We start from the raw sequence: 113486 nt of genomic DNA on the forward strand, positions 1-113486 counted from the left end.
CAAGGTTCAAACGAATTCATTTCAATTTACATTGTCATGACCGCTTGCCTTGATATTTGGTGATTTGTCACCAACGTCAGCAAGCGCCCACATGAATTACCTGATCAAATTGTTAAAGAGCGGTTTCGCTGTGTTTGACTGGCGAGCCGTTGAACTGGCTTGCCGCAGCGAGGAAGGCGTATTCTACGCACTTCCTGGTGGTTGTCAACCGCTGTGTTTAGCGACTGAAGCGAGCGATAAAAAATGCGCTAACTTCCTGACAAACCAAGGCTTTTACACCTCATTCACCGCTGGCAACGCTAGGCGTCCCCGGCAGCGGATGCGTACTATACGATCTCACTGACGGGTTGGCAATGGGGTTGTTGAAAAATAAGCACAGAAAGTTCAAATAAGTGTCACACGTGCGTAACGTTTCTTACCCGCCTGAATCACATAGCTCTTACCTGTTGCCAGCATGGTGTCTTTGGCAACGACGTCGCCGTCGACTTTAACCCGGCCATTACCCAGCATATCTTTGGCTTGGGCGCTGTTGTTCGCAAGCTCTGCTCTATTAAGCACTGCCGCAATGGGCGCTTGCTCACTGCCTTCGAAATCGACCGTGACTTCCGGCAGATCTTCTGGGAGTTCGCCATCAGCCAGCTGATTACCCGCAGACTTGTGCGCATTGGCTGCTGCTTCATCGCCGTGGTAACGGACAATCAGCTCTCGCGCCAGCTCCATTTTGATATCCCGCGGGTTCGCGCCCTGCTCAACGCTCTGCTTAAGCGCGTCGATCTCTTCGTTCGATTTCAAAGAGAGCAACTCAAAGTAGCGCCACATTAAGCTATCCGGCATGGAGACCAGTTTGTTGAACATCGAACCCGGCGCTTCATCGACACCAATGTAGTTGCCCAAGGACTTCGACATCTTCTGTACGCCGTCTAACCCTTCCAGCAGCGGCATGGTAATGACCACCTGGGGTTCCTGGCCGAAGTGCTTTTGAATTTCGCGCCCCATTAGCAGGTTGAACTTCTGGTCGGTGCCGCCCAGCTCCACGTCCGCCTCAAGTGCTACCGAGTCGTAGCCTTGTACCAGCGGGTAGAGAAATTCGTGAATAGCAATGGACTGATTGGCTTTATAGCGCTTTTCAAAGTCGTCCCGTTCCAGCATACGGGCAACGGTGCTTTGGGCGGCTAACTCGATCATTTTGGCGGCGGTGAGCTCGCTAAACCACTCGGCGTTAAAACGTACCTCGGTCTTTTCAGGATCGAGGATTTTAAACACCTGCTCTTTGTAAGTTTCGGCGTTGGCTTTCACGTCCTCTTCGGTGAGCGGTTTGCGCGTCACGTTCTTACCGGTGGGGTCACCAATACGACCGGTGAAATCGCCGATCAAAAAGATAACCGTGTGGCCTAAGTCTTGAAACTGGCGCATTTTGGTTAATAACACGCTGTGTCCCAGGTGCAGGTCAGGGGCCGTGGGATCAAAACCCGCTTTAATACGCAGTTTGCGGCCGGAGGCCAGCTTCTTTTTTAACTCATCCTCTACCAGGATTTCATGCGTACCGCGCGATAACAGCGCTAAAGCCTGATCCACCTCACTCATTGCCTCTCTCCACTATAACGAACCGCCCATACCGGGCTCAGGTGATAAATAACCGACGATGTTACCATGCTCGCTCGCCTTGGTTGAGCCTTGGTTTAGCGCTGACCCTGGTTTAGCCTCAGCCCCGCTTTGTACGAGTTTGCTTATGAAAACGCCTAACGCTTCGCCGCTTTACTATATTGGCCTGATGTCCGGCACTAGTCTGGACGGTATTGATGCGGCACTTATCGCTATTGAAAATGAATCGCCGCCGCGCCTATTGGCCACCCATGCCGAACCCATGCCAGATGAGCTACATCGCCGGCTGCTCACGCTGTGCCATGCAGAACAGGTGAGCTTTGCCCAGCTCGCAGCAGCGGAGCACGCGTTTTGCCAATGCCAAGCCCGCGCCGTACAACGCCTATTAGCCCCCCTTTCAGTGAGCGTAGAACAAATCAGCGCCATCGGTAGCCACGGCCAAACCATTGAACACGCCCCCACAGGCCACGACGGCGGCCCGAGCTATACCTTACAGCTGGACAACCCCAGCCTGTTGGCGGAACTCACAAGCTGCACGGTAGTAGCCGACTTCCGACGCCGCGACCTTGCTGCAGGGGGCCAGGCCGCCCCACTGGCACCGGCCTTTCATCAGGCGCTGTTTGGACGAGCAGATGCGCATCAATTAGTGCTTAACCTGGGCGGCTTTGCCAACCTCACCTGGCTTTCTAGCCAGCCGACCGATCCAGTGATCGGTTTTGATACCGGGCCCGCAAATGTGTTGCTGGATGGCTGGTTTGCCCTGCACCAGGGGGGCCGCTTTGATCAGAACGGAGATTGGGCCGCGAGCGGAGAAGTAGATCAGGCGCTGTTAGCTCGATTGTTATCCGAGCCGTTTTTCCAGCAGCCGCCGCCCAGAAGTACGGGACGAGAGCTATTTCATATGGATTGGCTACAAAAATATCTTAGCGGTCAGGAAGCCGCCGCCGACGTGCAGGCGACGTTAGCTGAACTTACGGCGGTCAGTGTCGCCCAGGGGATTGAACAACTGCGGACCGACGACGGCCCGCTCACGCTGATCACCGCTGGCGGCGGTGCTCACAACGGCTACTTAATGCAGCGCCTTGCCCATCACCTGCCTCGCGCCACGCTGACTTCGCCATCAGCGTATGGCTGGCCTGAAGACTGGATAGAAGCCGGCGCCTTTGCCTGGCTGGCTCATCAGCGATTGAATCATCTGCCTGGCAACTTGCCTTCGGTCACCGGTGCGCAGGGCCTGCGGGTGCTGGGTGGTATTTATGCTGCATAGTTTTTGCTGCGTTGCTAACACTTAGTAATCATCGCCATCGCGTAGGCTTAAATGACTCGGCACCTGCTCATCCAGCGAGAGGTTACGCGCTCTGGCGTCACTGACGTTGAGCAGCATGCGCAGGTCGTTAGCCGAGTCGGCATGGGCCATGGCCACCTCTCTGCTGATATGCCCCGCCTGATGCAGGTCATGCAGCGCCTGATCAAAGGTTTGCATGCCAGCATCGCGGGACTTGGCCATCGCTGCTTTAATCTCGGCGACTTCCCCTTTACGGATCAAGTCGGCAATGCGCGGCGACTGCAGCATGATCTCAATGGCTGCACGGCGCCCACCCGCAAGCGTGGGCAGCAGTTGCTGAGCAACGACCGCACGCAGATTCAACGAAAGATCCATCCATATCTGCTCATGGCGTTCATGAGGGAAGAAGTGAATGATGCGCTCTAGCGCCTGATTGGCGTTATTGGCATGTAGGGTGGCTAAACAGAGGTGGCCGGTTTCGGCGAAGGTGAGCGCGTGCTCCATGGTTTCCAGGGTGCGGATTTCACCAATCAGAATCACATCCGGCGCCTGACGCAGGGTATTTTTAAGCGCCACCTCAAACGACTCGGTATCAATCCCCACTTCCCGCTGATTCACAATCGCACGCTTGTGCGGGTGCAGGTACTCAATGGGGTCTTCGATGCTGATGATATGACCGCCGACGGTTTCGTTGCGCTGCTGAATCATCGCCGCCAGAGTCGTTGATTTGCCGGTTCCCGTACCGCCTACCACCAGTACCAGCCCGCGTTTGGCCTGAGCTAATTCAGCCAACTGCTCCGGCACGCCTAGCGCCTCCAGGCGAGGAATTTCAATCGCGATGCTGCGTACCACCATCGCCATCTGGTTGCGCTGCTGAAACGCGCTGACCCGAAAACGCCCTTTGCCCTCGCGACTCAGCGCGAAGTTCGCTTCATGCTCACTGGCAAACCGTTCGCGCAACCCTTCCGGCAGCGTGTGGGTGACCAGTTCGTTGACCTGATGGGCAGTTAAACGCTGCTGACCCAACGGCACCAGCCCATCAGGCATTTTCAGGCTTGGCGGCGCACCCACGGAGATGAGTAAATCGGAAGCGTTCTGCTCGACCATAATATCGAGTAGTTGATGCAGCCACTGGGTGGGCGAAAGTTGGGCATCTGGCACTCTATGCTCCTTATTCATCCTTCATCGACAGCGTTCCCTTCGCACTCAGCTGCGCCTCTTCCAAACTTACCACGCCCTCTTTCACTAACCGAGAAAGCGCGGCATCCAGGGTTTGCATGCCCAGGCTGCCGCCGGTTTGAATGGACGAATACATCTGCGCCACTTTGTCTTCGCGAATCAAGTTGCGTACTGCCGAAGTGGCGATGAGGATTTCATGCGCCGCCACACGTCCGCCTCCCTGGCGTTTAAGCAGTGATTGCGACACCACCGCCTGGAGCGATTCGGACAGCATCGAACGCACCATGGCTTTCTCTTCGCCGGGAAAGACATCAATGATGCGGTCAACGGTTTTAGCTGCCGACGTGGTGTGTAGCGTGCCCAGTACCAAGTGCCCCGTCTCGGCAGCGGTCAGTGCCAGGCGGATAGTTTCAAGATCACGCAGCTCACCGACTAGAATGACATCCGGGTCTTCACGCAGCGCGCTACGCAGCGCATCGGCAAAGCTATGGGTATCGCGGTGCACTTCGCGTTGATTAATCAAACAGCGCTTGCTGGCGTGAACAAACTCAACGGGATCTTCAATGGTGAGAATGTGCTCGTAACGATGATCGTTAATGTAATCGATCATCGCGGCCAGGGTGGTGCTTTTGCCCGAGCCCGTTGGCCCCGTCACCAGCACCAAGCCCCGCGGCAACATCGCCAAACGCTCAAATACTTCACCTAGCCCCAGGGTTTGCATGGAGAGTACTTGGTTGGGAATGGTGCGAAACACCGCTCCCGCCCCGCGCGCTTGAGTGAAAGCATTCACGCGAAAGCGCGCAACCCCCGGCACTTCAAAGGAAAAATCAATTTCCAGATGCTCTTCGTAGTCGCGCCGCTGTCGATCATTCATGATGTCGTAGATCAATTTGCGCACATCGTTATTATCGATAGCGGGCACATTGAGCCGACGAATGTCGCCATCAACACGTATCATGGGCGGCAAACCGGCCGAAAGGTGCAAGTCAGAGGCATTCTGCTTTGCCGAGAATGCTAGCAGTTCGGTAATATCCATCTCTCTTCCCAGCTGCGGTAAGGTGCTTGAGTATGACAGACATCGCGCTTAACGAGTCACTCGGCTCTTCATACGATCAGGCGCGTGAACGCCTGCGTAACGCATTAGTAGCCGCGGGACGCGCTCAAGATGCGGCCAGGTTGCTAGCGGTCAGCAAGACCAAGCCTGCGGCAATGATTCGCCAAGTTTGGCAGTTAGGCCAGCGTGAATTTGGTGAAAACTATTTGCAAGAAGCGCTAGAGAAGCAGGCTGAGCTTGCTGATCTTGACGACATTGTATGGCATTTCATTGGGCCGCTGCAGTCCAACAAGTCCCGCGCGGTCGCCGAGCACTTTGATTGGGTGCACAGCGTTGATCGTCTAAAAATTGCTAAGCGCCTCAGCGAACAGCGACCCACGCACCTAGCGCCACTGAATATCTGCCTGCAGGTTAATATCAGCCGCGAAGAGAGCAAAGCCGGTGTGCTGCCGGAAGAGCTAGAGGAGTTGGCCAAAGAAGTCGCCACACTGCCCAACCTGCACTTGCGCGGCTTAATGGCGATTCCCGCCCCGGCGCAAGGCGTAGATGCTCAGCGCCAGCCATTGGCAGCGCTGCGCGAGGCGTTAGCCTCCCTACAGAGCAGCTTGCCGAATGCCCCTCTTGATACACTTTCAATGGGCATGAGCGACGATTTAGAAGCGGCGGTACTGGAAGGTGCCACGCTGGTAAGGTTAGGCACCGCGATTTTCGGCGCTCGCCAATCGGCCTAGGCGTTCAGTCGCCTACCTTTACACTGAACATATTTTTACTTAAGGACACCTGGTATGGCGAATAAAATTACCTTCATTGGGGCTGGCAATATGGCCAGCGCCATTATCGGCGGCCTCATCGACAGCGGCGTCGCGCCTTCTACTATTACCGCCACCGCGCCGAATGACAGTGAACTGGCATCGATTAAACAACGCTTGGGCATCAATACCGACACCGACAACAATGCGGCGGTGGCTGAGGCCGATGTGGTGGTACTGGCGGTGAAGCCGCAAATCATGCGCACCGTATGCGAAGCGCTGCGCGACAGCGTTCAGCGCCAGCGGCCATTGGTTATCTCGATTGCTGCTGGCCTGGATGCCAGCACTATCGACCAGTGGCTAGGCGGCCAAAATGCCATGGTACGCTGCATGCCCAATACGCCTTCGCTGGTTGGCTACGGCGCCAGCGGCCTCTACGCCAATCCGAAAGTAAGCGATGAGCAGCGCGATGTGGCCACCCAGCTAATGGAAGCGGTCGGCATTGTCGAATGGGTGGAAGAGGAAGCCCTGTTAGATGCGGTGACCGCCGTTTCCGGCAGTGCCCCGGCCTATTTCTTTCTGATGTTTGAAGCCATGGAAGAAGCCGCGGTTAAACTCGGCCTGCCTGCCGCCACCGCGCGTCGCCTCGCTATTCAAACCGCACTGGGTGCCGCTACGATGGCGCAACAGAGTGATAAAGACCCGGCCACGCTGAAACAGAATGTAATGTCGCCGGGCGGCACCACTGAACGTGCCATTCAACACATGGAAGAGGCACAATTGCGCACCACGATTGCCGACGCCATGCAGGCATGTGCTGATCGCGCCCAGGCAATGGCCAAAGAATTGAGCGGCAAATAATACAGCCATTCGGCTAGCGCAGCCGTTAAGCTACGAATCATCAAGGAGACACACTAATGGGCAATGCAGGGTTAATGCTGATCAATACGCTGATAAATATTTATCTATTTTTACTCATGCTGCGCTTCCTGCTGCAGGCCTCGCGGGCGGATTACTACAACCCGTTAAGTCAGTCGGTGGTCAAAATCACCCAGCCGGTAGTAGGGCTATTTCAAGGCTTTTTAGGCCCCGTTGCGGGACGTTTTGATCTTGCTACCTTAGCGGCAGGCTTTGTATTGAAAGTGGCAAGCATCATCGCTATCAGTATGGTGGCTTATTCTGTCATGCCGCCCATTGCCGGGCTGCTGATTGCCGGTGTAGCGGCGTTGGCGAATGCTATTTTAAAAATCTACTTCTTCGCCCTAATTGTGATGATTATTTTGAGCTGGGTGGCGCCGAATGCCAGCCACCCTGGTGCGCTGCTCGTTATGCAGTTGGTGGAGCCGATTATGGCCCCGGTGCGCAAAGTGATCCCGTCGCTGGGCATGATCGACCTCTCGCCAATCGTGGTGTTTATCGCCATTAACCTGATTGATGGCTTGGTGGTCGGAGCTTTGATTCGCGCGTCAGGCTTTCCCAAGGCATTAATCGGATTTTAATGGCGATTGCCAACCCCGTATTCCAAGATCTAATTCAGTCGCACTCTTTCAGCAGGACTAGCGCCTTCAATGCCTGATTCAGACACTCTTGCCTTTGCAGACCGGCCGACGACATCCGTCGGCCTCGTCACTCCGCACGTAGCACGCTTCGACACGCCCCTCGCACTTGCGTGTGGCAAAGTACTGCCTGCCTATGAGCTGATTTACGAAACTTACGGCACGCTGAACGCTGAGCGTAGCAACGCCGTGCTGATTTGCCACGCACTTTCCGGCCACCACCACGCGGCGGGCTACCATAGCGAGGACGATCGCAAGCCCGGCTGGTGGGATGCCCATATTGGCCCCGGCAAAGCGATCGATACCAATCGCTTTTTTGTGGTCTCGCTGAATAACCTGGGCGGCTGCCACGGCAGCACCGGGCCGGTCAGTCACAACCCCGAGACCGGTCGCCAGTGGGGGCCGGAATTCCCCATGGTGACAGTGAGCGATTGGGTAGCCAGCCAAGCGCGGCTTGCCGACCAACTGGGCATTGAGCGCTGGGCTGCAGCCGTCGGTGGCAGCCTTGGTGGCATGCAAGTCATGCAGTGGACCATGACTTATCCAGAGCGGGTCGCCAATGCAGTGGTGATTGCCGCAACGCCACGGCTCTCGGCACAGAATATTGCCTTTAACGAAGTGGCTCGCCAAGCGATTCGCTCAGATCCAGAGTTTTTTGATGGCTGGTACGCTGAGCACGACACCGTCCCCAAACGAGGGCTTAAGCTGGCGCGCATGGTAGGCCATATCACCTATCTGTCAGAAGACGCCATGGGTAGCAAGTTTGGCCGCGACCTGCGCAGCGACGACCTTAATTTTGGCTTCGATGTGGAGTTTCAAGTGGAGTCCTATCTGCGTTATCAGGGCGACACATTTTCCACCGCTTTTGATGCCAACACCTACCTGCTGATGACCAAAGCACTGGACTACTTTGACCCAGCGGCCACTCAGGGCGGCGACCTTGCCCAGGCGCTGGCGCCAGCCCAGTGTCCATTTTTGATTGTTAGCTTTACCACCGACTGGCGCTTTCCACCCTCACGCTCGCGAGAGCTGGTCGATGCCCTCACCCGTGCAGGCAAGTCGGTGAGCTACGCCAACATTGAGTCGCCCCACGGGCACGATGCTTTCTTACTCTCAGAGCCACGCTACGACGCTATCGTCAGCGCCTTTATGAACCGCGCAGCCCGCGAGCTCAATCTACCTGAAACGGGCCCAGAGGAGACGCCATGATGCGCGCCGATCTTGAACTGATTTATGACTGGGTGCCTAAAGGGGCGCACGTGCTCGATCTTGCCTGCGGCGATGGGGAACTGTTGGAGTCCCTGGCACGCAATAAAGGCGTGACAGGCTATGGCCTGGAGATCGACCATGACGGTATTAATGCCTGCGTGGAACGTGGTGTGAGTGTGATTGAGCATAACCTGGACGACGGCTTAAGCAGCTTTTGCGACAACAGCTATGATCAAGTGATCATGACTCAGGCACTACAGGCGCTGCGCCGCCCCGATAAGATGCTGGATGAAATGCTACGGGTCGCCGAAGAGGGCATTATCACCTTCCCCAACTTCGCCTACTGGCGCCACCGTGTTCATTTAGGTCTGCGCGGCTATATGCCGGTCTCCAAGTCGCTGCCTCACGCCTGGTACGACACGCCCAACATCCACCTGTCGACATTCAATGACTTTGAGCATCTATGCCGTGAGAAGGGTCTGATGATTGTTGATCGCGCGGTGGGCGTCGGGGATCATCAAGGCCACTGGAAATCACGCTTATGGCCCAATCTGTTTGGTGAAATTGCCATTTTCCGCGTTCGCCGACGTTAGATTCTCATGGCGTTTAAACGTAACCCAAGGAGCCACGACATGTTCCGCAGATTAATGATCAGTGCCGCGCTTGTCGGCACGCTCTTCGCCACTCTTTTTGCCACGACGGCTGCCTACGCGGAACAGTTCGCCCGGGTGGGCGACTACGAGATTCACTACAGCGCGGTGAACAGCAGCTTTTTGACGCCTGAAGTAGCGCAAGCGAACAACCTCCAGCGCAGCGTCAACCGCGGTTTGGTCAATGTTAGCGTGCGTGAGCGCCAGGAGGATGGCAGTACTCGCGCCGTCAATGCCAGCGTTCAGGGTCACGTGAGCGGCTTAACCGGGGTTCAGGAATCCCTCAGCTTTCGCACCGTTCATGACGGCGATGCCACCTACCATCTGGCGCCTTTCACAATGCGTGAAGATGAAAGCATGCGCTTCGAGTTAAGCGTGCGCTACGACCGCAACGCCGCCCCCGAACCGGTGAACTTTATTCAGCGTTTTTATATTGATCGCTAAACCGCACCAGTAGTTGGCGGGTTAACCCTACGCCAGTGGGGCGCCCCTGCTCTCGCTCCACGACAATTCCATAGGCCAGCACTTCCACACCGCTGGCCGCGGCCTCCGACAGAGCCGCTGCGTACGTCGCATCAATATGCGCAGCGGCGGCGACGTCAGCAATGCCTTCGTGGGCAACACAAAACAGTAGCACTGCCCGTTCACCCTGCTCCGCCAGTAACCGCAGCGAATGCAGATGCTTGGTGCCGCGCACGCTTACCGAGTCCGGAAAGTAGCCGTGGCCATCCTCCTCTTTCAGGGTGACCTGCTTCACCTCAATATACGCCCGCCCCCGTTCTGGATCATCCAGTCTAAAATCGAGGCGGGCACCGGCTACTTTCACTTCCCGGCGCAAGGTGGCATAGCCTGCTAACGGCGCCAAAGCCCCCGCCTCCAGCGCCGCTTCAACAATGCGATTGGCCCGGCCGGTATGCACCGAGGCGAACGCCACCTGCCCATCAGCTTGCGGGAGTTCGATAAACTCCCAGGTCCAGGCCAACTTGCGCTTAGGGTTATCGCTAGGTGACAGCCACACTCGGCATCCTGGCACGTTCACTGCTTTCATCGAACCGGTATTGGGGCAGTGCGCAACCACCTCGCGGCCATCATCTAACAAAACATCGGCAAGAAATCGTTTATAGCGCTTGAGCAGTATGCCCGATACAAGCGCTGGATAGCCCAGCATCACAACCTGCCCACAAAGCGGGCAATCCGCGCCACTGCCTCTTCCAGGCGGGCCACATCATTGGTGAAGGCAATGCGCACATGGTGTTCGCCACCACGCACGGCAAAATCAATACCGGGGGTAATCGCCACGTTCTCTTCCAGCAGCAGGCGCTCACAGAAGGATTGGCTATCGCGGCTGTAGCGGGAGATATCCAGCCATAAATAGAACGCCCCTTGGGGCGGTAGATCCGGCGCCAGCCCTAAGCTCGCCAAGCCTCTCAATAGCACCTGACGGCGCTCTTTCAGAGTTTCACGGCGCTGTTCGAGAATCCCACGGCATTCCGGCGTAAAGGCTGCCAGCGCGGCATGCTGCGACGGCGTTGGCGCGGCAAGGAACATATTCTGCGCCAGTCGAGTTAATGGCTCTACCGCATGCTTGGGCGCCACCAGCCAGCCCAGGCGCCAGCCGGTCATGCCGAAATACTTTGAGAAGCTATTCACCACAAAAGCACTGTCTGAGAGCGACGTCGCCGAGAGCGGCGCATCGTCGTAGTTAAGGCCCTGATAAATCTCATCGACGATCACCTCGCCTTCGCGCTCGGCGACGGCCGCCAGAACTGCCGAAAGCTGTGGCGCGCTCAACGTATGGCCGGTGGGATTAGAGGGCGATGCCAGCATCGCCAGGCTCGTCTTCTCACGCCAATGCTGCGCCACCAAGGCTGCATCCAATTGCCAGCCACTATCACGCCCCACGGATACCGCATCGATTTCAGCGCCAGCTAACGCCATAAAGTGACGGTTGCAGGGGTAGTTAGGGTCGGCCATCAGCACCCGCGAGCCCGTTTCAACCAATAGCTGGCTCGCCAGCAGCAGTGCGCCTGATGCACCTGGCGTTACCAAAATACGCGCTGGATCTACCGTGGCGTTAAAGTGCTCAGCATAGTGCCCAGCAATTGCTTCACGCAGTGCGGGTAACCCTGCCGCGGGGGTATAACGAGTATGACCACTGGCCAGCGCCTGCTGCCCGGCGGCTATAATCGGCTCTGGGGTAGCAAAATCCGGCTCACCGACTTCTAAATGAATCACATCGTGGCCGACGGCTTCCCGCGCCTGGGCCATTTCCAGCAAATGCATGACCCGAAAAGGGGCAACGTGATCGACACGTGAATTCCAGGCCATAACGGCTCCTTCATCTAATCATTTTTGAAACTGAACAAATATTGAAAAGCTAACTAAAACATGGCGCTAGTCATATTCAAGATCAAACAATCGTAGAAAGCTCACCATTATGCTTGCAAACCAGCAATTTTTCAGCTAAACAAGCATCCCTTTGGCGTGAGATCGTGACATACGCTCATGGTCGATCAGTAGTCACATATGTAAGGGGCAGTCCCATGCCAGTAGCAGAAAAGAAAACGGAAGCGTCCAAGTCCTTCACCCCGTATGAGCCAGCGCCGGGTGAAGAGTATATGAACGAGCAGCAGCTAGCGCACTTCCGTCAGCTGCTGCTGGATTGGAAACAGGATCTCATGGAAGAGGTGGATCGTACCGTACGCCACCTGCAGGAAGATGCGAATAACTACGCCGACCCCGCCGACCGCGCTACCCAGGAAGAGGGCTTTAGCCTGGAACTGCGCACCCGGGATCGCGAGCGTAAGCTGCTCAAGAAAATTAACGAGACGTTGGATAACATCGATGATGACGATTACGGTTTCTGCGAAGCCTGCGGCGTTGAAATCGGCATCCGTCGTTTAGAAGCTCGCCCCACCGCTACGCTCTGTGTGGATTGCAAAACCTTGGCAGAACTGAAAGAAAAACAGCTTGGCGGCTGAGCACTAAAAGAACGTTCTATTCGAACGCGGGCACCTTAGGGTGCCCGTTTTTGTTAATGACTTTTTTGCATGACGAAAGCTTCCTACAACGACGCTACTATGAAAAATTCTGCTCGCTATCGTGGTCGCTTTGCGCCTACGCCCTCTGGCCCGCTGCACTTTGGCTCACTGGTCGCCGCCCTAGGCAGCTATCTAGATGCCCGCGCGTCCGATGGGCAGTGGCTGGTGCGTATTGAAGATATTGACCCACCCCGATGCCCTGAAGGTGCGGCGAGCACCATTTTGCGCCAGCTGGAAACCTTTGGTCTGGAGTGGGACGAGGAGGTCATGTGGCAGCACACCCGTGGCGATGCTTATCAACACGCTTTAGATCGACTGATACAGCTAGATCTTGCCTACCCTTGCAGTTGTTCGCGTAAGCAGTGGCAGGCGTTTGATATCTACCCTGGCTGGTGCCGCAATGGCGTTTGCGATGCGAAGAAACCGGTGGCCTGGCGGCTGCGCAGCGACCTTGGCGAGCGCCCTATCCTTTGGCAAGACCGGCTGTTCGGCGAACAGCAGTTTGACCCCGCTGAACTGGGCGATGTGGTATTAAAGCGTAAAGATGGCCTATGGGCATATCAGCTCGCCGTCGTAGTGGATGACGCCGAGCAGCAGATTACCGATGTGGTACGCGGGCTCGATTTGCTCGACAACACCCCTTGGCAGCGCCAACTACAGAACGCGCTTCAACTGCCGCAGCCGCGCTACCTACACTTACCGCTCATCGTCACTGCTGAAGGACAAAAGCTCTCAAAGCAAAACCTGGCCCCGGCCCTGGCAGAAGACGAGCAGGAAGTGCGCCAGCAGCTCTTTCAAGCGTTGGAAGCGCTTGATCAAACACCACCCCAGGAACTTGCCTCCGAGCCCCCGGCGACTCAGTTACACTGGGCGGTAGCAAACTGGTCATTGGCACGGCTACGGCCTACGGCACACCGCCTAACTCCCTCTTTACGTTCAGCAGGAGATTGATATGTATGTCTATCGCATCATGCTGTTTTTGGTGTTTGGCGGCTACCTGCTCTCGCCACTGCTGATGAATGGCTGGAGTGACCCTGACTCTGCCTGGTACCGGCCATTTGCGATATGGGGCGGCTTGATTGCGTTAACGCTCTGGCTGGAGCAGAAGAGGAAGCTTGATGAACGTTGAGATGCACGTTGAGATAGTCGGCGTCTTATTGCTTGGGCTGGGCTATCTGGCGCTGCTGTTTGGCTGCGGTTTTGCGGTAGAGCGTGGCTGGGTGCCAGTGCATATTACTCGCCACCCCATTGTTTACACCCTTGCCCTGGGCGTTTATGCCAGTGCCTGGGCAATCTACGGCAGCGTGGAGATGGCTGCCAACGCGGGTTTTGGCTACCTTGCCTACTACCTGGGCGCGGCGGGTGCTTTTTTGCTGGCGCCCGTACTGCTGGTGCCGATCCAGCGCATCACCCGTACCTATCAATTAACGTCGCTGGCAGACCTGTTTGCCTTTCGCTTTCGCTCGCGGTGGGCGGGCACGCTGGTCACTCTTGTTAGTCTACTGGCGGTGCTGCCGCTACTGGGTATTCAAGTAAAAACCCTGAGCGAAGCCGTCAATATCATTACCGCTAGCCAAGCGGGCAGCAGCGTGGCCCTGCTTTTTTGCGCGGTTATTGCTGCCTTTGCGGTCATTTTCGGTGCCCGCCGTAGCCAGTCTCATGGGCGCCACGACACGCTGCTTAGCGCCATTGCGTTTGAATCTATCGTCAAGCTGCTGACCATGCTAGGACTCGGAGCGGTGGCACTATGGGTGGTGTTTGACGGCCCGGGTGATCTTCAGCTGTGGTTGGAAGGCCCCGGCGCAGCACTGCAACAGCAGACCCCTAAGTTTGACCCCGCCCAATGGCGTACCCTGCTGCTGCTGTTCTTCGCCGCTGCGTTTATGATGCCGCACCTGTTTCATATCAGCTTTGCGGAAAGCCTGTCGCGGCATACTTTGCTCCAAGCAAGTTGGGCGCTGCCGCTTTTTTTACTGCTAATGGCGCTGCCTGTGCCAGTGATCTGGTGGGCCGCTCAGTCAGTTAATCCTGACATACCCATCGCTGCCTATGCCGCTTACCTGATGACCGAACACTGGTGGGTGGGCGCGCTGGCATTTATCGGCGGACTAGCCGCTGCCAGTGGCACCATGATTATGATTGCGCTGGCGCTCTCCGGCATGGTGTTGAATCACATTGTGCTGGTGGCAAGACCGCCTGAAGCACGTAGTGACCTCTATGGTTGGCTACTATGGCTGCGACGTGGCTTAGTCGTTGCGGTGATTATCGGTGGCTGGCTGTTTTATCAGTGGGTAGGCCGCTACCACGGCTTAATTGGCCTGGGACTGGCGGCCTTTGTAGGCATGGCCCAGTGTCTGCCCGGCATGCTAGCGCTACTTTATTGGCCTGGCGCTAACCGTAAAGGCATGATTGTTGGCTTGGTCGCAGGCGTCAGTATCTGGCTGTGGGGGTTATGGCTGCCGCTTATACTTTCACTGCCTCCGCCAGTGCTGCTCTTCACGCCGTTCACGGCTGCCGATGCGCCACTGTGGTACAACGTCACGCTGGTATCGCTCGCCGTCAATATTTTGCTGCTGATTGTGATCTCGCTATTTACGCGTATCTCCGAAGGAGAACAATCCGCCGCGGAGGCGTGCTCGGTTGACGCGGTGATCCGCTCCAAACGCTTCCCATTAGAAGCCGCCACCGCTAGCGACTTTTCCACCCACTTAGCCCAAGCACTTGGCGATGAAGCCGCCAGCCGTGAAGTCGCCCGCGCCTTGAAAGCGCTCAACTTAACCCCTCAAGAGCGCCGCCCCTACGCGCTGCGTCGTTTACGCGACCGCATTCAGGCCAACCTCTCGGGCCTAATGGGGCCCTCGGTAGCGCGAGACATCGTCGACCGTTATCTGCCCTACCGTCACGACGACACTCCGGAAACCGATGACATTCACTTTGTCGAAAGCCGCCTGGAAGCCTACCGCTCGCGGCTGACAGGGTTAGCCCGCGAACTCGACGGCTTGCGCCGCCATCACCGCCAAACCCTGGCCTATTTACCGGTGGGGCTGTGCGTATTGGGCGATGATGATGAGCTGTTGATGTGGAACCAGGCGCTCTCGCAACTTTCAGGTATTAGCGGTGAAAGCGTGATCGGCTCACGCCGCGACAGCCTACCCGCACCGTGGCCAAGTTTGCTGGGCAGCGTGCTTGAGACAACATCAACGCCACTCTACAAACAGGCTGTCACGCTACACGGCAAGGACTACTTTCTGACCCTGCACAAAGCCATTCTCAGCGGCCACGACAGCCGTGGCGGTAGTGTGATTCTGATTGAAGACCATACCGAGATGAAGTGGCTGGAAGATGAGCTGGTGCATGCGGCGCGGCTCGCCTCAATCGGCCAATTGGCCGCCGGGGTCGCCCATGAAATCGGTAACCCCATTACCGGCATCTCGTCCTTGGCTCAGAACCTACGCTACGACACCGATGACCCCGCCCTGCTGGAAACAGCCGATCAGATCCAACAACTGACCCAACGTGTGACCAAAATCGTCAACTCACTGGTCGGCTTTGCACACGGCGGGCGCCAGGCGGTCCCGCTTCCTGCCTCGCCTGTGGCGCTTTCATCGATTAGTGAAGATGCGTTGCACTTGATCCACCTCGCCCGCTCGGGAGAGGATGTTACTTTAACCAATGATACGCCCGACGACTTGGTGGTTCGCGGCGATGCTCAGCGATTAACCCAGGTCATGGTCAATCTACTCAGCAACGCCCGGGATGCCTGTGGCCAAGGCGGGCAAGTGCACATTGACGCCGGGTGCGATGACCAGCTCGCCTGGTGGCGGATTACGGACAACGGCCAGGGGATTGATCCTCGGGTGCGCGATCACTTATTTGAGCCCTTTACTACCACTAAGCCAGCTGGCGAAGGCACCGGCCTGGGTCTTTCGTTGGCTTATCAAATTATCAATGAGCATCAGGGTAAAATAGACGTGGCCTCGCCACCGCCCGGACAGCCTCGCGGCACTGCCATTACGTTATGGCTGCCGCTTTACCAACAGGATAATCAGCCAGCTCATGCCAAGGATTCTGATTGTTGAAGATGAAGCGATTATTCGCAGCGCGCTAAAGCGACTACTGGAACGCCACGACTATACGGTCAGCGAAGCAGGCAGTGCTGAGGAGGCCTGCCAGCTTGAACTCACAGGGTTTGATCTCATCATCAGCGACTTGCGCTTACCGGGCGAGCCAGGCACTTCCTTGATTGCTGCTGCGGCGCCCGTGCCAGTACTGATCATGACCAGCTACGCCAGCATGCGCTCTGCAGTGGAGGCGCTCAAACTGGGCGCCGTGGACTACGTTGCTAAGCCGTTTGACCACGCCGAGCTACTGGAAACCGTTGAGCGGATCCTGCACAAGCAGTCAAACCAGCAGAGTCCGCCGCCGGATATCACTGACGCAGGTGGTGGACGACAAACCATGATCGGCAACTGCGTTGCCATGCAGCAGGTTTACACCCGCATTCGTAAAACCGCACCAGCGGATGTCACCGTCTTGATCCTAGGCGAGTCGGGCACCGGCAAAGAGCTCGTGGCACGTGCTATTCACCAACAAAGCAAGCGGGCCAAAGCGCCGCTCATCAGCGTGAACTGTGCGGCGATTCCCGAAACGCTGATTGAATCCGAACTGTTTGGGCACGAAAAAGGCGCCTTTACCGGCGCCAGCGCGGCGCGCACCGGCTTGGTGGAAGCCGCCGATGGCGGCACACTGTTCCTTGATGAGATTGGCGAGCTACCGCTGGATGCTCAGGCGCGTCTGTTACGCGTGCTGCAAGAGGGTGAAATCCGTAAAATTGGCTCGGTAGAAACCCGCCACGTTAACGTCCGCTTGATTGCCGCTACCCACCGGGACCTGCGCGCACTGTCAAAAACCGGCGAGTTCCGCCTCGACCTTTACTACCGCTTGAACGTGATGCAAATCGAGCTGCCGCCGCTACGTGAGCGTGAAGATGACGTGCTGGAGATCGCCGATATTCTGCTCGATAAGGCGTGTAAGCGTCACGAACGCACAGGGCTGCGCCTATCCCGTGCAGCCCGCCAAGACCTGCGTGATTACCCATGGCCGGGCAATGTACGAGAGCTGGAGAACGCCCTGGAACGTGGGGTGATTCTTGCGGAAGGACACTTGATACACCCGGATGACTTGGGCCTGGCGCCCATTACGGCTCGCCCTCATGCGCCATCCACTAACGCCTCGGCTACCGGTGGCAGCCCAGACAAAATTACTGAAGAGAATGAAGATGACCTCTCCTTAGAGGATTATTTTCAGCATTTTGTGCTCGAACATCAGGATCAAATGAGTGAAACCGAGCTGGCCCAAAAACTTGGTATCAGCCGGAAAAACCTTTGGGAACGGCGCCAGCGGCTTGGTATACCGCGTAAAAAAACCGCTCGTCGCCCAGGCTAAAGGCTTAGGTAACGGCTTCAATCATCCACCTAAGACTATCGTCTAATACACTGATTTAAATAAGAAATTATCCATTCGCGGCGACGCCGGTACTGTTACCTTCCCACACAACAACATGCACAAACGACCGCAAAAGGGGTAACACTTCTCGAGCTGCAAAGTTCCTCTTTATTATAAAAAACGCCAACCTTTTGAAATTTATAATTTATCCATTAGATGGCACACCGCCTGCAGTATTACTGGGTAAGAAAAACAAACTGGGCATAGCGGTAGGTCACCAACAAAAACAACACGACCTCGCCCTAACCTGAGCCAAAACAAAAACAACAGGGCCAGGTAGAGATAAAGGTACTAACAAGAACAATAGGCTTGAATCTCATTACTTGCTGGCGCAAGCAACACAGGCGCTGACAACAACAATAATGTAGTAAGTATCCCGAAAGGACGCGACGTACACAACAATTTGCATCCTAACAACAACAAAAGCAGTCAGTGTGTACACCCCGGCGCCAATAATAATTCCCCGGGGGGAGAATAGTTCGCGGTTGGATTATTGTTTTGAATACGAGGCGGTCGGAACTATCGTGATCCTTACGCCTACCGACTGCGGTGCGTATTCAGGGCGATGTGCCATCATGAAGAAAAACAGCAGCATGGACGCTGATTAATTGCTTAATAGGGGAGGCTCTCTTAGCCTCCCTTTTCCGTGTCTGAGTCTTGAGTTTACACACGTTAGCGTCAAGTGCTTTGCAAGCCACTCTTTGCAAGCCATCAAGGGTCGGCTACACTCAGCCACTAATTATTTATGTTCAGTACTCGCTTGAAGTACTTACTAATGGCTATCTTTTCGTACCCTGCGAGTTGAAATTATCGCATGTTTAAAGGATTTACCCGTTTACTACACAGCCCGGGGGAGCAATTGAAAACCTTGCTCGATCCCCAAGAGAGTGCCACCACCGTCCTCTCTCCACGTAATATCCCACGCTCCGAGCACCCTGTTTCTCGCCAGCATATTAGTGATGCCGCGTTAAAAGTGCTCTACCGCCTTAGCGGCGCAGGGTTCGATGCCTATTTGGTGGGCGGCTGCATTCGTGACGCGCTGCTGGGCAAGATGCCCAAGGATTTCGACGTTGTGACAAATGCCACTCCCGAGCAGGTTCGCGATTTATTTCGCAACTCGCGTCTGATCGGCCGCCGTTTTCGGATTGTCCACGTGCGCTTTGGCCGTGAGGTTATTGAGGTCACCACCTTTCGTGGCAAACCCCAAGACGAGCATGGCGATCATATTGCCCACCAGTCCGATGAAGGGTTACTGCTGCGCGACAACGTATGGGGCAACATCGAAGAGGACGCACTGCGGCGCGACTTCACCGTTAACGCGCTCTACTACAATATCGCTGACTTCAGCATTACCGATTTTGCCAATGGTGCCCGGGATATCGAAACCCGCACCCTGCGCTTGATTGGCGACCCGGCGACGCGTTACCGCGAAGACCCGGTACGGATGCTACGCGCGGTGCGCTTTGCGGCTAAGCTCGATTTCACGCTAGACCCCGCCACCGAAGCGCCAATGTACGATCAGGCGCCGCTGCTGCTGCAAATTCCCCCGGCGCGGTTATTCGATGAAGTGCTCAAGCTGTTTATGTCGGGTCATGGCTTAGTCACGTTTCGTCTACTCAGCCACTACGGCCTGTTTGGCATGCTGTTCCCCGAAGCCGAAGAAGCCATGGCTGATGCCGCCTGGGCTGAAGAATTGATTGAGCAAGCGCTGACCAACACCGATAAGCGCATTGCCGAAGAGCGCCCCGTCACCCCGGCCTTCCTGCTGGCAGCATTCTTGTGGGCACCGGTCAAACAGCGCCAGGAAGTGCTGGAGCAAGAGGGCATGCCGCCGATACCCGCGCTTCAAGCAGCCTCTCAACAGGTGGTGTCCCGCCAGTTAGAGTTCACGTCGATACCTAAGCGCTTTGGTATTCCCATGCGGGAAATCTGGGAGTTACAGCAGCGACTGCCCCAGCGACGCGGTAAAAAAGCCTTTCAAACCCGTGAGCACCCACGCTTCCGAGCGGGCTACGACCTGCTCCTGTTGCGCGAACAGGCGGGTGAAATTCCGCGCGGTTTAGGCGACTGGTGGACCGCGTTTCAGCGTGGTGATGAACACGAACAGCGTCGCTTGCTGCAAAAAGTCGGCGGCGATCCGGCTAGTCAAGGTGATGGTCGGCGCAAACGGCGGCGTAAGCCGCGGGCAACAGAGTAGCGAGACTGGGCGTGGGCACCTCTCCTCAACTCGCCTATGTTGGCCTCGGCAGCAATCTTGAGTCGCCCGTAGAGCAGCTTCGCGAGGCGCTTAAAGAGCTTGCCACGCTGCCACTCAGCCGTTTGGTGGCGGCGTCATCACTGTATGCCAGCCGCCCCGTGGGCCCACAAGACCAGCCGGACTTTATCAATGCCGTGGCAGCGCTGGAAACATGCCTTTCGCCATTGGCCTTGCTCGACCAGCTGCAGGCGCTGGAACAACAGCATCGCCGCCGTCGCCAGCGCCACTGGGGGCCCCGCACGCTTGATCTTGACCTGCTGCTCTACGCCAACAACGCTATCGACGTGCCACGCTTACAAGTCCCCCACCCGCAAATGACCGCCCGAGCCTTTGTACTGCTACCGCTCGCAGAGATCGCGACCTCACTCAACCTCTTCCAACAGCCGCTATCAGCATGGCTTAAACGCGTTGAAGACCAAGGTTTGGAACGACTCCCCGACGCCTAGCGTGCGCTCAATGCTACCATCTGACACATATCTCGACACCGACACCCCATTCAGGTAACAATTGCCGGTTACGCCACTTCGCGCATGCAGGGATGCAGCGTCAATAATGGCCGCTGCCTATGTCGCAGTGGCCTTGTATAAAGAGAGCACGCCATGAAAACCGTCACTCTAAGCACGCTGCAGGCCTACAAGCAGGCTGGCGAGACGTTCAGTTGCCTGACCGCTTACGATGCTTCCTTTGCCCACGCGGCAAGCCAGGCAGGCATTGATGTACTGCTGGTCGGTGATTCGCTAGGCATGGTATTACAAGGCCATAACAGCACCTTACCTGTCACTATTGAAGACATCGTTTACCACACTCGCTGTGCAGCGCGCGGTAAAGGCCACAGCCTGTTGATGGTTGATTTGCCGTTTATGAGCAACGCCACTACTGAGCGTCTGCTGGAAGATGCAGCCGCCGTCATGCGTGCGGGTGCGGAATTGGTCAAACTGGAAGGCGAAGCCTGGATGGCCGATGGCATTCGTGAACTGACTCGCCGCGGCGTACCGGTCTGCGCCCACCTTGGCTTAACCCCACAAACCGTGCACCAGCTAGGCGGTTATAAAGTGCAGGGCCGCGATGCCGCTCACGCTGAGCGGATCATTAATGATGCCAAAGTCCTCGTTGAGGCAGGCGCCTCGGTGATTCTGCTTGAGTGCGTTCCCGCGAGTCTGGGCAAAGCGGTAACCGAGGCGCTGGATGTTCCAGTCATCGGTATTGGTGCAGGGCCCGATACCGACGGTCAGATCCTGGTGATGCACGATGTACTCGGTGTTACCCATGGCCGTACACCGCGCTTCGTGAAAAACTTTATGGCCGACGCTGACTGTATTCAAACAGCCTTCCAGCATTACCACGAAGCGGTCAAATCGCGCACGTTCCCGGCCCCAGAGCACTGTTTTTAAATATCGTTTTTGAAAACCGCTTTTAGAAGAAGACACCTCGATTATGCGCACTTTGCGAGACATTGATCAGCTACGCAGTACGCTGCAGGAATACCGTCAGCACGGCCAGCGTATTGCCCTGGTGCCCACGATGGGCAACCTGCATGCGGGGCATTTAGCGCTGGTGGCCTGCGCGCGCCAGCACGCCGATATCGTGGTCTCAAGCCTGTTTGTCAACCCGATGCAGTTCGGCCCAGGGGAAGATTTAGACGGCTATCCGCGGACCTTTAACGCCGACCAGGCGCAGTTGGTTGAGGCTGGCTGTGACGTGCTGTTTGCACCTGCAGTGAGCTCACTTTATCCAAACGGCTTGGATGCTCAAACCCGTGTTCATGTACCCGTCGTCGGCGAGGGGTTGTGCGGTGGCTCGCGTCCCGGCCACTTCGACGGGGTTTCTACCGTCGTCAGCATGCTGTTCAACCTCGTCCAGCCAGACATTGCCTGCTTCGGCGAAAAGGATTACCAACAGCTTGCCGTCATTCGCAAGCTGGTGCGGGATCTGCACATGCCCATCGAGATTATCGGTGTGCCGATCGTGCGTGCCGAGGATGGCTTGGCGCTGTCATCGCGAAATGGTTATTTAAGCAGCGAGGAGCGTGCGAAAGCGCCCGCGCTATATCGCACGCTGTGTACGCTACGCGATAGCCTTGAACACGGCGTGGCTATCGAAACAGCCCTTAAGCAAGGCAAAACCGCGCTCTATGAAGCGGGCTTTACGCCGGACTATCTGGAACTACGTGAGACCACGCTCGCGCCAGTGAGTCCCACCACTCGCCAAGCGATACTGCTGGCCGCCGCCAAGCTAGGCCCAGCGCGATTGATCGACAACGTGACGGTACAACTCCCAGGCAGCACTACCAGCTCTGCCAGCCAATAAACTAACAACCGGTCATAGAGGAACTCCCATGCATACCATTATGCTCAAAGCCAAACTGCACATGGCACGCGTTACTCATGCAGTGCTCAATTACGAAGGCTCCTGTGCCATCGATGGCGATCTGCTGGATATGGCGGGTATTCGCGAAAACGAGCAGATTCAGATTTATAACGTCGAAAACGGCGAGCGTTTTACCACATATGCTATCCGCGGTGAGGAAGGCTCTCGGCTGATCTCGATCAATGGCGCCGCTGCTCACCTCGCCGCCCCTGGCCATCGCATTATTATCTGCAGCTACGCCCACTACACTGAAGCCGAATTGGAAAAGCATCAGCCCGCGCTGGTGTATCTCCAGGAAGGCAACCACGTCAGCCACACCAGTAATATTATTCCGGTGCAGTTAGCGTAGAGGTAGAACACTTCAAGCTTTTCTAAAACGGGCCATTCTGTGGCCCGTTTTAATTTGCTTATAAAAGCGTATTGCCGCAATGCACACCCTTCCCCTATGCTGAAGAGACGGCTGACAGAGCACGTCTAAAAGAGTACGGCTGACAGAGTACGCCAACCGGGCATCTGGAATCAGACTGCCTGCATTTAACTCCAGGAGTCATCTTATGAAAGAAGTAGTCATTGTTGCGGCGCGCCGCACCGCTGTTGGTGCCTTTGGTGGTTCACTGGCTGGCATCCCGGCAAGTGACCTTGGCGCTTTAGTCATTAAAGATATCCTCTCATCAACCGGCGTAGCCCCCGACCAAGTTGATGAAGTACTGCTAGGCCAGGTGTTGACCGCAGGCGTCGGCCAAAACCCAGCTCGCCAAGCATCGATTAAAGGCGGCCTACCGGCCTCGGTACCCGCCATGACCATCAACAAAGTATGTGGTTCAGGTCTTAAAGCGATTCACCTCGCCACGCAGGCAATTCGCTGCGGCGATGCCGACCTGATTCTGGCTGGCGGCCAGGAAAATATGTCAGCGTCTCCCCACGTCCTGCCCAATTCCCGCAATGGTCAGCGTATGGGCGATTGGAAAGCCATCGATACCATGGTGCATGACGGCCTGTGGGACGCGTTCAACGACTACCACATGGGCATTACCGCTGAGAACTTAGCCGAGAAGTACGGTATTACCCGCGAAGAGATGGATAAATTTGCTGCTCAATCTCAGCAGAACGCTGCGAACGCTATTAAAGAGGGCAAATTCAAAAGCCAAATCGTGCCGGTAGAGATTCCTCAGCGTAAAGGCGACCCAATCGTCTTTGATACCGACGAAAACCCGCGCGAAGTCACCGTCGAAAAACTGGCGAGCATGAAGCCAGCATTTAAAAAAGATGGCACCGTTACGGCAGGTAACGCCTCCTCTTTAAATGATGGTGCGGCCGTGGTGATGATTTGTTCCGCTGAGAAAGCCAAAGAGCTTGGCCTGGAGCCGCTAGCGCGTATTGCCGCTTACGCCAACGCCGCTGTTGACCCGGCTATTATGGGGATCGGTCCTGCACCCGCTACCCGCCGCTGTTTAGAGAAAGCGGGCTGGAGCCTGGATGATCTCGATTTAGCAGAAGCCAACGAGGCGTTCGCCGCTCAAGCATTATCCGTCAATAAAGAGCTTGGCTGGGATGTCAGCAAGGTGAACGTTAATGGCGGCGCTATCGCCCTGGGTCACCCAATCGGTGCTTCAGGCTGTCGCGTGCTGGTATCACTGCTGCACGAAATGATCGCTCGTGATGCTAAGAAAGGTCTCGCGACGCTGTGTATCGGCGGTGGTCAGGGTGTAGCGCTGGCCATTGAGCGCCCTTAAATGACTCGCTGGTAATCGCTAATCTCTAATGTCGTGCCCCCACCGCTGCTGGGGGCATTTTTTTGGCGCTTATAGGGTCAGCGCGATTTCACACCGACCACCCTGGCTGGCGTACTAATCACCAATAGTGCCCCCAGCAGGAATAGCCCCGAAGCCGCCCACATGGCAATGGGTAAGCTAGTACCATCGACAATACGCCCACCCAGCATGGCCCCAAGGCCAATGGACATATTGAAAGTGAAAGCCATCAAAGCCGTGGCGGCTTCGGTATTGGGCGCGGTGCGTAAAATCCAGGTCTGGATGCTGACCGATACGCTGCCAAATACCGCCCCCCACGCCATCAACAACATAACACCACTGCTCGGCTGCACACCCAGCACGGGGAACGCAGCCACAACAAGCAGCAACAGGCTGGGAATCGCCAGCACGGCGCGGTAAGGGTGGCGCCCGGCAAATATTCCGGCGGCGATATTGCCCAAAATACCCGCCGCCCCATAGAGCAGTAGCAGGCTACCCACATGGCGTTGGGAAATACCGCTGATCTCTTGCAGAATGGGGCTAATAAAGGTGTAGGCGGCAAAGTGGCCAACCACCACAAAGCCCGTGGTTAACACCGCCACCCGCACTCCCCGATTGCTGAATTGCTGCGCCAATACCCGCAGGCGCACCGGCTCTCTAGGTGGTAATGGCGGCAGCCAGCACCACAGCGCAATCGCTGTTAACAGGCTAAAAACGCCCAGTGCGCCAAAGGCGACCCGCCAGTTACTTAGATCCCCCAACAGCGTGCCTAGCGGCACACCCAACACGGAGGCCGCCGCGACGCCACCAAAGATCATCGTCATTGCTTTTGGCACCTGCGCTTCAGGCACCAGGCGCGGGGCAATACTGCCGGCAACGGCCCAAAACCCACCAATACTAAGCCCCACCAACACCCGAGCGGCAAGCAGCAGTGTGAAACTGCTCGCCAGGGCCGACAACACACTCCCGGCTACCATGACGATCATCAATACCGTGAGCATGATGCGCCTATCCAAGCGCCCCACCGCGACCGGTAATAGCGGGGCTGAAAAGGCAGCCACCACGCCCGGCACGGTGACCATCAAACCCGCCATACCTGGCGTAACACCCATGGAAGCGGCCACTTGAGAGAGCAGCCCAATCGGCAACTGTTCAGCGGTCACCAATAAAAAAATGCCGATCATTACGGCCACCACCGCCCACCAGCGTGGCGCTTGTTCCTGCTCCATTAACTGCTCCCTAACGCTCTCTAAGTACCCGCTTAAAAACCTTTACCGAACAATTCTTTATCGAACAAAACCAATCCTAATAAAACAAACTCTAATAAAACTAATCCTATCCAAAAAATAACGCCCCCGCAGCCAGAGGCTACGAGGGCGATAACAAAAACCTAACTAGCGATTTAAATCGAACTGATTAAATCGTGGCTTCGGCTTCCGTTGCTTCTGCGGCAAAAGCAGCTTTCTCTTCTTCGGTGATCTCTTTCATCGACAGCTTCACGCGGTTGCGGTTGTCGATATCCAGCACCTTAACAATCACGTCGTCGCCTTCGTTCAAGAAGTCACGCACGTTATTAACGCGCTCAGCAACGATCTGCGAGATGTGCACTAGGCCATCGGTCCCCGGCATGATGTTAACAAACGCACCAAAGTCGGCAATACGAACTACCTTACCGTTGTACAGCTTGCCGATCTCTGCTTCGGCGGTAATTGCCAGTACGGTGTCGATGGCGCGTTTCGCAGCGGCTTTATCTTCCGCGTAGATACGGACGGTACCATCGTCGTCGAGATCGATGGATGCACCGGTGTCTTCGCAAATTTTGCGAATCGTCGCGCCGCCTTTACCGATAACATCACGGATTTTGTCAGGATCGATTTTGATGGTGGCCATCGACGGCGCGTTATCGGAGACATCGCTACGGCTCTGGCTGATCACGACATTCATTTGCTCGAGAATACTCAGACGCGCGGTCAGTGCTTGTTGCAGCGCGAGCTCCATAATCTCTTCGTTGATGCCTTCGATCTTGATGTCCATCTGCAGGGCGGTGATGCCCTCTTCCGAACCGGCCACTTTAAAGTCCATATCGCCAAGGTGATCTTCGTCACCCAGGATATCGGTCAAGACGGCAAAGCCATCGGCGTCTTTCACCAAGCCCATGGCAATACCAGCGACCGGTGCTTTCAACGGCACACCCGCGTCCATCAAGGCCAGCGAAGAGCCACATACAGAGGCCATCGAGCTTGAACCGTTAGACTCGGTGATTTCAGACACTACACGAATGGTATACGGGAAAGCGTCTTCGGCAGGCAGCATGGCCTGCACGCCACGACGCGCCAGGCGACCGTGACCGATTTCACGACGCTTCGGGCCACCCATGAAGCCAGCTTCGCCTACTGAGTAAGGGGGGAAGTTGTAGTGCAGCATAAAGCGATCTTTGCGCTCACCTTCCAGCGACTCGATTAGCTGAGAGTCACGCAGCGTGCCCAGCGTCGCCACGGCAATCGCCTGGGTCTCACCACGCGTAAAGATGGCAGAACCGTGCGCTTTTGGCAGCACACCAACTTCGATGGCCAAGGGGCGCACGGTTTGGTTATCACGACCGTCAATACGCGGCTCGCCTTTTACAACGCGTGAACGGACAACGCGTTTTTCCAAACCAGCAAAGGCACTTTTCACGTCATCTTTACTGAACTTGTCATTTACCGGTTCGCCTTCATCGGCTGCCAGCTGCTCAATGGCTTGAGCTTTCAGCTCAGCTAACGCATCTTGGCGCTGCATCTTGTCGGTGATGCGGTAGGCGTCGCCCACTTTAGCTTCAAAGGCATCGGCCATGGCGGCTTTGAGCGCCACATTTTCTTCAGCGGCCTGCCATTCCCAGCGCGGCTTGCCCGCTTCGGCGACCAGCTCGTTGATCGCACTGATAGCGACCTGCATCTCCTGGTGACCGAACAGTACGGCACCCAGCATCTCGTCTTCAAGCAGCTCTTTGGCTTCGGACTCAACCATCAGCACGGCTTTTTCAGTACCGGCGACGACCATGTCGAGCTCAGAGGTGGCCAGTTCTTCAACCGTCGGGTTGAGGAAGTAACCCTGTTCTTCGTTAAAGCCAACGCGGGCTGCGCCAATCGGGCCACTAAACGGTACGCCAGAGATACTCAGCGCGGCGGAGGTGCCAAGCAAAGCGGCAATATCCGGATCGTGGTTACGATCGGTAGAGAGAACGGTACAGACAACCTGCACTTCGTTCATAAAGCCTTTGGGGAACAGCGGGCGGATAGGGCGGTCAATCAGGCGCGAAGTTAGCGTCTCTTTTTCAGTGGGGCGCCCTTCGCGCTTGAAGAAGCCGCCAGGAATTTTGCCCACCGCGTAGGTTTTCTCTTGGTAGTGTACCGAGAGGGGGAAAAAGGGCTGACTCGGGTTAGCTTCTTTTCGAGCAACCACGGTACACAGTACGACGGTGTCATCCATTGTTACCATGACAGCGCCGGTAGCTTGGCGAGCAATACGCCCGGTTTCGAGCGTGACGGTGCTACGACCGTACTGGAACGTTTTCTTTACCGGATTCACAGCGACTTCCTTCAGCATTATCAATATCTACTTGTCTATTCGTTTAGGTCGTTTTGACTCGTTACCATTCTAGGCGCTGGAGCGCGTTAGGGCTACCTGTTCCCTCTCGTCGTCAACTCGAAACATAAAAAAACGGGCAGCTCCTTGGGAGCTGCCCGTTTCTAATCATTGCCGTTAACGCTTAACGACGCAGACCTAAACGCTGAATCAGAGACTGATAGCGTTCGAAATCTTTACGCTTTAGGTAGTCCAGCAGCTTACGACGCTGGTTAACCATGCGGATCAGACCACGACGAGAGTGGTGATCCTGCTTGTTGGTCTTGAAGTGGTCCTGCAGGCCATTGATGTTGGCGCTCAGCAGTGCAACCTGCACTTCAGGGGAACCGGTATCGTTATCGCCGCGGCCGTATTCAGTGACGATCTCGGCCTTCTTCTCAGCGGTTAAAGCCATCTGTATCTCCAGTAAGCAATATGCCTAAAAATGAATGGGTGAGACCACGCATATTTGCAGTCTCAAGCTACTATGTGCGTCTTGCATCTTACTATTTTCACGTAGTCTGCGGCGTCCTTGCAACAGGCCTTACGAGATAGCGACGGTACTTAACAGCCGCTTAGGCGCCACTTCCTGGGCACCTTTCACTACACCAAGGCCGATAAACGTCTCGGCGTAATAAAGTCTGGCTACGTCGTCCGCGGCTAATGCACCGGTTTCGAGAGCAGCGGGCTGGCCATGGGCCAAACGGGCGTGAGCGGTGTCATCGACTGTCAGTAACGGTAAATGATCAACGAGCACATCCACGGGCATTAGCTCAGCTTCCAAGGCGGCTTGGTCGGCTAACGCTTCCAAGGCCTCTAGCGTCCACATCGCGTCGGCTAAAAAGGGCCCTGTTTTGAGCCTTCTTAGTTGACTAATGTGCGCGCCACAGCCAAGCGCCTGACCAATATCTTCGGCTAACGTGCGGATATAAGTGCCTTTACTGCAACTTACTTCCAGCTCGAAAGCCGTGCCATCAAATGAAAGCAGGCGCGCATCATACACGCTTATCCGGCGTGCTGCACGCTCTACGTGTTTGCCTTCACGGGCCAACTCGTAGAGTTTTTTGCCCTGATGCTTTAAAGCCGAATACATGGGCGGCACTTGGTCAATCTCACCGCGAAAGCGGGTGAGCACAGCTTTTACGTCATCGACGCTTAGGCTGGGAACCTCATGCTGCTCCATCACCGAGCCTTCCGCATCGCCGGTATCGGTGATAACCCCCAGTTCTACCCGGGTGCGATACACCTTGTCGGCTTCAAGCAAGTGCGACGAGAACTTGGTCGCTTCTCCAAGGCAGATCGGCAATAAGCCGGTTGCCATCGGGTCTAGCGTGCCGGTGTGTCCGGCTTTTTGAGCCTGGAATAACCGACGAACACGCTGCAGCGCATGGTTGCTGGAAACGCCCTTGGGCTTATCCAGCAGCAGTACGCCATTGACCGGCAAACCGCGACGTTGGCGCGCCACTAGCGAGTTTCCTCACTTTGCTCGGCGTCGGCGTCATCCTCGTCATCTTGATAGCGTGCACGATCCGTGGTCACCGCTTCATCAATCAATGAAGAGAGTTGCTGACCACGCACCACGCTTTCATCGAAATGAAAACGCAGCTCCGGTACGTGACGTAGCTTGATGCGCTTAGCAATCTGGCTTCTTAGAAAACCGGCGGCACGCTTAAGCACTTGCAGGTTTTCTTTAATACGCTCGGGTTCTTGCTCACCCAACAAAGTGACGTAGACATCGGAGTAGCCAAGGTCACGGCTAACGGTAACGCCGCTAACGGTGACCATACCTAAACGTGGGTCTTTCACTTCACGTTGGATCAACACCGCCAGCTCCTTTTGGAGCTGGTCGGCTACCCGGTCGGTACGCTTAAATTCGCGCATGTTTAGCTCCTCGCAACCTTACAGGCTGCGCTCGACCTTCACTTGGTCGAAGACTTCGATCTTATCGCCGACTTGGACATCGTTGTAGTTCTTCACGCCGATACCACACTCCATGCCGTTGCGCACTTCCTGCACATCGTCTTTGAAGCGGCGCAGCGATTCGAGCTCACCTTCGTAGATCACCACGTCATCACGCAGCACGCGGATCTTCTTATTACGATGCACGTTGCCTTCAATCACCATACAACCGGCGATCGCACCAATCTTCGGCGCACGGAAGACGTCGCGTACTTCGGCAATACCAACGATCTCTTCTTTCCACTCAGGGGCGAGCATACCGCTCATCGCCTGTTTGACCTCGTCGATCAGCTGGTAAATAACGCTGTAGTAGCGCAGATCCAGACCTTCACGCTCAATGATCTCGCGGGCAGCAGCGTCAGCACGGACGTTAAAGCCGACCACGATGGCTTCAGAAGCAAGTGCCAAGTTGGCATCGGTACCGGTGATACCACCCACACCCGAAGAAACCACGGCCACTTCCACTTCATCGGTGGAGAGCTCTTCCAGGGCGCCTTTGATCGCTTCCAGGGAGCCTTGAACGTCGGCTTTGAGGACGACATTGACCTTGGCCACTTCGTCTTGGCCCATCTGGCTGAACATGTTCTCCAGTTTGGCCTTCTGCTGACGTGCCAGGCGTACTTCGCGGTATTTGCCTTGACGGAAGTTAGCCACTTCGCGGGCTTTTTTCTCGTCGGCGACGACCATAAAGTCATCACCGGCATCCGGTGTACCGCCTAAGCCTTGGATCTCTACCGGCATGGCCGGACCAACCGAATCAACCTGCTGGGCAAGTTCGTTGGTCAGCGCACGCACACGACCATAATGCAGACCCGCCAGGACGATATCGCCCTTTTTCAGTGTACCGTTCTGAACCAGTACGGTAGCGACCGGGCCACGGCCTTTATCAAGGCGTGACTCAACCACCACACCTTTACCTGGCGCGGAAGGCACGGCTTTTAGCTCAAGCACTTCGGAGGCCAGCTGGATCGCTTCCAGCAGCTCTTCCATACCTTCACCTGTCTTAGCAGACACGTGAACAAACTGGGTGTCACCGCCCCACTCTTCCGAAATCACGCCGTGCTGGGAAAGCTCGTTCTTGATGCGATCCAGGTCGATACCCTGCTTATCGATCTTATTCACCGCCACCACCATCGGTACTTCAGCGGCTTTGGAGTGCTCAATCGCTTCAATGGTCTGCGGCATCACGCCGTCATCCGCTGCAACGACCAGAATCACGACGTCCGTTGCCTTGGCACCACGGGCACGCATGGCGGTAAACGCCGCGTGGCCTGGGGTATCCAGGAAGGTAACGCCACCGTGGTTATCTTCCACGTGATACGCACCGATGTGCTGGGTAATACCGCCCGCTTCACCAGTGGCAACCTTCGCCTTACGGATATAATCCAGCAGCGAGGTTTTACCGTGGTCAACGTGACCCATCACCGTAACAACGGGTGAGCGAGTAATCTCTTCGCCTTCGTAGGAGATGCCTTCGAGCATTTCCGTTTCCAGCGCGTCATCTTTAACCAGCTTCGCGGTATGGCCCATCTCTTCCACCACGATCGCCGCCGTATCCTGATCGATAGTTTGGTTGATGGTGACCGCTGCGCCCATGTTAAACATGGCCTTGATCACTTCGTTAGCCTTGATCGACATTTTGTCGGCCAATTCCGCCACGCTGATCGATTCTGGGATCGATACTTCACGCACCATCGGCTGAGTCGGTTTCTGGAAAGCGTGCTTGCCATTGCCGGTTTGGTTGCCACCACGGCGACCACCACGACGTTGTTCGGCACGTTTTACCTTCTTACCGCCGCCACCGCGTTTACGCTCTTCGCGATCACCACGATCTTCATCGTCACGACGACCTTTGGCCTTCGCTGCCGTTTTCTTCGGCGGCGCGGTACGACGGTCAGAGCGGCCCTCTTTCGGCGGCGCCGGCGGCATATCGTCACCAGACGGGGTATCGTCGATTTGCAGATTAGGCACGTCGAGATCAGGCGTTACAGGCGCTTTTTCAGCTCTCGGCTTGGCGTCAGCTGGCTTTTTAGCGACGGCATCTTTCTTGCTCGCTGCTTCTTCAGCCGCTTTAGCTGCCTGGGCCTTCTGCGCAGCTGCTTTTTCTTCAGCGACACGCGCATCGTTTACTTTGCGCTCAGCTTCCGCTTCCGCCATATCGCCCACTAATTGGCGTGGGCCGGTGTAGCTAGGCTCTGGCGCTTTCGGCTTCTCATCTTCAGCGCTTTTGACGTAAGTCTTTTTCTTACGTACCTGCACTTCGATAGTTTTGCCACGCTCGCCAGTATTAATACGGCTACGGGTTTTGCGTGTCAGCGTGATGCGGTTTTTGCCCGCTTCAGCCGTGTCGCTGCCACCGTGGCTTTTCTTCAAGAAACTCAGCAGCTTTTGCTTATCTTCTTCAGACACAGCATCGCTTTCAGAAGCGTGCTCTAAACCTGCTTCTTTCATTTGCTCTAGTAGGCGGGGCACATCACGGCCCACCTTTCCTGCGAAATCTTTAACTGTCATATCTGACATATTGACCCTCCTCAGCCCGTGACCTGTTTACTGTGTGTTCGAATCCGATGCGTCATCGACTTCAAACCAGGGCGCACGGGCAGTCATGATCAGTGCCGCTGCGCGCGCTTCGTCCAACTCCTCGATATCGACCAGATCGTCGACAGACTGCTCGGCGAGATCTTCCATAGTGACAATGCCGCGACTGGCCAAAATGAAGGCCAGGTGGCGCTCCATGCCATCCATCTCCAGCAGATCAGCTGCTGGTTGGGCACCGTCTAGCGCTTCTTCCGAGGCAATTGCCATCGTCAGCAGCTCGTCTTTCGCACGTGCGCGTAGCTGCTCTACTAATTCTTCATCGAACTCTTCGATTTCGAGCATCTCTTCCATCGGCACGTAGGCGACTTCTTCCAGGGTAGTGAACCCCTCTTCCACCAACAGGCGAGCGACATCTTCATCCACTTCAAGGTGCTGGATGAAAGAGTCCACCAGGCTATCAATCTCTTGGTCGCGCTTAGACTCTGCTTCTTCTTCGGTCATGACGTTAATCCGCCAGCCGGTAAGCTCAGAGGCCAAACGCACGTTCTGGCCGCTACGGCCAATGGCCTGAGCCAGATTATCTTGCGCTACGGCCACGTCCATCGCGTGGGCATCTTCGTCAACAAGGATAGACCCAACATCGGCGGGCGCCATGGCATTAATTACCAACTGGGCGGGATTGTCGTCCCACAACACAATATCGACACGCTCGTTTTGCAGCTCGGACGAGACTGCTTGAACTCGCGAACCGCGCATACCCACACAGGCACCCACGGGGTCGATACGGCGATCATTGGTTTTAACCGCAATTTTGGCGCGCGAACCGGGATCACGCGCAGCCCCTTTAATCTCAATCAGCTGCTCAGCGATTTCAGGCACTTCAATTTTGAACAGCTCGATGATCAGCTCGGGACATGTCCGCGATAGCTGGAGCTGGGCGCCACGAGCGTCCGGGTCTACTTTGACCAACAGGGCACGCACCCGCTCATTCATGCGGTAACGCTCACCGTGGATCATTTCATTGCGGGGTAAAAACGCCTCAGCGTTTTCGCCCAAATCAATGATCAGACCGTCGCGGGTGGTTTTCTTAACAATGCCGGCAACCAGTTCGCCTTCACGATCTGCATATTGGCGCACGACTTCAGCCCGCTCAGCTTCACGCACTTTCTGTACGATAACCTGCTTAGCGGTTTGCGCAGCAATACGACCAAACGATGCGTTTTCGATGGTTTTTTCAACCACATCGCCCAACTTTAGCGGCGGATCACGCTGCTCGGCGATGGTCTCTTTAATTTCATAATCTGGCGTTTCAAACTCGTCGTCTTCTACGACAGTCCAGAAGCGGAAGGTTTCGTATTCACCGGTGCGACGATCAATATGCACGCGCACATTGGCTTCTTCTTTATCAAACCGCTTACGTGACGCGCTCGCAAGAGCGGCTTCTACCGCTTCGAAGATGACATCACGTGGGACGCCCTTCTCATTGGAGATCGCGTCAACGACCATTAAAATTTCTTTACTCATGCGTATGCCTCGCCAGAAAACCTATCCTTATGTGCATCACCCCGGCAGCCTGCCGGCAGCGCCGCCACTCGGTTAATCGTCGAACTGCGGTACAATGTGAGCAGAATCAATACTCTCAATAGGAAAGCAATACTCTTCGCCATCCAGTTGAATGAGTACTTCATCCCCCTCAACACCGACCAGAAGCCCTTGATACTTGCGCCGCCCGTCAAAGGCAGTGCGCAGCTTGAGCGCGACGTGATGACCTTGAAAGCGGGTAAACTGATCCAGGGAATACAAGGGACGTGCCATGCCTGGCGAGGAGACTTCCAACCGATACTCACCGGCAATGGGGTCTTCCACATCCATAACAGCACTGACTTGGCGGCTAATATCTGCGCAGTCTTCCACGCTAACGCCACTCTCGCGCTCGATATAGATCACAAGCCGCGAATTTTTGCCCTGGGAAAGATGGTCGATGCCCCATAGCTCAAAGCCCATGGCAGCAACAACAGGTTCGATCAGCGCGTGAAGCGCAGCGTGTTTAGTGGCCACAGACAAAGCTCCTATAGCCGTTGCATCAGGCACCTGGCCAGGAGTTATTAGAAAAGCTAGGTGGCTGATTGGCGTTACTCGGAAATGTGCTCCCGGTTATCCGGACGCATCCGCTATTAAGATTACTCATATTAGCGACAAGCGGGCGCTAGCCCAATGCTCTTGCTAACCAAAAGCTGCTAACAAAAAGCCCCTTCACTGGAAGGGGCTTTTTAAAAGAAACCTTAAGTACTAATTCTTCAGTACTATCTTCAAGTACCGTTTCAGCAACACGCCCCAGGATTTACCTGATAGAAGTTATTTTCAATCTATAGCAATAGAGAAAACAACTTTTCAAACATGCTACTAGAAAATGGTAGCGGGGACCGGATTTGAACCGATGACCTTCGGGTTATGAGCCCGACGAGCTACCAGACTGCTCCACCCCGCATCAATCTAGGTCGACGATAATAGACACTAAAGCTACTTACGTCAACAACTACTTGCTTCAAGAACACGTTACTTGAAGCTGTCTTTCATTTTAGCTGCTAAATGCGATGTTCTCATTTTAACAACCCAAAAAGACATTCTGGGAAGCTGGCGAGCCAGCAAAACAGATGGTGCCGAAGGCGGGACTTGAACCCGCACGACCATACGGTCACTACCCCCTCAAGATAGCGTGTCTACCAATTCCACCACTTCGGCATCAGGGGAGACTACAAAATCACAGCGGTTAAATCTTCAACTACGCAGTCAATTCATCCACTACTTAGTCGCTGCTTTCCTCTAGCACTGGCGCGGTATTATCCACGTCTGCAGGCCTGTCGTCAAGCGTCGGAACGCTTTGCTGCTGCTCGATCAAACGCGAGTCTGGAATACCTGCTTCTGGTGCCTGACCAGCCTGGGTGGCGAAGTAAGCCAGTGCCATAGAGGTAACGAAGAAACCCGCCGCCAAAATAGCTGTCGTGCGCGATAAAAAGTTACCGCTGCCCCGCGAACCAAACACGGTTTGTGAAGCACCGCCCCCGAAAGCCGCACCGGCTTCGGCACCTTTACCCTGCTGAAGCAGAATGAGTACCACCAGGGCGACCGCAATCACCACATGGATCATAAGAATTGCAACTTGCATGGCGTTATCCTGCTGACTGACAAATGGCATAAAAATCATCGGTCTTGAGTGAGGCTCCGCCCACTAGACCGCCGTCGATATCTGGCTGAGCAAGCAGCTCAGCCGCATTACTTGCGTTCATACTGCCGCCGTATAGCAAACGCAGCTGTTCAGCTAACCCCTTATCAAAGCCCGCCTGGTAAGCACGAATGCCTGCCATGACTTCCTGGGCTTGCTCAGGAGATGCCGTGCGCCCAGTGCCAATTGCCCAAACAGGCTCGTAGGCAATAACCACTTGCTTGCGCTGGTCTGGCTCCAGGTGAGACATTACATGCCCTACTTGACGCAGCACCACGTCCATCGTGCGGTCCGCGTCGCGCTCATCCAAGGATTCCCCCACACAGAGAATCGGCGTGATATCCACGCTCAATGCCGCTAGCAGGCGCGCAAATATCTGTTCGTCGCTCTCTTTATAAAGCTGACGCCGCTCTGAGTGCCCTACCAAGACGTAAGAGACCGCAAACTCTTTGAGCATACGACCACTCACTTCACCAGTATGGGCACCAGAGTGAATGGGATTCAACGTTTGTGCGCCCAATGATAGTCCCGTGCCCTCAAACGCAAGGCGCGCCGCATCCAAATAAGGGAACGGCGGAATGATAACGACATCCACGCCCTTTGGCGATACGGCGGCAGAGAAGGCCTGGCCGAATTCGTTGATCAACGCCACGGAACCGTTCATTTTCCAGTTGCCGGCAATTAAAGGCGTACGCATCGACTCTCCTCACTCAAGGTGGAGCGAAATGGTATAGGAGCGGCCTTGTCAAGACAACCGCTGTTGCAAGCACAGGTTTGCTTTCCTGGGCCAGCTAGCTATATCGACCAGCTAGCTATATCGAATAGTGGGGCACGTTTATTTAAGCAATGCCTGAACTTGATCAGCCAAGCTGTGCGCCAATTGCTCGACATCCAAATGGGCACGCCCCTCCACCATCACACGAATCAGTGGTTCAGTGCCTGACGGGCGCAACAATACGCGCCCTTCATCGCCCAGTTCATGCTCTAACGCAGCAACCGCCTGCTGTAGCGGCGCCGATGCCATCACCTCTTTAGCACTTGTATGGGCGGGTAATCGCACATTAATCAGCGCCTGCGGCACTTTTTCCAGCTCTTTTAGTAGCGTCGGCAGGCTCTTCTGCTCGCGCATCATCAGCGCCAACACCTGCAGCGCCGAGACGATACCATCACCGGTAGTCTGCACATGACCGCACACAATATGACCCGACGACTCACCGCCCAACTCCCAACCGTTGGCGGCCATTCGCTCCATGACAAAACGGTCGCCCACTTTTGCACGCTCAAAAGGAATACCCAGCTTATCCAGCGCCATGGATAGGCCAAAATTAGACATCAAAGTGCCCACCACGCCGCCCTGCAGCAAACCACGCTCATGACGATCACGGGCAATTAAATAGAGAATATCGTCGCCATCGACTTCGCGACCATCGCCGTCAACCAACATTACGCGATCGCCATCACCGTCAAAGGCAATCCCCAAGTCTGCATTTTGCTGAATGACGGCAGCACGCAGTGCGGCGGGATGCGTTGAGCCCACCTGCTGGTTAATATTCAACCCGTCGGGCGCAGCGCCGATCGTGGTGACGTAAGCCCCCAGCTCGCGAAACACATTAGGCGCGATATGGTAAGTGGCGCCGTGGGCGCAATCCAATACCACTTTAAGACCGTGCAAACTAAGCCGATCAGGCAGGGTTGATTTGCAAAATTCGATGTAACGGCCTGCGGCGTCGTCGATACGGGTAGCTTTACCCAACTGAGCGGCTTCTGCCGTGGTCAGTGGCGCTTCAAGCATGGCCTCAATACGATCTTCCGTTTCATCAGGAAGCTTCTTGCCCTCTGCGGAGAAGAATTTGATGCCATTGTCATCGAAGGGGTTATGCGATGCCGAAATGACAATCCCCGCGTCGGCACGGAACGTACGCGTTAAGTAGGCGATGCCCGGCGTCGGCATTGGCCCCAGCAGCGACACATCCACACCGGCGGCAGAAAGCCCCGCCTCTAATGCGGATTCAAACATGTAGCCAGAGATACGCGTATCTTTGCCAATTAACACCCGCGTTCGGCCTTTATCACGACGCAAGACCTGCCCTGCCGCCCAGCCTAGCTTGAGCATAAAATCAGCCGTAATGGGCGATTTACCCACTGTGCCGCGAATACCATCGGTACCAAAATAGCGCCTTGTCATGCGTTAGACTCCTTGTTAAGCGGCGGCTCGCAGCCCTCTTGTAGTACCGCCCACGCCATATTGACTGCATCTACCGTTGCAGCGACATCATGTACACGCAGAATATTCGCCCCACGCTCTACCGCCATGGCCGCCAGTGCCAAACCACCGGAAAGACGCTCCTCTACCGGGCGGCCTAACACTTTGCCAATCATACTCTTGCGCGACATACCTACCAGCAATGGAAGCTCCAACGATTGCAGAGTCTCCATATATTTGAGTAAGCGTAGATTGTGTTCGACGGTTTTGCCGAAGCCAAAACCAGGATCAATTAAAAGCCGATTACGGCGCAGCCCGGCCGCCTCACACTCGGCCACTCGACGGGCCAAATAGTCTGCTACCTCTTCCTCAATTGGGCGCGGATAAGCAGGTGCTTGCTGCATATCATGCGGCTCGCCCTGGCGATGCATTAAGCAAACGGGCAGGCCACTGCCTACCGCAGCCAACAGCGCCCCTTCGCGCTCTAACGCGCGCACGTCGTTAAGCATACCGGCGCCCAGCTCACTCGCCTCGCGGATAACGGCAGGACAACTGGTATCCACCGATACCAGCGCATCCAGTTCGCGCACCAGGATTTCTACCACGGGGGCAACCCGGTCAAGCTCTTCCTGGGGGCTGACAGGCGTAGCGCCAGGACGAGTCGACTCGCCGCCCACATCAATGATTGCCGCCCCTTCCGCCAACATTCGCTCGGCATGGCGCAACGCATCATCTAACGCTACGTGCTGACCGCCATCAGAAAAAGAGTCGGGTGTTACATTAAGGATGCCCATAACGCGGGGAAAGGAGAGATCCAGCAGGTGGCGTCCACAACGCAGCTGGAAAGCATTTTCAGCTGTTTGCGTAGAGGACGTATCCATAAGTGATTTCATGCTGCAGCCTGGTCAATAAAAGAAACTTTGCAGTGTTATAGGTACAGCATAACAAAAAAGGCGCCCCTTGACGGGGCGCCTTCGGCTTATACGCAGGGTTAACTATCTAATCACCTAGGGACCCGCCGGGCCGCCAAGAGGATCTGAAGGCCGACGGCGCGGCTCGTCATCATCCTCTTCACCGTCGCCGCCAGAAGCGTTGGTAGACGTATCATCATCGGCTTCTTGCGCTTTTGGCTTATCACCACCGCCAACTGGCGTACCGCCGCCGGATGAATCACCGTCGTCCCAGCCTTCCGGTGGGCGCGGGTCGCGACCTTCCATGATGTCCTTCAACTGCGTGGCATCAATAGTCTCATACTTCATCAACGCTTCGGCCATGGCATCAAGCTTGTCGCGATTATCAGTCAGGATTTGGCGCGCCTGCTCATAACAATCGTCGATGATTTTACGCACTTCTTTATCAAGGCGCGTCGTGGTATCACCCGACTTCATCTTACTGCCGCCCTGACCCGGGCCACCGAGGAACTGATGCGACTCGTCCTCGTCGTACATGATCGGACCCATCTCGTCCGACAAGCCCCACTTCGCCACCATGTTGTGGGCAAGCTCAGTGGCGCGTTTGATATCGTTAGAGGCGCCGGTGGTGACACCGTTCGGACCCAACGTCATCTCTTCAGCAATACGACCACCAAACAGCGAGCAGATCTGCCCCAGAATTTGCTGACGCGACAGGCTGTAGCGATCCTCTTCCGGCAAGAACATCGTCACGCCGAGGGCACGCCCACGGGGGATAATGGTTACCTTGTAGACCGGATCATGCGAAGGCACAACCAAACCGATAATGGCGTGACCTGATTCATGATAAGCGGTGTTGAGCTTCTCTTTATCGGTCATGACCATCGACTTGCGCTCAGCGCCCATCATGATCTTGTCTTTAGCCAGCTCCAGCTCTTCCATGCTGACTAGGCGCTTATTGCGGCGCGCAGCAAAAAGTGCGGCTTCGTTGACCAAGTTGGCCAAATCCGCGCCAGAGAAGCCAGGCGTGCCGCGGGCAATCAGCTGCGGTTTTACGTCATCACCCAGCGGCACTTTACGCAGGTGAACGCCAAGAATGTGCTCACGACCACGAATATCCGGCAAGCCAACGGTAACCTGACGGTCAAAGCGGCCTGGACGCATAAGCGCAGGATCAAGCACGTCAGGACGGTTAGTCGCAGCGATAACGATGACGCCTTCGTTGGCCTCAAAACCATCCATCTCGACCAGCAGCTGGTTCAACGTCTGCTCGCGCTCGTCGTTACCGCCACCCATGCCAGCACCGCGAGAGCGACCCACAGCATCAATCTCATCGATAAAGATAATGCAGGGCGCCTGCTTCTTAGCCTGTTCGAACATGTCGCGCACACGTGATGCGCCGACACCGACAAACATTTCAACGAAGTCAGAGCCCGAGATAGAGAAGAACGGCACTTTCGCTTCGCCAGCAATGGATTTTGCCAGCAGCGTTTTACCGGTACCTGGGGGCCCTACCATTAACACGCCGCGGGGAATCGTACCGCCTAAACGCTGGAATTTGGTGGGGTCACGTAGGAAGTCGACCAACTCTTCGACTTCTTCTTTGGCTTCATCACAGCCAGCCACGTCGGCAAAGGTCGTTTTGATCTGATCTTGAGAGAGCAGCTTGGCCTTCGATTTACCAAAGCTCATCGGGCCGCCTTTACCACCGCCGGCACCACCCTGCATCTGGCGCATAAAGAACATAAAGATGCCCAAAATCAGCAGAATCGGGAAGCTGGCAATAAGCAGCCGCGTCCAGATACTTTGCTGTTCTGGCTCTTTACCCACGACCGTCACATTATTGCTCAACAGGTCGTCCATCAGCTTCGGATCTTCTGCCGATGGGCGGATCGTCTGAAACTGAGAGCCATCCGTGCGCTCACCACTGATGGTGTAACCATCAATCGTGACGCTACGTACCTGCTGATTTTGCACCTGCTGCACAAACTGAGAATAGTTGGTGTTTTGCGGTGCGCTTTCGGTGCTGAAATTATTGAACACTGTCAGTAGGACGGCCGCGATGACCAACCACAGAATCAGGTTCTTCGCCATATCATTCAAGGGGCTACCCTCATTACAAGAATCCGTCAGTTAAACCCTGGTGCTTAATAAAGCCTGCTACTAATAATCTTAGTACTACGACATTACATCAGCATCAAGCGTTCAACCATTGCCAAAGCGTCTTATGCCTCGGGCCATCTGTGTCACGCGCGTATTGCGGCTAATGTGACACACGTTGCGCTTGCCTGTCTGGCAATCGCGCTGATAAATCTTGGCTATGAACCACATACACCGTTATCCCATCACAGGTAAAATTATCGAACCATATGATGCGTTAACCGCGAAACCCTTCGGCCAGAAAATAGACTTCACGGGAGCGTGCCCGCGATGCATCCGGCTTGCGAGTCACTACCTTGCTAAAGCTGCTGCGTAACTCTTTCAGGTAAGCGTCAAACCCTTCCCCCTGGAATACTTTAGCTAAAAACCGACCACCGGGTGACAGAGTTTCGCGAGCGAGTTCTAACGCTAACTCCACTAAGTACATCGCCTGAGGCTGATCAATTGCCGCCATACCACTCATATTGGGGGCCATATCCGACATCACAAGGTCTACGCGACGATTATCTAGACGTTTTAATATCGCCTCCAACACCGCCTCTTCCGTAAAATCCCCCTGGATAAAGTCCACGCCTGCGAGCGCATCCATCTCCAAAATATCAGAAGCGATGACCACACCTTCAGGCCCTACCCGCTCAGCAGCAATCTGACTCCATCCGCCGGGCGCTGCCCCTAAATCAATGACCGTCATACCGGGTCGCAGCAGTTTATCCTTTTCATCCAGCTCAATCAGCTTATAGCTGGCACGAGAGCGATAGCCATCTTGCCAACTCTGCTTCACGTACTGGTCGTCAAAATGCTCCTTCTTCCAGTTATTGCTGGTTTTGCTAACGGAATGTTTACGGCTTGGGGGCTTTTGCTGCATGTGGGAATCTAACACTGGAATAAGAGATGGGCGCATTCACGCGATCGCTTTCACTCGGTGACGTTTCACCGTAAGATGGAGCGTTAAGCGCTAACCGGGATACCGCAAGATACCATGAGCTTGTCACAGGCACAAAAGAAAGCATTTCGTAGCATTGGCCACCATCTTAACCCAGTGGTCACCGTTTCTGAGAACGGCGTCTCCGAAAATTTGCTCGCAGAACTTAACCGCGCACTCACTGATCACGAACTGATCAAAGTGAAACTCGCCATTCCTGAGCGTGATGATCGGGCTGCCATGATAGCCGAACTGATCGCCAATAGCCGTGCAGACCTTGTGCAAACCATTGGCAAAATGGCGCTGCTCTACCGTAGGAACCCGCAGGTGAATCCAAAGCTTTCTAATGTTACCCGCTTTGAGAACCACCACGGTAGGCATTAACCGTTAGATTGTACTCGCTCTAAAACGAATGCTGCTGCACTAAAACGCCCCTTCAACCGACCTAACCGAGGTCAATTGAAGGGGCGTTTTTTCATCAAACGTATTCGACGCTACCTATTTCGTACTCGACATCGCCGCCGGGGGTTTTCACCACCACAACATCCCCCTCTTCCTTGCCGATTAAAGCACGGGCGATGGGAGAAGTGACCGAAATACGGCCAGACTTAATATCCGCTTCATCTTCGCCGACGATACGATAAGTGACTTCCGCATCGGTATCCAGATTCATTAGCGACACGGTAACACCAAAAATCACTTTGCCGGTTTTCGGCAGTTTGGTGACATCAATTACCTGGCAGACGGAGAGCTTACTTTCGATCTCCTGAATACGCCCTTCGATAAACCCCTGCTGCTCACGAGCGGCGTGATACTCGGCGTTCTCTTTCAGATCACCGTGTTCACGCGCTTCAGCGATGGCCGCGATCACTTGCGGACGCGCTTCGCTTTTAAGGTGGTCGAGCTCTTCACGAAGGCTTCTTTCTCCCGCCACTGTCATCGGGACCTTGTTCATTGACTTGCTCCTGCATGCAGATCCTGAAGGCGTCGCACCGTAATCTCACTACCGTACTCAAGCGCCATGCAAACAGCATTAGCGCCCGCCAAGGTGGTCGCATAGGGCACCTTGCGCGAGAGAGCAGTACGGCGAATGACCGAAGAGTCGTTAATAGCCTGACGACCTTCAGTAGTGTTCACAATGTAGGCGATTTCGTCGTTCTTAAGCAGATCGACGATATGGGGACGGCCTTCGTAAACTTTATTGACGTGTTCCACGGCAAGCCCGGCAGCTTCCAAAGCAGCCGCTGTTCCCCGTGTTGCACATAGCGTAAAGCCTAATGCTAACAGAGAACGGCCCACTTCGATAATCCCTGCCTTGTCCGGCTCACGAACGGAAAGGAACGCTTTACGCTCGCCGGTCAGCGCCGGTATGGCCTCGCCTGCCCCCAACTGCGCCTTGAAGAAGGCCTCTGCAAAGGTATCCCCAGAGCCCATCACTTCGCCGGTGGACTTCATTTCCGGCGACAGAATTGGATCGACACCGGGGAATTTATTGAACGGGAAAACCGCCTCTTTCACACTATAGAAGTGCGGTACGATCTCCTTCTCAAAGCCCTGCTCAGCCAACGTTTTACCTGCCATACAGCGCGCTGCAATCTGAGCAAGCGATGTGCCGATGCACTTGGACACAAAGGGCACGGTACGCGAAGCGCGGGGGTTAACCTCAATCACGTAGATTTCGCCATCCTGCCAGGCCAGCTGCACGTTCATTAAGCCTTTAACGCCCAGTTCAACCGCCATCTGCTTCACCTGATGGCGCATTTCGTCCTGCACATCGGCAGGCAGCGAGTAAGGCGGTAGCGCGCAGGCGGAGTCACCGGAGTGAACGCCCGCTTGCTCTACGTGCTGCATGATGCCGCCAATCACCACCTGCTGACCATCCGACACGGCATCGATATCGATCTCGATTGCGGCACTCAGGAAATGATCCAGCAGCACCGGTGAGTCGTTGGAGACCTTCACCGCGTGGGTCATGTAGTTTTCAAGCTCGGAGGCGTCGTAAACGATCTCCATAGCCCGGCCGCCTAGCACGTAACTGGGGCGTACTACCAGCGGGTAGCCAATTGCTTCGGCTTTATCGAAGGCTTCGGCAAAGCTGCGCGCCGTGGCATTGGGCGGCTGCTTCAGGCCCAGCTTGTCGATCATCACCTGGAAGCGTTCACGGTCTTCGGCGCGGTCGATGGCGTCCGGCGTGGTACCAATGATCGGAACACCGGCAGCCTCTAGCTCGCGGGCCAGTTTCAGCGGCGTCTGACCACCGAACTGGACGATCACGCCCACCGGCTTCTCTTTGTCGGCGATTTCGAGCACGTCTTCCAACGTTACCGGCTCAAAGTAGAGGCGATCAGAGGTGTCGTAATCGGTAGAGACGGTTTCCGGGTTGCAGTTGACCATGATGGTTTCATAGCCGTCGTCGCGCATGGCAAAGGCGGCGTGAACACAGCAGTAGTCAAACTCGATACCCTGGCCGATACGGTTCGGACCACCGCCCAACACCATAATTTTCTGACGATCAGACACATCCGCTTCGCACTCTTCTTCATAAGTGGAGTACATATAGGCGGTATCTGACACAAACTCAGCGGCGCAGGTATCAACGCGCTTATAGACCGGGCGAATGCCTGCTGCGTGACGCGTCTGACGAAACTCTTTTTCACTGACGTTAAGCAATTTGGCCAAGCGCGCATCACCAAAGCCTTTACGCTTGAGCTGATAGATCTCACGGGCAGAGAAGTCGGTCAGTGAGCGCTTGGCGACGGCGTTTTCAGTCAGCACTAGATCTTCAAGCTGGACTAGAAACCAAGGGTCGATATTGGTCAGCGCAAACACCTCATCAACGCTCATACCTGAGCGCATGGCGTCCGCGATATAAAAAATACGCTCGGCACCGGCGGCCTGAAGCTCGCCCTGGATAATCGCCATGTTGTCCGGCGTAAAATCGGTAATGATCGGATCGAGGCCATCATTACCGGTTTCCAGGCCGCGCAGGGCTTTCTGCAGCGACTCTTGGAAGGTACGACCAATCGCCATCACCTCACCCACCGACTTCATCTGCGTCGTTAGGCGATCGTTAGCCTGGGGGAATTTCTCGAAGGTGAAGCGTGGGATCTTGGTAACCACGTAGTCGATAGACGGCTCAAACGATGCCGGTGTACGACCGCCGGTAATATCGTTCTGTAGCTCATCCAGGGTGTAGCCGACCGCCAGCTTGGCGGCGATTTTAGCAATCGGGAAACCGGTTGCCTTGGAGGCCAGCGCCGAGGAGCGCGACACCCGCGGGTTCATCTCAATGACTACCAAACGGCCGGTCTTGGGATCCATACCGAATTGGACGTTGGAACCACCAGTCTCGACACCAATCTCGCGCAGCACCGCGAGACTGGCGTCACGCATGATCTGATACTCTTTATCCGTCAGCGTTTGCGCCGGGGCCACGGTGATCGAATCACCAGTGTGTACACCCATGGGGTCGAAGTTCTCAATCGCGCAGACGATGATGCAGTTGTCGTTTTTATCACGCACAACTTCCATCTCGTACTCTTTCCAACCCAGCAGCGACTCATCAATCAGCAGCTCGTGGTTGTTGGAGAGTTCAAAACCGCGCGTACAGATCTCTTCGAACTCTTCCTTGTTATACGCCACGCCGCCGCCGGAGCCGCCCATGGTGTAGGAAGGGCGAATGATCGTTGGAAAACCAAGCTCCGCCTGAATCTCCCACGCCTCATCCATGCTGTGCGCGACTTTCGCTTTCGGGCATTCCAAGCCAATGCGCTTCATGGCTTGATCAAACAGATCGCGGTCTTCGGCCATGTTAATCGCATCGGCGTTAGCACCGATCATCTCGACGCCGAATTTCTCCAGCACGCCATGCTTTTCAAGCTCGAGGGCGCAGTTCAGCGCCGTCTGGCCGCCCATGGTCGGTAGAATCGCGTCGGGGCGCTCCGCCTCGATGATTTTCTCAACCGTCTGCCAGGTAATCGGCTCGATGTAAGTAGCATCGGCCATGGCCGGATCGGTCATGATAGTGGCGGGGTTGGAGTTGACCAAAACAACCCGGTAACCCTCTTCGCGCAGCGCTTTACACGCCTGGGCGCCAGAGTAGTCGAATTCGCAGGCCTGGCCGATCACAATCGGGCCAGCGCCAATGATCAAAATAGTGTTGATGTCGGTACGCTTAGGCATAACGGTTCCCGCAAAAAATGGTGACGATGAGCGACAAAAGACGGCGATACGGTGATGTGAAGGACGCGTTAACGGCGTGCCTGCATCATCGCCACGAAGCGATCAAACAGCGGCGCCACATCCCGCGGGCCGGGGCTCGCTTCCGGGTGGCCTTGAAAGCTAAACGCCGGTCGGTCGGTAAGCTCAATTCCCTGCAAGGTGCCATCGAACAGCGAACGATGCGTGGCACGCACATTGGCAGGCAGGGTCGCTTCATCCGCCGCAAAGCCGTGGTTTTGGCTGGTAATCATCACCGTGCCGGCATCCAAATCCTGCACTGGATGGTTGGCACCGTGGTGGCCGAGGCTCATTTTGACGGTTTTCGCACCGGCCGCGAGCGCCAGTAGCTGGTGACCCAGGCAAATACCAAATACCGGAATATCGGTTTCCAGCACATCCTGAATCGCTTTAATAGCGTAGTCACAGGGCTCTGGGTCGCCTGGGCCGTTAGCCAGAAAAACGCCATCAGGCTTCATCGCCAGCACGTCAGCGGCAGGCGTTTGCGCAGGCACCACCGTCAGGCGGCAGCCACGGGCGGCCAGCATGCGCAGGATGTTGAATTTCACGCCGTAATCATATGCCACCACATGGTAAGGGCGCTCACTTTGCGAAGCGTCGGCGTAGCCTTCCCCCAGCGTCCACTCGCCTTCCGACCATTCGTAAGCCTCTTTGCAGGAGACTTCTTTAGCCAAATCCATGCCCTTTAGCCCTGGAAACGCCTTGGCAGCTTCCAGCGCCCGCGCCACAGCCTCTTCGCCCTCAGCATCCGCACCGGCCAAAATCGCCCCGTTCTGGGCGCCTTTATCGCGCAAAATGCGCGTTAGGCGGCGGGTATCGATATCGGCAATGCCCAGCACGTTTTGGCTTTTCAGGTAATCCGACAGCGACTGCTCAGAGCGGAAGCTGCTAGCCATTAATGGTAGATCACGTATCACCAACCCTGCCGCGGCAATAGAGGCGGACTCAATGTCTTCTGCGTTAATGCCAGTATTGCCGATGTGGGGATAGGTGAGGGTGACGATTTGGCGAGTGTAGGAGGGGTCGGTAAGGATCTCTTGATAGCCGGTCATGGCCGTATTGAACACCACCTCACCGCTGGTTACTCCATCCGCGCCAATGGCGATACCGTGGAACACACTGCCATCTTCCAGGGCCAATATTGCGGGTTTGCTCAATGCGGGGTTATTCAAAACAAGATCCTCCCATGCTGGTGGGAGCCTGTAGGGCGCAGGCTCAGCAATTTCTTCGTTAATCCACGACGCTCGCGATTAAAGTCATTCATTATCAAAACAAGGGCCGTAAAAAAGCGGGACGAAGCCGATAAAAAGAATCGGTTTCATCCCGCTTGTTGTTCGATGCCTTTCAGAGTTGCTTAACTGATAACGTTACATCAGCAAACTCGGTGGCAGGCTTTGGGCTGGCCAACGCAACAAGCGCGCCGTCTAAGGTCTGTAAGTCAGAGCTTCTAAGCCACCCGGCCAAAATTTTTGAAATGTTACAGGAATTCTTGGCCTAAGACTACCCCCAACGACTACTCAACATTGGCTGAAGATAGATTTTGCCAAGTAGACCCCTTACTCCAGCCCCAGCACATCCTGCATATCGTAACGGCCGACCTCTTTGCCAGCGATCCAACGTGCCGCACGAACGGCACCTTTGGCAAAGGTCATCCGGCTGGAGGCTTTATGGGTGATTTCGATGCGCTCGCCTTCGGTGGCAAACATCACCGTGTGCTCGCCAACGATATCGCCCGCGCGCACGGTGGCAAAACCAATCTCTTTATCCGAGCGTGGGCCGCACTGCCCTACCCGCTCGAACACGCCATGCTCTTTCAGGTTCCGCCCCAGGCTGTCAGCGATCACCTCACCCATTTTAATCGCAGTACCGGATGGCGCATCGACCTTATGGCGATGGTGAGACTCGATTATTTCAATATCGTAGCCTTCATCGCCGAGCGCTTTGGCAGCCATTTCGAGTAGCTTCAGAGTCAGATTAACCCCAACGCTCATATTGGGCGCAAACACCATGGCCACTTTATCGCGGTAGCTATCTAACTGAGCCAGCTCATCATCGCTCATGCCGGTGGTGCCAATCACAATGCGCTTACCGTGTTCGGCGCAGAATGCTAGGTTACCAAGCGTGACCTGAGGGGCCGTGAAGTCGATCAACACATCGAAATCATCAACTATCGACGCAAGTGAATCTACCGCGACGACACCGCGCTTCCCTAACCCAGCGAGCTCGCCAATATCAGCGCCCGCTAAGGAGCTGCCCGGTTCCAGAATACCGCCAGCCAGCGTTGCCTCAGCATCTTGCTCAATAGCATTTACCAACGTACGGCCCATGCGGCCAGCCACGCCTACAATGGCAATTCGGGTCATGCGAACTCCTGCGCTCTGCGTTCCGGTATATAAAAAGTGTCGCAATTATAGCAGACGCACCAGCGCATTAGACGCTCTCCTTTACTGCCATGAAGATTGCTGCCATGAAGACTCAGTTTAGTTCTCCCAAACAATCGCCAGCTCTTCATCCCCTGCCATACGCATTAAGTGACGCTCGACCACGCCTTCCAGCTCATCCAAATGCTCCTCTTCCAGGGTTTCGATGGCGACCACCAATTTATCGGGCTCAGCGAGCATTAAGCAGGTGCCGGTGGCAAATGTAATGGTGGCCTGCTGATCGCTTTGCTCAACCTCTAGCTTATGCGCCCAGTGTTTACAGAGCCGATTAATTAAACGCTCGGCGGAAGGCGTGGCAATTTCAACACGAGATAAAGGCATAGCGGCCCCTCCAAAAATGTAAGTACTTACAAACCAAGTCATCCTTCAACAACGCATTGCCTTTAGAGCCAAACATGTGAAGCCATCGCCGTAGGATAAATGCTAAGGGCAAAGCGTAGCATGTTGACCATTAAGCGCGGCACCCCAATAATGCCTCCTAAACGCTAATCAGTTACAATAGCAATTGCATCTATGTGCTATCACCGTTAAAGCGCATCAGCGATGCCAGCCCTGTTAACCAATATCGACCAACGAGTAAAAAAATGCTCAGTTCTCCGCGCTTAAAAATCCTGCTTGGTACGCTTATCACGTTTGCTTGCGGCGCCACTGCTATGGCTGACGCTATCACCGTCACTGATGTCGCTGGCCGCGAAATCACTTTGGATGCCCCTGCCGAGCGGGTTATTTTAGGCGAAGGGCGACAAATTTATTTGCTCGGTTTACTCGAACCTGAAGCTCCTTTTGCCCATGTAGTCGGTTGGCGCGAAGATTTTTCCCAGGCGGATCCCGATAACTATGCCCGCTATCTGGAGCGTTTTCCCGAGATTGAGGAAATCCCCACCTTTGGCGGTTTTAAAGACGGTACTTTTGACGTCGAGCAGGCCGCCTCGCTTAATCCTGACGTAGTGCTGATGAACATCGAGGCGAAAGCCGCCACAGAAGATGCTGCCTACGACGACAAGCTGGCACAACTCGGCATTCCCATCATCTATGTGGATTTTCGCGAAGACCCGCTTGAGCACACCATCCCCTCCATGCGCATCATCGGCCAGATCATGGACGATGAAGAAGCGGCCGAAGCATTCATCGAGTTTGCCGAGACACAGTTGGCACGGGTAACCGATGTCATCGCCGAAGCCAACCCAGACCGCCCCAGCGTGTTTATTGACCGGGCCGGCGGCTACTCCGACGAGTGCTGCATGAGCTTTGGCCCTGCCAACTTTGGCGACTATGTCACCCTGGCGGGCGGTAGCAATATTGCCGAGGGCATTATTCCTAACAGTTTCGGCAACCTGAACCCTGAACAGATTATTGCTGCCAACCCTGATCATGTGGTTGTCACCGGCGGCAACTGGGATGCCTACGTGCCGGGCGGCAATTGGGTCGGCGTAGGCCCCGGGGCTGATATGCAAAACGCTCGCGCCAAGCTTGAAGCACTGGCCGAGCGCACCGCAATGACCGGCATCAAGGCGGTAGGGTCCGGTAACTTCCACGCCATTTGGCACCAGTTTTACAACAGCCCCTACTACTTTGTGGCCGTGCAGCAGCTAGCCAAATGGCTACATCCAGAGCTGTTTGAAGACCTGGATCCCAACGCCACGATGGAAGAGCTACACGAGCGCTTCTTACCTATCGACTATGAAACCGGCTACTGGATATCGCTCCATGACGACTGATACGAGGATGACGGAAACGGCGGTTACAGAAAGCCTTTCACAGGGGCGCGCCTTCTACCATAGCCAGGTTTTCCGCCGCCAAATGATACTGGCGGCACTGGTGTTAGCGCTGTTTTTTAGTCTCTGCGTTGACCTGGCACTGGGGCCCGCCCGCTATAGCCTGGGTGAAGTGATCGCGGCGCTGTTTACCCCGGACAGCGTTAGCCAGCAAGCGCGAGTGATTCTCTGGGAAATCCGCATGCCGGTAGCGCTGATGGCCCTAGTGGTAGGCGCCAGCTTGTCGGTGGCCGGGGCACAGATGCAAACCATTCTGAGCAACCCGCTAGCCAGCCCGTTTACCTTGGGGATTTCCGCCGGGGCCAGCTTTGGTGCCGCTCTGGGTCTCGCCTTCGGGGTGGCACTGGTGCCTGCCGCCATTGAATTTGTGGTGCCCATCAACGCCTTCGTGATGGCCATGTTCACCGCATTTTTAATTCATGCCTTAAGCCTTAAGCGCGGTGTGACGGTAGAGACCATTGTGCTGCTCGGCATCGCCATGGTGTTTATCTTCAACTCGCTGATGGCGCTGATTCAGTTCTTTGCCAGCCAGGAGGCGGTCTCTGCAGTGGTCTTTTGGACAATGGGCAGCTTAACCAAAGCCACCTGGCCCAAGTTCTGGATCGCCCTTAGCATTCTTGCTTTATCCATGCCGCTGCTTGCCCGACATGGCTGGGCGCTAACCGCCATGCGCCTGGGCGACGCCAAAGCCGAGAGTATGGGTGTCAATCCCCGCGCGCTGCGTTTGGAAGTGCTGGTGCTGGTATCGCTGCTCGCCGCCATCGCGGTGGCGTTCGTGGGCACCATTGGCTTTATCGGCTTGGTGGGCCCGCATATTGCACGCATTTTACTGGGTGAGGATCAGCGCTTCTTCCTACCCGGCTCGGCCCTGTGCGGCGCGCTTATCCTCTCCGTTGGCTCGGTTATCTCCAAGATCATTATTCCTGGCACCATTATTCCCATTGGCATTATTACTTCGCTGGTGGGCATTCCCTTCTTCCTATTTCTGGTGCTTAGCCACAAGAAGGCCTCATGGTAACCCTACAACTGAACCGTGTATCCGCCCGCTACGGGCGTCGCCCTATTCTGGAAGAGATCACCACACCCTGCTTTCAAGGGGGGCAAGTCGTTGCCTTGCTAGGGCCCAATGCAGCAGGTAAATCGACGCTTTTTCGCCGCATATTAGGGTTATTGAAAGGCGAAGGCGAAGTGATTATCAGCGGCACCAGCGCCGAGCACCCCGTGGGCTATATGCCCCAGGACACCGGCGCCAAGGCCGTGCTGACGGTCTATGAATCAGTGCTTTTGGCACGTATGCAGGGACGTGGATTAAAAGTGCAGCCTGAGGATTTAGCGCAGGTTGATCGTGCGCTGGAGGAACTCAGCATTACGACCCTTGGCGAACGCGATATCGGCGACCTTAGCGGCGGGCAGCGCCAGTTGGTCAGCGCTGCCCAGGCTCTGGTGCAAGAGCCTGAGATTCTGATGCTGGACGAGCCCACTTCGGCACTCGATTTGAACCGCCAGATCAGCCTTTTGACGGTGCTGCGCCGGCTAGCCGATGAACGCCAGATGCTGATTTTGGTGGCGCTCCATGACCTGGGGCATGCGCTACGTTTCGCCGATGCCGCCATGATGCTCGAAAATGGTCGCTTGATTGCCTGCGGCCCCACCGCCGACGTGATTACCCCTGCGCTGCTACGTCAGGTTTATCGGGTATCTGCACGTATTGAGTCCTGCTCGAAAGGCCAACCGCAGCTTATCGTCGAAGCAGCCATTTAAGCCGCCGCCCTTCCATTGCCGCTAGCGCCACCCCGGATAACATGAGCGGTAGCGCTAGCAGGAAGCCGCTGGAGACCGGTATTCCAAACAGCACCCAATCGGCGAGCACGGGCCACACCAGGGCAATATATTCAAAAGGCGCCAAGCGCGACGCCTCGGCATAGCGCAACGCTAATGTCATCGCAATGTGCGCTGCGCCGCCAAATAGGCCCGATAACACCAGCAGCGAAAACTCCACCCGGTTAAGCGCTGCCCAGCCCAATGGCATCGTTGCCAGCCCAGCCAGCGCTGCTACCACAATAAAGTAGAATGCAATTGATGCTGCCGTTTCAGTTCGCGAAATACGTCTGACGGTCAGTAGCGCCCCAGCAGTTAAGAGCGCACCCAGCGCCCCAAGCGCGTACCCGGTTATGTGGCCATTGCTTGAACTAGCGCCCAGCCCAGGCAAAATCAGCACAGCGACACCAGCAAGCGCCAATACTATGCCGCCCGCACGATAAAGTGAGCAACGCTCTCTTAAGAGCAGCACACCCCCTATCGCCATAAAAACCGGCGTTAGCTGTGCAAGCAGCGTCGCCTCGGCAACCGGCAACAGTGCCACCGCCGCAAAAGAGGCAAACATGGCCGCCGCCCCCAGCCCGGAACGGAGCGCATGCCCCAACGGGCGCCGCGTCGCCAACCCCCGAGGAAACTCCCGACGCACCAGAAGAAACACGACGATAGGCAGCAGCGCAAACAGCGAACGGTAAAACACCGACTGCCCCACCGGCACTTCGTCACTGACTGCCTTAATACACACCAGCATGCCAGTAAATAGGGCGCCTGACAGGACTCGCAACCCAATGCCCAACCCTGGGCGGTCTTCTTCAGTTCCTATCATTTCTCTTTTCCTGGTATACGAATAATCCACTTTAAAAGAGCATTAAAGAGCTGTCCCGGATCGCTCAAATAGCCAGCCTGCCTTGTGATATGCCAGTGCAGAACGGCCATGTTACATCAGGCAGTTTCCCGCCTTACTTGAAAGCCGTGCTAACCTTCGCAGCAGTGAAATGCATCGCTAGAGACACCGCATGATAGATGAAAAGCTAAGCTGCCTGAACGCTTTAAGAGTCGGCCACAGCCGTGGCCGTTTGGCCCCCAACAAGCCTTGCCTTTTATTGGCGATTATTTGTGAAGTTCAGAGCGGACATATAACAACGCCGACTTTAGCTATTGATGACAGGCTTATTTCCCGCTACTTCGACCTCTATGAGGCCACCACTGGGCAGCGTCAGTCAGCCAATCCTCAGCTTCCGCTTTGGCATCTCAAAAGTGATCAAGGGCCGTCCGGCCCTCTATGGAAACCACTCTTTGCTACAAATATTGCTCCCCTTGCACCGCAGTTAGGCCAACCAAAATCCATCACCGCCCTAAGGGAGCTTTTCACCGAAGCCTTACTGGATCCCGAGCTCTTTAAAGTATTTCAGAACAGCCAGAAGGCCTACGACGCCAGTGCACTCCTGATAACCAACTATCTTTACGACGATCAATACAGCCAGCCAGACATTCACCGCTACCTGACGAGCGCGTTAGACAGCGGCGAATATGAGAAACACCCTGAAAAACTGATCGGTAATGTTAGAGAGGGGCGGCAACAGCAGGCCCGCTCTGCCGCCTTTCGTGCCCTGGTACTTGAAGCCTACGACTATCGATGTGCGGCAAGTCGGCTCCGCTACATTACACCCGACTATCGCTACCTTGTCGAAGCTGCCCACTTAATTCCTTTCTCAGAAAGCCAGGATGACCGTCCAACCAACGGTCTCGCGCTCACTCCAAATCTGCATTGGGCGATGGATAACCACCTTATCTCCCCTGGACCAGACCACAAATGGCATGTAAGCCCAAGCATTGATCGACTTGTAACCGATAATAGCTGGCTTTGGGAGTTAGATGGTCAATCGTTAATACTCCCCAGATCGGCACGCTGGCAACCTGACCACAAAGCGTTAGCATGGCGTATGGATCATTTGCAGCAATAAGCTATAAACAAAAAACGCCCCAGCACATAAGGATGCTGGGGCGTTGATTACGCTTTGAACCGAGTCGTCGTTACGGCTTCATATCTTCAAAGAAGCTTTTCACGCTGTCGAAGAAACCAGTCTTCTTCGGCGAGTGGCTGTGGCTGTTGCTGCCGTCGAAGCTCTCTTGCAGCTTGCGCAATAGGTCGCGCTGCTCGTCATTAAGCTTGACTGGTGTCTCGACCACTACCTTGCATAGCAAGTCGCCTGGCATGCCACCGCGTACGGGCTTCACGCCTTTACCACGCAGGCGGAACAGCTTGCCGGTTTGGGTTTCCGGCGGAATCTTCAGCTTCACGCGACCATCAAGCGTGGGCACTTCAAGCTCGCCACCTAGCGCTGCGTCAACAAAGTTGATCGGCACGTCACACTGCAGGTGTTTACCGTCACGCTGGAAGATATGGTGCGGTTTGATGGCTACCTGCACGTAAAGATCACCGGGCGGGCCACCGTTAATACCGCTTTCGCCTTCACCGTTCAAACGAATACGATCACCAGTATCTACACCAGGCGGAATCTTCACGGAAAGCGTGCGTGTCTCACGTACGCGCCCTTCGCCATTACACTTGTGGCACGGCACTTTAATGTGCTGACCAGAACCATGACAGGTGGGACACGTTTGCTGCACGGCGAAAAAGCCCTGCTGCATACGCACTTGACCGTGGCCATGACAGGTAGGGCACGTTTCTTTAGAAGAGCCCGGCTCCGCACCACCACCATCGCAACGGTCACACTCGATATGCCGCGGTACGCGGATATCGACTGTGGTGCCTGAAACGGCGTTTTCCAGATCCAGCTCTAGGTTATAGCGCAGGTCGGAACCGCGCGCCGGGGCGTTGGGGCCACGACGACGGCCACCGCCTCCGCCAAAAATATCGCCAAACACATCGCCGAAAATGTCGCTGAAATCACCAGCGCCTGCGCCGCCGAAACCACCGCCGCCGCCTTGGCCATCAACGCCTGCATGGCCGAACTGGTCATAAGCTGCGCGTTTCTCGCCGTCGCTAAGCACTTCATACGCTTCGGACACTTCACGGAATTTTTCCGCTGAGGTGTTATCGTCCGGGTTTCGATCAGGGTGGAATTTTTGCGCCAGACGGCGATAGGCCTTCTTGATCTCTTTCTGATCGGCCCCTTTTTCGACACCCAGGACTTCGTAATAATCGCGTTTGGACATAGGCCCTACGCCTCCTGGTTAGCTACGCACTCAACTGCACTTTTAGCTAGGTAATGATCTATTTCGTTAGCTACGTGCGTCTTGGCCGCGGAAACAGCAACGCGGGAGTAAGCTCCCGCGTCACCGCTTTCCTTGGCAGAAAGAGGTTGTTACTGCTTTTTCTGATCGTCGTTGACTTCTTCGTACTCGGCGTCAACCACGTCATCTTCCGGCTTGGAACCTGTGTTTTCGGTACCTTCACCGCCCTCTTGCTGAGCCGCTTCTGCCTGCTCGGCGTACATCTTCTGGGCTAGCTGGCCAGAGGCTTCAGTCAATGCATCCAGTTTCTTCTGAATGTTATCGACATCGTCGCTTTTAACCGCTTCTTCCAGCTCGCTGATGGCCGTTTCAATCGCCTGCTTCTCGTCGTCAGTCGCTTTGTCGCCTGCTTCTTCCAACGTTTTGCGTGTGGCGTGAATCATGCCGTCAGCTTGGTTACGCAGCTGCACCAGCTCTTCGAACTTCTTATCTTCTTCGGCGTGAGCTTCGGCATCGCGCACCATCTGCTCGACTTCTTCCTCGGACAGGCCGCTAGACGCCTTGATGACAATCGACTGCTCTTTACCAGTGGCCTTGTCTTTCGCCGATACGTTCAGAATGCCGTTGGCATCCAAGTCGAAGGCGACTTCGATCTGCGGTACACCGCGCGGTGCAGGCGGAATGTCAGCAAGATCAAAACGACCCAGCGACTTATTCTGCGACACTTGCTTACGCTCACCCTGTACGGCGTGAATGGTTACGGCCGTCTGGTTGTCATCCGCCGTTGAGAAGGTTTGTGTCTTCTTGGTCGGGATGGTGGTGTTCTTTTCGATCAGCGGCGTCATCACGCCACCCAGGGTTTCGATACCCAGAGTTAGCGGAGTAACGTCGAGCAGCAGCACGTCTTTAACGTCGCCACCGAGTACGCCGCCCTGAATCGCGGCACCAACGGCAACCGCTTCGTCCGGGTTAACGTCTTTGCGTGCTTCTTTACCGAAGAAGTCAGCGGCTTTCTTCTGCACCATCGGCATACGTGTCTGGCCACCGACCAGGATCACTTCGTCGATTTCAGACGCAGACAAGCCAGCATCTTTCAGTGCCATTTTGCACGGCTCGAGTGAACGCTGAACCAGATCTTCTACCAGCGACTCCAGCTTGGCGCGTGTCACCTTAACGTTAAGGTGTTTCGGGCCAGTGTTGTCGGCGGTGATGTAAGGCAGGTTCACGTCAGTCTGCTGAGCGCTGGAAAGCTCAATTTTGGCTTTCTCAGCGGCTTCTTTCAGACGCTGCATGGCCAGATTGTCGCCAGACAGGTCAATACCGCTGTCAGCCTTGAACTGGTCAACCAGGTAGTTGATCAGCGCCAAGTCGAAATCTTCGCCGCCCAGGAAGGTGTCACCGTTGGTGGCCAACACTTCAAACTGGGTTTCGCCGTCAACATCGGCAATTTCGATGATCGAGATATCGAAAGTACCGCCACCCAGGTCATAGACCGCGATGGTTTTGTCGCCGCGCGATTTGTCCATACCGTAGGCCAGTGCGGCAGCGGTCGGCTCGTTAATAATGCGCTTAACGTCTAGACCGGCGATGCGGCCGGCATCTTTGGTCGCCTGACGCTGGCTGTCGTTGAAGTAGGCCGGCACGGTAATAACCGCTTCAGTGACCGTTTCGCCCAAGTAGTCTTCGGCGGTCTTCTTCATTTTCTTCAACACTTCCGCGCTAACCTGCGGCGGTGCCATTTTTTTGCCTTTTACTTCAACCCAGGCATCACCGTTATCTGCTTCGGTGATCTTGTACGGCACCATTTTGATATCTTTTTGGACAACGTCGTCTTTAAAGCGACGGCCAATAAGGCGCTTGATGGCGTACAGCGTGTTTTCTGGGTTAGTCACCGCTTGGCGTTTAGCCGCCTGACCGACCAGCGTTTCGCCATCGTCTGTATAAGCGATGATAGAAGGCGTTGTACGGCCGCCTTCGGCGTTTTCAATAACTTTAGCGCTGTCACCATCGAGCACGGCCACACAAGAGTTAGTGGTGCCCAGGTCGATACCAATTATACGTCCCATAGCAATAACCTCGAATTCGGTTGTTACAAAACTGAAATTTAGCTTTTAAAGCTTGTCTGCGGGTTTCCCCGCGGGGTTGCCCTTTATTTGGGGGCCGCCGCTGACTTTTCAAGGGCTTTTTTTCACACCCTGCTTTCTTACCCTACGCAGCCATTTGCTTAATTGGCTTTTTGGCTCACTACGACCATGGCCGGGCGCACCAAGCGTCCATTGAGTAAATAGCCTTTTTGCATAACGTCCATCACGGTGTTGGGATCAAGATCCGGGTTAGGCACCATGGTCATGGCTTCATGCACTTGAGGGTCGAAAGGCTCGCCGTGGGGCTCAATGCTTTCCACGCCGAACTTGTTGAGTACATCCAATTGCATTTTCAAGGTCATGGAAACGCCTTCGCGGTGGATCTCCGAGGCTCCCTCTTCCATGGTCTCAAGCGCTTTCTCCAAGCTATCAACGACCGGCAGCAGTTCTTTAACGAACTTCTCTAGGGCAAACTTGCGCGCTTTCTCGGCTTCTTGCTCAGCACGGCGACGCACGTTTTGCGCTTCCGCAGCGGCGCGCAGGGCTTGATCCTTGGCCTCGGCCAAGCTCTGCTCGAGCTCGCCTACCTGAGCGGCCAGCATTTCTGCTTCAGGATTATCGACACTGCCTTCAAACGACTCTTCGTCATTGATCAATCCTTCCAGCTCGCCTTCCATCAAGCGCTCTTCGGCGGCCTGCTCTTCCGCTTGTTCGGCGCCATCCGCTTCTTGCTCGTGGCGGGCCAGCTCGTCATCCATCGGTGTTTGCGGTTCTTTCGCCATGTTGTGCTCCTATTAAGTAGGGCGCTGCCACGCGGGCTGCGCGCAAAGAAGTAAGCCGTTAGTTACTAGCCTTAACTGATCATGCACGCTATATGGGGGCCATAAATTCCATCTCAAGAGGTGCATTGAAGTGAGTTATTAACTACTGTATAAATCAACAACTATTGGATAAGTATCCAGCTTCTGTGCTGTACCGCCTCAGGAGGCGCCATGCTTACTCAGCTAGCCATTCAAGATTTCGCTATTGTTGACCATCTAGAGCTCGACCTAACCGGCGGCATGACCGCGATTACCGGGGAAACTGGCGCGGGCAAATCGATCCTGTTAGGTGCCCTTGGGCTCTGCCTGGGCGAGCGCGCCGACGCCGGAAGCGTGCGACATGGCCGCGAGCGTACGGATCTCTCCGCGCGTTTCGACATTCAGCACCTGCCCGCCGCCGTCGAGTGGCTAACGGCGCGGGAACTCCCTGCTGAGGAGTGCTTGCTGCGCCGCGTGGTGACCGCCAACGGCCGCTCCAAAGCGTGGATTAACGGCCACCCCGCAACTATTTCAGACCTGAAATCACTGGGCGAGCAGTTAATCCAGATTCATGGTCAGCACGCCCATCACGCCTTAATGCGTGAGGAGACCCACCTTGCCTTACTCGATGACTACGCGAGCCTAAACGACGCAACCGCTCAACTGGCCATTACGTTTCGCGAGTGGCGCCATGCGCGTCGGCAGCTGAAAAAGCTAAGCGAAGAAGGCAGCGAAGTAGAAGCCAAACGGCAGCTACTGCGTTATCAGGTAGAAGAGCTGGATCAGCTCGGTTTAGCAGAAGGTGAACTGGCCACCCTGGAAGAAGAGCAGCACACGCTCGCGCATGCTGAGGAGACGCTGCGTGAGACACAGTTTGCCGCTGACTGTTGCGCCAGCGATGAAGGTGGCGCGCTCTCGCTACTCAACCAGGCTTCCGCCCATTTAAGCGCGCTGCCGGGTAGCGACAAAGGCACGCTGGCCAATACGCTCGCCATGCTGAGCGATGCCCGTATTCAAGTGGAAGAGGCTTCCAGCGAGCTCAATCGTCTCGCCAGCACCACCGAGCTCGACCCTGAGCGGCTGGCTTGGGTGGAAGAGCGCATGACCGACGTACATCGAATTGCTCGCAAGCACCACGTTGCCCCCGACGAGCTATGCGCCCTGCATGCTGACCTACAGCGAGAAGTCGCGCAGTTAGAAGAGGGAGGGAATGATCTTGAGGCACTGAGTGCACAAGTAGTGGAGCTACGCGAAAGCTATCACCAGGAAGCGAAAAAACTCAGCGAGAGCCGTCAAAAAGCCGCGCTTCGTTTGGGCAAAGAAGTGCAGCAACAGCTGGGCTTTTTAGCCATGGGTAAGGCCCGCTTTGAAGTAGAGGTCACCGCGAAAGAGGCGCCCTCTCCTGAAGGCCTTGATCGTGTGCAATTTTTGATCAGCGCTAACCCCGGTCAGCCTGCGCGGCCACTAACGAAAGTCGCCTCCGGCGGCGAATTGTCGCGGATTAGCCTGGCGATTCAAGTGGTCGCGGCGACGCACTCAACGGTGCCTAGCTTAGTATTTGACGAAGTGGATGTGGGCATTTCGGGCGCGACCGCAGAAATCGTTGGTCAATTACTGCGCAAGCTAGGTGAAAACGGCCAAGTCATGACCGTGACTCACCTTCCCCAAGTGGCAGCCCAGGCACACCAGCATTTGCATATCGAGAAACAGGCGAAACGCGATACCACACTAACCCAGATGGCACTACTCGACGAGCAGGGGCGTATCAGCGAACTGGCACGGATGCTGGGTGGCGTGACGCTCTCTGACCAAACCCTCGCCCACGCCCGTGAAATGCTACATGCGAGCCAGCGCCCGCCGCACTGACTAGAAGAGCATCTACCAGGGCTTTCTACGCGGCAAAATAAAACGCCCCACATTACCTGACAAATTCCATTGATGGCGAATTTAAACAGGTAATGCAGGGGCGTTCATATTTTCGAGCCGCGTGCAGCGTCTATCCACGAACATTATTTCTTGTTCGTTGGCCCGCTGTCTTGGCGGGTCACATCGGAGCCACGCGGACGAACATAAAGCACTAGCGCATGATCCACTAACTCGTAGCCATGCTCTTCAGCGATTTCTTGCTGACGACGCTCAATGATTTCATCAACAAATTCAATGATCTCACCGCTTTCCAGGCACACCATGTGGTCGTGGTGGTCCTCTTGGGTCATCTCAAATACCGCGTGGCCACCGTCAAAATTATGACGAATAACCAACCCCGCCGACTCAAACTGAGTCAGTACACGGTATACAGTTGCCAAGCCAACATCTTCGCCCGCATCAATCAGTGTTTTATACACTTCTTCCGCGCTAAGGTGGTGCTGACCCGAAACATTTTCGAGAATCTGAAGTATCTTGACGCGCGGCAGGGTCACTTTCAGACCGGCTTTGCGCAATTCATGGTTCTGATCGGCCATGGTCGCTCTTCGCAGTAACAGGTTAGGTCGGGTATGATCAACCGAAACCACGATAGTGAAGAATAGGCCCAAATGCAAAAATTGACTCGAATCATCACGCTTTCCGTTGCCCTGACCGTTGTTAGTGGCTGCAGCTACGTTGGCGTGTACAAGCGCGATATCCTCCAAGGCAACCTGGTCACTCAGGAGATGGTGAGCCAACTTCAGCCCGGCATGACTCAAGAGCAAGTCACTTATGTGATGGGCAGGCCGCTGCTAGAGGCGCCCTTTGATGCCAGCCAGTGGGACTATGTGTTTCGTTTAGACAAGGCGTACGGCGATGTAGAACAGCGCCGCGTTACGCTCACTTTCGACCCCCAGGGTCGCTTGGTGAATATCGATCAGGAGGGTGATCTATCTTCTGACCTGCCGTTCGAAAGCGGTGACGGTATGGGGCCTGCGACAGAGGGCACCAACCCAATGGATTCGTTAACAGACGAAAACATGCAGCTACAGGCACCGTCACGCACACAGCCCGTTTCACAGCCTTAAATTCCTGGTTCGCTCGCTTGGCGCTTTGCACGCTCCAAGCGAGCGACTTTTGGATCGATAGCCAGTGGCCGGTAAACTTCTACTCGATCTCCTTCACGCAACAACTGGGTGTCGGGATCGCGTAGTGCTTTGCCGAAGATCCCGAGCGGAGCCTGAGAAAATGTGTCATCAGGTAGGTCAGGGAATAGCGTCGGCAAATCAGCCAAGGCAACGGCCTGGCGTGCGGTGGTGCCCTCAGGCACCCGTAGCGCCACTATGCGCTGCTTAGACGGCAGCGCGAAGGCTACCTCAACCGCTAACGTCTCAGCGGCCATACAGCTCGTTTGCGCGCTTGGTGAAGGCATCGACTAGCTGCCCAGCTATTTGCTGAAAAATCTTGCCGAAAGCCATGCCGAGCAGCCGATTGGCGAATTCAAACTCCATTTCTAAACTGACCTTGCAGGCGCCCTCCCCCATGGGGATAAACAGCCAGCGACCTTTTAGGCGTTTGAAGGGCCCTTTTACCAGCGACAGTTCAATACGCTCTGGTGCAAATAGGTCGTTGCGTGTGGTGATGGTTTGCTCGACGCCGGCGCGCCCAAGAGTCATTTCGCCGATTAGATGCTCATCATCATGCTCGACCAAACGCGCATGACGGCAACCTGGCAAAAATTCCGGGTAGCGTTCGAAGTCGTTGACCAAATCGAACATTTTCTGGGGGGTGTGCCGCACCAAGGCGGAACGATTGACGGTTGGCATTGACCTCTCCGCTGACTTCACAGTGCCCAAAGCGTATCATGGGAAATATTATTTCAGACCTTAAATGGTATCACGCCTCCCCAAATAACGAAGGGGATGCCACTGACAGATTAATTATGAGGTTCCATGGCCACTAAGAAAGGTAAAAGTAAGGGTCCCGGTAGCAGCGTTATCGCCCAAAATAAGAAGGCACGGTTTGAGTATCATATCGATGAAACCTTCGAAGCAGGGCTATCACTAGCTGGTTGGGAAGTTAAAAGCCTGCGTGCTGGCAAAGCCCAGCTCACTGACACCTATATATTAGTTCGTAATGGTGAAGCATTTCTGCTGGGCAGCCACATCATGCCGTTAAATACGGCAAGCACCCATGAAATTGCCGACCCAACGCGCACTCGCAAACTGCTGCTGCATCGCAAAGAGATCGCCAAAATCTTTTCGATCACCCAGGACAAGGGTCACACTTGTGTGCCTCTCAAACTTTATTGGAAACGTAATAAAGTAAAATGCGAACTGGCACTGGTGACTGGCAAACAGCTGCATGACAAACGCGCCACAGAAAAAGATCGCGACTGGAACCGTCAAAAAGGTCGAATTATGCGGGAACATACCAAGGCTTAACTGGTCAATCAGGTGTGAGCACGTTAGAATGCTCACTTGTAATAAGGGGGCGACATGGTTTCGACGCCGGTGACAACCCTTGCGGTGCATGCCGAGAGCGTGATGTATCTCGTAAATCCCACATCACGAAAAATAGTCGCAAATGACGAAAACTACGCTCAAGGCGCGCTAGCAGCTTAAACACTGTTAGCTTCTTGTCTGGCCCCAAGGTGATGTGCCTATTCATCACTGAGGGGATACGAGCTAAAGCTGATAGGATCGCGTTTGGTGGTGTCTTCTCGCCAAGCGCTAAACTTTAGAAGGCTCGCGTGGCTGAATCCTGATCGTCGGAGTCAGTTGCGTTAAACTAAATGACGAAATCTAAGCATGTAGAGCCAATAGGCGCGTGCTGGCGGACGCGGGTTCAATTCCCGCCGCCTCCACCAACACGGGGTATCAGGAGTCGTCAAGACTTCTCACAAACCCAGCAATGAAGCGCCTTCGGGCGCTTTTTTGTTGTCTGGAGTTTTCACCACTTATCTTGACATGCCCCCATCAAAGGGGGCATACCTGGGGGCATCTAAAGCTTTCACCGTAGAGGTGCCCCCAAATGGCCCACGCTAGCAACAAGCTGTCGGCTACCGCTGTTCGCAACGCCAAACCCCGTGATAAGACTTACCGCCTTACCGATGGTGGGGGCATGTATCTGGAAGTTACCCCAACTGGGGGCACCTACTGGCGTATGAAGTATCGCTTCCACGGTAAAGAGAAGCGCTTAGCGATTGGCTTAGCGGATGCTCGCGCAGCGAGGGACGAAGCCCGTAAGCTACTAGCACAAGGGCTAGATCCCAGCACCACTAAGCGCATCACTAAAGAGCTTGGCAAAACATCGGCTGGAAATACCTTTAAAGCGGTGGCCACAGAGTGGCTTGAGCATATCCACCGCCATGAAGTGGTGCCCGACCACTACAAGCGCAATAAGTCACGGCTAACCCGTGATGCCTTCCCAGCCTTAGGCCATCGGCCAATTACCGATATAACGCCGCCTGAGCTGCTGGAATGCCTCCGCAAAATTGAAAAGCGCGGCCACCTCGAAACCGCCCACCGGGTAAAAACCCTGTGCGGGCAAGTGTTCCGCTATGCCATATCCACGGGCCGCGCTGAACGCGACTTAACACCAGACCTTAGAGGCGCGTTACGCACCCCTAAGACCAATCACCATGCAGCCATCACCGACCCGGCTGAGCTGCCCCCACTCCTGCGAGCTATCGAAGGCTATAGCGGCATGCCCGTTACCATTGCCGCGCTGCAGCTTTCCCCGCTGGTATTCGTTCGCCCTGGGGAGCTACGCCAGGCCAAATGGGCAGACTTTGATTTAGAGCGCGGTGAATGGGCTTTCCAGCCAAGCAAAAATGCCGATCCGTTGGTGGTGCCCCTCCCCCGGCAAGCGGTGGCGATCCTTGAAGAAATTCAGCGGTTAACCGGACGCAGTGAATACGTTTTCCCCGGTGCCCGCAGCAGCAAGCGCCCCATGAGTAACGCCACGATCAAAGCCGCGTTGGATCGTATGGGCTTTAAAGGCGAAATGACCGCCCACGGTTTCCGGGCCATGGCACGCACAATACTGGCTGAGCGTTTAGGCTATCCAGAGCAGTACATTGAGCAGCAGTTGGCCCATAAGGTGAAAGACAGTAACGGGCGCGCCTATAACCGCACCACTCACTTAGAACAGCGCAGGGAAATGTTGCAAAGCTGGGCCGACTACCTAGACGCCCTACGCGATGGCGCAAGCAACGTGGTGCCGATCTACCAAGGGGCTAGGGCATGAGTAATAACCAAGGCGGGCGATATGTCATACGCAACGGGATAAAGACACAGGTACAAGCCCCAACTAAAGACCGATTTAGAGAGGTATATAGCGAGGAAGAAGAAGTAAGGGACAACGCTTTAGTTGAGCAGGTAGTTGATGCATTGAGAGCATTGGAAAAGCGAGCCGAAGAGCTAAAGCCCGGCATCACAGACGATAAAGATAACGCACTACCTGAACTGGCTGGACGCTGGAAGTATGAAGGCTTTCCTAAGGTTGGGTTAGCGATGCTTTATCACATGATGGTGGAAGGTAACCGGGACTTGCTAGGGGCTGCTAGTGCGCGGGAAGTTCATCGCGACGCTATAAAGAATGCCCGCGCCTTCTATCCTGTCGAGTTCCCAGACGAACCTTTAAGGCTGGCGCTTAGAGAGCATAGCCTAGCCCAATCTTACGGCTTTCCAATAGCTACCAAAAGCGGGAAAGAAATCGATACCCATTTTCAAATGCTGGTACAAAAACAAGTTAAGAGCTACGGCGAAAAGGGATTAAAACAGAATAACGGGCAAACCGTAAGAAACCGACAAACTAAGGACGCACATGCAGAAATTGCAGAGTGGTTTCATAAGCTACACATGAGCGACCCGCAACAATACCCAAGGTCTGGTACAGGTTATACAGCGGCTGCTGCAGTAATGACCGATGAAGGTTCTAAAAAGGTAAGCAAAACGACTGTAGAAAGCGCTTACACTAACTCCGATCTTTATAAAAGCGCTATCACCTTTGGCCTGTTTAAAACCCAAAAATCAAACCATTAGCATTATCCCAAAATTTTATCCCTCATTTTGGGACTGAGATATAAAAGAAGTTAGCCACTATTCAGCCATGTCTAAAGCAATCAGGAGCTATACCGACATGGCTAATCTAATCAAACTCCCCGCCGTTAAAGAAAAGACTTCTCTTAGCACTAGCACCATTTACCGAGGCGTTGAGCGCGGCGACTTCCCCAAGCCTGTGCGCCTAAGCCCACGTTCCGTGGCCTGGGTGGAGAATGAAGTTGAAGCCTGGATCGAGCAGCGCATTGAAGCAAGCCGCCAACAGGGGGCCGCTTAAATGTTGACCGTTGCCACATCTTCCCGCTATGCTCCAAGGGCTGGCGCAAAATCGCCAGCAACTACAGACCTTGGCCGGTCTCAATCACAAAGGCGCAACAGCGCCCCAAATGACGGCGCTTTTTTTATGCCCGTCAGTTATGGCGGCTGTGCGTGGGACACCTTCGGGTGTGCCGGTTTCCTTTGTGACCGGTCGGCCAACCTGCGTACAGTCGCCCCCATCCGTTGCTTGGCCGCAGCCGGGGACGACTCCAAACACAAAGGAGTCACACCCATGGCATCATTACGCCTGTCCAACCTCATCACCCGCAGTTTATCCAGCCGTGCCGCCGCGCATCGACAAATGGCGAAAGCCGCACTGTTTGCCGATTCCAGCACGCGCACCCGCCTTACCCGTTACAACCACCACATTGAAAAAGCACAGCAACTTGAAGCCCAAGCCCTAGAGACTGCCAAGCGCAGCGTAGGGGTTGTGTCGTGAAATTAACCACCCCCCAGCTAAAGCGCTTACTTGAGCTACTAGCGCCTTTCCGCACCGACCCCATCACCAAGCCCACCATTGAGCTGGCCTTACGCCACGTGCGTAGTGAGGTGCTGTCGTGAGCCAATATCAAATACCCCCAGCCCACCGGGACACAATCGCCCATATTCAAGCGCTGGCGCTGACTACCAGCACCCAAGGCAGCTATTGGGTAGGCGTAGATTTTTCGGGAGTGCTACTTCAACTGAATGTAAGCATTAGCCGCTGTACTGACCTGCACAACCCCGCCGCCGTTTCTAAGACTTACAGCGTGTACTTGCCCCCTTGCCCACGCGCCGCGCCTGACAGCCTTGAACAGCTACAAGCGATTGCCCGCGATCTAGAAGCGTTGCTTCCTAGGGTGGTAGCTGCATGAGTTTCGTTTACCACTACTCCAACCTAGTCCAAAAGCTGCCCCCGATTTTGAACAGCGGCCACTTGCTGCCCCATACGGATAGCAACATTGAAACGCCTTTGGTGTTGTTTTCAGCGCATCCCTTTTGGGAGCCAACCGCTACTAAGCCCTGCCGTACTCATACCGCACTGGTAAACCTCAAATTCTGGGAATACCGCGACCTGTTCGGCTGCATCCGATTTGCCTTACCTGCCGACGATAGCCGCCTGCTGACATGGCGCGAAGTGTGCAATCACGCGGGCCTAACGCGAATTGAACGCCGAAAGCTAGAAGCCGATACCCGCAAGCGAGGTGGCGACCCTAAACAGTGGTTTGCTGTGCCCGCCGCGATCCCCCTTGCAGATATGTCTTTGGAAATTCTTAACATCAATGAGTGGAGAACCGTGTCATGACTTACCCAAGCGCAAGAGTTGAAAAGCAACTGGCTGATATCCGCGACATTGCCCAAGCCCACGAGCGCCTAGCCGAAATCATGGGCGATATTAACGACATGGGGGAAGGCACTACGGCACAGCAGGTAGAGGCTTGGTCAGTAGCGTTCCGCTGTATGGGTAAGCGTGCTGCTGATATGACCCAAGACTTGATTGAGGAAATCATTGAAGGTGATGACGGTGAGCAGGAAGGGGGCCACGATGCTGACTAGCACCCATGAAAAAACCCAGCGCAATGGCTGGGCCTTCTCCGCGCCGCCTTCCACAGCAAACGCTAAACCTGAGAATAGCACACCGAATGGGGCGCGCCTATGGCGCACCCGGCGTGCGCAGCAGCCAGCCGTTACCGCTGGCGCTGGTGAACTAATTCAAGCCAGTGGCAAGGGGGCTGTATGACCAGCCACGCCGCCTTTATTGATCGACAAGCGCTTGCTGATTCGCTGCTGCAATGCGGGCCGTGGCACTGCATAAACGATGACCAGGCATTGATCGACCACGCTACCGCCCAAGCCCGCGCCGTTGAAATGGATAGCGCGCAGCTTGGCCCGGAGAAATCGCTGGCGCTCGCCCTTCACCGTGTGACTGCACACCACATGGACCCACCTAGCGGCTTCACGATTAGCAGCACGTTATCGCGCCTTGCTTGTTCGCTGTGGTGGCGTCGGCAGCTTCGCCGCCTTACCAGCCGCCGCCGTGAACAGCGGCAACGCATCTTAGGCCGCACACAGAAACGGGCAGGCATTTACGTTAGTGATGAAGGCTACCGCCGCCGCATTGATCAAACCACGCGCAACGCCCGTTTACTGGAAGCCATCACGGCCACCAACCAGGACGGCGACCAGTACACCCTTGCCGAACTGGCTGAGCTTGGTTTAGCCAACCCAGAGTTTAGGCGGGCAGAGCTAATGCTGCGCATCGCCGACACTGAGCGCGAAGCCGACCGGGCAGGTCACCGGGGAATGTTCTACACCATCACGACTCCTAGCCGCTTCCACCCGGTACGGCAGAACGCCAGCATCAACCATAAATATGCTGGCGCTAACCCGCGTGAAGCACAGGCCTACTTGCAGAACCTGTGGGCGAAAGCCCGCGCCAAGTTCAAGCGCGATGGCTTAGGTATTTATGGAATCCGTGTTGCCGAGCCCCACCACGATGGAACGCCCCACTGGCATTTGCTGGTATGGATGCGCCCCGAAGATGAACCCAAGGTAACCAGTATATTGCGCCGCTACTCGCTAGAAGATTCACCGGGAGAGGTTAAGCGAAACACTACCGTTAGATTCAAGCCCGTGGCCATTGATCGAAGTAAGGGAAGTGCTGCCGGGTATGTGGCCAAGTACGTGGCTAAAAACATCAACGGTAAGCAACACAGCCGCCAGGGCGTACCGGGCGATAACCTCGACCACTATGGCCAGCCACTAGAAACCAGCGCCCCACGCATTGAAGCGTGGGCAGCCTGCTGGGGTATTCGGCAGTTTCAGTTTGTGGGCCTGCCTTCCGTCACCGTATGGCGTGAACTGCGTCGCCTCAAAGATGAACAGCGCTTAGCCGATTGGGAAGCGGCCACACGGCCAGAACCTGAAGCCGCCGCGATCTTAGAAGGGTTACGCCAAGCGGCCAATGCTGGCGCCTGGGATAAGTACCTTCACTTGATGGGTGGCCCTATGCAGCCCCGCGACGTTGCCCCCATTCGCCCATGGCGGGTAGTACGTCAAACGACCGACATAGCGAACTGCGACCGGATTACCGGGGAGTGGTCAAGCGATACGCTAGGGCGCTATGGCGAACCGATGATATGCACCTGGGGCTTGGTGGTTAGCAGCCAGCTAGGCGAAACGGAATACCTAACCCGGTACTACCGCTGGACGTTTGAGCGCAAGGGTGAAGCTGACGCCGTGGACTTTAAGCGTGTCACTGACACGGCCACGCCGCTGAGCTTGGTTGGTGTGGATTTTCAGCGCGAAGGCGAAGCCGCAGCGCCTTGGACTCGTGTCATTAACTGTACGCAGACCACCCCCGCCACCCCGCTTAATGATTGGGAGTGGCATGTAACCGAGTCGTTTAGGCGAATGCACCCACCGTTACCCCGTGAGCAAATAAAGAGCATTCAATTGCAGGCAGCCATAGACGCGGAAAAATACCGCAGCGCATCCGTTAGGCGTCGCCTTGAGCATGATGAGCGTGAACGCTTGCGCGTCTTACTGGATGAAGGCCGTGAACTGTTAATAAGCATGCTGGCGCGTGGGGATCTATCGCCCGCTGATATTCCACCGGGGGCCATTGCATGAACGGTGAAGCCCTACTTGCCCGCATTGCCCAGATGCAAGCCACTGCTGGTGCTGCCCGGTCGCAAGGCCAACCCGGCACCCGAGCTAAACAACATCAACGGCGGGCAACCGTGAACACCCGCATTGAGCCATGGCTGGCGCTGATAGAGAAGCGGTGCGGCCTGCTGGCTGAGGATCGTCGCTTTATTCGTCTGAGACTGGCCACTCAACAGCACAGTGAAGCAATGCGACTTGCCGAAGGATATAGCGCCGCCTGGGAACAGGCAGCCATGCAGGAACAGCGTGCCCACGTTAAGAACAACGCAGGCCGTCAAGCGGCCAACCGCTGGCTAAAACGGCAGCTTGAGCAATGAGCACGCAAACGTGGTCAACCGTGTTCATGTTCACGGATATAGGTTTTAAGCGCCTGGTCAATACGTCGCTGCCAGCCTTCGCCCTCTGCTTTGAAATGCTCTATTACTTCGGGAGAGAGGCGTATTGACGTTTTAACCTTAGTGGGAGCTTGCTGGCGCCCACGCTTACCAATTGTTCGCTGCAGGGCAACGGGCAGCACGTCAGCCATGGGGCGCATTTGCTTTACGTCCGCGTCTGTTAGCTCTCTTACTTCACCGTCTTTATTCGTGAGTCGCGTTTTCATAGCTCCGCACCTCCCGTGCGTTGGCTTTCCTGAGACTGATAACCCGAATGCCATCGGTGATAGGTGTAAAGCACACCACGTGCACCCTTTCCCCTATCTTCCCCAAACCAATGAAGCGCCGTTCTGGGTAGTCATTGCGGGTATCTTCCGAAAATACAGCCCCATCCCAATCAAAGCGCTCTGCCGCCGTGAAAGGAAGGCCGCGCTCCTGTTCGTTCCGGGCGCTTTTGTTTGGGTCATAGTCGATGATCATAGTCTTTATTGTATGGACAAAAAGCTAAGCCCGCCAGTTCCCCGAGATAAAAACCTAGGTTCTTCTAGCGGCCAACACCCTGAGCCACGGGGGCAAGCAGCCCCGGATCTCGGGAAATTTTCGGCTATCCAGCGTGTACCACCGCAGGTGGGCAGTATCTGCGTAGTGATGCGGCGTATCACCTGTGCGAGCTGTACAACGCCCCCCGCTTATTCAGGCGAAGCATGTACAGGTGCAGCCCGGCGAAATGCACACATCAACGCTGCACCCCTCACCAGCCAAGGCCAGCGCTTAGCCCCGCCGGGAGGTGACGCCATGCGATAGCCCAACGATAAAGAAAAGGCCCAATAAGGCCCGATTAACGGCAAATAAAAGTGATACGAAAATGAAGAAACGCGGTTCCCAGATTTACCCAACCCAACAGCGGCGCGCCGAGTTGGCGCGAATGCTGAACGAAATGGCCAGCGCTGGCGACGTTAACGCCGCTGGCTGGCTACTGCTGTTATCTGAAATGAAACAACCCAAAAGCGAGGCAACCCAATGAACGATAATTTAAACACCTGGAAAGCATGGCTTGAAAAGCACCAAGAAACCCAAAAGGCGGTAAGCGCCGCCACTGTCAAAGCGTCAGAAGCGCGGCATCAAATGGAGACCGCTGAAGGGCACCTCACGTATTTGACCCAGCAAGAAGGGCCACACGGACTAATCATTGGCCACCCGGCAACCCCTGAGCAGGTTCAAAAGGTGATGGAGCACCTAGCTAAAAAGTTGGAGCGCAGTGCTACACGCCGTGATGACCCTATTCGCCAAGAGTTGCAACGCGCCTGGAACGACCTTAAGCATACGCGCACTCGCTTTGAGGAAGCCCAAGCCGTTTATGCTGAATGCAGTGAGGCACAAATGCAGGCAGAGAAGGCGTTAGCCTCTATCGTCAAAGCGAGGCCAGAGGCTTCACCGCAGGCGCTGGAGGCGGTGACTCAGGCAATGGATGCACACCAACAGCGCATCGACAAAATCAATGGCACCATCACGGCGATGAAAGACAGCACAAGCATAATTGCCGACTTGGAAGATCAAGCCCGCCGCGCTGCTGAAGAGGTGGATCGTCTGGAAGCTAGCGCGCTGATGGGCGAGGTTGACGAAGCCGCCAAGGGGCAGGCCACCACAACGCTAGCGAAGGCCCGTAAAGCTGCCGAAAAAGCAGCCGAACAGGCAGAGAAGCAAGCCAGTGGACGCCGGGGGCTAGAAAGAATCCGTGACGACCTGCAAGCCGAACTTAACGAGCTGGAAAGCCTGCAACGTGGCGTAGGCTATGAGGTCGGTAAAGCCGCCATAGCGAAAGCAGAGCGCGAACTGCTAGAAGCTATTGAGGTGGCAGGGCTGCAAGATCGTGTGGCCGCGATTAATGCCGCCCGCGATGAAGCGAGCTTCTACGCGCCTGAGGGCACTGGCTACAACAGCGCTCACATCGAACTAAGGGTTTCACCCTTCTATATGATGGATGCACCTGAGCGGCTTGAATACTAACTAGTAGGCCGCTTACTTAAGCCGCGAAGGGTAACCAGCTTCGCGGCTTTTTTGTGGCTGCCGCTAGCGCTCCGACATGCAGGAAAATGAAAAAGGTACTCCCCCACCTACCCCGGTAGCACGGGGGCAAACAGTCTCGAAATTCGCCCATGCACGGCAAATTTCCGGGGTTGGTTGTTGTTTTGTTATCACGCCATCAAGCCGCCGCTGGCACCATACCCGATATACCGTGGTCACCTCGCTACTTATGAGCCGATATAAAGCACTTATGAGCCATTGCACTGTTTTAGATGGCCTTTCATCTGGCTTTAGCGAAGCCAAAAAGGTGCCCGCCACCCGCTAAGGTGGCCAATAAATCACCCCGGCCATAGGCACGCGATACAACAACCCAACACAACCAAGCGGCGCAATCTGGCCATGCCCGGTGCGCTGCTGGCGTTATGGTGAATTTGTCACGCTATGATGAAGGCAATTAGTCGGCTGGCGCACTTCACTACCTGGGGGATGGGGCGAAGCCCCATGAAGCGAAGCGGTAACAGACCGGGCACCAAAGCCGCGGCGGCTTGTTGGCCAACCGTCACGCGCTAAGCCCAAAGCACCACAGCCCCTTTATTGCCAAACAGGGTTTTAATAAACGGCACTTGCTGGATAGCGGTCTGCAAATTTAATTACCCTCATATCTCTACCTGAGTTCAAAGCACGGGTTAGATCGAGTAGCGACATAAAAAAGGGGGCATAATTGGGGGCATTTTTTAAATCATATTAATTTATTTTCAATATAAACAAATACTTAAACTTACTTTAAACGGGACGCCGCCTCCACCACCTTACTATACAAATCAAGCACCTACGGGTGCTTTTTTTGTGCCTGGGGGCTGTAAAAGGCTGTTTTAGGCATAGCTATGTCAACATTTGAATCACCATTTTACCTTTCAAGCAGGGTTTATCAGCTCACTCCCCTGCCCCTCTGCAGGTTTGTTGATCGAAGTGTTGACCGGCCAGTGCTCAATCAAAACCGCATTGATGTGACGCACCAAGCTGCGAATGGACTCTCTATCGATCACATCAGGTGCTAGCCAGTGTTTAAGGCTATCGTCATCAAGTCCAGCAACACTCCCCCGCCTAAGCTCAGTGACAATGGCACAGCCCATGCTGCCATCATCACGCTCAGCGTAGCTCCCAGCCAAGAACTGCGGCCTTCGATCTTTACGGCAAATGAAATGCGGCTGCTTGGGCTTCGAACTCTTGATCCATTCATACCAGCCGTCCACTGGGATCAGGCATCTATGCTTTGAAAACGTAGATTTGAAATAGGCGTTGGTGGCCAGTAAAGGCTGCATAGTGGCTCGATCAGCTGAAATAAAACAGCTTGGCGTTGCCATGGGCATGCCTGCGCACCAAATCGATCCGCATATTCGTCGCCAGTGTGTTTTCCTTTCAAGCAACTACGCACTTTATGGGGACATGAGCCACCGCGTGACTGCCCACATTGGTGATCTTATGGGCGACAATCAAATGATGCTGCCTATCGACAGCCGTCTCCACGTTATAGCCCACCACCCTCGTTCCTCGCCTCATCATGGAGCAAACATCTGGTCCCGTCATAGAAACCTGCTGATCAGGCGCCTTGGTTCGTTGAATGTCGATGGATTGCAGTTGTTGAACTTCTTCTGTGAGGGAGGCGATCTTAACTCTGATAGTTTACCCGTAGCCTCACCACGTTAGTCCACTCAAAACACGATTTCATATATGAGAGTGTAAGCCCGCCACATACCAAAACCTTTTCGGTTGACGTCATCGTTGATGTTCAGCAATCAGTAACCGCGCCTTTTGAGTTGGTCATGCATGAACTTCATGCACCAACGGCCGTTGGTGGATTCCTTATTGCTGATACGAGCGCCTATCCCGCTCGTTGCCACCATGTCCAGTGCCCTGGGTCGGCAAGCCATTGACGCCAATCGTCAAGCGAGAAGCTCGAAGGTGCGGGGCGTGCGAGCCGGTAAAGCGGTGTATGGGTGGCGTTAAGGTGGGCGCGCCATTGCGAGACAAGCACTGCGATAGACGTCTCGGGGATCTCGAGCCCCGTGAGTTGCTCACGGAAAAGCAGCCGCTCGGAGGCCAAATCTGCCAGCAACTCTACCCATAAACGATCGATCGCTTCCTGGATCAGCAGCTTTACTTGGGTGATGTCTGTCTGTGGGCACTGCACGATGTACGCTATGCTTGCCGGGTTGCCATCAATAAAGCGAACGGCGGCGATATAGCCCAGCTGGTGAATTTTCCGTATGGCGTGAAAAAAAGGCGCGTTATGACGCTTGGCAGCGGCCGCCATTACCTGACGATTAGTATTGCTACCCGGTAACGTTAGTGTGCGCATCAACGTGGCAAGGGGCGAGGGCGCGGTGGTGCCTTCAGGCTCAAAGGGCGTTTGGACCTCGGGAAGCGCTGTGAGTAGCGGTGAAAGCATGGCCACCGTCTCGGCGCTACCTGCCCAGATAAATGGCATGGCGGGGCTGGGCATCAGCTCCGCCAGGAGGTGATGCGCTTGTAACCCCGTTGGCTTAGGCAGTGCCGTTAGCCAGGCTTGTATCATCATTTCGCCTAGCGCATTGGAATGCGGCTTGGTTCCATGCGCGCAGAGCCAGCTCCCGTGCGGGGTGGTGTGGTGCAAAAGCCCAACGCCGCTGGTTGCCAAGCGCTTTTGTGCAAGAGCAGGCAGCGCCATTTTCCTATCAGGATAAAAACAGGCAAACCAGTGCGCGGGCAGGCCAGTACAGCCGCTATCGCCTACTCGGCTGATAACACTAAGCGGTGGTGTAGTGTGCTTTTTAAATGCCACCTCATGGGCATTGGCAGTTTCGGGCGCGGTTAAAAGTACGTAAGGGGTAGCCAGCAGCCCCAGGCCGCTGTTTTCTAGCCCCACAGGGGCAAAGCGCTGGGAAAGTGCCTGCTGGCGCGTTTGAGTAAATAGCCACTCAGCAAGCGAAGGGCGATCGACGATTAACGAGGCGCAGGCAGCGTGTTCTTCTAGAATACAGTTAAGCGCCTGGGTGATGTCCGCGGTACGCTTTAACAGCTCACGCTGTTTATTGTCTGGCACATGGATCGTCAGGGAGAGCGTATCGGTGGCACCACTGGGGCAAAGCGTTGCCTCGTAGTCCTCGGCTACGCCGACCAACAGTTCCGTCAGAGCACCGGCGTTGAGGGCTTGCTCGCTCGCTTTCAACGCCTCCATTTGTCGTGCAAGACCCGCTTCAGTTAGCGGCCAGAATAGCTCCACCGAAGAAGCCGCGCCCTCGATCTTTGCCTTCTGTGTGGTACCCCAGCGCCTGCTCAAGGGCTTAGCGCCGTGAGGGTAGGTAGGGCGGTCGCTGGGCAGGAAAGAGGCAATTAGCGCTTGCTGGTGCGCCTGGGATAGCGGCGCAGCCAGACCAACGCTTATATTGGAAGGCGTGTAGTAACGCTCATGAAAGCGCTCGAGTTCGCCTTTAAGAAGCTCGGGCGGGCGCTCAAAGCTCAGACGTGAGCCGTGATGGCAAAACGCGCCTGGGTGGTGGTTGTCGGCCAGCGTTTGAAGCCCTGCCAAGCGGCGCATAGTGGGTGTGCCCAAGCGGGCTTGATACTCGGCCTCGATCGCGGTGCTTTCGCTGGCGATGGTGGCTTCATCGAATCTCGACGCAAAGAGCGCCTGATGCAGGTACGTTAGAAAACGCGAAAGCGATGTGACCGGCAAGGTGGCGTGGATATCGGTTATCAGGTCATCGGTGCGCGCATTCAGCTTACCTCCCAACTGCTCGGTCAACGAGAGTAGTGAGCTACCTTGCGATACTGGCTGGGTGAGCAGTACGTGCTCCAGCAGGTGGGCAAGGCCAGGCGTTGATTCGGGCTCATCAAGATAACCGGCACCAACGACGATAATGATGTGGGCAAGCGGCGTGGCTTGGCTTTTATAGAAAAGGCCCTGGGCGCCGCCTTTCAAGGCGGCCAACGTGTATGGAGAAGTAGGCGTGTGAGGGTTCATGGCGCTAGGAAGAAAGCGTTCGGTAGAAGGCGAGTTCTTGCTGGATCATCGCCATTCGGTTCTGTGGGTTTTGCATACCGTGGCTTTCGTTATCAAAAATCAGTACCTCCGCGCGTCCGCCCCCTTTTTCCAGTTGGCGAGCCAGCCGATGTGTTTGCTCAGGCACCACGACTCTATCAAGCTCGCCCTGGATCATTAGCACATTTACGTGGTGGGCGCTTTGGGCCAGCGTATGCATCGGGCTACGCCGCTGCTTTTGCGCTTCATCACCTATTAGCCAGTCCAAATAGCCGGACTCGAAGCGGTGGGTCTGCTGCGCCAGGCTGACCGCATCGGTAACACCGTAAAGGCTGGTGCCCGCTAAAAACCGCCTGGAGTGGGCGAGTGCATTGAGCACCGTAAAACCGCCAGCGCTTTGTCCGCGAATAAAACAGCGCCGCGGGCAAATTCGCCCCTGGGCAATGAGCGCGTCGGCGAGCGTCTCGACGTCCTCGGTATCGAGCACGCCCCACTGTTTGTGCAGCGCCTGTCGGTAGTCCCGCCCAAAATTTCCGCTGCCGCGCGGATTGATATCCACCACGTTAAAGCCTTGAGCCACCCAGTAATGGATCAGCGGATCATATACTGGGTAACAGGCCGAGGTAGGGCCGCCGTGTACGCGCATGATCATTGGGGCGGGGGCATTTTGCGCCGCCGATGCCGCCTGGCGTGCGGAATATAAAAATCCCTGCACGCTTTGCCCGCCATCACCCAGCGGTGTGCTCAGGGTTTCCGGTTGCGGTGGGTTGGCGATGGGGGCGGCTCCTCTTAATACCTCGTAGGGTTCGCCGTGTTTTCCCAGTTTGATCAGTTGCGTCGTGCTCGCCTGACTCTGGGCCAACACGTACTGCCCGTGTGAGGCCTGGGCCAGGCTCACTACTCTGCCGGACTCCAGTGCTACGGGCTCGCTTTGGGTGGAGATAATACGATAAAGCCGGGCGGCACCTTGCTCAACGCGCAGGCAAAGCCCGCCCTGGTTGCCCCAGGCGTGCTGACGTTCGCCTAGCTGCCACGGGGTCGTGATGTGATCACAGGATGCGCCGCTTAAACAGTGCAGGCTGCTTTCGGTAACGCGCCAGGGCTGCCACCAGCCTGCATGATCGCTCATCACGACGAGCGTGTTATCCGCAGTGAAGGTGGGCTGGCTAACGGCCGCCCCGAAATCGAACGAGTCGGTGACATTAAGTGAGCCGTCACTGGTGATGGCGGCAAGCTTGAGTCGGCTGCGCTGCCACGGCATGAAGGGGAGTGACCATTCGACCCAGGCCATCAATGCGCCGCTAGGCGAGATGGCCGGGGCACCGTAAAAGTCGGCGCCTTCGGCAAGTACCTGCTGGGTGGAACGATTGATGGCGATCAAGCGCTGATGCGTGCCCTCTACGCTTCGCTCCTCCACGGCGACGATGCGCTGACGTAGCGGGTCGGCGCAAAGCCCGCCCAGACTGCCATGCTCGGGTGTGTACCAGATTTGTGTTTTTGGGTCAGTGCCGTTTGAATCCGGATCGTGCCAATAGCGAAGCGACTGATCGCTTTGGCATACCCAGGCCGCGCCCTCATTAAGGGGTACGTGGCTGCCTCCACCGTATTGGTTTACCCGACTACCCACGCTCTCTTCATTACTCAAACAGTGGGCCTTCGTCATATCGCCCGCCGGACACCGCCACAGATGAGTCGTGCCGCGCTCGATATGGCGTTCCAGCCAAAAAAGTGCCGATTCAGTGCACTGTAGTTCGGCCATCCGCTCCGGCGGTGTTGCAGCCTCTTCAATCGAGGGAACCCGCATGGACGCTCCTTATCAGCAAACGTGGCTGAGAAAATTCAACACTTCAGGTTTGACGGCAAATGATTTGCGATTGGCGATGCTGGCGCGGTATGAGCGCCAGCTCGTCGGCCTGGGTGCTTTTCAGGCTTGCCACAAGCGCCTCGTGTTGTGCCGAGTATTGGCACACCGGGTCGGTGGCGGCCGGGTCGCCGGTTAACAGGTACGCTTGGCAGCGGCAACCGCCGTGGTCGGTATGACGCTCATCACAGGATTGGCAGAGCGGCGACATCCAGTCTTCGCCGCGAAACGCGTTGAACGCATCGCTTGATCGCCAGATTTCGGCAAGCGGTGTATCGCGTGTATTGGGAAAATCGAGCGGTAACTCGCGGGCGCTATGGCAGGGTAGCGCCGTGCCGTCCGGCGCCACGGCGATAAACACACTGCCCCAGCCGCCCATACACGGCTTGGGTTTGTTTTCAAAATAATCGGGCACCACAAACAGCAGCGACATCTGGCGGCCCTGCTCGGCGAGCTTATTGCGCCAGCGCTTGGTGACGGCCTCGGCATGCCTTAGCTGCTCCTGGGTGGGCAGCAACGCATGGCGGTTCAGAAACGCCCAGCCGTAGTACTGGCAGTTAGCAAGCTCCACGGCATCTGCGCCGAGTTCGTCGCAAAGGGCGATAAGCTCATCGATCTGGTCGATGTTGTGGCGGTGTAGCACTACGTTGAGCACCATGGGATAGCCCGCCGCCTTGACCGCCCGCGCCATGGCGAGTTTATTGGCGTGGGCCTTTCGCGAGCCCGCCAATATCGCTGAAAGCTCTGGGTCCGCGGCTTGCAGGCTGATCTGGATATGATCCAGTCCAGCCTCAGCCAGGGCGTTGACACGCTTTTCGGTCAAGCCCACGCCGGAGGTCAAGAGATTAGTATAAAAACCAAGCTCGCGCGCGTGGCTTACTAGAGTTTCCAAATCGCGCCTTACCAGCGGTTCGCCACCGGAGAAGCCGAGCTGGGCGGCGCCCATCTCGCGGGCCTGGCGCAGTATGCTTAACCATTCATCGGTATTCAGCTCGTTATGGTACTGGCTAAAATCCAAAGGATTTGAGCAGTAAGCGCACTGCAGCGGACACCGGTAGGTAAGCTCTGCGAGCAACCAGAGTGGTCCGTGGGAGGGAAATTTCGCCGTTGGCATACGTTACGCCTCCTTGGCTAGCCAGCCATTTTGCTGCGCCTCAGTAAGAAATTCGAGGACATCGCCTTTAAGCGCGCCTGCTTCGGGGTAGAGCGCTTCGAGGTTTGTGATGATCAATGAAACGCTGCGTTCACCGTCGATTTGATTCAAGATCGCACCGGCGGTTTCATTGAGCTTGACCATGCCTTCAGGATAGAGCAGTACGAAGCAGTCCTGGGTGGGTTCCCACTGAAATCGCCAGCCGCGTCGCCATTTAGGGATCGTTTCAAGCTTCATTTAACACTCCCTTAAGCGAGTGAGCGCCAAGGCCGCGATGGTAAACACGCTCGTTCGTGACGGTATGGTAGGGCGGGCGGTCGAGCTGATAGGCGAGGGTCATCGCATCGAGCATACTCCATAACACATCCAGCTTGAACTGGAGTATCTCCAGGGCGCGCGCCTGACGTTGTGCCGTTGTGCATATGTCCAGGGCGATCTCTAGGCCGTGATCCACATCTCGCTGAGCCTCGCTCAAACGCTTACGAAAATAGCGATACCCCTGCTCGTCGATCCAGGGGTAGTGAGTAGGCCAAGTGTCGAGCCGGCTCTGGTGCGCCTCGGGGGCGAAAAGCTCGGTCAGAGACGAGATCGCTGCCTCCTCCCAGCTCGCCTGGCGCACGAAGTTAAGGTACGCATCGACGGCAAAACGCACGCCAGGGAGCACATGCTCCTGGGTCACAAGCTCCTCCCGAGTGAGCCCCACCGCCTGGCCAAGTGCTATCCAGGCTTCAATACCCCCTTCATCATCCTGGTCGCCATCGTGGTCGAGCAAACGCTGCACCCACTGCCTGCGCACGGCAGCACTCGGACAGTTGGCCAACAGCGCCGCGTCTTTTTGCGGAATTATAAGCTGGTAGTAAAAGCGGTTGGCTACCCAGCCTTGAAGCTGCACTTTTGAAAGCTCGCCCTGGGCCATGGCTTGCTGAAAAGGATGATGAAGATGATAAAACTGCCCTTTAGCCATTAGCGCATCTTTAAACGCCTGTTGAGTAAGCGGTGTTGCGGACTCAAGGGGGGGAGTGTTCGATACCATAGTTGACCTCCTGAAGAGCTGCTCCGTTGAGTGCATTCATCCGTTGAAAAGTACGCTGGTAGGACGAGGTTTGAATAAGTTTTCAGAGCAAAGCGTAAAGAATCAAAGCGTTAAGTTCATCCCGTCGAACGCCACTTCGATATGCTCTTTGGTTAACAGAGCGCGTTCATCGCTTGCCTCGTTCAGAATGGGGTTGGTGTTGTTGATATGGATAAGAATTTTTCGTGTAGCAGCGGGCAGCGTGGCTAAATATTCGCGCATTCCGCCCTGGCCGTTCAGCGCCAAGTGCCCCATTTGTTGGCCGGTTGATGTACCCACCCCGGTACGGATCAGCTCATCGTCGTCCCAAACGGTGCCGTCCACCATCACTACGTCGGCCTTTTTTAAATAGCCCATAACTTCATCTGTGGGCTGGCCTAGGCCCGGCGCGTAGCAAATCGACTTGCCGGTGGATTCATCGGTGATAAAGAGCCCTAAATTGTCGCCATTAGAGGGCTGGCCTCTACGGGGCGAGTATGGCGGCGCGTTGCTCGACAGGGCAAAGGCGGTAAAGTGAAGCCCCTTGCAACTAGGTACGTCAAAATCGATCGTCGAGGTGGTCTCGTCAAGTCCGATGGAGCGCCAGTTAAGACCACCGCTCCAATGGCTTAACATGTTAAAAAGCGGGAATCCGCTGGCTAAATCGCTGTGGGCGTTGGGGGTACACCAGACATCCAGCGGGCAGCCTTCGCGCAGGGATAAAAGCCCTGTTACATGGTCTACCTGGGCATCCACCAACAGTACCTCGGCAATACCACTGCCGCGAAGCGTATTGGGCCAAAGTTCAGGCGCGGCGTTTAGCTGGCTGCGAATATCCGGGGAGGCGTTGCAAAGTAGCCAGCGTTTACCATCGCTACTAATGGCAATTGATGACTGCGTTCGGGCTACGTATCCATCGTGATTCTGGCGAACACTTTCACAGTTGGCACAGTTGCAGTTCCACTGAGGAAAACCGCCGCCGGCTGCCGAACCAAGTACTAATACCTGCATAAGCGTAACGCTCCGTGTTTTGTGGCTCACGTACATCCATGGCGCAGCCTTTTCATTAAAAAATATTCAGCGAGAGAAAGAAATGCCTGCCATAAAGGCAGGCATTGGGACGATATTAGCGGTTTGAGATATATAGCGTTACTTCAAAACCGAGACGGATATCCTGGTAAGCAGGTTTTTTCCACATAATGCGCTCCTCAATAAAAGGGGATGGGATGATGTTTGCTCTAAAAACAATCTTCAATCTACATCCTAGACTCTAACACAAGGTTTTGTAGAGTTTTAAAACCTCTTTATTGCAAAGACATGTACAGCGCAAAAAAAATTGCTGGTCGCCTGCTTTCACTCAATACTAGCCAAATAGCGTTTTATGGAATTGCCACAATGTCCTTAGAAAAGTCCCGAACATCCACCGCGGCCGTACCAAACCATTCCAGGCTAGCTGTAAGCTGGGACGCAGCGGCGACGGGGAGCCAGCACGCCGATGATTTTCAGGGTTAAGCGGCACAGCGTAGTACACCGTAATTAAAAGCCTGTGCGTCAGTAAAGTATCCATTTCGTCTGGCGTTCCGGGCACTCAGTCGAAGCAAAAGACAATGGGGGGATTACCTGCCGAAATATTGATCACTTTCAGCGCGAGCAGCTAAGATCGCCCTCTTCACATTCAGCATGTTCACGTAGCGTTTCAGTTCGTGCTTCTGTCAGCGCTTCAAGGCAGCCGTTACGCACCATAGGCTGCGCACTACCACCCTCAACGGCGCTACTTTCGAACGCACACTCGGCATCGCGAAAACCGATCCAGGCGCGCTGAGCGGTTCTAAGCTTTTCCAGTGAAGCAGAGTTGCTGCTTAATTGATCCACCAGTACCTGATAAGCCTCATTGAGCTCATCGTCAGCCGATTGGTACGCCTGAGCCGAGCATTCGGTTAGCTCAGCCTGTGTCGTAGCGCTATCACAGGTATCGCCCGCGTAGGCAAAGCTGTATAAAGCCAACAACCCTATGCCCATAAAAAGTGAAGACAAACGCATAATGCATGACCCTATTTGATTTGGTAAAAAATATGGAAAGAGTACAGCCGCTCTACTCTAAACCCTATTTTAACAGTGCCAATAACAGCAAAACGCTGGCATGATAGCCAGCGCTTTTTCAATCACTGAAGTATGCTTAATACAGATTAATGGGCCAACATCTCTTCAACAATGTCTTCGCCACTTAGTTCTGACGCGTAATAGGTCGGCCAGTTAGTCACTTCTTCTAACAGCGCTTCACGATCATCGCCCCAGTAAAGGTGGTAGTGGTCTGCGTCAGTTGGGTAAATACCGTGATCGCTGAACTGAATATACTGAGGAAGATCGTCAGCCCCCTCGCCTTCGAGCTCATAAATAAAGCGAACACCCCGGTTGCCCGCCTCGTAATTTAAAATCTCGTAGCCATCGTACTGATAGTCACCTGACATCTCTTCACCGTCCGCAAAGAAAGTGACGTTGCTGCCGTCGATAACGATACGATCTACATCCGTTTCATACCCTATCTCGTAATACGCTTTGTACTCTTCGGCGGTTTTATCGCCGTGCTCTGCTTTATCAGCAAACACTTCATCTAGCGTTCCATCTTGTAGGTACGGATAGACGGATTGCCAATCACCTTCCCAGTCTGAAAGTGAGCGATCCTCGATCTGCTCATCCTCAAAATAACCCGAATAGATATCGCTATCGCTATCGTGGTCGTGGTCGTGGTCGTGGTCGTGGTCGTGATGAGCATGATCTTGATCATGGCTGTGGTCATGGTCATCAGCACTGACGTATTGAGCGCCAGCGAGCAGTAACGTACTGAATGCAAAGGCACTGACAGCCTTTAGCGGCGACACGATCTTTTGCCTATCTTCCATCTTGCTGGCTCGCATGCTTCTTTCTCCCTTGTGAGTTAACGCTCAAGAAAGATACAATATAACATATCATTTAATCAAGCTAGTTGATTAATGCATAATAGAATTGTGAGGAAAGTGGCAACGGATGGGGTAGTAGCGCCTGCCGGCAAACGCAACGATAGTGGAATCGTGGATTTATTGAAGACACAAACGCATCGGGCCCCGCCTAAGCGGGGCCCGATCATCGAATCTAAACGATTCGAGAACTTAAATAATCACTAGGATTAAGAAAGCAGCTTAATGTTTGAAGCTTGAAGGCCTTTCTGACCTTGGGTAACGTCAAAAGAGACGTTAGCGCCTTCAGGCAGAGTTTTGAAGCCATCAGACTGAATTTCAGAAAAATGAGCAAAAACGTCATCGCTGCCGTCAGAAGGAGCAATGAAACCGAAGCCTTTAGAATCGTTGAACCACTTAACTGTGCCAGTTGCCATGATATTAAATCCTTTTCGCAAGTCGCGAATTGTAGAAATCCTGGTATTACCCAGATAAATAGTGAGTAGAACAAGGAATACAATTACAGACTACCGAAAGAATTCGAATGTTTCTGGAACCATGCTTGCTTGCTAACTTACTAACTGCGCACATCCTGTCACGTAGTTCACAGCAGGTCAAAGCCTTTATGTTTTTTTATTTTTACCCTACTTTTCATAGCCATTTAAACCGCGCAAATTTACATAAATAGTCTTAATCTTGCCAAAGAGCTGGGCACTACTAATCCGATCGCCTAGCGCGCTCTATTGGCCAGGCAAACCCTGCATTAATCGCAGCCTGACCAGTACTATGGAAGAGGTTTTAACATGCTATATGGACTTAGTTTGTTGGCGGGTATTGCGCTGCTCACCCTGGGTGGGGAGTCACTGATTCGGGGTGCTGTTGCTGGCGCAAGAAGGGTGGGCGTTTCGCCCCTACTGACCGGACTGGTAGTTGTCGGTTTCGGCACATCGGCACCCGAGTTGGTTGTTTCTATTGATGCTGCTATAAACCAACAGCCTGACATTGCTATTGGCAACATCGTGGGTAGCAATATCGGTAATATCTTATTGATTTTGGGCATGTGCGCCGTGATTTGCCCTATGGTGGTTCAACCCTTAGCGCTACGCCGGGATGGCTTGGTGGTGGTGCTAGCCAGCCTACTATTTATTGGCCTCTCATTTGGTGGAGCACTGGGGCGTGTTGATGCAGCAATCTTTATAGCCTGTCTTGTGGGCTACCTTGTTTGGGCTTACTTAAGCGAAAGTCGGCAGCATATTCCGGCGGCAGATATGCATGCCTCAGAAGCCGAAGAGATGACCAAACTCCCCACCACGGGCTGGATGATCGCCTTAGCGCTGGTGATTGGTTTAGGCATGCTAATAGGAGGGTCACAGCTACTGCTCTTTGGCGCTATAGGGTTAGCCCAGGCATTGGGTATTTCCGAAGCAGTCATTGGGCTAACCATCGTGGCTGTTGGCACCTCACTACCTGAAATGGCCGTGTCGGTGATTGCAGCGCTGCGCCGTCATGCTGATGTCGCCGTTGGTAATATTCTAGGCAGCAACATATTTAACCTGCTGGGCATCCTCGGTATCTCAGCATTTTTACAACCACTGCCCCTTGCACCACGCGTGGCCCTGTTTGACCAGTGGGTGATGCTGGGTGCCGCTGGCATACTGGTGCTGTTTTTGTATACCGGTATGCGCCTGTCGCGCTGGGAGGGAGCCGCACTGCTCGCAGGCTATGCCGCTTATATAGCGTTAAGCTTTACGATTTTTTGAGATGGCCTAATCGTTGATTGCGCTGAGCCAAAAACCCACCGTTTTTGGCTCAATGACTTGATTGTTTATCGTGGAGAAACGTCACCGTGCACATTGCTACCTTGGGGCCTAGTGGCAATAACCATGAATTGATTGCCAAGCGCTATCTCAGAATGCGTTGCTCAGGCGAAGGCAGCCTGACACTCTTCAGCCACTTTGAAGATGCCTTTCAGGCGCTTATTGCTGGGCAGGTTAGCCACGTATTGCAGTGCACCGCCCACGCCACCCATAGCGACTGTGTCGGCCGCTATATGCATCAAGCCTATCCGGTCGACACCTTTATTGCGGGTAGCAAGCCGCTGGCGCTGATCGCACAACGTGCCACTGCACAGCCCACCCAAGTGGCACTGCAGCCAGCCACCCGCTATTACACTGATTTAACGGGCTATGCGGAGCTCATTGATGCCCCCACCACGGTGGCAGTAGCAGAAGGCCTGCTCGCCGGACGTTTTGAAGCAGGCATCTGTGCTGAAGAGGTGCTCGCCCAGGCACCCGAGCAACTGCGGTTGGTGCAGTCACTGGGGCCTGCGCTGGATACCTGGGTGATGTTTGCCACTACCCCGCTGCCAGCCTCTTCGCCGCTACGGCTGGATGCTGACGATTCGTCCCAGGGCTAAAGTAAGAAAATCAGGATGCCTCCTGTCGCGACTAGCGCCGCACGCTGCCACAATGCTTTGCGCGCGATCACTCCGTAAGAGATCGCCCCCAGTCCCAGCGCCACTTTCAGCGCATTCAGCAGGGCGCCTGACGGATTAAAGGCTAGTTGGATTATTTCCGGGTTGGCCACCATGGCTAGGGGAATAATATACAGCCCGATCCCCAGCGCCATGGCCTTGAATGCCACCTTCAGCCAGTTCTCCCCCACCATGCCAGCGGCAATAAACACACCGCCACACACCGGCGGCGTGATAGTTGAGAGCAGCGCATACCAGAAGACGAACAAGTGCGCTAGAAGCGGTTCCAGACCCAGCGATGTCAACGCCGGCCCGGCGACAGAGACACAGATTACGTAGGCGGCGGTGGTTGGCACCTCCATGCCTAAAATCAAGCAGGCGAGCGCCGTTAGCAGCAAGGCTGGCCATAGCATGTCGTTGGAGAGCGACAGGATACCTGAGGTAATCTTGACGCCCAGCCCTGTTAGCGACAGCACGCCGACCACCAGCGAGGCGCACAGGATAATCGCGCCGATCACGGCAATCTGGCGCCCGGCAGTGACCGCAGCAGCGGCTAACCGACGGCTAAAGCCAGGAAGCGAAAAGCGCAGCGTCACATCAAAGAGCAACAGCGCAATGCCTGCAAAAATCGCAATACTGGCAGCGTACTGAGGGGTATAACCACCGTTGAAGATGCGTTCTAGCAGCAACACGAACGGGATCGCAAAAAACAGCGAGGTAATGACGACCTCTTTCGCGTGAGGGCGCTCGCTTTCCGCCACGGGCTGTAAGTCATGCCGGGTCGCGTAGGCATTGATGCCCACCCAGACGGTCAAGAAATAGAGCACTGCCGGCAACATTGCCGCGGCCATAATTTGTGTATAGGGAGTCCCCGTTAGCTCCACCATGACAAACGCGCCAGCCCCCATCAGCGGTGGCATGATTTGCCCGCCAGAGGAGGCAACCGCTTCCACCGCACCGGCGAGCGAGCGCGGGTAGCGCAGGCGTACCATGGAGGGAATGGTGATTGCCCCAGTGGAGGCCACGTTAGCTGACGCCGAACCGGAGATAGAGCCCATCAGTGCCGAGGAAATCACCGCCACCTTGGCCGCGCCCCCGGTCAGCCGCCCTGCCACCGCGCCAGCGAGATTCATGAAGCCCTGACCCGCTTCGCCGGCATTGAGCACCGCACCGAAAATCACAAAAATCGCCACTACACTGACACTCACGCCGGTCAGCGATCCCCACAGCCCGCCTTCGGCAATGGTCAATGTGCCCACCATGCTAGGCAGCGGGAGCCCAGGATGGCCAAAAGCACCAGGGATGTATTGGCCGAAAGCGCCATACATCAGGGCCAGCAACGCGACCAGCGGCAGCGGCCAGCCAATCGCCCGACGAGCGGCCTCAAGCGCCAGCGCGATTAAAAATAGCCCGATCCCCATCTGCAGGTGGGTATCAATAAAGCCATACTGATTGGCTAGCGTGGCCTCATTGACGGCGATATAGCCACATGCAGCCACGCCCAGCACCGTCAGCACCCAGCCGCTGATTCGCTGCGCCGGTGTGTTGGCCATGTAGACCAGCACCCAGGGCAACAGCAGCGCCATGTGTAGCGGCCGACTGACGAGCGCAGGTGTTAAACCATAAAAAATCAATCCAAGATGAAACACCACACTCACCGCCCCCAGCGCCATCCAGCCTGGGGCTATGGCGTCATCATCGATGGGGGTCGCCGCTGGCGAAGAAGTAACAACACGCATGCCAAGTTGCCTATTATCAATACTGCATCAATACCGCATCAACTCTGCATCAATACAGAACTGCCACAGCGCGAGCGCCGTGGCAGTAGGAAGAAGGGAGAAAGTGACTAACGTAGAGAGTCAGGCACCTCGAAGCCCGCTTCTTCGTAATAGCGCAGTGCCCCTGGGTGTAGCGAGCCGGTCATGTTTTCCAGCATTTCAGGGATAATACTGCCCCACCAGGCGGCCTCTTCGGCCATGGCATCACGACGCTCCCAAAATGTTTTGGTTAGCGTGTAGGCGGTATCGTCATCCATATAGGTGGTGGTGTAGGCAATCACCGGCAGCGATGTGGTTTCGACATCTTTATCAACGCCGGGGTAGGTACCGCCGGGGATCGTTTGGCGCGCTGCGCCGGTTTGTTCGATTTGCTCATCGGTCAGACTAACCAATGATATAGGCATGCTGGCGGCGGTCTCGATCACATTGGGTGATGGGAAAGAGCTGGCGGTGACAAAGCCGTCAATCTGGCCATTTTTGAGCGCATCGGGGCCGCTGCCAATCGCCGCATCGGCGATTTTGACGTTCTCTTCCAGACCAAACAACTCCAGGTAACGAGCCGCTTCCCGGGCGCCAAACGTACCTCGGCCAATTAATAAGTGCTTGCCTTCCAGGGCAGACATGTCAGCCACCCCTTCGTCACCCGCCAGTACAAAGTGCATGGTGATAGAGGGGATGGGGAACAGGCCACGAATTTCCTGAAAGCGAGGGTTCTGACGCTCTGCAAAGGCGCCCTCTCCTGCCATGGCCTGTTCGACTAACGCAGGCGGCGTGGTAAACACGTAGTTGCCTTGACGAGCCATGACCTCCATGACGTTTTGTACCGAGCCCTGACTCTCTTCAAGGGTCAGAATAATCGCGTCATCCGTACCCTGGCGGATTGCTTCTGAGAGTTCTACGCCCATCTGATAGTAGGCGGTACCTGCAGAAGCCGATTTATAGGTCACCCGCGTTTCAGCGTGGGCGGAGAAAGCGGTACTTACCAGCGCTAGCGTAGCAGCCGTCACGCCAAGCGAGCGGCGAAGGGAGCGAAATGAATTGCGCATCTTAATCTTCCTTAGCGTATCCAGCGGCCGTTTTCTAACGGGCCTCGTTTTTATGTTACCCAGCAATGGGCCTAGGGGGCGTCAACATACCATGACTATGCCTAAACGGGCAGCCTCGCCTGGGGTTCGACGGTGATAATGAAAGCGTGCATTAGTGAAAGGAAGAATAAAGGAATGGATATTATTTAATAATGCTATTCGGCATTAGTATAACCCCCACATTTAAATCAGCACTTAGGCAAAACTAATGTTGTTAAAGTTACCATTACCTAAAAGATTAATTTCCTAAAAAAAGATGCTATTCCCCTAAGAAGAACTACTTTCGTTCGTTTTTATAAAGTATTGCGGCGCAATATAGGCTGGTAAACTAGCGGCGCTTTTACACCACTCCTGACAACTTAACCATGAGGAAAAACGTCACATGCCTACGTTGTGCCAACCCTCTCGCCAGCCACGATTATATCGTCGCTGGCTTTTTTTGTTAGCGGCCTTACTATTAGGCGTAAGTCCCAATGCGTTTGCCGTTACTGGTGAACTCAATTTAACCACCTCGGTTGTCGGCTTTTTTGCGGTGGCTATTTTCGTTCTGGCGTATGCCCTCGTCATGGCGGAAGAAAAGATTCATATGCGTAAGTCGAAACCGGTGTTGGTGGCAGCCGGTATCATCTGGAGCCTCATCGGCTGGGTGTATGTCCAAAATGGTATGTCGGAAGCGTCAGAGTACGCGTTTCGCGTGACGCTTTTGGAGTTCACCGAGCTGATGCTGTTCTTGCTGGTGGCCATGACATATATCAACGCGATGGAAGAGCGTCGGGTGTTTGATGCTTTACGCTCCTGGATGTTACGCAAAGGTTTCAACTACCGGACACTGTTTTGGCTGACCGGCGGTCTCGCCTTTGTGCTTTCACCCATTGCCGACAACCTCACCACCGCACTATTGATGTGTGCCGTGGTAACTAAAGTGGCAGAGGGCGATCAGCGGTTTATTAACGTCGCTTGTATCAATATTGTGGTGGCCGCCAATGCGGGGGGTGCATTTAGCCCCTTCGGCGACATTACCACTCTCATGGTGTGGCAAGCTGGCATGGTGGAGTTCCAGGAGTTCTTCATTCTGTTCTTCCCTGCCCTGGTCAATTTCCTAATACCCGCCTCCATCATGAGCCTGTTCATTAAGGACGAGAAACCCGCTAGCGTTTATGAAGATGTGTGGATGAAGCGGGGTGCCCGGCGCATTGTAGGGCTGTTTTTATTGACCATTATTACCGCCGTGCTGTGCCACGTAGTGCTCCACCTGCCGCCGGTGCTGGGTATGATGACCGGCCTGGGCTACTTGCAGTTCTTCGGCTACTACCTACGCCGTAGCCTACCCCGCTCGCTGGAGCGTAAGCGCGAGCGCTATAGCCGCCGTGGCGACAACAAGAAGCTTGAGCAGTTGGGTAGCGTGGTGCCGTTTGATGTCTTCAACCGCGTGGCACGTGCCGAGTGGGATACATTGCTGTTCTTCTACGGGGTAGTGATGTGCGTTGGCGGGCTTGGATTCATGGGCTATCTTGGCCTGTTGTCAGAAGCGCTCTACACCGGCTGGAACGCCACGGCAGCCAACATCACGCTGGGTATTGTATCAGCGGTCATCGACAACATTCCCGTTATGTTTGCGGTGCTCACGATGGAGCCCGATATGTCTCACGGCCAATGGCTGCTGATTACCTTAACCGCAGGCGTCGGGGGCAGCTTGCTGTCGATCGGTTCAGCGGCAGGGGTAGCGGTAATGGGCCAGGCAAGAGGTTCCTATACGTTTATGGGCCACTTACGTTGGTCGCCGGTCATTTTGCTTGGCTATATCGCCAGCATTTTGGTTCACATGTGGCTTAACGCTGAGAGCTTTGCGCTCTTCAGCTAATCGCATAAACGTAAGTTAGATAGACCTAACCTTTACCCCTTTTCAGCGTGCTGGAAAGGGGTTTTTATATAGCCGCTTAATAGCTTTCAAAAAGGTACTCAATCGGTGTCGGGCGGCCAAACAGGTAGCCTTGATAGCGGTAACAGCCATGGCCTCTTAGCCAATCAAGCTGTTCTTTTTTCTCTACCCCTTCTGCGACCACGGTTAAGCCTAAACTCACGGCAAGCAGTATCGTCGTATCCACGATCGCCGCATCTGTCTTGTCAGTGAGCAGTTCGCGAATAAACGATTGATCAATCTTTAGCTCATCTAGCGGTAAGCGCTTTAGGTAGCTCAGCGATGAGTAACCAGTGCCAAAGTCATCCAGTGCAAAGCGAACCCCTCTAGCGCGGAGTTTCAACATCGTATTGCGCACCCTGACTGGCTCGCACATCAGCAGGCTCTCCGTTACTTCCAGCACCAACCGGCTTGGCGGTGCCAGCGTCTCTGCTAATAAAGCCTCTACGTCATGCACGAAGTCGGGTTGCTGAAACTGAACAGAACTCACATTAACGGAAATACTTAAGGTGGCGTAGGTCGCTTGATGGGACCACTTTGCCAATTGCTCGCAGGCCGACCTAAGCACCCAATAACCGATGGGCACAATGAGCCTATTCTCCTCTGCCAGAGGTATAAACGTCGCGGGGGAGACCCAGCCACGCTGGGGGTGATACCAGCGTAATAATGCTTCAACCCCCGTGGTCACGCCCTGATGGTCGACCTGCACCTGATAGTGCAGAGCCAACTCATTGCGCTCAAGGGCCTTATGCAGGTCAGCTTCCAGGCTTGCCCTTTCCAGTACGCTGGTCTGCATATCGGCGTTAAAAAAGCACAGCGTGTTGCCGCCAGCCCTCTTCGCCTGCTGCAAGGCCATATCCGCTTGTTGCAGCACGCTATCCATGCTGTGTTCGCGCCCGGCAAACAGTGCAATGCCAATACTGGCGCTAATGGGTAACGAATGACCGCCTCTCACTTGAGCGATGGTTTCCAATAGCTGGCGGGAGACACGTTCAGCTTTTCGGACGGCCTCGGTCTGCGGCTCGCCCAGGTTATTCAGCAGTACCACAAATTCATCACTACTAAAGCGTGCCAGCGTGGCCTCTGGCTCTAGCCGCTGTCGTAGCTGTTCAGCAACGTTAATCAACAGTTGATCACCACTCTCATGACCCTGGATGTCGTTCACTAAGCGAAAGTTATCCAGATCGATCACCAACACAGCGCTATAAGACGCTGACCACTCATCATGATCGATCGCGGACGTTAACGAGTCCATCAGCATCCGACGGTTGGGCAGACCTGTCAGTGAGTCATAGAAGGCCAGATAGTAGGTGCGCGACTGCATTTCGAGGTAGTCAGTGAGTTCCGTCGAAATACCGCATAGAGAAGGGGGAGCACCGGGGGACATCGACAGCGGCATTTTGATCGATAAGAATGTTCTTACCTGGCTTTCACCTTGTAAGACGTTACTCTCCTCGACCGTTACTTTCTTGCCCGATGCCAATACGCTGCGATCAACCTGCTCCATTTCAGCAGCGCTGCCGGCATCAAAAAACTCAGCGTCGCACTTACCAATAACTTTGTCGGCTGGCAGACCAAATAAATCGCTGATACGGCGATTCACGTATTGATACTCTAAGGTCGGTGACTTGATATAAATAAAGGCATCGACACTATCCAAAATAGTCGCCAGCATCTCTTTATTGGTTTGCAGCAACGCCCTGTTATGTTGCATGCGGCGCTTGAGTAACAGATTGCCCAGCAGTGCTAAAAGCAGAAAAACGAGCAGCAAGGCGATTCCCCAGCGCCCCAAATAAGTGTCAATGCTGCGCAGCAGCTCTGCTGGCAGAGCTGCTGAAGTGGCGAAATGGTACATGGTAGTTATTACTGGCCAGGCATGGTTAACGGGCCAGCTCGCTCTACCACTCGCTGCCACGCGGAGTCTTGTTCGATACGCGATACAAAAGCGGCAATGGCAGAATACTGCTCTAACGACTGGACGGCCGCCACTGCCTGTAGCGGAAAGCTCATTTGAATATCCGCGCCACTAGGCCAGGGGCCGGCAAAATTACCGTTGGCTGATAAGTGCTGGTTTATAAAGGTGAGGTGCTGTTTCAACTGCGGTGCTAAAAAACGCTTACTCACCGTATCGCTAATGCCTTTCGCCAGCGGTTTAATCAGCCAGGGCGACTGCTTGGGAACTTGGCTAAACACAAGCTGCATCACCAGCAGTGGCATCAGTGAGCCTTCGGCATAATGTAGCCAGTAGCGGTAATCTACCCAAGCCCGCAAGTCACCGGGAGAAGGCTGACACCGCCCTTGCCCGTAGCGCTGTAACAGGTAGTCAATGATCGCGCCTGACTCAGCCACGGTGAGATCACCATCGGTAATGACCGGGGATTTACCAAGCGGGTGGATTTTTTTTAGCGAGTCGGGCGCTTGCTGTGTTTTGTCATCGCGTTGGTAAATTACCAGCTCATAGTCCAGTTCTAAGGCTTCTAATAGCCACAAAATCCGATGAGAACGAGACTTTTCCAAATGGTGAACGTGAATCATAAAAACTCCATGGGGCTGGGTTATACACCAGCATTGCACTGGCGACAGTTATCCATTACTGCAAGCACCTTCAGCTTAGTAGCACAAAGATCATCTTAATAGGATCAATATACTAAAGTTAGCACCATTACAGCGTTGAACCCCATGAAAGCATTAAACTAGTAAAAATTAATGAAAATTAACGATGTGCATGACGCCAGCGCGCCAGTAAATCCAGCGGCGACCACTTTCCTTGCAGCCAAGGTGCTAATAAGCGCGTCGAGAGCGGAATAAACACAAACACCATCACTGGCGTCAACATCAAGGTACTCACCATCACCCGCGGCACCAGCGCCCAATCGGCCAATACGCCGCCAAATACCCATTGGAAAAGCAACGAGATGGGGAAGAAAGCCAACCAAACAGCCACGGCTTGCTTCCAACGCGGCGGAGCGCTGTTTCCGTTGTTTTGAAACCACGTGTCCAGCCCAGTGGCACGGTGCTCTTGAGGCGCTTCATACAGCCCTTTTCCGCGCGCCAACCACGCATGGCGTGAGGCGGAGTGTTCCCAGGCGGCTAAGGTTTCGCTGCTGCTAAAGCGAAATATGATCTGATATTCATCGTCATCAGCGGGGGGTGCTAGTACGCCAGAGCCGAGGTAGCCAGCAAAATCAGCCGCCAGCTCGCGCCCTTCGTTTAGCCAACGATTAAAGTCGAAGTAGCGGCCGTGCTCAACGCGACGAGCCACCATCAATGTGACCGGTGAGGCAGACATGGTATATCTCCTAATATGTGGACAGCCAGCGCCGGGTAGGCAGGCTGCTTGCTTTCAGGCGGGTAAGCCTGAAAGTCCAATGCCACATTGTACAAGCAATGTTGATGCCATGCTGTGAATGTTACGTACTGGCGGTTAGTGCTAGGCGCTAGAACAAGGTGCGCCGGGTGATTTACCGCCCAGGAATCGGGTGGGGGCGTTCTCCTCGCTGGAAAGCACATACATGCTGGTAGATCTCTTTAGCACTGCGTATCGCATCCGCCTCTTGAGGATCAGGCTCTACGACCGGCCCTTGATACTCGCCTTCAGAGCGAAGAATGGCATCGACCTCAGTCCGGTAGCGATTCAGCAAGTGTTCTAAATTGATTCTTATGCGGTGGGTCTCCAGCCCAAACGCTTGGCGCTGATCCGTGCGTTTAAGTATGTCCAGAGGGCTGGTGGCCGCTTCACTTAAGCTTTCTAGCGTAGAGAGCACTAACTTTTCAGCACTGTTTAAATTGGGAATGACGTAATAAATGAGGTCATTCAGGATGATCGATGTTTCATCGCGGTGCATAGGCAAGCTCAACGTCCGGTTAAAGGATCAATACTAATAAATCGGCCCTGTTCAGAAAAACTTAATCGATAAATACCGCGCACACCATCGCGGCTAACCACACGACGAATCGCCTCGGCAGGAAAGATTACCCAGCGCCCATCCACGCTGCGGGTACGCACATTGGCAATGCGCCCCTCATAATGGGCTAAACACTCATCATAATTTAGATTGATGACGACATCGATGGTTAGCATAGGATGGTTAGCACAGATAGTAGGTCAGGGTTGAGATAGCGAAGCGCCCTGGTAATTAAAGTAGTAACAACATGAGTCGTTGAATGATTGCGCGACGAAACACATAGCGCTGACTTGCACTGTCGGCATCGCTCGCTAATACTTCATGGTATCCCAACTCGCACTGCGTCGGTAATAAACTATGGCCGTTTCTGCTATCAGCACCTCGTCTCTCACTGCGTGGGCATACCCTGCAGCAAATACGCACTCACCGCGTGTAGAGCAAGCGTCAAAGGAGCGCGCGCTTGACGAAGAGACAACTTCTAATAACGCCTCCAGCGACACCAGTACGCATAAAGAGAATAGCAGCGACGCAGCTGGCCCCAAGCGTGCTGACGGCACACCCATGGCGCCGGAAGAGATTCAGCAATTAGAACAGCTTAAGCAGACCGACCGCGAGGTACGCCAGCACGAGATGGCTCACCAAGTCGCAGGTGGCGCCTATACCGGCGGCGCTAGCTACGACTATGACGTTGGCCCCGATGGCAAGCGCTACGCAGTGGCAGGCGAGGTGCCGATCGATTACGGCCCGGTGCCCAATGATCCCCAAGCGACTATCGAAAAAATGCAGACCGTGATCGCCGCTGCGATGGCCCCTGCCGACCCTTCTCCCAAAGACCATCAAGTGGCCGCTCAAGCACGCCAATATTTACTTGAAGCGAAGTTAGAAGCGGCCATGCAGCGTAGTGAAATGGAGCAAGCCCGCAGTGCTGGTGCCGCTGATTCGTCAGAAACTACGTTGTCGGAAACTACTTGGCCGGAAACTACAGCTGAGCCAATCGCTGAAGAACCCACTGCTAAAGAGCAGGCCGCTTAACAGGCTGACTGAGCCAGCGAATTCCAGTCCGCACGCATTGGCCAATCCGCAAGCCAAGCTGGCAGGGCTTCAGCAGGCATTGGGCGGGCAATACCATAACCCTGCGCCAACTCGCAGCCCAGCGCCATTAACGCTTTTGCATGTTCAAGCGTTTCCACGCCTTCGGCCAGCATGGGTCGCCTAAAGCGATTAGCCATATAAATCACGCTCTCCACAATCGCCATATCGTCTTGGTCGCTGAGCATGTCGCGTACAAAGCTCTGATCAATTTTGATCAGGTTGACCGGCAGTTGACGCAAGTGGGTTAACGACGAAAACCCGGTGCCAAAGTCATCAATAGCGAAGCTTACGCCTAGCCCGAATTTCTCACGGGGTATAAAAGAAAGCGGCTGAAAGTGTTATTATTTCAGGACGTTACACCAGAAAAAAACACCAACAGCCGCTATCCAAAATGGTACCTGAAAAACTGACCTTCTCGCCACTCTCTCGCCGTCAAATTGAAGCCGATTTTTCCGGCGGTCACATCACCTCCGATGCCGGACTGTTTTTGCTGCGCGAGGTCGATAAACAACATCGCCTGACTCGCCGACTAGCCTCGGTACTTCACGATCCCCGGGATCCAGAACAGATTCGCCACCGGCTAGACACCATGGTTCGTCAACGGGTATTTGGCGTGGCCGCTGGATACGAAGACCTGAACGATCATGAAGCCCTTCGCTTTGATCAAGCGCTGCAAACGGCGGTTGGCCAGGACGACTCCTTGGCAGGCAAGTCCACGCTGTGCCGGATGGAGCAGCAGGCGGATCGGCAGGCGATAGTGAAGGCCCATCAACTACTTTGGCACCACTTCATCGAGCAGCACGAGGAGCCACCGGCGGAAATTGTGTTGGACTTTGACGGTACCGATATCCCGGTTCACGGCGAGCAGCCGGGCAAGTTCTTCAACGGCTACTACGACCACCATTGCTACTTCCCGCTGTATGTCTTCTGTGGCCGCCATCTGCTAGTGAGCTATCTGCGTACCAGTGACCACAGCGACAGCCATCACAGCTGGGCCATCCTGGCGTTACTGGTGCGCTTTATTCGCCAGTACTGGCCCGATACGCGCCTTGTGTTACGAGGTGATAGTCACTTTTGTCGCTCCCGGATGCTCAACTGGTGCGATCGGCATCACGTTGACTATATCGTGGGTATCGGCAAGAACAGTCGGCTGCTCAAGGAAGTGGATGTGCCCATGATGCTGGTGCGCAAGACCCAATGGCAGGTGGGAGGGAAAGTGGCAGAGACGTTCCGCTTCCAATATCAAGCACACGCCTGGAAGTATCCACGCTGGGTGGTGGCCCGTCTGGAAGAAGGCGAACTGGGCTCTAATCCCCGGTTTATCATTAGTTCCCGTTATGACGACGGCTTCAAGCTCTACTACGAGCAGTACTGCGCTCGGGGCGACATGGAGAACCGGATTAAAGATCAACAGCTGAGCCTGTTTGCTGATCGTACCTCCAGCACGCACTGGTGGGCCAATCAGTGGCGTCTGATCTTATCGGGCTTTGCCTATACGCTGTTCGAGCGATTACGAACACACCTGAAAAAGACGCCCTTCGCGCGTATGAGCCCGAGCAATCTGCGGCTCAAGCTGATCAAGGTGGGGGCCGTCATTATCCGCAACACCCGGCGAATCCGTGTGTTGATGAGTGACAGTTACCCCTATAAAGCGGAACTATCCGATCTCGTCAGGCGGTTGGTGCCGAGCTGAATGCTCGGGCGCCCCCGGCCCGACGCAATGGGGGAAAGGGGGAAGTGTGTCTGAACGACGGGGAGTGGTTAAAAAGTAGGCAATTTAAGCCGTGCCAACAGTTTTTTAGTGGCATTCCGTCTTGGGTGCAGTACTTGCTGAGGTGCTATGAGAAATCCGGGCTAGCGCCTGACAGAGCGACATATTGTGCAGCGCGGCCTGAACATCATGCATCGCGGCGCTCTCAAGCACCTCGAGCTTTAGCATTGATGGCGGCACATCAGGGTGGCATGCCAATAGCTCGGCTAAACGTTGGCTAAAGCTACTCACTAACAGATGCGTAGGGCTGATATTCACATTGATGGGCAGCGCGATGCCTTGGGCATGCCATTCCGTTAATTGGCAAAGTGCCCGCTCAATGACCCACTCGCCTAAACTTACTTCTAGCGGGGTGGTATCAATGATGGGTAAAAACTGGCCAGGGGCAAGCAATCCTTCTTCAGGGTGCTGCCAACGAATCAGCGCCTCGACCCCGACTACTTTGCCACTGCGCATATCGACCTGGGGCTGATAGTAAAGACACAGCTCATTATGATTGAGTCCATCAATAAACCGCTGACGCTGCTCATGGCGCACCTGCAGCAAACGGTCATGGTTAGGATCAAACAAGTGGAACGTATCGCGACCGCGCTGTTTAGCGCGATACATTGCCTGGTTGGCATGGCGCAACAATACATCGCCCTGAACGTGATCATTCGGGTAGCGCGTCACCCCTAAGCTTGCCGTCAGATGAATACTCTGGCCATCAACCATAAGTGGCTGGCGAATGGAGGCTAACAACTTCTCAAAAAAATCTTCGTCTACGCCATGGTGGAGTAACAGCACAAACTCGTCGCCGCCCACCCGCGCCAGTACATCATCACCGAACAGTAGATGGCTTATGCGCTGTGAAAATGAGGAAAGCAGCGCATCGCCCACCGACGTACCAAGCCGATCATTAATGTTTTTAAAGAAATCGATATCCAGCGAGCATACCGCCAACGGCAGCTGCTTAGCCTCTGCGTGCTGCATAGATTCCTGGATCAATTGCGTCAGCAACTGCAGATTGGGTAACCCTGTTAACGCGTCAAAATAGACTTCTCGATTAAGATGGCGCGCATGCGCCGGAATGGCCGAAAGGTCAGCAAGCACAATCACATGGTGGTCGATTGCACCGTGCTCATCGCGCACGCGATTAATCGACATCATGCCAGGGTAAAACTGGCCGTCGTGGCTGCGATAGCTCACTTGGCTTTTACTACGATCCCGCAATTGTAATTCTTCACGCATCAAGCGCGTTGTACGGCTATCATCCAACGGTAAAATACTAAACGCTTCAGGCGTTTTGCCTTGCACATCACCCAGTATCATCCCCGTTAACTCACAAAAAGCGGGGTTCACTTCCACTACCCGGTTTTCCGCATCGGTAATAATGATCGCTTCATTGGCGTAGCAAAAGGCGGATTCAACAGGAGACGCGGTATTGCTAACGGACGCCGTCGGCATCGCATTAGAGCGGGGAAGTGGGGATGTGGGCTCAGAGGGCTGTTGAGACAAAGACTGTTCCTTTTGTAGATTCAAGGATTGATACATATGTCTCTGCTCTCCTCGTCCATCATCTGTTATCGATAGTTTGTTCTAGATAGATAGTATCGTAGATAGGCTATATTAAATCTACTTCGCCACATCTCCTTCGAATAAGGATCGATATTAACACCGTCTTACTGCTTAGGCTCTTTGAACGACACAATACATTATCGACGGCAGGAGCAATAACTTAAGGGGCAGGACTGGCAGCGCCCAAAAGAGCGGCTGCCAGTCGTCATGACACTAGCTATATGCAACAGACATTGCGAGACGGCTTTCTTGCGGGTAGCTATCACTCACTTGGTAACGACTCATTTGGCGAGTCATATCGTCGGCCTGCTCATCAAGCGAGCGGCTCGCTGCCGCGACTTCCTCCACTAGCGACGCATTTTGCTGAGTGACGTCCTCTAGCTGAGCCATGGCTCGATTAATTTGCTCGATCCCTGCCGACTGCTCGTGTGTGGCAGAGACCATTTCATCCATTAAGTGAGCCATTTGCTCAACGCGCTGAGCAATGTGCCCCAGGGTTTCATTCGTCGAGTTGACCAGCGTTTCGCCTTCCGCAATCTTCGCTACATTATTGTCGATCAACTGGCGAATTTGATTGGCTTCCTCTGTGCTGCGGCTAGCCAGTTTACGCACTTCATCAGCGACCACCGCAAAGCCACGCCCATGCTCACCCGCACGCGCGGCTTCAACCGATGCATTGAGCGCCAGCAAATTGGTTTGGAAAGAGATATTGTCGATAGTCCCGACAATGCTGGTCACCTGTTCGTTCGCTTGCAAGATAAGCTGCATTGCCTGCTGAGCTTGTGAAGCCACTAGGCTTGCTTCCTTAGCTTGGTGAGCCACATCATCGGTCATCTGCTGGGCTTGCTTTGCATTATCAGCGCTTTGACGTACCGTCGCAGTAATTTGCTCCATACTTGATGCGGTTTGTACCAGCGAGGCGGACTGCTCTTCCGTTCTCTGCGCTAGATCCTGATTTCCCTGAGCAATCTGATTACTGGCCACCGCCACTGACTGTGCGTTGCGGGTGATATCAGCGACTAGCGTCTCGGTCGTTGCCGAGGACTCATTGAAGGCTTGATAGAGCTGGGAAAGCTCATCGCTCCCAGGGACGATTAATCGCTGGGTTAAATCATTATCGCGGGTGGCGATGCTACATAGCGCTTGGCTCAATGGCGTCGTAATCGCACGCACGATCAGTATAGCGGTGATGATCGCCAATAAACTCGCGACCAGCGCAATCACCGCATATAACCAAAGCGCCTGCTGCGCTGCCTGACGTAGCGTCACTGTCTCGGTTACCACCGCGTTAACCACTTGATCTTCTAATGCTTTCAAGCGGCCAATTTTTACCGTCTGCCACTCAAACCACTCTTCCGGATCGACGCCATAGCCACCTTCACTGGCTTGGCTGATCGCCAGCTCACGCCGCTCCATCAACCGATCGATCTCAACACCGCTTAACGCTAGGTCAAGCTGCTGGCGACTTTGCTCCCCTGCCAGAACGCGAAAACCATCCAGAAAAGCCTGCTCTTCGCCAAGCAGTGATAAAAAACGCCGCAGCATATCCGGTGGCATCCCATCTGCTGCAAACGTATTGGCCAGCAGCGCCCGCTCAATGCCAGCCAGGTCTTTAGCTTCCAGAAGTTGATAATACGCACTCAATTGGCGGGTAATATCACCCTCGCGAGTGAGGTGTGCCAACGAGCCCACAAAGGCCATTAGCTGACCGTTAATGCCGGTATAGTGACCTAATGCCTCGCCCGTCGTGACCTCTAACGCACTAACGCGTTCACGCAGTGCTGCCTGACGCTGCCAACGCTCATCAATCTCACGCAGTTGCTGCTGAACAGCAGGCGTCAGGAGCGCTTGATCCAGAGAGGCCTGCTGAGCTTGAAACGCGTTGACGGCATCATCGGTCTTGGGCCGCTGCTCGCGCAGCCGGTTACCAAATGCCTCGCCCTCGCTGCCCAGAAAGCCCGCTGTCATACCGCGTTCAAGCTGCATTTGGTGAACGGCATCCCCCGCTCGCTGGGCGAGCTCGGTCATCGTGTGAAGGCGGTCAAACTCTTGCAGTGCTGTACGGCGCTCCATGATGCCCTGAGCCGCGAACCACGCCAGCGCGAGCAAGGGTAGCAGTAGCACACAGGCAAATTTAAACCGCATTGGAATGCGGTTAACGATATTTTTCATTGCTTAGCCTCAGACTGATAACGTGTCAGGTAGGTAAGCGGCGTACTCAATTATTAGTATTCGCGTCGTGTAACGCGTGTATGTGAGTTTGCCGCACTCAGCCACTTAATTAAATGTATTTGCGACGTTTGTATTACACCGCAAAACATGGCGCAGTATAAGGGGCTAAGCGCTGCATTTATTGATGGCGGTCATAGGAAAGCGAGGATAGTTAGGAAAGCGCAAGATGGGACGGGAGTGACGGGCGGCGCCCAAAAAGCATGCCTAGCCGCCCATGGTTAACGGTAATGATTAACGACCAATCCACTCAATAAAGGTCGTCTCACCAAGCAAGTGGCGCTCATGGCGCACACGGCTTAGCGCCGCGTAGGGCAAATCCATCGCCAGCACCCGCGAAAGCGGCTGCTCAATAACTTGGCGCAGTAGTCCATTGCAGACAAATAGATGCGCCACGACCAGCACATGCTTACCGGGCGGACTGATTAACAGCTGCTGCCATACCTCAGCGAGGCGCGCATCAAAGGCCTGTATCGTTTCGCCGTCTGGCGGTGACACCGTTGTTGGGTCATACCAAAACGCACTCATTCGTTCGGTGCCCTCTTCCGCAAACACCTGGGCGTGGGTTTTACCCTCCCACTGCCCCAAATGCAGCTCGGCTAGGTCATCCTCTACCTGAACGGGTAGATCAAACTCTTCGCCCAGCCACAGCGCAAACTCACGACAGCGTGTTAATGGCGAGGTGACAATCGCATCATAAGGCAGATGGCCTTCGACCGTATGGCGCATAACGGCATCGGTCACCTGCTGCCAACCCGTCTCACTCAGTGGGTGATCGGTGGAGCCGCGTAGCATACGTCCTCCCACCGGTTCACCGTGGCGCAATAAATCAATGGTGGTGATCTCCGCATCGGGAAAACGCATACTCAGCCCTCGTTTATTGATGCCACTGTCGATTAAATAATCGCGTGACGCACACGCGCGGAAACCCACTCGGACACCAGCACGGTAGCGAAAATCATAATGAAAATAACGCTGACCTGGTCCCAGGCGAGGCTGTTGATCGAGGCATTTAACTGCAAACCGATCCCGCCTGCGCCGACCAACCCTAACACCGTCGATTCGCGGATATTGATATCCCAGCGATAGACGCTAATACCGGCAAAGGCAGGCATGACTTGCGGCAACACGCCATAGTTCATCACCTGTAGGCGGCTTGCCCCGGTCGCGCTTATCGCCTCGACGGGCGTCGGATGGATCTCTTCGATCGCCTCATAAAGCAGCTTGCCGACAAAGCCAATCGAGCGCAGGGCGATGGCGATAATCCCCGCCAACACGCCAGGGCCGAGAATGGTGACTAGCAGCATCGCCCAGATCAGCGAGTTGATCGAGCGGGATGAGACAATGATCATCAGCGCCAGACTGCGCACCAGCGGGTGCGGCGTGGTATTACGTGCGGCCATAAACGCCACGGGAAACGCCATCATAATGCCAATGGCAGTGCCCAGGGTGGCGATGTTAATGGTGTCCCACATGGGCTTCCAGAGCACATTGGCGTAGCCCCACTCCGGCGGCGTCATGCGGCTGATCAGGTCCGCCCCTTGGCGTCCAGCGTCTTCGACAAACACCCACATGGTATTGTCGGAAATCATCTTCCAGCAGAGCAGAAAGAGACTGACACCCGCCAGCCAAGCCAGGTACTGCAGCCATTGGGCGCGGGTGGTGCGCCGCCGCCAAACCGGCAGACCCTGGGTGTTAGTAGATACTGGCATCGCGATTCTCCAAATATAACAGGCCAGGGGCGGCTAATAAGCGCTCACTGGGTCCAGCGGCGGACATGGCTCGAGCTGTACTCGCACAGCAACACGATGGCGATAATGATCAGCAAAATAGCGGCAGAGGTATCGTACTCATAGCGACTCAGCGAGGTGTTCAACGTGGCGCCAATGCCGCCCGCGCCCACAATGCCAATCACCGACGACTCACGAAAATTGATATCCAGCCGGTAAACCGAAAGCCCAATCAAGCGCGGCATGACCTGGGGCTGAACCGCATGGTTCATGGTTTGCCACCAGCTTGCCCCCGTTGCCCGCACGGCTTCCACCTGGCGCCAGTCCAGGTCTTCGATGTCTTCCGCTAACAGCTTGGCCATGAAGCCAATCGTCGCAAAGGCCAGGGTGATCATCCCCGCCAGCGGCCCAAAGCCAAACATGACCACAAACAGAATCGCGATAATGATTTCTTGAAACGTCCGCGAAACGGCAATGATCGCGCGACATATAAAGTAGATCGGTAGCGGCGAAATGTTCCTCGCGGCGCCCAGGCCCACCGGGATCGCCAACAGCACGCCTACTACCGTGGAGGTCAGCGTCATGGTCAAACTTTCCAGCAGCCCCGCCACGATGTCGTCGTAGCGGCTAACAAAATCAGGCTGCATAAAGGCGCCCAAGAAGTTAACCGCCCGCCCCGCGCCTTCGGCTACCCGCGCCCAGTTCACTTCGACCGAGGCGAGCGCCAGCACTACGTAAATCACCGCACCTACGGCCAACCCCCAACGCAAGCGCGGGCTTTCAATCAACGGCAGACGCCGCCACTGGCCCCGCTGGGCCGCCTGCTGACGTGCTTGCCCCTGTGATAGCCGTGTTTCTGCCCGTTCGCTCATCGAGCACTCCCGGCTGCCATCGTCGGCAGGTCGCGCTGGTATGAAGTCGTTTCCGAGTCATCGGCCTCGTCATCCAGCGGCTCGGGGGTGGTATCCCAATCCTCTTCGCCATAAATGGTCGTGAGCATTTCGCTAGTGAGTTCACTCGGCAGTCCATCAAAGACGATTTGCCCAGCGCGCAGGCCGACAATCCGGTCGGCAAATTGCTGCGCCAAGGCCACATCATGAATATTGATGATTGCCGCCAAGTCGCGCTCAGCGCATAGCTCGCGAATCAAGCGCATGATCTGGCGCGACGTTTTCGGGTCGAGGCTGGCGGTTGGCTCGTCAACCAGCAGTAGCTTGGGGCTTTGTAAAAGCGCCCGGGCGATGCCCACGCGCTGGCGCTGGCCGCCGGAAAGCGCATCAGCGCGCTTATCGATGGCGTGAGGCAGCCCTACCCGCTCGAGTAGTCGAAAGGCTTCGACGACCGCTTCCTGTGGGTAGCGACGTAAAAAACTGCGCCAAAAACCCACATAGCCGAGCTGGCCGGAGAGTACGTTTTCCATCACGGTGAGCCGGTCTACCAGGGCATACTCCTGGAAAATCATCCCCATTGAGCGGCGCGCGTGGCGAAGCTTATGACCTGAGAGCCTGGTCAGTTCCGTGCCTTCCAGGCGAATGCTGCCCTGGGTGGGCTCCACTAACCGATTCACGCAGCGAATGAGGGTGCTTTTACCCGCGCCGGATGGCCCAATCAGCGCCATTACCTGGCCTTTGGGCAGCGTGAGTTCAATGTCCGTCAGCGCCCGATCCCCGGTGGGGTAACGCTTGCCAACGCCGCTTAGTGTCAACATTTTCCCGCCTCGTTTTTATAGCGAAACGGCCAGAAAGGGATGCCTTCCTGGCCGTGCAGTACCGTTTACCTTAACGATCAGTCACAGTCGTAAGTCACACCGTTAGCATCGGCAATGGTGCGAATGACCGACCAGTTTTCCTGATAAGTAATCGGAATGAACTGCGCTTCACCGGAGTTGGCGAATTCCGCTTCCAGCGGGGTACCTGCCCAGTCATAGCTGAAGAACGCATCCTGAATTTTCTCGGCAAGTTCCGGGTTCAGGTTATTCGCCAGCCCGTAAGCGGTGGTGGGGAAGGTATCGGAGGTGTAGATCACTTCGTAATCGCCCTCTGCCACAACATCACGTGCCAGCATGCGGCGTGCCACTGAGTTGGCGATGGCAGCGGCATCGTAGTCTTCGTTCACAACACCTAAGATGGAGTTGTCGTGGGAGCCAGAAAAGGCGGTTTCAAAATCTTCGCCCGCTTCCATGCCGTACTCGGAGCGCAGCAGTGCGGAGGGCGCGCGAAAACCAGAGTTAGAGGTCTCAGAGGTAAAGGCTAGCTGGCGTCCTTCCAGGTCTTCAACGGTCTCGATGCCGCTGCCAGGATAAGTGATGATCTCCATTTCGTAGCCAAAGCTACCGTCCTCGGCCGCCATCATGGCAAACGGGCGGAAACCACCGCAGTTGACCGCGACCGGTACACCACCGGTGTTAAAACCGGCGACGTGCAAACGGCCAGCGCGCAGTGCTTCCTGCTGGGCGGCGTTGGACTGCACGGGGAAGAACTGAACTTCTTTACCGGTTGCTTCGCTTAGGTGCTCCAGGAAGTCAGACCACACGTCGGCGTAAACCGCCGGATCTTCCACTGGCGTGTAGGCGAACACGAGCGTATCGGGATCGGCCCACTGTGACTCATCGCTAGGCGCATCAGCGATCATATCGCCATCGTTATCGACATAACGCGATGAAAGATCCGCTGAGGCATTCACCGCGACCAACGCAAAAGCGCTGGCAACGGCGGCGCTGATCAATGTGCGGGGAAGCGCATGGGCTAGTGAGGAGATCTGCATGGGGCACCTAACGTGTTGTTAAAAGATAGCCACAATCCTGACCATTTCAGATGACAACGACGGGGCATTTATATGACCGCTTGGTGACGATTTTGCTAACGTAACATGACATTGGCGCTTTACTGGCTAACGCAGCTACCGCGACGCTCAACAAACAGGCTGTTACCAGGAATTTTTTTGGCTTGATGCTTCAGTTCAGACAGCTCAGCGGCAATATCCAGCGCTCTGCAAGTAGCTGTATCGGTGACAGGTTTTACTGCAATCGACACGCTGACAAAGGGGAAAAACGTCACGCTATTTTGTCGGCTTTCAGTCTGAATCCCGCCTTTCAGCCGGTCCGCTTCTTCATAGAAACCGGGGGCCATCACTTCAAATGAGCGCAGGATTTGGCCGCAAACGCTTTCCCAATGGCTGTGCGGTAGCAACATCATAAAATCATCACCGCCAATATGGCCGATAAAGCCACCAGCGCTTTCTACCTGGGCCTGCAGCAGCCGCGATAGCGAAATAATCACCTGATCGCCCCGGGCATAGCCGTAAGCATCGTTAAACGCTTTAAAATTATCCAAATCGACATAAGCGGCGGCAAAGCCCTGCTCGGCGGCTAAATAAGCGACCAGCGTTTCGTTAATCAGGATATTGCCTGGCAAGCCGGTCAACGGATTGGCATGGCGCGCGTGGCGCACCTGAATCGCGGTGATTTCACGCAAAAGGTCAACGATATTACCCATGCCCACGTAATCACCTTCATCATTGGTGATCACAAAGTCTTCCTGCTCAATATCGTGGCTATCGGTCAGTTGCTGGCTCAACACCTCAAGCGGGGTATCTGCTTCAGCCACCAGCATGCGTACATCGGCCACGTCCAATACGCAGCGTTTGGCATACAGCGCATGGCTATAAGGGTTGGTGAACAGGGTTAAAAAAGCATTGCGACGCACCACTGCCACGGGCTTACCGTCCTCCAATACGGCCACACAGCGTAAGCTGGGTTGGCGGCGAAACCGCTCGGAGATGAGTGGCACTGCGCAGTCAGTGGTGATGGCCTCAATCGTGCGCAAAATCGAGCGCGCAGTGCGGCCAGCAGGGCTTTTTAACTGGGTTGTCGCGGGCAGCACCATGTTGAGCTGTAAAGGCGGCTGCGGGCTTGGCCGAGCAAAATAGAAGCCTTGCAGTAGCGCGAGCCCACGGTCGAGTTCCCACAAGCAGAGATGCTCCGCCGCAGTCTCCACGCCTTCGGCTATTAGCTGGCAATCCAGGCTACGCGCCACATCAAGAATCGAGCGGAGAAATTCGCGCTTCGCAGGCTCCTGATCAATCCCTGAGATAAAGTGCCGATCAAGCTTGACGAAATCGGGCCGCAGTTCTGACCAGTGGCGCAGGCTTGAGTGCCCTGCCCCCAAATCGTCCAGCGCCACCTGAAAGCCCATGTCACGGTAATGATCCACCGCTTGGCGCATTAGCTCATAGTCATGAATCGGCACATGCTCGGTGAGCTCAATCACTACTCGCTCTGGGGGAAGGCCGCTCTCGCGAATGAAGCCCAGCGTTAAGCCTTCGCGAAAATCACGCTCAACGATGGTTAACGGCATGACGTTAAGAAATAGCAGGCCGGGCAGTTCAAGTTCGGCAAAGCGTTGAATCGCCAAGCGTCGGCAGAGTAAATCTAACTCCACTAGCTGCCCTGCCTGGGTGGCCACATCAAACAGCCGTAACGGCGAGTGCAGCGGTGACGTTTTGGGGCCACGAATCAGTGCTTCGTAGCCATAAATCGCCTGCTGGTTGGCATCCACAATGGGCTGAAAGAGCACCTGCAGCTCTTCGGTCGCAATAATTTGATTAAGCCACTGCGCTTCTTGTGCGGTCATTTGCCTACTGTCCTATTCATCAGCCCCCGTTTACCTTCACAAGGCAGCCGGGTACTGATGTGCAGCCTTCCCTAGCGGTGATTGGTAAGCTGCAAGCATGCGTCATTTTCGTGACGCTATCATGACAAATGACTAATCAGGCAGTGAACACCCAACCGCTTTGAACGACAGACGCTATTTACTGAAGAGGCTTTTCGGGCGGCGGAAAGACCACATCGCAGCCATCAGCATCCAGCTGGCGAATATCAATCGGGTGCCCTTTTTCGTCCAGCGTTACCAAGCCAATGCCGCTGGCGTTCCAGAGCCGTTCGCCCGCGCTGGCGCGGTCGGGGTCTCGGGGGTGAACGCTCAGTTTGCGACGCTTGGTAAACCAGTTGAGTGGCGACAACGGCGCATATAACCAGCGGTTCAACCGATCAAAGGTATTGAGCAGAGTGGTGGGAAAGGTGTTTTTAATCCCACTCGACGTGATTTGCCATAGGTGGGGGGAACGCCGCTGATGACGAACCACGATGTCGTAGACAAACGAGTAGTGCACATCGCCCGACAAGATCACGTAGTTGCCGGGGGTTTTGGAGTGTTGCCATATTTGCAGCAGCGTATTGGCCGCCCCGCGATGGGCCATCCAGTTCTCAGCATCGACCACTAATGGCTTACCCACCGCGGTAAAGATTCTTTGAATACTCTCAATCAATTTGACGCCAAACATCGGGGCGGGCGAAATGATCACCGCGCTTTTGGCCCCCATTAGCGCTTGTTGCATCTCCATCAGCGCTTCCCAATCCATCAGCCCAGAAGGGTGATTAAGATTGCGCTCGCTGCGCCAACGGCGGGTTCGGGTATCCAGCACGATTAAGGTAGGCGTACCCGGCACTTGAAACTCCCAGCCCTGAAAACGCAGTAGCCGCTCAATGAAGCCATCTTGCTCGGCGCATACCAGCGGCTGGCTGCCATCACCCAGCAGCGTCGAGGCGTGATGGGTTAATGGATTGAGCTTATCAGGGTCATTCCCCCAGGCCTGACAGAGCAAATAGGCCACCAGGGCGTTACCGATAATGCGCTTCGAGAACGGATGGCCGTAAGCGGCGAGCTCCCAGTCAGCGGAAAGGTTCCAGTCATCGGTCACATCGTGGTCATCGAAGATCATCAGGCTGGGTAAGTGCGCCATTAACCGCGCGCACTGCGGCAAACCAGCCACGAAGCTGTCTATCACCGCCTGCTCCTGACGATAGAGCTCGGCATTTTTTTGATCTAAAGCAGGCGCGTCGAACGTCATCACTCGCCAGGGCTCGGGGGACCATACCAAGCAGTACATGGCGAGCATTTCAGCCAGTGTCATTAAATGGTTCTGCGCATTCGCCGACGTAAAGACCGGCTTCTTGACGCCGCTAAAAAAGCGCTTGCGTAGCGCCACATTCTTGGTCACATCCGGCAGCAACTCAGCGCGCTGATAGTAACTATCGGGCGAGTCGTAGAGGGCTTGGCTATCGTCCACCGTGGCGCCTTCCAGCCACTCATCCACCAACCCTAGCCGCGCTATGAGCGCATGCACGGCGCGCAGCATAGGGCCGGCTACATCATCAGCATAAATTTGATCACCGGTCATCAGCAGCCAAGCGGGCCACTCTGCCGGGGCGTCTTGCTGCTCGGCGAGCCAGCTATCGGCGCGCACCAAACCATCGTCACTGTCGTGATGGGGTTTGCGGCAGGAACCATGCATAAGCCGGTGATGCCGCGAGGCAATCACAAAGGCGGGATAAGCGGCGCCGTCATAACATAGCCATGGCGCCCATTCGGGCAATGAGCGCCAATTACCCGTTGTCGTTTCAACTTGCAGGTCATACTCGATGCGCTCATCGCAGGGCAGCGGTGAATCCAGATCAATATCAATTAGATAGATAAAGGCGCGCTGGCCGATAGGAATGCACTGCTGATGATGCGCCAAACCAATCGACGCGGCATTACTCTGCCCAGGCCGCAGTATTAGCGTCATATTTAATCGCCGAGTGGCGACCATCCAAAGTACCAGCCGAGTCGTGCTGATGCGTCTTAATAAGGGGCCGGCTAATATATCGGGCAGCGTATCAGTGCCATTCATCCAATGAAGTCTCCGTTATCCATGCGCCACCACAGGCAGCTCGACGACTACCTCTAACCCGCCGGTGCTGGCGCGAGTAAGATGCATTTGGCCGCTATACAGGGCGACAAGATCGGTCACAATGGCCAGCCCCAGGCCACTGCCAGAGCGGTGCTCATCTAACCGTTGACCACGCTGAACCGCCTGCTGGCACTCTGCCTCCGACATGCCAGGGCCGTTATCGCTAACGGTTAAAATCAACTTCTGACCGTCAATTTTCACGTTAAGCTGCACCTCGCTATGCGCCCAGCGCAGCGCATTATCCATCAAGTTACCCACCAGCTCTTGGATATCTTGCTCATCCATGTGCACTCTGATTTTCTGGCCCCAGGTTTGGCGCAGCACAATGCCGCGCCGCTGGGCAAGCCTGGAGAGTCCATTAAGTAGCGGTGTTAGCGTAGGGTGTAGATCAATAGGTGCAAAGCGCACGCCTTCACCCGCCGCGGAGGCTCGGGCCAAGTGATGACGTACCGCGCTATCCAAGCGTTCCAACTCTACCGCCCAGGCGGCACGGTTCGCTTCTGGAAGCTGGCGAAGCTGCAGGCGCATCACACTCAGCGGTGTTTTCAACGCATGGGCAAGATTGCCCGCGGTATGGCGTCCGCGCTCGATTAAGCGCTGATCGCGTGCCAACACCGCGTTCATTGAGGCCGCCAGTGTCGCTAACTCTTCCGGCAAGCGGGTATCTAACTGTTCGCTGCGGCCCTGTTCCACATCATGAAGATTGGCGTGCATGCGGCGCAGCGGCGCTAACCCCCAGCGAACTTGCAGTGCTAACACGCCGAGTAGCAACACGCCCAAGCCGATCAACCCGCCCCACAACAGATATTGGAATTCACGGATATCGTTGGTGAGCACATCGTCTCGGGCGGCCACGCTAATATGTAGCGGTTCCTCTAACGGGGCCAGGTAGATATCGCGCTCCACCACGCGCAGCGATTGCCCCCGCGGGCCGATTAATGAGCGCGCACTGAGGTTTTCATTCTCCACCACTGGCAGGCGTTGATCCCATAGTGAGCGAGAGGCCAGGGTATGTTGCCCGCCATCGGTGATTTGCCAGTACCAGCCGGAGTAGACATTCTCAAAACGCGGGTCGCCCAGCGCCCGGTCGTGGACAAGCTGCTGCGCTAAACGGTCATAAGTCACGCCCGCCATGATGACATTAAGCGTCGCGCCAAGACGATCATCAAAGGCCTGAGTGGCCGAGGTATGGTAATGGTGAGAAAGTAGCGTGCCAGCGATAGGCAGGGCCAGCCCCACCATCACTAATACGGCCAGCAATAGCCGCAGGCTGATGGAACGCCGCGCCCAACGACCCCGCCAAGCCGTTTTGGCTTGACTCATTCGCTGCCAGGCTCTTCTGCTAACAGCCGATAACCCTGGCCCCGCTGAGTGGCAATTCGCCAACTGCCCAACTTACGGCGCAGGCGGCTGACCTGAACGTCAATCACGTTAGAGTCAGGTTCATGGTCGCGGTCGTAAACATGCTCTGAAAGCTCGGTACGACTCACCACTCGCGGTGCCGCGTGCATTAAATAGCCCAGCAGGCGCGTCTCCTGTGCGGTTAAGCCGACCGGGCGCCCTATCAACGTCACGTGCTGAGTGTGGGTGTCTAAACTCAATTCGCCCACTTTTAATACTGGGTGAGCGTGACCGTGGCTGCGGCGTACAAGCGCACGCAAGCGAAACAGCACTTCCGCTGGCTCGAACGGCTTCGTGACGTAGTCATCTGCCCCAGCGGTAAATCCCGCGGCTTTATCCGCCCACCGCTCACGAGCGGTTAGAATCAGCACAGGCAGATCAATACCGTCTTCCCGCCACGCCGCCAGCCAGCGAGTCCCATCCCCATCGGGTAGCCCTACATCTAAAATCAGTGTGTCGTAAGCTTCAGTACGTACTAGAAAATCGGCATCCTGGCCGTTAGCCGCATGCTCTACCAGCCAGTCACCATCGCGCAACGCTTGGCTCAGCTCACGCGCTAGCGCTTGGTCGTCCTCTACCAGCAAACACTTCATTGGCTAACTACCCTTTTCGATAACGACTTGGGAATACAAATAACGCGATGGCAACGAGGCTTGTCGTAACGGCACTAGCGACGCATATCATTAATACGCACGCCCTCGATAGACATCAGCTGGCCATTATGGCCATCGAATTCAAATTCGACGACTTGACCCTGCGGGCCGAGCAGCTTGATTTCGTACTCCACGTACCCTCCTTCACGCTCCACTTCCACCTCCAGCACGTCGCCTATGTAGTGAGCTTCCAGCCAATCTAAGATGGTGTCGAGGGAAACAACCTCTCCGCGGCCTACTTCGCCATGCAGCGATTCCCATGGCTGGTCACCCACCGCACTACCCGCCAGCAATAGCAGCAGGGCCAAGCCAGTGACATTGCGCCGAGCGCTTCGCTGTACGCTGCGTAGCGGCTTGATGAAGTGACATAGGAGTTTACTCATAGTGCCAGCATGCCAAAGACAACATGAACGCTAGATGAACAGTTTTGTCAGCTTAAGGAAAGTATAGCGATGGTATAAATTCCCTGTCGCATTCGTTGAGTGTCAGTCACTCATTCACGTTTAAATACGTAAAGAAGGAATTTGCTATGAATACCATGAAAAAAATGCTGCTGATCCCAACCTCTGCCCTGCTACTTGCAGCGGCGGCGGGCAGTGCCCAGGCCGATTCGCTGCCGATGGATCGCATCGATGACGTATTGACCCATTCCAATGATTACGGGTTCAGCCACTACGAAGAAATTAGCGTTAAAGGTCGCGGCCGCGTAGAAGTAGAAGGCTGGCTGGACGAAGAGTGGTACGCGGATGTGGATTTCTCCCTTGATAACGGTGATACGCTAGAAGAGAAACGCGAGCGCCTAATTACCGGTGCCTGGGGCATGAGCGAAGACGATATCCGCCAGGCCTTAGACGTTGCCCGCCAGGAAGGTATGGTTGAGTTTGAAGACCTTGATATCGACAAGAGCGGCATCATCGATATCGAAGGCCGCGGTGAAAATGGCCGTGAGCTGGAAATCAGTGTGCGTCAGGGCTCTTCTGAAGTTACCCAAATTGACCGCGATTAACGGTCTTAGCTAATCGCTTTGCGGGCTCCCTATAGGGAGCCCGCTGCGCTTTAAGCGTCTTTAATCAACGACAGTCCTGACAGTTTCCCCGGGCCATAATAGCGGCCGCAATGCGTTCGATGCCCTGGCGATAGGCAGCTTGTCGGTAGGTGATATCCTCCGTGCCTGCGCGCGTTAACACCTTGCCAGCCTCTTCACTCAGCAGTGCGTCCAAGCGTTCATTCACCTGGGCTTCACTCCACTTTTCTCCCGCCCGGTTTTGCAGCCACTCAAAATAACTGACGATCACGCCGCCTGTATTGGCGAGCACATCCGGCAGCACCGGCACATTACGCTTGGCAAGCGTTTGATCAGCATCGCTAGTCAGTGGTCCATTGGCGATCTCTAAGATAGCGCCTGCTTTCACCTCGTGCACATTGTCGCAGTGAATTTGGTTTTCAAGCGCCGCCAGCGCTAATACATCCACGTCCAACGCCAGCAGCTCATCCCCCGTCATCGCTTTCCCTGCTTGGCTGTCGGTCACCTTACCGCTATTCGACTTAGCCTGTTTAACAGCCTCAATATCGAGTCCATCTGAGTGGTAGCAAGCACCAGTGGTATCGGATACCGCGACGATACGATAGCCACGTTCACTGGCTAACCGCGCAAAGTGGTAAGCCGCGTTACCAAACCCCTGCACCGCCACAGTGGTCTCTTCCGGTTGTCGCTTTTCACGCTCGGCCCACAAATCGAGCACTTTTAGCGCGCCTCGCCCCGTGGCGGCCACTCGCCCTGGCGAACCGCCTAGCGGTAATGGCTTTCCGGTAATGGCCGCGGGCACTTTAGCCCGCACGATTTGCTCATACTCATCGATCATCCACCCCATGACCGTCGCGTCGGTGTTCACATCAGGCGCCGGAATATCCCGATCGGGCCCCATGATATCGGCAATGGCGCGGATGTAGCCGCGCGCCAGCCGCTCAATCTCTAGTGAAGAGAGCGCCTTGGCATCCACCTGGACGCCGCCTTTCCCGCCGCCATAAGGTAAGCCAACCACCGCGCATTTAACCGCCATCCAGAAACTTAGCGTAGTGACTTCATGCTGGTTAACATCGGGATGAAAACGCACCCCCCCCTTGGCTGGCCCTAAACTGGTGTCATAGTGGACTCGCCAGGCGGGAAAAGCTTTTAAGCTGCCGTCGTCCATCCGCACGGGAATACTCACCTGCAGCGAAAGACTGGGCTGCATCAGGCGCGCCTGGGCATCCGCGTGAATATCGAGCGCGTTGAACACATCTTCTAAGCGTGAACGGGCATCCTCAAACAGCGCCGCACCTATTTCTGGTGTTAGTGTTCGAGGAGCCGTTTTTTCAGCTTGCTTTTGGGGCACTTGGCTATTCGTCGTTTTGGCCGTTTGATTTTTCGATTTAGCCTTTTTCGCCTTAGCATTACCCATGCAATACGCTCCTTTCCTTGGCCAGGGTAGGATTTCAAGAGATTAACGTTATAACGTGTTTACAGCGTAGCAGCTGGCGGCCAAACCATAGCGCTGAGCTAATCAATGTGTTGAGGAGAAATTCGTGCTGAATGAAGGCGGTGATGGCGCGTTGGATGATGAGAAAACCGGCACAACGGTGCGGTTGGATTCCGGACACTTTTATTCAGGGCTTAGTGACCCCGTACTACGCG

At 55.2% G+C, this 113486-nt stretch carries 111 protein-coding genes, 2 tRNA genes, 1 other RNA gene and 1 pseudogene (1 of these 115 running past the window's edge); 48 read left to right on the forward strand and 67 right to left on the reverse strand.

Features of this window, described 5'->3' with window-relative positions:
• Positions 1-384: 384 nt before the first annotated feature.
• Positions 385-1584: a tyrosine--tRNA ligase gene (gene tyrS, locus V8L70_RS06845; RefSeq protein ID WP_101145672.1), complete on the reverse strand. Its 1200-nt coding sequence runs from the start codon at positions 1582-1584 to the stop codon at positions 385-387.
• Between the two features lie 145 nt (positions 1585-1729).
• Here tyrS and V8L70_RS06850 point away from each other — a divergent pair, with 145 nt between their 5' ends.
• On the forward strand, positions 1730-2869 hold the full coding sequence (locus V8L70_RS06850) for an anhydro-N-acetylmuramic acid kinase (protein WP_101145673.1): 1140 nt from the start codon (positions 1730-1732) through the stop codon (positions 2867-2869).
• Between the two features lie 21 nt (positions 2870-2890).
• Here V8L70_RS06850 and V8L70_RS06855 read toward each other — a convergent pair whose 3' ends face one another.
• Entirely contained in the window at positions 2891-4066 is a 1176-nt protein-coding gene (locus V8L70_RS06855; protein WP_101145674.1) for a PilT/PilU family type 4a pilus ATPase, read from the reverse strand.
• Positions 4059-5102: a type IV pilus twitching motility protein PilT gene (locus V8L70_RS06860; RefSeq protein WP_101145675.1), complete on the reverse strand. Its 1044-nt coding sequence runs from the start codon at positions 5100-5102 to the stop codon at positions 4059-4061. The genes V8L70_RS06855 and V8L70_RS06860 overlap by 8 nt, the downstream gene beginning before the upstream one ends.
• Positions 5103-5134: 32 nt before the next feature.
• On the opposite strand from V8L70_RS06860, the gene V8L70_RS06865 reads away from it, so the two are divergent.
• The 6 genes from V8L70_RS06865 (at position 5135) to V8L70_RS06890 (ending at position 9728) form a co-directional block, all read left to right on the forward strand.
• Positions 5135-5851, forward strand: coding sequence for a YggS family pyridoxal phosphate-dependent enzyme (locus tag V8L70_RS06865; protein ID WP_101145676.1), 717 nt, complete (start codon positions 5135-5137; stop codon positions 5849-5851).
• Positions 5852-5905: 54 nt separating this feature from the next.
• Positions 5906-6730, forward strand: a complete 825-nt coding sequence (gene proC / locus V8L70_RS06870; protein WP_101145677.1) for a pyrroline-5-carboxylate reductase — start codon at positions 5906-5908, stop codon at positions 6728-6730.
• Between the two features lie 56 nt (positions 6731-6786).
• Complete coding sequence (locus V8L70_RS06875) at positions 6787-7368, forward strand: YggT family protein (protein ID WP_101145678.1); 582 nt, start codon at positions 6787-6789, stop codon at positions 7366-7368.
• A 69-nt stretch (positions 7369-7437) separates the two neighbouring features.
• Positions 7438-8634: a homoserine O-succinyltransferase MetX gene (gene metX / locus V8L70_RS06880; protein ID WP_101145679.1), complete on the forward strand. Its 1197-nt coding sequence runs from the start codon at positions 7438-7440 to the stop codon at positions 8632-8634.
• Positions 8634-9227, forward strand: coding sequence for a methionine biosynthesis protein MetW (gene metW, locus V8L70_RS06885; protein ID WP_101145727.1), 594 nt, complete (start codon positions 8634-8636; stop codon positions 9225-9227). The genes metX and metW overlap by 1 nt, the downstream gene beginning before the upstream one ends.
• Before the next feature lie 39 nt (positions 9228-9266).
• A complete protein-coding gene (locus V8L70_RS06890) occupies positions 9267-9728 on the forward strand; it encodes a DUF4426 domain-containing protein (protein WP_101145680.1) in 462 nt (153 codons plus the stop codon).
• On the opposite strand, the gene sfsA is transcribed toward V8L70_RS06890, so the two are convergent.
• Both sfsA and V8L70_RS06900 read right to left on the reverse strand, forming a co-directional pair.
• Positions 9700-10452 carry a DNA/RNA nuclease SfsA gene (gene sfsA, locus V8L70_RS06895; RefSeq protein WP_198556005.1) on the reverse strand — a complete coding sequence of 251 codons (753 nt, stop codon included), beginning with the start codon at positions 10450-10452 and terminating at the stop codon, positions 9700-9702. The two genes, V8L70_RS06890 and sfsA, sit on opposite strands and share 29 nt — an antisense overlap.
• The gene (locus tag V8L70_RS06900; protein WP_101145682.1) at positions 10452-11612 is read right to left on the reverse strand and encodes an aminotransferase class I/II-fold pyridoxal phosphate-dependent enzyme; all 1161 of its coding nucleotides are present in this window, start codon (positions 11610-11612) and stop codon (positions 10452-10454) included. Before V8L70_RS06900 ends, sfsA begins: the two co-directional genes overlap by 1 nt.
• 215 nt (positions 11613-11827) lie before the next feature.
• Here V8L70_RS06900 and dksA point away from each other — a divergent pair, with 215 nt between their 5' ends.
• From dksA to V8L70_RS06955, 11 genes are all read left to right on the forward strand, one after another.
• Positions 11828-12265 (forward strand): RNA polymerase-binding protein DksA, encoded by a 438-nt coding sequence (dksA, locus tag V8L70_RS06905; RefSeq protein ID WP_008958813.1) that lies wholly within the window; start codon positions 11828-11830, stop codon positions 12263-12265.
• A 99-nt stretch (positions 12266-12364) separates the two neighbouring features.
• A complete protein-coding gene (gene gluQRS, locus V8L70_RS06910) occupies positions 12365-13276 on the forward strand; it encodes a tRNA glutamyl-Q(34) synthetase GluQRS (protein ID WP_101145728.1) in 912 nt (303 codons plus the stop codon).
• A 1-nt stretch (position 13277) separates the two neighbouring features.
• Positions 13278-13454 (forward strand): hypothetical protein, encoded by a 177-nt coding sequence (locus tag V8L70_RS06915; RefSeq protein WP_198556006.1) that lies wholly within the window; start codon positions 13278-13280, stop codon positions 13452-13454.
• Position 13455: 1 nt separating this feature from the next.
• Positions 13456-16404 (forward strand): ATP-binding protein, encoded by a 2949-nt coding sequence (locus V8L70_RS06920; RefSeq protein WP_101145729.1) that lies wholly within the window; start codon positions 13456-13458, stop codon positions 16402-16404.
• A complete protein-coding gene (locus tag V8L70_RS06925; RefSeq protein ID WP_101145683.1) occupies positions 16382-17770 on the forward strand; it encodes a sigma-54-dependent transcriptional regulator in 1389 nt (462 codons plus the stop codon). Before V8L70_RS06920 ends, V8L70_RS06925 begins: the two co-directional genes overlap by 23 nt.
• An 874-nt stretch (positions 17771-18644) precedes the next feature.
• On the forward strand, positions 18645-20027 hold the full coding sequence (pcnB, locus tag V8L70_RS06930) for a polynucleotide adenylyltransferase PcnB (RefSeq protein WP_336269102.1): 1383 nt from the start codon (positions 18645-18647) through the stop codon (positions 20025-20027).
• Between the two features lie 11 nt (positions 20028-20038).
• On the forward strand, positions 20039-20533 hold the full coding sequence (gene folK, locus V8L70_RS06935) for a 2-amino-4-hydroxy-6-hydroxymethyldihydropteridine diphosphokinase (protein WP_336269103.1): 495 nt from the start codon (positions 20039-20041) through the stop codon (positions 20531-20533).
• A 153-nt stretch (positions 20534-20686) separates the two neighbouring features.
• Positions 20687-21478, forward strand: coding sequence for a 3-methyl-2-oxobutanoate hydroxymethyltransferase (gene panB / locus V8L70_RS06940; protein ID WP_336269104.1), 792 nt, complete (start codon positions 20687-20689; stop codon positions 21476-21478).
• Between the two features lie 43 nt (positions 21479-21521).
• Complete coding sequence (gene panC, locus V8L70_RS06945) at positions 21522-22394, forward strand: pantoate--beta-alanine ligase (protein WP_336269105.1); 873 nt, start codon at positions 21522-21524, stop codon at positions 22392-22394.
• Positions 22395-22422: 28 nt separating this feature from the next.
• Positions 22423-22803, forward strand: coding sequence for an aspartate 1-decarboxylase (gene panD, locus V8L70_RS06950; RefSeq protein WP_101145688.1), 381 nt, complete (start codon positions 22423-22425; stop codon positions 22801-22803).
• 205 nt (positions 22804-23008) lie between these two features.
• Positions 23009-24187, forward strand: a complete 1179-nt coding sequence (locus V8L70_RS06955) for an acetyl-CoA C-acetyltransferase (RefSeq protein WP_176304298.1) — start codon at positions 23009-23011, stop codon at positions 24185-24187.
• A gap of 77 nt (positions 24188-24264) precedes the next feature.
• Here the strand turns inward: V8L70_RS06955 and V8L70_RS06960 are convergent, their stop codons facing one another.
• The 16 genes from V8L70_RS06960 to rlmE all read right to left on the reverse strand — a co-directional run bounded on the left by V8L70_RS06960 (position 24265) and on the right by rlmE (position 41667).
• The gene (locus V8L70_RS06960) at positions 24265-25434 is read right to left on the reverse strand and encodes an MFS transporter (protein WP_336269107.1); all 1170 of its coding nucleotides are present in this window, start codon (positions 25432-25434) and stop codon (positions 24265-24267) included.
• Positions 25435-25621: 187 nt separating this feature from the next.
• Complete coding sequence (pnp, locus tag V8L70_RS06965) at positions 25622-27790, reverse strand: polyribonucleotide nucleotidyltransferase (RefSeq protein WP_336269108.1); 2169 nt, start codon at positions 27788-27790, stop codon at positions 25622-25624.
• Between the two features lie 163 nt (positions 27791-27953).
• Positions 27954-28223 carry a 30S ribosomal protein S15 gene (gene rpsO, locus V8L70_RS06970; protein WP_007111823.1) on the reverse strand — a complete coding sequence of 90 codons (270 nt, stop codon included), beginning with the start codon at positions 28221-28223 and terminating at the stop codon, positions 27954-27956.
• Between the two features lie 129 nt (positions 28224-28352).
• Positions 28353-29273: a tRNA pseudouridine(55) synthase TruB gene (truB, locus tag V8L70_RS06975; protein ID WP_336269110.1), complete on the reverse strand. Its 921-nt coding sequence runs from the start codon at positions 29271-29273 to the stop codon at positions 28353-28355.
• A complete protein-coding gene (gene rbfA, locus V8L70_RS06980) occupies positions 29273-29689 on the reverse strand; it encodes a 30S ribosome-binding factor RbfA (protein WP_008958799.1) in 417 nt (138 codons plus the stop codon). Before rbfA ends, truB begins: the two co-directional genes overlap by 1 nt.
• 18 nt (positions 29690-29707) lie before the next feature.
• On the reverse strand, positions 29708-32287 hold the full coding sequence (gene infB, locus V8L70_RS06985; protein ID WP_008958798.1) for a translation initiation factor IF-2: 2580 nt from the start codon (positions 32285-32287) through the stop codon (positions 29708-29710).
• Positions 32288-32314: 27 nt separating this feature from the next.
• Entirely contained in the window at positions 32315-33829 is a 1515-nt protein-coding gene (nusA, locus tag V8L70_RS06990; protein ID WP_008958797.1) for a transcription termination factor NusA, read from the reverse strand.
• Positions 33830-33901: 72 nt separating this feature from the next.
• Complete coding sequence (gene rimP / locus V8L70_RS06995; RefSeq protein WP_008958796.1) at positions 33902-34363, reverse strand: ribosome maturation factor RimP; 462 nt, start codon at positions 34361-34363, stop codon at positions 33902-33904.
• A 353-nt stretch (positions 34364-34716) separates the two neighbouring features.
• Positions 34717-34793: transfer RNA gene (locus V8L70_RS07000), tRNA-Met, on the reverse strand.
• 167 nt (positions 34794-34960) lie between these two features.
• Positions 34961-35047, reverse strand: a tRNA-Leu gene (locus V8L70_RS07005).
• A gap of 64 nt (positions 35048-35111) precedes the next feature.
• A complete protein-coding gene (gene secG, locus V8L70_RS07010; protein ID WP_336269112.1) occupies positions 35112-35471 on the reverse strand; it encodes a preprotein translocase subunit SecG in 360 nt (119 codons plus the stop codon).
• A 4-nt stretch (positions 35472-35475) separates the two neighbouring features.
• Entirely contained in the window at positions 35476-36225 is a 750-nt protein-coding gene (gene tpiA / locus V8L70_RS07015; RefSeq protein ID WP_336269113.1) for a triose-phosphate isomerase, read from the reverse strand.
• A 138-nt stretch (positions 36226-36363) separates the two neighbouring features.
• Positions 36364-37713 (reverse strand): phosphoglucosamine mutase, encoded by a 1350-nt coding sequence (glmM, locus tag V8L70_RS07020; RefSeq protein WP_008958793.1) that lies wholly within the window; start codon positions 37711-37713, stop codon positions 36364-36366.
• On the reverse strand, positions 37710-38624 hold the full coding sequence (gene folP, locus V8L70_RS07025; RefSeq protein WP_336269114.1) for a dihydropteroate synthase: 915 nt from the start codon (positions 38622-38624) through the stop codon (positions 37710-37712). The genes glmM and folP overlap by 4 nt, the downstream gene beginning before the upstream one ends.
• Positions 38625-38738: 114 nt before the next feature.
• The gene (gene ftsH / locus V8L70_RS07030; RefSeq protein WP_336269115.1) at positions 38739-40745 is read right to left on the reverse strand and encodes an ATP-dependent zinc metalloprotease FtsH; all 2007 of its coding nucleotides are present in this window, start codon (positions 40743-40745) and stop codon (positions 38739-38741) included.
• 274 nt (positions 40746-41019) lie between these two features.
• Positions 41020-41667: a 23S rRNA (uridine(2552)-2'-O)-methyltransferase RlmE gene (gene rlmE, locus V8L70_RS07035; RefSeq protein WP_035587113.1), complete on the reverse strand. Its 648-nt coding sequence runs from the start codon at positions 41665-41667 to the stop codon at positions 41020-41022.
• Between the two features lie 114 nt (positions 41668-41781).
• On the opposite strand from rlmE, the gene yhbY reads away from it, so the two are divergent.
• A complete protein-coding gene (yhbY, locus tag V8L70_RS07040; protein ID WP_008958789.1) occupies positions 41782-42108 on the forward strand; it encodes a ribosome assembly RNA-binding protein YhbY in 327 nt (108 codons plus the stop codon).
• A gap of 94 nt (positions 42109-42202) precedes the next feature.
• On the opposite strand, the gene greA is transcribed toward yhbY, so the two are convergent.
• From greA to V8L70_RS07065, 5 genes are all read right to left on the reverse strand, one after another.
• On the reverse strand, positions 42203-42679 hold the full coding sequence (greA, locus tag V8L70_RS07045) for a transcription elongation factor GreA (protein WP_008958788.1): 477 nt from the start codon (positions 42677-42679) through the stop codon (positions 42203-42205).
• On the reverse strand, positions 42676-45906 hold the full coding sequence (gene carB, locus V8L70_RS07050; protein WP_336269116.1) for a carbamoyl-phosphate synthase large subunit: 3231 nt from the start codon (positions 45904-45906) through the stop codon (positions 42676-42678). Before carB ends, greA begins: the two co-directional genes overlap by 4 nt.
• Before the next feature lie 68 nt (positions 45907-45974).
• Positions 45975-47120, reverse strand: coding sequence for a glutamine-hydrolyzing carbamoyl-phosphate synthase small subunit (gene carA / locus V8L70_RS07055; RefSeq protein WP_008958786.1), 1146 nt, complete (start codon positions 47118-47120; stop codon positions 45975-45977).
• Between the two features lie 399 nt (positions 47121-47519).
• Positions 47520-48326 (reverse strand): 4-hydroxy-tetrahydrodipicolinate reductase, encoded by an 807-nt coding sequence (gene dapB / locus V8L70_RS07060; RefSeq protein WP_336269117.1) that lies wholly within the window; start codon positions 48324-48326, stop codon positions 47520-47522.
• 117 nt (positions 48327-48443) lie between these two features.
• Positions 48444-48725, reverse strand: a complete 282-nt coding sequence (locus tag V8L70_RS07065; protein ID WP_008958784.1) for a DUF2218 domain-containing protein — start codon at positions 48723-48725, stop codon at positions 48444-48446.
• Between the two features lie 263 nt (positions 48726-48988).
• On the opposite strand from V8L70_RS07065, the gene V8L70_RS07070 reads away from it, so the two are divergent.
• The 3 genes from V8L70_RS07070 to V8L70_RS07080 are packed head-to-tail and all read left to right on the forward strand — an operon-like array spanning position 48989 to position 51940.
• The gene (locus tag V8L70_RS07070; RefSeq protein ID WP_336269118.1) at positions 48989-50122 is read left to right on the forward strand and encodes an ABC transporter substrate-binding protein; all 1134 of its coding nucleotides are present in this window, start codon (positions 48989-48991) and stop codon (positions 50120-50122) included.
• Positions 50112-51197: a FecCD family ABC transporter permease gene (locus V8L70_RS07075; RefSeq protein ID WP_336269120.1), complete on the forward strand. Its 1086-nt coding sequence runs from the start codon at positions 50112-50114 to the stop codon at positions 51195-51197. Before V8L70_RS07070 ends, V8L70_RS07075 begins: the two co-directional genes overlap by 11 nt.
• A complete protein-coding gene (locus tag V8L70_RS07080; protein ID WP_336269121.1) occupies positions 51191-51940 on the forward strand; it encodes an ABC transporter ATP-binding protein in 750 nt (249 codons plus the stop codon). Before V8L70_RS07075 ends, V8L70_RS07080 begins: the two co-directional genes overlap by 7 nt.
• Here the strand turns inward: V8L70_RS07080 and V8L70_RS07085 are convergent.
• A complete protein-coding gene (locus V8L70_RS07085) occupies positions 51918-52820 on the reverse strand; it encodes a DMT family transporter (RefSeq protein ID WP_336269122.1) in 903 nt (300 codons plus the stop codon). The genes V8L70_RS07080 and V8L70_RS07085 overlap by 23 nt on opposite strands.
• 190 nt (positions 52821-53010) lie before the next feature.
• Between V8L70_RS07085 and V8L70_RS07090 the strand changes: the two genes are divergently transcribed.
• Positions 53011-53958 carry an HNH endonuclease gene (locus tag V8L70_RS07090; protein WP_336269123.1) on the forward strand — a complete coding sequence of 316 codons (948 nt, stop codon included), beginning with the start codon at positions 53011-53013 and terminating at the stop codon, positions 53956-53958.
• Positions 53959-54028: 70 nt separating this feature from the next.
• On the opposite strand, the gene dnaJ is transcribed toward V8L70_RS07090, so the two are convergent.
• From dnaJ to grpE, 3 genes are all read right to left on the reverse strand, one after another.
• Positions 54029-55174 (reverse strand): molecular chaperone DnaJ, encoded by a 1146-nt coding sequence (dnaJ, locus tag V8L70_RS07095; RefSeq protein WP_008958779.1) that lies wholly within the window; start codon positions 55172-55174, stop codon positions 54029-54031.
• A gap of 149 nt (positions 55175-55323) precedes the next feature.
• Complete coding sequence (gene dnaK, locus V8L70_RS07100) at positions 55324-57258, reverse strand: molecular chaperone DnaK (RefSeq protein WP_336269124.1); 1935 nt, start codon at positions 57256-57258, stop codon at positions 55324-55326.
• Positions 57259-57416: 158 nt separating this feature from the next.
• Complete coding sequence (gene grpE, locus V8L70_RS07105; RefSeq protein WP_101145711.1) at positions 57417-58058, reverse strand: nucleotide exchange factor GrpE; 642 nt, start codon at positions 58056-58058, stop codon at positions 57417-57419.
• Between the two features lie 210 nt (positions 58059-58268).
• On the opposite strand from grpE, the gene recN reads away from it, so the two are divergent.
• Positions 58269-59942 carry a DNA repair protein RecN gene (recN, locus tag V8L70_RS07110; protein ID WP_336269125.1) on the forward strand — a complete coding sequence of 558 codons (1674 nt, stop codon included), beginning with the start codon at positions 58269-58271 and terminating at the stop codon, positions 59940-59942.
• Positions 59943-60085: 143 nt separating this feature from the next.
• Here the strand turns inward: recN and fur are convergent, their stop codons facing one another.
• On the reverse strand, positions 60086-60538 hold the full coding sequence (fur, locus tag V8L70_RS07115; RefSeq protein ID WP_007111850.1) for a ferric iron uptake transcriptional regulator: 453 nt from the start codon (positions 60536-60538) through the stop codon (positions 60086-60088).
• Positions 60539-60610: 72 nt separating this feature from the next.
• Between fur and bamE the strand changes: the two genes are divergently transcribed.
• Positions 60611-61069 carry an outer membrane protein assembly factor BamE gene (gene bamE / locus V8L70_RS07120; protein WP_336269126.1) on the forward strand — a complete coding sequence of 153 codons (459 nt, stop codon included), beginning with the start codon at positions 60611-60613 and terminating at the stop codon, positions 61067-61069.
• Here the strand turns inward: bamE and V8L70_RS07125 are convergent.
• Together V8L70_RS07125 and V8L70_RS07130 are read right to left on the reverse strand one after the other, a co-directional pair.
• Positions 61066-61383, reverse strand: coding sequence for an RnfH family protein (locus V8L70_RS07125; protein ID WP_336269127.1), 318 nt, complete (start codon positions 61381-61383; stop codon positions 61066-61068). The genes bamE and V8L70_RS07125 overlap by 4 nt on opposite strands.
• Positions 61373-61807, reverse strand: coding sequence for a type II toxin-antitoxin system RatA family toxin (locus tag V8L70_RS07130; protein ID WP_008958773.1), 435 nt, complete (start codon positions 61805-61807; stop codon positions 61373-61375). Before V8L70_RS07130 ends, V8L70_RS07125 begins: the two co-directional genes overlap by 11 nt.
• A 126-nt stretch (positions 61808-61933) precedes the next feature.
• Between V8L70_RS07130 and smpB the strand changes: the two genes are divergently transcribed.
• The 13 genes from smpB to V8L70_RS07195 all read left to right on the forward strand — a co-directional run bounded on the left by smpB (position 61934) and on the right by V8L70_RS07195 (position 69330).
• The gene (gene smpB, locus V8L70_RS07135; RefSeq protein WP_336269128.1) at positions 61934-62425 is read left to right on the forward strand and encodes an SsrA-binding protein SmpB; all 492 of its coding nucleotides are present in this window, start codon (positions 61934-61936) and stop codon (positions 62423-62425) included.
• 45 nt (positions 62426-62470) lie between these two features.
• Positions 62471-62850, forward strand: a transfer-messenger RNA (tmRNA) gene (gene ssrA, locus V8L70_RS07140).
• 164 nt (positions 62851-63014) lie between these two features.
• On the forward strand, positions 63015-64232 hold the full coding sequence (locus tag V8L70_RS07145; protein WP_336269129.1) for a tyrosine-type recombinase/integrase: 1218 nt from the start codon (positions 63015-63017) through the stop codon (positions 64230-64232).
• Complete coding sequence (locus V8L70_RS07150) at positions 64229-65029, forward strand: hypothetical protein (protein WP_336269130.1); 801 nt, start codon at positions 64229-64231, stop codon at positions 65027-65029. Before V8L70_RS07145 ends, V8L70_RS07150 begins: the two co-directional genes overlap by 4 nt.
• Before the next feature lie 97 nt (positions 65030-65126).
• Positions 65127-65324: a helix-turn-helix transcriptional regulator gene (locus V8L70_RS07155; RefSeq protein ID WP_336269131.1), complete on the forward strand. Its 198-nt coding sequence runs from the start codon at positions 65127-65129 to the stop codon at positions 65322-65324.
• A 273-nt stretch (positions 65325-65597) separates the two neighbouring features.
• Positions 65598-65804 (forward strand): hypothetical protein, encoded by a 207-nt coding sequence (locus tag V8L70_RS07160; RefSeq protein WP_336269132.1) that lies wholly within the window; start codon positions 65598-65600, stop codon positions 65802-65804.
• The gene (locus tag V8L70_RS07165; protein WP_336269133.1) at positions 65801-65926 is read left to right on the forward strand and encodes a hypothetical protein; all 126 of its coding nucleotides are present in this window, start codon (positions 65801-65803) and stop codon (positions 65924-65926) included. Before V8L70_RS07160 ends, V8L70_RS07165 begins: the two co-directional genes overlap by 4 nt.
• Positions 65923-66219 (forward strand): hypothetical protein, encoded by a 297-nt coding sequence (locus V8L70_RS07170; RefSeq protein ID WP_336269134.1) that lies wholly within the window; start codon positions 65923-65925, stop codon positions 66217-66219. The genes V8L70_RS07165 and V8L70_RS07170 overlap by 4 nt, the downstream gene beginning before the upstream one ends.
• Positions 66216-66650 carry a hypothetical protein gene (locus V8L70_RS07175; RefSeq protein WP_336269135.1) on the forward strand — a complete coding sequence of 145 codons (435 nt, stop codon included), beginning with the start codon at positions 66216-66218 and terminating at the stop codon, positions 66648-66650. The genes V8L70_RS07170 and V8L70_RS07175 overlap by 4 nt, the downstream gene beginning before the upstream one ends.
• Positions 66647-66901 carry a hypothetical protein gene (locus V8L70_RS07180; RefSeq protein WP_336269136.1) on the forward strand — a complete coding sequence of 85 codons (255 nt, stop codon included), beginning with the start codon at positions 66647-66649 and terminating at the stop codon, positions 66899-66901. The genes V8L70_RS07175 and V8L70_RS07180 overlap by 4 nt, the downstream gene beginning before the upstream one ends.
• The gene (locus tag V8L70_RS07185; RefSeq protein WP_336269138.1) at positions 66891-67085 is read left to right on the forward strand and encodes a hypothetical protein; all 195 of its coding nucleotides are present in this window, start codon (positions 66891-66893) and stop codon (positions 67083-67085) included. Before V8L70_RS07180 ends, V8L70_RS07185 begins: the two co-directional genes overlap by 11 nt.
• On the forward strand, positions 67082-68977 hold the full coding sequence (locus V8L70_RS07190; RefSeq protein ID WP_336269139.1) for a replication endonuclease: 1896 nt from the start codon (positions 67082-67084) through the stop codon (positions 68975-68977). Before V8L70_RS07185 ends, V8L70_RS07190 begins: the two co-directional genes overlap by 4 nt.
• A complete protein-coding gene (locus V8L70_RS07195) occupies positions 68974-69330 on the forward strand; it encodes a hypothetical protein (protein ID WP_336269140.1) in 357 nt (118 codons plus the stop codon). Before V8L70_RS07190 ends, V8L70_RS07195 begins: the two co-directional genes overlap by 4 nt.
• 14 nt (positions 69331-69344) lie before the next feature.
• Here V8L70_RS07195 and V8L70_RS07200 read toward each other — a convergent pair whose 3' ends face one another.
• Together V8L70_RS07200 and V8L70_RS07205 are read right to left on the reverse strand one after the other, a co-directional pair.
• Positions 69345-69614 carry a BrnA antitoxin family protein gene (locus tag V8L70_RS07200; RefSeq protein WP_035562624.1) on the reverse strand — a complete coding sequence of 90 codons (270 nt, stop codon included), beginning with the start codon at positions 69612-69614 and terminating at the stop codon, positions 69345-69347.
• Positions 69592-69867: a BrnT family toxin gene (locus V8L70_RS07205; RefSeq protein WP_308321894.1), complete on the reverse strand. Its 276-nt coding sequence runs from the start codon at positions 69865-69867 to the stop codon at positions 69592-69594. Before V8L70_RS07205 ends, V8L70_RS07200 begins: the two co-directional genes overlap by 23 nt.
• Positions 69868-70252: 385 nt before the next feature.
• Here V8L70_RS07205 and V8L70_RS07210 point away from each other — a divergent pair, with 385 nt between their 5' ends.
• Both V8L70_RS07210 and V8L70_RS07215 read left to right on the forward strand, forming a co-directional pair.
• On the forward strand, positions 70253-70411 hold the full coding sequence (locus V8L70_RS07210; protein ID WP_233973670.1) for a hypothetical protein: 159 nt from the start codon (positions 70253-70255) through the stop codon (positions 70409-70411).
• The gene (locus tag V8L70_RS07215) at positions 70408-71394 is read left to right on the forward strand and encodes a coiled-coil domain-containing protein (protein WP_336269142.1); all 987 of its coding nucleotides are present in this window, start codon (positions 70408-70410) and stop codon (positions 71392-71394) included. Before V8L70_RS07210 ends, V8L70_RS07215 begins: the two co-directional genes overlap by 4 nt.
• A gap of 932 nt (positions 71395-72326) precedes the next feature.
• Here V8L70_RS07215 and V8L70_RS07220 read toward each other — a convergent pair.
• Entirely contained in the window at positions 72327-72734 is a 408-nt protein-coding gene (locus tag V8L70_RS07220; protein WP_336269143.1) for an SOS response-associated peptidase family protein, read from the reverse strand.
• 40 nt (positions 72735-72774) lie between these two features.
• On the opposite strand from V8L70_RS07220, the gene V8L70_RS07225 reads away from it, so the two are divergent.
• Positions 72775-73119: a hypothetical protein gene (locus V8L70_RS07225; protein WP_336269184.1), complete on the forward strand. Its 345-nt coding sequence runs from the start codon at positions 72775-72777 to the stop codon at positions 73117-73119.
• A gap of 175 nt (positions 73120-73294) precedes the next feature.
• Here the strand turns inward: V8L70_RS07225 and V8L70_RS07230 are convergent, their stop codons facing one another.
• The 10 genes from V8L70_RS07230 to V8L70_RS07275 all read right to left on the reverse strand — a co-directional run bounded on the left by V8L70_RS07230 (position 73295) and on the right by V8L70_RS07275 (position 82868).
• Positions 73295-75415, reverse strand: coding sequence for a M16 family metallopeptidase (locus V8L70_RS07230; RefSeq protein ID WP_336269144.1), 2121 nt, complete (start codon positions 75413-75415; stop codon positions 73295-73297).
• A 4-nt stretch (positions 75416-75419) separates the two neighbouring features.
• Positions 75420-77237, reverse strand: a complete 1818-nt coding sequence (locus tag V8L70_RS07235; protein WP_336269145.1) for a S9 family peptidase — start codon at positions 77235-77237, stop codon at positions 75420-75422.
• 43 nt (positions 77238-77280) lie between these two features.
• Complete coding sequence (pqqE, locus tag V8L70_RS07240) at positions 77281-78408, reverse strand: pyrroloquinoline quinone biosynthesis protein PqqE (RefSeq protein WP_336269146.1); 1128 nt, start codon at positions 78406-78408, stop codon at positions 77281-77283.
• Between the two features lie 3 nt (positions 78409-78411).
• A complete protein-coding gene (pqqD, locus tag V8L70_RS07245; RefSeq protein WP_336269147.1) occupies positions 78412-78684 on the reverse strand; it encodes a pyrroloquinoline quinone biosynthesis peptide chaperone PqqD in 273 nt (90 codons plus the stop codon).
• Positions 78674-79480: a pyrroloquinoline-quinone synthase PqqC gene (gene pqqC / locus V8L70_RS07250; protein WP_336269148.1), complete on the reverse strand. Its 807-nt coding sequence runs from the start codon at positions 79478-79480 to the stop codon at positions 78674-78676. Before pqqC ends, pqqD begins: the two co-directional genes overlap by 11 nt.
• A 102-nt stretch (positions 79481-79582) precedes the next feature.
• A complete protein-coding gene (pqqB, locus tag V8L70_RS07255) occupies positions 79583-80509 on the reverse strand; it encodes a pyrroloquinoline quinone biosynthesis protein PqqB (RefSeq protein WP_336269149.1) in 927 nt (308 codons plus the stop codon).
• Between the two features lie 115 nt (positions 80510-80624).
• On the reverse strand, positions 80625-80696 hold the full coding sequence (gene pqqA, locus V8L70_RS07260) for a pyrroloquinoline quinone precursor peptide PqqA (protein ID WP_113268409.1): 72 nt from the start codon (positions 80694-80696) through the stop codon (positions 80625-80627).
• 443 nt (positions 80697-81139) lie between these two features.
• Positions 81140-81538, reverse strand: coding sequence for a lysozyme inhibitor LprI family protein (locus V8L70_RS07265; protein ID WP_336269150.1), 399 nt, complete (start codon positions 81536-81538; stop codon positions 81140-81142).
• 146 nt (positions 81539-81684) lie between these two features.
• Positions 81685-82413: a metal-binding protein ZinT gene (locus V8L70_RS07270; RefSeq protein WP_336269151.1), complete on the reverse strand. Its 729-nt coding sequence runs from the start codon at positions 82411-82413 to the stop codon at positions 81685-81687.
• 248 nt (positions 82414-82661) lie between these two features.
• Positions 82662-82868 carry a cold-shock protein gene (locus tag V8L70_RS07275; RefSeq protein ID WP_007111857.1) on the reverse strand — a complete coding sequence of 69 codons (207 nt, stop codon included), beginning with the start codon at positions 82866-82868 and terminating at the stop codon, positions 82662-82664.
• Between the two features lie 366 nt (positions 82869-83234).
• Between V8L70_RS07275 and V8L70_RS07280 the strand changes: the two genes are divergently transcribed.
• Both V8L70_RS07280 and V8L70_RS07285 read left to right on the forward strand, forming a co-directional pair.
• Positions 83235-84191, forward strand: coding sequence for a calcium/sodium antiporter (locus V8L70_RS07280; protein ID WP_336269152.1), 957 nt, complete (start codon positions 83235-83237; stop codon positions 84189-84191).
• A gap of 86 nt (positions 84192-84277) precedes the next feature.
• Positions 84278-84847, forward strand: a complete 570-nt coding sequence (locus V8L70_RS07285; protein ID WP_336269153.1) for a hypothetical protein — start codon at positions 84278-84280, stop codon at positions 84845-84847.
• Here V8L70_RS07285 and V8L70_RS07290 read toward each other — a convergent pair.
• Both V8L70_RS07290 and V8L70_RS07295 read right to left on the reverse strand, forming a co-directional pair.
• Positions 84844-86643: a TRAP transporter permease gene (locus V8L70_RS07290; RefSeq protein ID WP_336269154.1), complete on the reverse strand. Its 1800-nt coding sequence runs from the start codon at positions 86641-86643 to the stop codon at positions 84844-84846. The two genes, V8L70_RS07285 and V8L70_RS07290, sit on opposite strands and share 4 nt — an antisense overlap.
• 107 nt (positions 86644-86750) lie before the next feature.
• Positions 86751-87728, reverse strand: coding sequence for a TAXI family TRAP transporter solute-binding subunit (locus tag V8L70_RS07295; protein ID WP_336269155.1), 978 nt, complete (start codon positions 87726-87728; stop codon positions 86751-86753).
• 421 nt (positions 87729-88149) lie between these two features.
• Between V8L70_RS07295 and nhaD the strand changes: the two genes are divergently transcribed.
• Entirely contained in the window at positions 88150-89628 is a 1479-nt protein-coding gene (gene nhaD, locus V8L70_RS07300; protein ID WP_101145721.1) for a sodium:proton antiporter NhaD, read from the forward strand.
• A 76-nt stretch (positions 89629-89704) separates the two neighbouring features.
• On the opposite strand, the gene V8L70_RS07305 is transcribed toward nhaD, so the two are convergent.
• The 5 genes from V8L70_RS07305 to V8L70_RS07325 all read right to left on the reverse strand — a co-directional run bounded on the left by V8L70_RS07305 (position 89705) and on the right by V8L70_RS07325 (position 93766).
• The gene (locus V8L70_RS07305) at positions 89705-91540 is read right to left on the reverse strand and encodes a putative bifunctional diguanylate cyclase/phosphodiesterase (RefSeq protein WP_101145722.1); all 1836 of its coding nucleotides are present in this window, start codon (positions 91538-91540) and stop codon (positions 89705-89707) included.
• A gap of 8 nt (positions 91541-91548) precedes the next feature.
• Positions 91549-92220 (reverse strand): glutathione S-transferase, encoded by a 672-nt coding sequence (locus tag V8L70_RS07310; protein WP_101145723.1) that lies wholly within the window; start codon positions 92218-92220, stop codon positions 91549-91551.
• A gap of 178 nt (positions 92221-92398) precedes the next feature.
• Positions 92399-92974 carry a putative antibiotic biosynthesis monooxygenase gene (locus V8L70_RS07315; protein WP_008957086.1) on the reverse strand — a complete coding sequence of 192 codons (576 nt, stop codon included), beginning with the start codon at positions 92972-92974 and terminating at the stop codon, positions 92399-92401.
• Between the two features lie 172 nt (positions 92975-93146).
• On the reverse strand, positions 93147-93530 hold the full coding sequence (locus tag V8L70_RS07320; protein WP_101145724.1) for a hypothetical protein: 384 nt from the start codon (positions 93528-93530) through the stop codon (positions 93147-93149).
• 8 nt (positions 93531-93538) lie between these two features.
• Complete coding sequence (locus tag V8L70_RS07325; protein ID WP_101145725.1) at positions 93539-93766, reverse strand: DUF2835 family protein; 228 nt, start codon at positions 93764-93766, stop codon at positions 93539-93541.
• 181 nt (positions 93767-93947) lie between these two features.
• On the opposite strand from V8L70_RS07325, the gene V8L70_RS07330 reads away from it, so the two are divergent.
• Positions 93948-94622, forward strand: coding sequence for a putative metalloprotease CJM1_0395 family protein (locus V8L70_RS07330; RefSeq protein WP_101145726.1), 675 nt, complete (start codon positions 93948-93950; stop codon positions 94620-94622).
• Here the strand turns inward: V8L70_RS07330 and V8L70_RS07335 are convergent.
• Positions 94619-94978, reverse strand: a pseudogene (locus tag V8L70_RS07335) (EAL domain-containing protein); the annotation flags it as partial. The gene V8L70_RS07330 and the pseudogene V8L70_RS07335 overlap by 4 nt on opposite strands.
• Before the next feature lie 95 nt (positions 94979-95073).
• Here V8L70_RS07335 and V8L70_RS07340 point away from each other — a divergent pair.
• On the forward strand, positions 95074-96375 hold the full coding sequence (locus V8L70_RS07340) for an IS1380 family transposase (RefSeq protein WP_336269156.1): 1302 nt from the start codon (positions 95074-95076) through the stop codon (positions 96373-96375).
• 105 nt (positions 96376-96480) lie between these two features.
• Here V8L70_RS07340 and V8L70_RS07345 read toward each other — a convergent pair whose 3' ends face one another.
• The 12 genes from V8L70_RS07345 to V8L70_RS07400 all read right to left on the reverse strand — a co-directional run bounded on the left by V8L70_RS07345 (position 96481) and on the right by V8L70_RS07400 (position 111195).
• Positions 96481-97950 carry a putative bifunctional diguanylate cyclase/phosphodiesterase gene (locus tag V8L70_RS07345; RefSeq protein ID WP_232774931.1) on the reverse strand — a complete coding sequence of 490 codons (1470 nt, stop codon included), beginning with the start codon at positions 97948-97950 and terminating at the stop codon, positions 96481-96483.
• 273 nt (positions 97951-98223) lie between these two features.
• Positions 98224-100182, reverse strand: coding sequence for a methyl-accepting chemotaxis protein (locus tag V8L70_RS07350; RefSeq protein WP_101147052.1), 1959 nt, complete (start codon positions 100180-100182; stop codon positions 98224-98226).
• Between the two features lie 291 nt (positions 100183-100473).
• Positions 100474-101103 carry a histidine phosphatase family protein gene (locus V8L70_RS07355; RefSeq protein WP_101147053.1) on the reverse strand — a complete coding sequence of 210 codons (630 nt, stop codon included), beginning with the start codon at positions 101101-101103 and terminating at the stop codon, positions 100474-100476.
• 32 nt (positions 101104-101135) lie between these two features.
• Entirely contained in the window at positions 101136-101951 is an 816-nt protein-coding gene (phnE, locus tag V8L70_RS07360; RefSeq protein ID WP_101147054.1) for a phosphonate ABC transporter, permease protein PhnE, read from the reverse strand.
• Positions 101952-101995: 44 nt separating this feature from the next.
• Positions 101996-102841 carry a phosphonate ABC transporter, permease protein PhnE gene (gene phnE, locus V8L70_RS07365; RefSeq protein ID WP_101147055.1) on the reverse strand — a complete coding sequence of 282 codons (846 nt, stop codon included), beginning with the start codon at positions 102839-102841 and terminating at the stop codon, positions 101996-101998.
• Entirely contained in the window at positions 102838-103677 is an 840-nt protein-coding gene (gene phnC / locus V8L70_RS07370; protein WP_101147056.1) for a phosphonate ABC transporter ATP-binding protein, read from the reverse strand. The genes phnE (V8L70_RS07365) and phnC overlap by 4 nt, the downstream gene beginning before the upstream one ends.
• Before the next feature lie 77 nt (positions 103678-103754).
• Positions 103755-104732 carry a phosphate/phosphite/phosphonate ABC transporter substrate-binding protein gene (gene phnD / locus V8L70_RS07375; RefSeq protein ID WP_101147057.1) on the reverse strand — a complete coding sequence of 326 codons (978 nt, stop codon included), beginning with the start codon at positions 104730-104732 and terminating at the stop codon, positions 103755-103757.
• Between the two features lie 119 nt (positions 104733-104851).
• Positions 104852-106600 (reverse strand): bifunctional diguanylate cyclase/phosphodiesterase, encoded by a 1749-nt coding sequence (locus V8L70_RS07380; RefSeq protein WP_101147058.1) that lies wholly within the window; start codon positions 106598-106600, stop codon positions 104852-104854.
• Between the two features lie 178 nt (positions 106601-106778).
• On the reverse strand, positions 106779-108698 hold the full coding sequence (locus tag V8L70_RS07385) for an alkaline phosphatase D family protein (protein ID WP_101147059.1): 1920 nt from the start codon (positions 108696-108698) through the stop codon (positions 106779-106781).
• Positions 108699-108713: 15 nt separating this feature from the next.
• The gene (locus V8L70_RS07390; protein WP_008957077.1) at positions 108714-110081 is read right to left on the reverse strand and encodes a sensor histidine kinase; all 1368 of its coding nucleotides are present in this window, start codon (positions 110079-110081) and stop codon (positions 108714-108716) included.
• Positions 110078-110752, reverse strand: coding sequence for a response regulator transcription factor (locus V8L70_RS07395; RefSeq protein ID WP_101147060.1), 675 nt, complete (start codon positions 110750-110752; stop codon positions 110078-110080). The genes V8L70_RS07390 and V8L70_RS07395 overlap by 4 nt, the downstream gene beginning before the upstream one ends.
• 74 nt (positions 110753-110826) lie before the next feature.
• Positions 110827-111195: a PepSY domain-containing protein gene (locus V8L70_RS07400; protein ID WP_101147061.1), complete on the reverse strand. Its 369-nt coding sequence runs from the start codon at positions 111193-111195 to the stop codon at positions 110827-110829.
• Positions 111196-111341: 146 nt separating this feature from the next.
• Between V8L70_RS07400 and V8L70_RS07405 the strand changes: the two genes are divergently transcribed.
• Positions 111342-111818 carry a hypothetical protein gene (locus V8L70_RS07405; RefSeq protein ID WP_101147062.1) on the forward strand — a complete coding sequence of 159 codons (477 nt, stop codon included), beginning with the start codon at positions 111342-111344 and terminating at the stop codon, positions 111816-111818.
• Positions 111819-111882: 64 nt separating this feature from the next.
• On the opposite strand, the gene V8L70_RS07410 is transcribed toward V8L70_RS07405, so the two are convergent.
• Positions 111883-113253, reverse strand: coding sequence for a Glu/Leu/Phe/Val family dehydrogenase (locus V8L70_RS07410; RefSeq protein WP_336269157.1), 1371 nt, complete (start codon positions 113251-113253; stop codon positions 111883-111885).
• A 124-nt stretch (positions 113254-113377) separates the two neighbouring features.
• Here V8L70_RS07410 and V8L70_RS07415 point away from each other — a divergent pair, with 124 nt between their 5' ends.
• Positions 113378-113486, forward strand: partial view of a DUF1853 family protein gene (locus V8L70_RS07415; protein WP_101147063.1) — the 5' end (the start) only. 929 nt of this gene lie beyond the right edge of the window; the window shows 109 of its 1038 coding nt (coding positions 1-109); the start codon lies at positions 113378-113380; its stop codon lies off the right edge, out of view.

Origin of the sequence: Vreelandella arctica (assembly GCF_037070215.1) — a bacterium.
Taxonomy (GTDB): domain Bacteria; phylum Pseudomonadota; class Gammaproteobacteria; order Pseudomonadales; family Halomonadaceae; genus Vreelandella; species Vreelandella arctica.

Bases quoted from the DNA above. Each gene is read 5' to 3' on its own strand.
- V8L70_RS07200 (WP_035562624.1), bottom strand. From the start codon at position 69,614: ATGAAAACGCGACTCACGAATAAAGACGGTGAAGTAAGAGAGCTAACA.
- V8L70_RS07270 (WP_336269151.1), bottom strand. From the start codon at position 82,413: ATGCGAGCCAGCAAGATGGAAGATAGGCAAAAGATCGTGTCGCCGCTA.
- tpiA (WP_336269113.1), bottom strand. From the start codon at position 36,225: ATGCGTACGCCTTTAATTGCCGGCAACTGGAAAATGAACGGTTCCGTG.
- V8L70_RS07205 (WP_308321894.1), bottom strand. From the start codon at position 69,867: ATGATCATCGACTATGACCCAAACAAAAGCGCCCGGAACGAACAGGAG.
- panD (WP_101145688.1), top strand. From the start codon at position 22,423: ATGCATACCATTATGCTCAAAGCCAAACTGCACATGGCACGCGTTACT.
- V8L70_RS06915 (WP_198556006.1), top strand. From the start codon at position 13,278: ATGTATGTCTATCGCATCATGCTGTTTTTGGTGTTTGGCGGCTACCTG.
- metW (WP_101145727.1), top strand. From the start codon at position 8,634: ATGCGCGCCGATCTTGAACTGATTTATGACTGGGTGCCTAAAGGGGCG.
- pcnB (WP_336269102.1), top strand. From the start codon at position 18,645: ATGTTTAAAGGATTTACCCGTTTACTACACAGCCCGGGGGAGCAATTG.
- V8L70_RS07410 (WP_336269157.1), bottom strand. From the start codon at position 113,253: ATGGGTAATGCTAAGGCGAAAAAGGCTAAATCGAAAAATCAAACGGCC.
- secG (WP_336269112.1), bottom strand. From the start codon at position 35,471: ATGCAAGTTGCAATTCTTATGATCCATGTGGTGATTGCGGTCGCCCTG.
- rpsO (WP_007111823.1), bottom strand. From the start codon at position 28,223: ATGGCTTTAACCGCTGAGAAGAAGGCCGAGATCGTCACTGAATACGGC.
- V8L70_RS07130 (WP_008958773.1), bottom strand. From the start codon at position 61,807: ATGCCAACCGTCAATCGTTCCGCCTTGGTGCGGCACACCCCCCAGAAA.
- bamE (WP_336269126.1), top strand. From the start codon at position 60,611: ATGCAAAAATTGACTCGAATCATCACGCTTTCCGTTGCCCTGACCGTT.
- V8L70_RS07150 (WP_336269130.1), top strand. From the start codon at position 64,229: ATGAGTAATAACCAAGGCGGGCGATATGTCATACGCAACGGGATAAAG.
- V8L70_RS07310 (WP_101145723.1), bottom strand. From the start codon at position 92,220: ATGATTCACGTTCACCATTTGGAAAAGTCTCGTTCTCATCGGATTTTG.
- recN (WP_336269125.1), top strand. From the start codon at position 58,269: ATGCTTACTCAGCTAGCCATTCAAGATTTCGCTATTGTTGACCATCTA.
- V8L70_RS07085 (WP_336269122.1), bottom strand. From the start codon at position 52,820: ATGATAGGAACTGAAGAAGACCGCCCAGGGTTGGGCATTGGGTTGCGA.
- V8L70_RS07395 (WP_101147060.1), bottom strand. From the start codon at position 110,752: ATGAAGTGTTTGCTGGTAGAGGACGACCAAGCGCTAGCGCGTGAGCTG.
- carB (WP_336269116.1), bottom strand. From the start codon at position 45,906: ATGCCTAAGCGTACCGACATCAACACTATTTTGATCATTGGCGCTGGC.
- rbfA (WP_008958799.1), bottom strand. From the start codon at position 29,689: ATGCGCGAATTTAAGCGTACCGACCGGGTAGCCGACCAGCTCCAAAAG.
- pqqE (WP_336269146.1), bottom strand. From the start codon at position 78,408: ATGCCAACGGCGAAATTTCCCTCCCACGGACCACTCTGGTTGCTCGCA.
- V8L70_RS07330 (WP_101145726.1), top strand. From the start codon at position 93,948: ATGGCCGTTTCTGCTATCAGCACCTCGTCTCTCACTGCGTGGGCATAC.
- smpB (WP_336269128.1), top strand. From the start codon at position 61,934: ATGGCCACTAAGAAAGGTAAAAGTAAGGGTCCCGGTAGCAGCGTTATC.
- V8L70_RS06890 (WP_101145680.1), top strand. From the start codon at position 9,267: ATGTTCCGCAGATTAATGATCAGTGCCGCGCTTGTCGGCACGCTCTTC.
- V8L70_RS07075 (WP_336269120.1), top strand. From the start codon at position 50,112: ATGACGACTGATACGAGGATGACGGAAACGGCGGTTACAGAAAGCCTT.
- V8L70_RS07380 (WP_101147058.1), bottom strand. From the start codon at position 106,600: ATGACCGCACAAGAAGCGCAGTGGCTTAATCAAATTATTGCGACCGAA.
- V8L70_RS07080 (WP_336269121.1), top strand. From the start codon at position 51,191: ATGGTAACCCTACAACTGAACCGTGTATCCGCCCGCTACGGGCGTCGC.
- nhaD (WP_101145721.1), top strand. From the start codon at position 88,150: ATGCCTACGTTGTGCCAACCCTCTCGCCAGCCACGATTATATCGTCGC.
- dnaJ (WP_008958779.1), bottom strand. From the start codon at position 55,174: ATGTCCAAACGCGATTATTACGAAGTCCTGGGTGTCGAAAAAGGGGCC.
- V8L70_RS07145 (WP_336269129.1), top strand. From the start codon at position 63,015: ATGGCCCACGCTAGCAACAAGCTGTCGGCTACCGCTGTTCGCAACGCC.
- V8L70_RS06960 (WP_336269107.1), bottom strand. From the start codon at position 25,434: ATGGAGCAGGAACAAGCGCCACGCTGGTGGGCGGTGGTGGCCGTAATG.
- V8L70_RS07390 (WP_008957077.1), bottom strand. From the start codon at position 110,081: ATGAGTCAAGCCAAAACGGCTTGGCGGGGTCGTTGGGCGCGGCGTTCC.
- V8L70_RS07290 (WP_336269154.1), bottom strand. From the start codon at position 86,643: ATGCGTGTTGTTACTTCTTCGCCAGCGGCGACCCCCATCGATGATGAC.
- panB (WP_336269104.1), top strand. From the start codon at position 20,687: ATGAAAACCGTCACTCTAAGCACGCTGCAGGCCTACAAGCAGGCTGGC.
- glmM (WP_008958793.1), bottom strand. From the start codon at position 37,713: ATGACAAGGCGCTATTTTGGTACCGATGGTATTCGCGGCACAGTGGGT.
- phnC (WP_101147056.1), bottom strand. From the start codon at position 103,677: ATGTTGACACTAAGCGGCGTTGGCAAGCGTTACCCCACCGGGGATCGG.
- V8L70_RS07215 (WP_336269142.1), top strand. From the start codon at position 70,408: ATGAACGATAATTTAAACACCTGGAAAGCATGGCTTGAAAAGCACCAA.
- greA (WP_008958788.1), bottom strand. From the start codon at position 42,679: ATGAACAAGGTCCCGATGACAGTGGCGGGAGAAAGAAGCCTTCGTGAA.
- grpE (WP_101145711.1), bottom strand. From the start codon at position 58,058: ATGGCGAAAGAACCGCAAACACCGATGGATGACGAGCTGGCCCGCCAC.
- V8L70_RS07180 (WP_336269136.1), top strand. From the start codon at position 66,647: ATGACTTACCCAAGCGCAAGAGTTGAAAAGCAACTGGCTGATATCCGC.
- V8L70_RS07325 (WP_101145725.1), bottom strand. From the start codon at position 93,766: ATGCTAACCATCGATGTCGTCATCAATCTAAATTATGATGAGTGTTTA.
- metX (WP_101145679.1), top strand. From the start codon at position 7,438: ATGCCTGATTCAGACACTCTTGCCTTTGCAGACCGGCCGACGACATCC.
- V8L70_RS07175 (WP_336269135.1), top strand. From the start codon at position 66,216: ATGAGTTTCGTTTACCACTACTCCAACCTAGTCCAAAAGCTGCCCCCG.
- V8L70_RS07160 (WP_336269132.1), top strand. From the start codon at position 65,598: ATGGCATCATTACGCCTGTCCAACCTCATCACCCGCAGTTTATCCAGC.
- V8L70_RS06900 (WP_101145682.1), bottom strand. From the start codon at position 11,612: ATGGCCTGGAATTCACGTGTCGATCACGTTGCCCCTTTTCGGGTCATG.
- V8L70_RS07320 (WP_101145724.1), bottom strand. From the start codon at position 93,530: ATGCACCGCGATGAAACATCGATCATCCTGAATGACCTCATTTATTAC.
- V8L70_RS07065 (WP_008958784.1), bottom strand. From the start codon at position 48,725: ATGCCTTTATCTCGTGTTGAAATTGCCACGCCTTCCGCCGAGCGTTTA.
- V8L70_RS07155 (WP_336269131.1), top strand. From the start codon at position 65,127: ATGGCTAATCTAATCAAACTCCCCGCCGTTAAAGAAAAGACTTCTCTT.
- dnaK (WP_336269124.1), bottom strand. From the start codon at position 57,258: ATGGGACGTATAATTGGTATCGACCTGGGCACCACTAACTCTTGTGTG.
- fur (WP_007111850.1), bottom strand. From the start codon at position 60,538: ATGGCCGATCAGAACCATGAATTGCGCAAAGCCGGTCTGAAAGTGACC.
- yhbY (WP_008958789.1), top strand. From the start codon at position 41,782: ATGAGCTTGTCACAGGCACAAAAGAAAGCATTTCGTAGCATTGGCCAC.
- V8L70_RS07340 (WP_336269156.1), top strand. From the start codon at position 95,074: ATGGTACCTGAAAAACTGACCTTCTCGCCACTCTCTCGCCGTCAAATT.
- V8L70_RS06920 (WP_101145729.1), top strand. From the start codon at position 13,456: ATGCACGTTGAGATAGTCGGCGTCTTATTGCTTGGGCTGGGCTATCTG.
- proC (WP_101145677.1), top strand. From the start codon at position 5,906: ATGGCGAATAAAATTACCTTCATTGGGGCTGGCAATATGGCCAGCGCC.
- V8L70_RS06875 (WP_101145678.1), top strand. From the start codon at position 6,787: ATGGGCAATGCAGGGTTAATGCTGATCAATACGCTGATAAATATTTAT.
- folP (WP_336269114.1), bottom strand. From the start codon at position 38,624: ATGAAATCACTTATGGATACGTCCTCTACGCAAACAGCTGAAAATGCT.
- pnp (WP_336269108.1), bottom strand. From the start codon at position 27,790: ATGCTGAAGGAAGTCGCTGTGAATCCGGTAAAGAAAACGTTCCAGTAC.
- V8L70_RS07190 (WP_336269139.1), top strand. From the start codon at position 67,082: ATGACCAGCCACGCCGCCTTTATTGATCGACAAGCGCTTGCTGATTCG.
- nusA (WP_008958797.1), bottom strand. From the start codon at position 33,829: ATGAGTAAAGAAATTTTAATGGTCGTTGACGCGATCTCCAATGAGAAG.
- V8L70_RS07385 (WP_101147059.1), bottom strand. From the start codon at position 108,698: ATGAATGGCACTGATACGCTGCCCGATATATTAGCCGGCCCCTTATTA.
- rlmE (WP_035587113.1), bottom strand. From the start codon at position 41,667: ATGCAGCAAAAGCCCCCAAGCCGTAAACATTCCGTTAGCAAAACCAGC.
- V8L70_RS07405 (WP_101147062.1), top strand. From the start codon at position 111,342: ATGAATACCATGAAAAAAATGCTGCTGATCCCAACCTCTGCCCTGCTA.
- panC (WP_336269105.1), top strand. From the start codon at position 21,522: ATGCGCACTTTGCGAGACATTGATCAGCTACGCAGTACGCTGCAGGAA.
- V8L70_RS06865 (WP_101145676.1), top strand. From the start codon at position 5,135: ATGACAGACATCGCGCTTAACGAGTCACTCGGCTCTTCATACGATCAG.
- infB (WP_008958798.1), bottom strand. From the start codon at position 32,287: ATGTCAGATATGACAGTTAAAGATTTCGCAGGAAAGGTGGGCCGTGAT.
- V8L70_RS07225 (WP_336269184.1), top strand. From the start codon at position 72,775: ATGGGCATGCCTGCGCACCAAATCGATCCGCATATTCGTCGCCAGTGT.
- phnD (WP_101147057.1), bottom strand. From the start codon at position 104,732: ATGCAGATCTCCTCACTAGCCCATGCGCTTCCCCGCACATTGATCAGC.
- V8L70_RS07235 (WP_336269145.1), bottom strand. From the start codon at position 77,237: ATGCGGGTTCCCTCGATTGAAGAGGCTGCAACACCGCCGGAGCGGATG.
- V8L70_RS06860 (WP_101145675.1), bottom strand. From the start codon at position 5,102: ATGGATATTACCGAACTGCTAGCATTCTCGGCAAAGCAGAATGCCTCT.
- V8L70_RS07210 (WP_233973670.1), top strand. From the start codon at position 70,253: ATGAAGAAACGCGGTTCCCAGATTTACCCAACCCAACAGCGGCGCGCC.
- tyrS (WP_101145672.1), bottom strand. From the start codon at position 1,584: ATGAGTGAGGTGGATCAGGCTTTAGCGCTGTTATCGCGCGGTACGCAT.
- V8L70_RS07185 (WP_336269138.1), top strand. From the start codon at position 66,891: ATGCTGACTAGCACCCATGAAAAAACCCAGCGCAATGGCTGGGCCTTC.
- pqqC (WP_336269148.1), bottom strand. From the start codon at position 79,480: ATGGTATCGAACACTCCCCCCCTTGAGTCCGCAACACCGCTTACTCAA.
- V8L70_RS07195 (WP_336269140.1), top strand. From the start codon at position 68,974: ATGAACGGTGAAGCCCTACTTGCCCGCATTGCCCAGATGCAAGCCACT.
- phnE (WP_101147054.1), bottom strand. From the start codon at position 101,951: ATGCCAGTATCTACTAACACCCAGGGTCTGCCGGTTTGGCGGCGGCGC.
- dksA (WP_008958813.1), top strand. From the start codon at position 11,828: ATGCCAGTAGCAGAAAAGAAAACGGAAGCGTCCAAGTCCTTCACCCCG.
- V8L70_RS07315 (WP_008957086.1), bottom strand. From the start codon at position 92,974: ATGTCTGCCTCACCGGTCACATTGATGGTGGCTCGTCGCGTTGAGCAC.
- V8L70_RS07275 (WP_007111857.1), bottom strand. From the start codon at position 82,868: ATGGCAACTGGCACAGTTAAGTGGTTCAACGATTCTAAAGGCTTCGGT.
- V8L70_RS07070 (WP_336269118.1), top strand. From the start codon at position 48,989: ATGCTCAGTTCTCCGCGCTTAAAAATCCTGCTTGGTACGCTTATCACG.
- V8L70_RS07295 (WP_336269155.1), bottom strand. From the start codon at position 87,728: ATGCGCAATTCATTTCGCTCCCTTCGCCGCTCGCTTGGCGTGACGGCT.
- V8L70_RS07125 (WP_336269127.1), bottom strand. From the start codon at position 61,383: ATGGCCGCTGAGACGTTAGCGGTTGAGGTAGCCTTCGCGCTGCCGTCT.
- pqqD (WP_336269147.1), bottom strand. From the start codon at position 78,684: ATGAAGCTTGAAACGATCCCTAAATGGCGACGCGGCTGGCGATTTCAG.
- V8L70_RS07355 (WP_101147053.1), bottom strand. From the start codon at position 101,103: ATGCGTTTTCCCGATGCGGAGATCACCACCATTGATTTATTGCGCCAC.
- V8L70_RS06855 (WP_101145674.1), bottom strand. From the start codon at position 4,066: ATGAATAAGGAGCATAGAGTGCCAGATGCCCAACTTTCGCCCACCCAG.
- pqqB (WP_336269149.1), bottom strand. From the start codon at position 80,509: ATGCAGGTATTAGTACTTGGTTCGGCAGCCGGCGGCGGTTTTCCTCAG.
- phnE (WP_101147055.1), bottom strand. From the start codon at position 102,841: ATGAGCGAACGGGCAGAAACACGGCTATCACAGGGGCAAGCACGTCAG.
- dapB (WP_336269117.1), bottom strand. From the start codon at position 48,326: ATGACCCGAATTGCCATTGTAGGCGTGGCTGGCCGCATGGGCCGTACG.
- V8L70_RS07265 (WP_336269150.1), bottom strand. From the start codon at position 81,538: ATGCGTTTGTCTTCACTTTTTATGGGCATAGGGTTGTTGGCTTTATAC.
- sfsA (WP_198556005.1), bottom strand. From the start codon at position 10,452: ATGCTGGGCTATCCAGCGCTTGTATCGGGCATACTGCTCAAGCGCTAT.
- V8L70_RS07280 (WP_336269152.1), top strand. From the start codon at position 83,235: ATGCTATATGGACTTAGTTTGTTGGCGGGTATTGCGCTGCTCACCCTG.
- V8L70_RS07230 (WP_336269144.1), bottom strand. From the start codon at position 75,415: ATGAACCCTCACACGCCTACTTCTCCATACACGTTGGCCGCCTTGAAA.
- V8L70_RS06955 (WP_176304298.1), top strand. From the start codon at position 23,009: ATGAAAGAAGTAGTCATTGTTGCGGCGCGCCGCACCGCTGTTGGTGCC.
- gluQRS (WP_101145728.1), top strand. From the start codon at position 12,365: ATGAAAAATTCTGCTCGCTATCGTGGTCGCTTTGCGCCTACGCCCTCT.
- V8L70_RS07305 (WP_101145722.1), bottom strand. From the start codon at position 91,540: ATGTACCATTTCGCCACTTCAGCAGCTCTGCCAGCAGAGCTGCTGCGC.
- V8L70_RS07090 (WP_336269123.1), top strand. From the start codon at position 53,011: ATGATAGATGAAAAGCTAAGCTGCCTGAACGCTTTAAGAGTCGGCCAC.
- V8L70_RS07220 (WP_336269143.1), bottom strand. From the start codon at position 72,734: ATGCAGCCTTTACTGGCCACCAACGCCTATTTCAAATCTACGTTTTCA.
- V8L70_RS07350 (WP_101147052.1), bottom strand. From the start codon at position 100,182: ATGAAAAATATCGTTAACCGCATTCCAATGCGGTTTAAATTTGCCTGT.
- V8L70_RS06850 (WP_101145673.1), top strand. From the start codon at position 1,730: ATGAAAACGCCTAACGCTTCGCCGCTTTACTATATTGGCCTGATGTCC.
- V8L70_RS07400 (WP_101147061.1), bottom strand. From the start codon at position 111,195: ATGAGTAAACTCCTATGTCACTTCATCAAGCCGCTACGCAGCGTACAG.
- V8L70_RS06925 (WP_101145683.1), top strand. From the start codon at position 16,382: ATGCCAAGGATTCTGATTGTTGAAGATGAAGCGATTATTCGCAGCGCG.